This window comes from Haloarcula sp. H-hyl2 (genome assembly GCF_056934385.1).
Genome location: NZ_JBRIIJ010000002.1, coordinates 998,262 through 1,110,598 on the forward strand (window position 1 = coordinate 998,262; position 112,337 = coordinate 1,110,598).

Here is a 112,337-nt window from a genome sequence, read left to right on the forward strand (position 1 = left end):
GCACAACGGTACTTCGAAGCCGCGCTGTGGTCCGTCTTCGTTGTCCGGTTGCAATCCATACGATAACATCGCCTTCCCAGTAGTGTTTGATAGCGCTTTTTCGACAACCCTGACCGAGACGGCGTTCCTATCCGCGTTCATTTTCACTCCTTGTTGACGAATTGGATGAGGTTCGAACGCGACGACAGTTGCAGCGTCAGAATTAGCTTTTTGAACGAAGCAGGAGTAGAGGCCTGCGTCCGCTCCTATGTCGTAGAACGTATCGGTTTCATCGACTCTCTCGAGGAGATCATCAAGGATGTTCCGTTCATCGACAATGAACTCGTCATCAAAAAGTGAACTAGTACTAAACTTACAACTTATTCCGTTAACTTCTATCTCTTTCACGTCCGAAAGCCGTTCCACGAGACGCTTGTAAGTAACCGGAGCAGTTCGATTCATTCCAGTATACTTTAAGGCTGAATGTACTACTGAATTGTAGTAAATCTTGGCACCAACACTCATAGTCAACACCTGTACCCCGGTGCGTATATGACTTATTCTCGTTTCATGAACGTTCGAGGGTGTCATAGAACGAGTGGCACACCAAAGAGCAGGGTGAACGCTGAGGTGGATGAGTTCAGCGACCCTGCAAGATGATCCTTCGGTAGAGTCGTTCTTCAATGTCGCGGAGACCGAGACGCTAGCGTTGTTTGATCACCTTTCCTTCGAGTTTCTCGAAGAGTTCGATGTGTTCGCCCCGGCGCAGACGGGGCGAACACGGGACCACGAGCCACCAGAGCTGATGCGTGGTTTCCTCCACTGCTACTACAAGGACATCTACGGGATTCGTCCCGTTGAACGAGAGCTTCGGAACACGATTGTCTGGCTGAGCTGTGGGTTCGATCGACCGCCGTCGAGAGACGCGGTCGATCGCTTTCTCACCGACCTCGAACACGTCGTTGACAAGGTCTTCGACCGGCTCGTCGAGCAGGCCGCCCGGCGCGGCCTGCTCGACTTGACCTACTGTATCGATTCAACCGACGTGAGGGCGATGCCCGCCGATCAAGACGCGTCGAAGTGCTACGATCCAACCGACGACGAGTACTACTACGGCTATGGTTGTACGATCGTCTCGACCGGGCAAAAGATCCCGATTGCGGCGGAGTTCACAGAGAGTAAGCAAGCGCCAGAGGAGACGGCGATGCGCGTCACACGTGACGCGCTCGCCGTCGCCACGCCGATCTGGATGGTCGGTGACAGCGCCTACGACACGCTCGACTGGCACGACCACCTGCTGGCCGCAGGGGTCGTGCCAGTCGCTCCGTACAACGCGCGAAACACTGACGACCCGAAAGACATTGAGTACAGGGTCGAAGACCGCATCGAACAACACAGCGAGGACGTTCAGCTGAAGCAGTCCACGTTGGATGAGACATACAACCGCCGTACTGGAGTCGAACGAACCAACGAATCAGTGAAGGACTGCGGCCTCGGGCGAACGCACGCCCGAGGCCGCGTCCACGCACGAGCGCAGGTGTTTCTTGCCCTGTGCCTTCGCCTTGTCGTCGCAATCACCAACTACGAACGCGGACACAATCCGGGAAGTACGATCATCACGGTGTGAGAAGAGTTCTATGACACCCTCTGAACGTTCTGCAGTTTTCCCGAGACTTATCGACACAGTCATACAGCAAGCCACAAGAAGAATCGGGTAGCTTGGACTCAGACACCCTTGCGCTAGCCACTCTCCGTTTTCGATTATTATGTCTATAAAAAAGAAGGTGCTCTCAGACGCTCTCACGACATTATTGGTAGGAGCCGGTCTTCAAATGCGAGGGCTACTATTGATTCCGCTGTTAGCGTACCCTCTCGGTGGTGAGGCGTACGGCGCGTACGTTCAGATTTTCGTACTAGGGACGATACTCTCGAACGTTTTCGGCTTCGGATTACACTCTTCTCTTGTCAATAAGATCCAGTCTTATGACGAGCGAACGAGACGAAGAGGGTTGTACTGGCTGATTTTTACCATGACGCTTGTTTCGGGATTTATAGGTTCAGCTCTTCTGTATACCTTCGCTGGATTTCTTTCACGACTTACACTTAACTCCGCAGTATACACCGAGGCTTTCGAGAGAGGGTCCATATTGGTTCTGCTGCTTTCGCTCATGAAACTCTCAACTAACTTCTTTAGATCTCGTATGGAAGTCAAGAAATTCAGCATCGTGAATGGGCTCCAGCAATATCTGACTTTGTGTTTCGTTGGCGCAGCTATTTTTGGATTCGATGGTGACTTGGAGCTCGTAATCACATCACTTGTCCTCTCAAAAGTCGTGAGCGTCGTACTTCTACAAGCAGTAATTATTAGAACAATTGGTATTTCGAAGCCGTTCGGAGACGTGGTAGACCTCTTTAGATATGGCATTTCGTTTATGTCGACGGTCCTAATGTCTCAGTTTTTAAATGATATTGATAAGTTGATTATCGGGGGTTTCCTCGGTCCCGGAGCAGTTGGGTTGTACTCGGCGAGTTACAGGGTCGCGTCTGCAATTCGGATGTTTATGAAGGCTATCACATCCACTTTTTTCGCCGAGTTCAGCCGACTTTGGAACGAAAAGGAGTATGAGCAAGTAGAAGAATTGCTTAACGACGGAGTACGATATCTCCTATTATTCGGTATACCCTCTATCACTGGGATCTATCTAGTGGGACCGTATATAATTTCGATTATCTTTAATCATCGCGCTGACTCAAGTCTAGAGTTCCTTCTCCCCGCGGTGTCTGCCGGTGTATTGCTTTACTCTCTCGCCGCTATTCTTTCACAGGTCTTCTACGCGTCGGACAAAACCAGCGTACTGGTGAAGATCACCGCAGTCAGCGTCGTCGCGAACGTCGTCGCGAACATCTTGCTCATCCCAGTGATGGGAATCCTTGGGGCGGCAGTAGCGACTATTCTTTCTTACGCGATTATGCTGGTCGCTACTTCGTTCCGAATTCCTGCAAGAATTACACTGAAGATGCCAAGTGGCTTCATTCTGAAGTCAATTGTATCGTCGCTGACGTTCACTATTCTTTTTGAACTCGCTGACACTCCGAATTTAATAATATTAGTGATAGTTTCGGCGGTAATGTACTTCGCTTCGCTCCTCGCCTTAGGCGGTGTCAAGCAGAGGGAAATTAAATCGTTGTTCGAGATAATATCAGATTGACTGGGTAGGTCATGTGTTCCGGAGAAATAGTAGACTGATTGGCGATGCTTCAAGTTTCAAATGTAGCTGAACACGACGACTGCTTACCGGTCGTGTATGCATGAGTTCGACCGCTGTAGACGTGGTCGAGGTAGGAAACATCCCGGTAGTCGGACCAGATTGAGTCGGGAGCGATACCGGGATGCTTGGCTTTGGTGTGGACACCGAGATCCGTACTGACGCGCTCACTGATGAGAATAACGTGTACGTCACCGAAGCGGGATTCGAGAGAGTCAAGCGCCTGTCTCGTAGAGGAACTGTTGACGCCGTAATATAGGCCGTTTACCTCGGTCGAGTAGTTGTTTGGGTCCTCTCGCCAGTGTGGACCGACGAGACAAGGGTGTGAATAAACCAGTGGTGGAACGATATGGTATGAACCCGCGACTCTGGAGTCAGTGGGAACGTGCTCCCGTACGGTCGATAGCGACTGCTCTTCGCCATGGGTGAGCCAGGGGCTTCCAGTCGTGGTTCTGTCGCTAGTCATATAGGCAACCGGCGAGACAACCAGCAGCGCGATCATCAAAACGATAGTTGCCTTTTTCAATGAATCGTTGGAGACTTCTTTTTGTAACACCGAAAGGAGACATGGGAAGATTATCAATCCGAATAGAGTGATATATTGCTGCCCTCTGCCAAGCATCCCCGGCACTCCTTTGAAGAAATAGAAGGTAACTGACGCCAGTGTGATACTGAACAGCGTGAGCACGGTGATACTCAGAGTACTGTACTCCTGTCTGTTGGTAACCTGCATTGATGCTGGAAAGACCCGACGAAGGTAGGGTGTAGAACTGAGCCAGATGAGAACGGCAATAGAGATGAGTGCGACCAAAAGGATCCTATCAACGACACTCAGCAGTTTGGCTACCGTGAGTTCGTAACCTTGCGTGCCACCGATACTGAGTGTTTGAACCTCTACACCAAATGCTCCCCCGAGGATGACCCTCCCAAGCTCGACAACCCCCCATGTCAACACGTTTTCGAGGTATCTGAAGATGAAGATGTCGACCAATAGGAACGCAACCACAGACAGGACGGCTATAGATAGGATACGGCGGTTGTATTCAAGCTGAAGAATGAGTGACCCGACTACCACGAACAGTAGGACGAATATTAGAATCAATCCTGCAGTATGCCTTGACGCGAATACGAGCACGCCGAATAGCGGCATGAATAAGAACCACGCAGTGTTGCTTTTCCGAATTCCGACGACCAGGCCGGCAATCGCCCACAAGAAGAACGCTGCGCCGAACCCCCAGTCGTAAAGTGCGTGCGCAGACCGTGCAATAGCAATTTGACCGGCAAACAAAGGGAATACGAAGGCGACGAACCGAGTTCGGGCAGGCTTGCCGCGCCCAACTAATAATAAACTTCCGAGTGCGATGAGTAACGGTTGAATGTTGAATAGGTGGAGAAACCTGAGTTGGGCCTGTTGATTCTGTATTCCGAGAATTTCGAGTACTATAGGAAAGAAGACCAGTCTGAACCACTGATCAAGCAGTGAAATCTTAAAATTCGCAATGCCGGGATACGTCTGACTGGCTGGGATGTGATTCAGTTCAAGCGTTAGTTGGACAGCGCTGAAATGGCCAACAAAGAAGTGACTCCAGAGAACGGAAACACCCAACCAGGGGTACTTCCGGAAAGAATATGATACTATTATGGCCAAAATTGAGAAGAGAATTAATATAAAGTGTCCAGGCCGGCTTAGCTTGTTCATCTTGCTCATTGAATGCGTACGGGATTAATCAGATAAAGTCTACTGTTCTGTAAATGTTCGGAATGGTTGGTAGATAGAGTTCAATATGCATTAATATATTCTTGTATTATCAAAATTAGGGTTGGAATCTACCAACAGCGTGTATAAGTGATGCTTTTTCTCGACATTGAACCTACTAGTGACGGCGCGTTCTAACTCGATGGGGCGGAGTGATCCCTTGAGGCTGACAGACACGATGCTCGGGGCCTTCCAGTCGTTCGTGCGGTCCCAATCCTTGGGCGTCAACCCTCTTTGGGTTTCTCGAAGCTCTGTGCGAGGGAGGCTTTCCAGCGGTCACGCTCGTCGGCGCCGAGCCCGCTGTAGGTCGGGAGGCTCCCGTATTCGAGCGCTGCCTCGCGGATGAGTCCGGGCTCTTCCCAGGGTGTGGTAGTCTCGTGGTGCGGTCGTCTTGTGCCGGTGGAGAACGAGAGTTTGGGGGTCTCACTCGTCAAGTTCGTGCTCGTGCTCGCGCCACTTGTACAGCATCTGGAGAGCTTTCCGGTAATTGTCCTTGTGCGCGCTGCTCTTCTCCTGCCTGGCGAAGTGTCTGAGTTGCGCGTCTGCGTGCTCGTGCGTGACGTTCGTGGTGTACCCGTTCCCCTCGCTCCACACCCACCGGTAGTACTGGTCCATCCGATGACTCGGGCATTTGACCTGATGTGCGCGTACCCGACGACCGCCTTCGGGTCCTTCCCGAACACAAGCAGCCACTCGAGGCACTGCTCGCGCTGGTTGCGGTAGTCGACCCACTGGCGTTCGTTGAGGACTTCGGTTGACGGTCGGGAACCCTTGTAACGCCGTCGAGGGAGTTCGTTGCCGTATCGGCGTCCTTCATTGCCGGCCTCCGCGACGGGAACCCTGGACTTTGCTGTGTGAGAACGAGCAGATGATCGAATTCAGAAGGATTTATATAACGGCTCAATTCGCATTTCTTTTGCGGAAATTACCCGAGTTCATATTCCGTCTCAAGCCCGAATATCGCCCTACATAGCCGAAAGCGAGTTTTCAGGCGTCAAATCAGACCCCAAAGGACACTCAAACCACGAGGTTAGAGTCGCTCTCTCAAGGTAACCAGCTGGGCCCTGCGAGGAAACCTTACGATCAGCACCGGAAAACTACGATCCGACCAATTCAATCAGCGTATATATGACATGAAACTTCCGGAGGAGTCCCTCGTTTCAACGTGTGTTCACAGCTACAAGATTCGGACCGGGGTGTTCATCTTTAGTAACCCCAATCTGTTACAGTATTATTGATGTTCCATATATCCTGCGAGTCTGCTTCCATACAACGACAGAGTAGCTTGCCTTCCCGTGAATACCGAGTGTTTCGACGATTGTCTGAACCGAAGAGAGAACAGGGCAGAAGCGAATGAAGTACTCTCCGGTAACGGCTGTCTGGCCCAATTATCAATTTGTCTGTCGAAAAAAGCAACGAGGCGAGTGCCCGCATAAGAGCAGGGTCGACCACCTACCGGCAAATATCCTAACGGTGCGGTGGGGTTCGAGAAGCCTTAGCGTGAACCACCCGGGTGGGATCACTCTAGCTGAGATTATCGTTTGACGGCACTTCCTCTGTCAACCCACTTTTGGACCCATTCCGAAGCGCCGATTCCATTAGCTCGGTCTCCGGCGGCGTTATCGACGCCGTGATGTCCTCGATCACTGCTGCCGGCGTCACATCACTCAGATCGGCGTCAGTCGTCAAAACGAGCCGGTGGTGTAACACAGGATGAATCAGTTGCTTCACGTCGTCGGAAATGACGTAGCTCCGTCCATCGATCGCGGCGTGTGCCTTTGCAGTTTCGAGCAAGGCCAGTGACCCCCGGGGGGATGCCCCATGGGCGGTATCAGGGTGTTCCCGCGTTGCCTCGACGAGTTCGAGAATATAATCGTGCACCAGGTCCTCGACGTGTACATTACTGACTTCCTGCCGTGCCGACCGAATTTCCGGGGTCGAGACGACCTGAGAGACATCACTGGCACTCATCGTTGGCTGGCCATGAAAGCGCTTCAAGAGTTTCCGTTCGGATTCCGTTTCAGGTAATTCGACAGTGATTTTCTGCTGGAAGCGGTCCCTCTGTGCTTCAGGGAGCGTGAACGTCCCTTCCATCTCGATCGGGTTCTGTGTCGCAACAACGATGAAGGGGGCAGGCAGCTCGAGTGTTTCGTTTTCGATCGAGACGTGCCCTTCGGCCATCGCTTCGAGCAGTGCCGACTGGGTTTTCGGCGTCGCCCGGTTGATCTCGTCGGCGACAACGACGTTCGCGAAGATCGGGCCCTTCTGGAGTTCGAACTCGCCGGTCTGCTCGCGATAGACAGTCGTCCCCGTAATGTCTGCGGGTAGGATGTCCGGCGTCATCTGGATGCGATTGTATTCGAGGCCGCTGGCGCGGGCAAACGCGTTCGCGAGCGTCGTCTTGGCGACGCCAGGCACGCCCTCGAGCAGGACGTGGCCACGCGTGAGCAGCGAAATCGTGAGCTGTTCGACTGCATCGTCCATCCCGACAAGAACAGTCCCGACTTCCGCTGTAATCTCCTCAGCAAGTGATGCGGGATCGGTCATTACGAATCCCTTCTGGTTGTGTCCGTATCAATGTATTCGTCCAGTTCCGACATACTCACCTCACAGAATCGGGCAGGTGAGCACGCTCACCAAACCACAATCTGAGACCAGAAACACCGAAAGACATGTGTGTACGTTCTCTGGTAGCTAACATATGACTCGTTCACGCGGCGCGCCCTGGCTGGTCTTGGTGGTGGCGGGCCTCGCGATCTCCCTCCCAACCGCGGTGGCTGTGCCGGGCTACTCGCTTTCGGCCGAGCCGTCTATGGACATCCCCGATCAAACTGTCTCGTATCAGGGGAGTCAGTATACAATCCGATCGACGACACAAATTACGGCCGACGGATCGGTCACGGTCCAGGCAGCCGTGCCCAGCGGCGCCGACTACGATATCAACCTCCGTGGCCCGGAGAATCAACTGATCAGTAGCGCACAGCACACTGGCGACAGTACCGAGACGATCGACTACTTCGGCAGTGGCGAGGCGGGCACGTACGCGATCACGATCCGGGACAACAATAACCCACGGGCAGTCCACCCGGTCGTCATCGCGAGCCACGACGTCACAGTCGACGGCCCGGCCACGGTCGCGGTCGGCGACACACTGACGATGTCGGCGACGCTCTCGGATCGGGACGTGCCCCAGCACTCCCAGGTGCAGGACGTCGAGTTGGTCATCACCAGCGGAGAGACGGTGATCGAGCAACAGCGAATGGCCCGGCAAGGGAGCACCACCTATGCGATCGATCTCTCGACAGCCTCGCTGTCGCCGGGCGCATACGATGCGTACGTCGTCGTGCGTGGCGACAAGACTGTCCGGACGCGAGCGGAGATTCTCGCGTTAAGCGAGCGGACGGACTTCGAGGTGCGGTCGGCGCCGTCGGAGCCCACGCCGACGCCGACACCGACACCTACCGAGCCGAACGGACAGACAGACCCATCGACGCCGACCCCCACGCCAACGCCGACACCGACGGCGGCAGCAACAGCGACGCCCACGGCGTCGCCGACGCCCGTCTCGCCGACGCCAACCCCGACGGCCGGGACGACCCAAACCCCGACCCCGACGCCCCAGCAATCTCAGGCGACGACCGCCCCGGCGACGACAGCGACTGACAACGATGCCAACGTGATCGATCCGTCGACGCCGACAGTGGTCACGACGGAGGGGTCTGGGCCCGGTTTCACACCACTCGTTGCGGTTCTTGGTGTCTTGGTCGCGATTGCCCTGAGCCGACTCCAGCGGTAGCACTCGGATTCGGTCTCGCGTGGTACTGACCACGATGCAAGCTATTCACCGGGAAATCGACCCGCTCGTGGAAAACATTCATTATGCCCTGCCCTGATTTCAGAATAGAGACAGATGACAAAGCTACGCCGATGCCTAGTGGCATTAGTAGTTGTACAAGTCGTATTCAGTGTCTTCGTGCCGGGGGTGGCGGTTGCAGCCTCGGTCGACAACCCATCAAACGTGCCTGACTCGCAGGTATTCAACGTGTCCAGTGATGGGCAAATCGAAGGGTGGGAGCGCGCTGCCTACACTCTTCGTGTTGATGATACGAACGCTGATACACAGATCACCCAGCCCAGCGTCGTCCAGGGTGAACGCCTTGGCGCCGGGGCGACGTTCACCAGCGGGAACGATGGAACTGATTCGAAATCACTGGTCCGTGAGTTCGGTAACGACAGGAACCCCATGGGCGTCCACCAGAGTGGTGACCAGGTCACCCTCTCGTTCGACGCCAATCAGGCGACTGCGGGAACCTTCTCCGCGCTGAACAACCAGGACCGTGTCGAACTGGTCGCAGCCCGGCTTGACGAGTCCAGCGGCAGCGGGCTGCCCTCGAGTGGGCTTTCGTCGCTGAATCTGCTTAGCGATGTCGAGGAAGCGAACGGCGATGCGACGTTCCAGCTCCTCGAGAACAGTGTCTCGCTGAGCAACACCGGAACCCTGGAGCATACGAGCTCGTTCAGTTCCGGCCAGTACGTCGTCTTCGCGACCGTCCACGAACCCGGTGCAGATGGGATCGAGACGGGCGCAACGTCCAGCGATCCGACGCTGGACCAGGGCAACATCTCCATCGACGGTGACGTCGTCGTCATCGGCATGGATACGCTGAGTGTGCACAAAGACGAGGCCGATGTGGACGAACCCTCTGGCAGTTCGCCGGGCGACGAGCTGGAGTTCGACATCGACACGACCGCCGCGTTCAGCAGCAGTGACGATGGCGACATCACGCATGCGGTGGCAGTCTACAAGAAGTCGACCTTCGAGGAATCGCGGTTCGACCTCGTTGTCGACGAATCATCGCTCGACAGCCAGTTCGATGTCGAGTCAGACACGCAACTCGAGCACTCCATCGAAACAGTCAATGGCGTCGTGCAGTGGGACGCAGTACCCAACGGTGAGGTCCGCCGCCCGGTGAGTGCCTCGAACGCGATCGTGTTCCTGGCCGATGAACTCGACAGTCCGAGTCCGGATACCGACCCAATCACGGCCGGCGGGGACAGCAACAGTGACTACGAAGCGCTCGATGCCTCGGTGACGGTTGTCGACGGCGCGGATCGTGAAGCGACGGTCACTGTCGATACCTTCGACAACTTCACTTCAGGCCAGTACCAGTACGTCGTCATCTCGAGTGTCGATGGTGATAACGCCGAGATGAGTACCACGACCGGCAAAGTCCGTCTCAGACCCACCAGCGCTGGCGGCGGTGGTGGCGGCGGCGGTGGCGGCGGTGGCGGCGGTGGTGGACCGCCGGCCGTCGTCAAACCGCCGGTGAACCGCGGCTCCGGTGGCGCATCGGCAACTATCGGCTCGCTGTCGCCAGGACAGAGCGTGCAGCTGGCGATTGGGAGTCCGTCGACCAATGGCGTGGCCCTGAACCAGATCGGCTTTACTGCGTCCGGGTCCGCGTCGAGTGCGCTCGTCACCTCAAAAACCTCGTCACAGCCGCCCAGTGGCGTCCCAGCACCGTCGCAGATGGGTTCGGTGTTCCAGTACGTCCAGGTTTCCACGACGAATCTCCCGGCTAGTGCCGTGTCGAATGGTACATTCAACTTCCAGGTCTCCCAGCAGCAACTCTCGGCGTCTGGACTGAATCCATCCGACGTCACGATGCAACGGTACAACAACGGTACTTGGGAAGAACTCCAGATAACCTACCTCGGTAATGGGACCTACGAGGCCGTCTCGCCGAACGGGTTCTCCACGTTCGCCATCGGTGTCAAGGCGCCCTCGATTACTATCACGGACACGAGCGTGAGTGCGACTGAAACTGCCGTCGGCGAGTCCGTCGACGTGACCACGACAGTCGAGAACACTGGCGAGAGTGATGGCGAAATCACGCTCGAGGTCACGCAGAACGGCGATGTCGTGGAGACGACGACTGTGAGCGTCGATGCAGGCGAATCGGCGACTGAGACGATTTCACTCACGCTCGACGACGCCGGTGAGTACGAGATCGCTGTCAACGGTGAGGCTGCAGGCACGGTGACTGCTGCAGCGGATGACACGCCAACTGCTTCGCCGACCGTGTCTACGACTACTGCGACCGAGGACCAACCCGACGAGACTGCGACCACGGAGGGCGATGGGCCCGGCTTTACGGCCGCCATCGCGCTTGTCGCGCTCGTGGCTGCGGCACTGATCGCGATTCGGAGAAAAGAGCAGTAACTGACACCCTCTGACGGTTTTCTTCTCTTTGCTGTTTCCGATTTCCACGAAACCGAGGAGAAAGCCCACGACTTTCGCCGTGCGAGAAGCCACTGCCTTTCAGCGATGAGTCCGCAGACCTGTTCACAGTGGTCTGGGTCTTGAACGGGAACGAGCCTACTGCAGATGGAAAACGGAGCCCTGCGGGCAATTGATGACGGCAATCTCAGGTGAGAGTAGGGTCAAGCAGGGCTCCACCGGAAACGATTAGCGTGAGAATAAAAAATCATTTGGCTGAAATCATTCTTGCCCTGGCTATAGAGGGTCGATAGCCGCGATTCCGCCCCAGTCAAACGGTTCGCGAGGGGGTTCACGGCGGGCTGTTTCCCGCTCAATCTGCATCGGCCAGAAGAAATCCGCTCCGACACGATGAATCGCTGTCCGCCCTCGCTCTCCGACAGCCACACGCTGTTGGTCTTCGTCGACGACATCGAGGAAGGCCGCAGGCGCCATTGGATAGTACGCCACGTGATCCGTCGCCCAGTGATCGATACACGCACCGGTGAAGGATGTCGCATACATCGGGACGACATCGGCGTTCGGATAGAGCCGACGGAGTTCGGCCCGCGCTTCTTCGGGAACGTGCCCGCCGCTCATCAGTAGCGTCTCGACGTCTCCGGGGTCTGTCGGCCCCTTGGATTCGAGGATCGGATGAAGCTGCTGGGGAATACCCATCCCGGATGCCAAATGCTGGAATGACTGGGCGGTGATGATATCCTCGGCTGCACTGATCGTCGCGTCTAGCCGAGCCATTCCCTTGAGGCCAGCTGTCAGGTCTGGGAGCGACCGCAGAAAGCCATCGATGCCGTCTGTCATTTCCTGGAGGACTCGGCCTTGCTTTTTGAGGTACTTCGGTTCGATACCGACGAAGTGACAGGCCTGCCCGCACGCGTTCGCAGCACGGACGAGGTGTTGTTCGTACAGCCCGTATGGACCGACCGCGAACCAATCGCCGTCAGTCGGGCTCCGCTGGTCGACGTGGTATGCGTACCACTCGCCCATGTCTTCTGATACAGGTCGCCCGTACGGCATCGACTTCTTTCGCCCTGTCGTTCCCGATGAATTCGAAATATCGATCGACGTGATATCGTAGTACTGTGGTGTGATATACCGAAGTTGTGCGTTCCGGAGCGCTTCTTCGTCGGCAGGCGGAAATTTACACAGGTCAGCAACCGACTGTATCTCGGCTCTCGGGTCGAAGCCGAGCTCGTCCACTCTGTCGAGCCAGTAGGGCGTGCCGAATTCCGGGTGGAAGTGGAGGTCAACTACCGCCTGGAGATAGGTATCGATGTCGAGACTCGACGAGAGATGTGGGAGAGCAGATCCTCCTGCAGACGGTTCACCGAGTAGTCTGGCCAGAGATATTTCGTCTACCCGTTCTCGAAGGGTCTCGATAGTGTACTGTGACTCACTCATAAAGGGTATGCCCACCAATTCATGCAAAATAGTTGTGTTTGTGAACATATTGTCTCAGAGCCAAGATTTTAATTGGGTGCAACAGGAGGGCATCGAGTATGGTCACAACAATCATCATTGGGATAACTGGAATTTATCTGCTAGCCATGGTGGGCGTTGGCTATTATTTCTACCAGCGTGGTGGGAGCGGGGTGTCGGAGTATTTCCTCGCGGGAAAACGAGCCCCCTGGTATCTGGTTGCCATGTCGTTTTTTGCAACCGGAATGGGTGCTGGTGCGACAATCGGCCTCGCTGAATCTGTGTTTCAGCAGCAGACAGTCGCGGCAGCGTGGCGCTATGGCGGGACCTACGCCGTCATCGGTATCGCATTCATCGTACTCTTGCTTGCCGGCAAACTACCACAGACCACCGGTGTCACGATACCGAGTATCATCGGTGACAGGTACGATCGAAAGACCAGAAGCCTGACCGGGGTTTTCTACGTACTGATGTTCCTCGGCACCCTGGGTGCCCAGTGGCTCGCGGTTGGGACCATCATCAGCTTCCTGATTCCGACGCTGACAGTTCTTCAGGCCGCCGTGATCGGTGCCGTCTTCGTCACAGCCTATACGCTACTGGGTGGAATGTCTGCGGTAATGTGGACCGATCTCGTCCAAGGGATTATTCTTTTTCTGGGGCTCTGGTTGTTGGCACTGCTCGCAATCCCGGAGTTCGGTGGTTGGGGGTCGATCACACAGCAAGCCACCTCGGTCTCGCCCACCGCCATGGACCCACTGGCGATCAGCCCGATCGCACTGGTCGGGTTGATTATCCAGTTTCTTCCGTATACGTTCGTTGCACAGGATTTTCTCCAGCGAATCATGGCTGCTCGGAGTAGCCGTGACGGGATTATCGGAACCGCCCTCACGGGGTTGTTCACGACTGCACTGGTCGTCGTCCCAGTGTTCGCTGGTGTACTGGGCCTGATTCGCTATCCGAACATTAGCAACCCCAAATATATCATTCCACAACTGGCGACCGATGTGCTGCCTGCTTGGGGCGCTGGCATACTGTTTGCTGCCCTGACCGCCGCAATAATGAGTACCGGCGACAGTCTGCTACTGTCGGTCTCGTCGAACGTCATCGACGATTTCTATCTGGAATATGTCGATCCGGAGGCGGATCCGAGCACACAACAGCGCATGTCTCGGGTGGTGGTCGTCGCGATTGCGCTGCTCTCACTGGGGATGGCCTTCCTGTTGCCCCGGATTCTGGATCTTCTCATCCTGGCGACGATCGGGATTACTGCTGGGGCAGTCGTCCCCTGGCTGGCAGTCTTCTATTGGCCCAGGGCCACTGCCAACGGTGCGTTCTGGAGCATGCTCATCGCGGGGCTCGCAGCGATGATCTGGGGCCTCGTCGGGTTCCTCAACGGGACGACGACGTTCATGGGACTGCCACCGATGTTTGTCGGCTTCCCGATTTCGATCCTGTTGTTCGTTGGTATCTCGTATTACGAGACTCCAGAATACGAGCAAGCGCTTCAGGCTGCTCGGGACCATAATCTATCGATTGCTCCCGATATTCGCGACCGCGTCACCGACGACTAAGGTCGGATTCGCCCCTCTCCCGCTTCGATGGCGATCGACGTTCCGAACTCGGCGGACTGGTCAGCGAGCCGTTGTAGAATCTGTTCGCCGTGCTCCGTGGCTGCACTCATGGGTGTGCCGCGGCTGCCGCGAGACCGTTCGTAGCCGAGGTCGAGTGGTTTGAGCGTGATCTGTTCTATCCCCTCCTCGCCGAACCGACACACGGGGAGGACGCCCTCCCAGTACTGCTGATCTTCGTGAATGTCGAGCCGATCGTAGACGTCGGCTGCCGAATCGTCCCTCGGATCGAGGCCAAGCGCTGTGTACATCGAGGTAGGGAGGCGTTCGACCGTTTCGATCTGTGCGGCAAAGTTCCCCAGTCCATAGAAGATCGGGGCTCGCTCGTAGATCTCGATCCCGCGGAGTGTATGTGCACCATGGCCGAGCACGGCATCCGCTCCCGCATCGATGCTCTCCCGAGCAACGTCTGTGATGAAGTCCGGAACGGAGGGGTCGTTGATTCGAGCGCCACGTCCCTCGTGTGAGTGAAGGCTCACGAGCACCCAGTCTGCCTGCCTGGTTGCTTGTCGGATCTGTGCGATTAGGGCATCGACGTCCGCCTGGTTCGGACGGCGCTCGATAGCGAATTCGTCGCCGACCTCGAACTCGAGATGAAACTCCGAGGCGTTGGTGACCGCAAGCGCATCGGCGTTCAACAGCGTAAAGCCTTCATCGCCGGTCGGGATGCCGGCCTCACGACGCCACTGCTTGATCGCTTCGAGCCCCAGCCCCTCACTCAGTTCATGGAGCTGGTCGTACCACTCCTCTGGCACGACGTACTGTGATTCGACGCGGAGTGGTGCAACCCCTGGCCGCCCAGGCACCTCGGCGGTCGCTGCACCGGCATGGGTGCCGGGAGAAATCGTCGAACACGCGGCGACGAGACCAACCCGTCCTGCAGGTGTGTCGACGTACGTTGGCCGCCTCGCTTCGTCTAGGGACCGTCCCAGTCCTGCATGCGGGATGTCCCGTTCGTCGAGGGCATCGAGTGTCGCTTCCATACTCCGATGCCAGCCGTCGCCCGCGTGGTTGTTCGCGACCGAGAAGAGGTCGAACCCGGCCCACGTGAGTTCATCCACGGCCCAGGGAGGTGCCGAGAGATAGCCGCTCGTCTGGGCTGCCGGATACCCCTCGTGATCGTCTAGTGGGGTTTCGAGGTTGACGAACCCGACGTCCGCTGTCTGGACGGTGTCTACTACATCTGCAAATCCATCCACGCTCGATAATCGAGAGAGTCGTCGATTGACAATTGCATCACCACCGGCAACGAGCGTGAAGTCGGATCTTGTCTCCGACATATGATAGCCAACGAGAAGGAACGGTAAAATAGTATCTCACGTCCCCCTACTCCGCAGGCGCTGAGACAGCGATGTCGCGACCATACTCATCGAAATCTGACGGTACAGACGGCATTGTCACAATGCGGGGCACATCGGTATGAGAGTAACCAAGAGCGGTGGGGAAACCGGCCATGTGGTCGTACATTGACAGTCCGAAGTCGTCCGGCGCTGATTAGGGGGCCACTGACGACTGAGCGTACGGATTCCACGCTTTTCACGGGCCCCACACTCCGTTTGTACTCAGGCGTCTGTCCACGTCCGAAGCGTCGCCTCACGCTTGCTGTGGGGAGCCGAGAACGTCCAGGGTGGGTCGCTGTCGACGAGAAACAGATCGGGTTGACGGCGAAAAGAAGTGGCTCTACGCTGCTATCGACAGAGAATCGAGGTTGCTGCTCGAAGTTGACGTGTTCAGCCGCCATGGAACCGACCCCGCGGCGGCGTTCCTACATCGACTCACCGAGAAACATAATGTCGCCGAGTCAGTGTTTCTCGTTGATGCTGGCGACTATCTGACTGCCCTCTTTCGTCACTATCTGAGCGGTCGGCTCGACTATCGAATCCGGGACCACATCGGAAAGTGGTTCTAGACTGTGACTGTTGGAATCAATCCACAGTTCTAATGTGAAAACCGCCCTTATTAAGACCATTATGTCGGTATTTGAGTTTAAATAAGGTATTATAAATTCATAAGGGCTCAATATGTGCGCACTATTTCGACTGCGCCCAAACTTTATAGTTATATGTGGGGATTAAAGATAGAAAATTCTCTATTACACTATCAAATCTAGATATATAACTATATATGGGGAAAATAGGGGATAAAAATCATAGAGTGGCCTCAAACAGATAGATGTGGGAGATTGTGGTAGATTAGTTTGGTAATCCGATTTGGCCTGAATACTAAGACCGATTCGTTATTTGAAACCTGTGGGATTAGTATTTCTCCTCTGTACAGCTGCAGTGAAACAGGATTGATCAATCGGTCATAGATTACGACCCTATACCCCGTCGGCCATCAGCGAAGGCAAGACGGCAGCGACCCCCAACCAAACGCTGGATGGGTCACGCAGACCCCAGTAAATCAGATCACACGCCGAAAATAGAAAATAATGGATACAGGCTCGCTCTGTACCGAATACACTAGCCCACAATCGTCCAAACGCTGGATGGGCCCTGCCGGATTTGAACCAGCGCTCAATCGGTGTCCCACGCCGACGGGAGGTCCGTCGCCGATATGAGCCGATCGCTTTAACCAGACTAAGCTAAGGGCCCTTCGTACGAGAGTTCTTGAGTCCGGACCTTTAGCCTGTCGGGACGTGGTCGGGAGTAGCACGAACGCTTTTCGCCGGGCGGTGTCAACACGGTGGGTATGGACGGTGGCGCCTGTCCCGGAGAATCACGGACGGGAGTGAGTGGTCGATGGTAGCGGTCGGCTTCTGGGTACTGGTCGTTCTGGCGACGCTGACGGGACTCGGGACGGCCTGGGCGCTGGGGGCCAACAGCAACTCGCCGCCCTTCGCGCCGGCGATCGGGGCCAACGCCATCTCGACGATGCGGGCGGCGTTCCTCATCGGGATCCTCGCGGCGCTGGGGGCGCTCACACAGGGGGGCAGCATCTCGGAGACGGTCGGATCAGGGCTCATCGACGGGGTCGCCATCACCTCGCTGGCCGCGACGGCGGGGTTGCTCACGGCGACGGCGTTCATGGCCTTCGGCGTGTACTCGGGGTATCCGGTCCCGGCGGCGTTCGCGACGACGGGTGCGATGGTCGGCGTGGGACTCTCGCTCGGGGGTGCGCCGGTGTTCGACACCTACCGCGAGATCTTGCTGTTCTGGGCGCTCGTGCCGCCGGTATCCGGCGGGCTGGCGTATCTCACCGCGACGCTGTTGCGTCGCGACGACATCCCGGAGACGGTCAGCGTGCCTATCCTGGCGGCGATCGTCGGCGGTATCGTCGCGAACGTCCAGTTGAGCGTCATCCCGTCGCCGCCCGATGCGACGCAGGCGTCGATCGCGGGGTTTCTCGGTGGGTTCGTCGGAACACCGGCCGTCGCCGGCTTCGAACTCGACGTGCTGGCGGTCACGCTGCTCGCGGCGGCGGTGAGTTTCGTGTTCATCCGACGGCGGACCCAGGTCTCTGTCGACCGGGGCGTCAAGACGTTCCTGGTGGTACTGGGGAGCGTCGTCGCGTTCTCCAGTGGCGGCAGTCAGGTCGGACTGGCGACCGGGCCGCTGGAGAACCTCTATCGGGTCGAACTGGGACTGCCGGGGGTCGCCCTGCTGGGTATCGGCGCGACCGGCATCCTTGCGGGGGCATGGATGGGCGCACCGCGACTGCTCCAGGCAACCTCGCGGGAGTACGCCCAACTGGGGATCCGCCGGTCGATTGCGGCGCTCGTCCCCGGGTTCATCATCGCGCAGGCAGCCATCGCGCTGGGGATCCCCATCTCGTTCAACAATATCATCATCTCGGGTGTCATCGGCGGCGGCCTCGCGGGCGGGTCGGCCGGCGTCTCACGGCGGAAGATCGGTGTGACGCTGACGTTCTGGGTGTTGACGCTCGTCACGTCGATCGGTGTCGGGTTCGGGCTCTATCGACTGCTATCGACGGTGCTGGGCGTCGCGGGGGGTTGAATCAGCGTCGCTGTCGCCGCTATCTGACGACGGTGACCGTCACTGGGGCGTTGCTGACGACCGCCGTCGCGACCGTTCCGAGTAATCTGTCGACGAGATCGGGTTCCGTGCTCCCGTGGCCGCCCATGACGACGTGGTCGACGTCGCTCGCGTCGACGAACGCGAGGATGGTGTCCGCGGGATCGCCGGTCTCGACGGCCGTCTCGACGTCGCGGTCGGCCTCGCTGGCGCGCTGTTTCGCCCGGTCGATGAGATTCCGGGCCCGGTCGTGGGCCTGTTCGCGGCGCTCTTCCCCGGCTCCGACGATGCCGCCCTCGCTCATCCCCTCGTCGAGTGGGGTTACGACGTTCAGGACGGTCAGCTGACAGTCGAACGTCTCGAGTGCGTGGGTCAGCGCCGCGTCGGCCAGTGGCGAGCCGTCGAGGGGCACCAGCACGTGGGAAGGAGCCATGGCACAGCTTGTGTGGCTGTGTACAAGATTCCCCCGACCGACTCGATAGCCATTCCTGTTCGAACTATTTACTCGGTCTGAAAATAACATATTTCGTAGGTTATTTACTGTCTCGGCGTTTCGACTCGTTTGGCAGGCGAACGGGGCTGTGATCCGTATCCCACCGTCGGTTACCTGTCCCCCAGACACCACCGACACGCCCCTCGCCGGGGCTCGATACTCCCCATGGTCAAACCGTCCCTGCCGTCGTCAGTCAGCCATGAGACGGGCTCCGTGCCAGAGTGCCGTCTGCATGGACCACCAATACCACCAATTGCCTTGTCCGTCGGTGGACGCCGGTTCCGGCGTCCACCACTCCCCATTCCGACTCCGGCCAGCGACGTGTTCGTCGCCGTGTCCGGTCGTCACGCCTCGTAGGCGTCCTCGACGTCGGCCTTCGCCTCGGGGATGACGCGCTGCTCGGCCCGTCGCATCGAGCGCAGTGCTTCGTCGGTGAACTCGACCTCCAGCGACGGGAGCGCTCTGGCCAGCCCACCGAGAACGTCGCCGGGATCGATCTCCAATTCGAAGACGAACGCGTCCCGGTGCTCACGGAGCGGCGTGCTGTACTCGAAATGGGTCTCGACCACGTCGATAGCCTCCTCGCGGTCGTAGGCCTGGGTCACGGCCGTCCAGAAGTCGTCGCTCTCGGCGGCGATGATCGGTGCGAGGTCGTCGCCGAAGCTCCGCTGGCGGGAAAGCAACGCCTCCCGGATCGTCTCGCGTCGCTCGCCCCGGACGCTGTCGGCCAGTGAGTCCCAGTAGATGTCTCGGGTCAGCACGTCGTCTGCGTAGGCCTCGAAAGTGGCGTCCGTCTCGGCGGCGTAGTCAAGCACCGGCTCGAACTGGGCCATGATCTCGCGCTGGTACTCCCTGAGTTTCGGGCGGACGACGTGGCGCTCCAGCGGGCGACTGTTCTTCAGCAGCTTGCTCACTGCACGACTCCCACCACCGCGCGAGCCACGGAGGACTGCAGCCACGTCGAACGCCGCGTAGGTCTCGTCGACGAGATCCGAGAGGTAACGCTCGAACCCGTCTTCGACGGCACGTCGTGTCACACTACCGTCTGAGGACTGCACCATCCTATCCCTTACGCCGGTTCGTGCGATTTATCACCCACTCCGATAATCCTGGGATATGACTCAGAGAGTATCCCGTCCCGATCCAGTCACGACCGCCGGCGAGCGCACGCTCGTCGTCGGCGAGGACCGCCCGATCCGGATCTCGACGGGCCACCGGCTCATGCACCACGACGGGAAGTGTTCGCGGCCCCACGGGCACAACTACGAACTGACGGTCGAACTCACCGGCGAACTGACCGACGAGGGCTGGGTCGTCGACAAGGGTGCGGTCACCGACGCCATCGACGAGTGGGACCATCGGTTCCTGCTGGAAGCCGGCGACCCCCTGATCGAGGCCTTCGACGAGAGCGGGGACGGCGACGCGGTCGTCGTCTTAGAGCACCCGCCGACGGCCGAGGTGATGGCGACCGTTCTGGAGCACAGGCTCGCCGACCGGCTTCCCGACACCGTCTCGGACGTGCGCGTGACGGTCCGGGAGACCGGGGAACTCTGTACGCGCTGATGCCGGTCGCCAGCGACACCGACGGCCTCGACGGCGTCGACCCCGCCGGCGAGGACACGACCGACGCGCTCCCGATCAACGAGCTGTTCTGCTCGCTGCAGGGCGAGGGACGACTCGCCGGCGTCCCCTCCGTGTTCGTCCGCACGAGCGGCTGTAATCTCCGATGCTGGTTCTGCGATTCCTACCACACCTCCTGGGAGCCGACCGGCGACTGGTACGCCGTCGAGGACGTCCTCGCGGCCGTCGAGAGCCACGACGCCGACCACGTCGTCCTCACTGGGGGCGAACCACTGATTCACGACACCAGTGTGGACCTCCTAGAACGGTTGGCCGACCGGGGCTACCACACGACCGTCGAGACCAACGGGACTCTCGTCCCCGACGCACCCATCGACCTGGCCAGCGTGAGCCCGAAACTCGCCTCCAGCACGCCGACGCCCGACCGCGATCCGAAGGGCGACGGCGAGTGGACACAGCGCCACGAGGATCGCCGGCTCGATATCGACGCGCTGGCAGCGCTGGTCGAGCGCTACGACACGCAACTGAAGTTCGTCGTCACCGGGCGCGACGACATAGTCGAGATTGAGGCCCTGCTGGACCGGGTCCGGTCGGCGGCCGATGTCGCCGTCCCCGACGACCGCGTCCTGCTGATGCCCGAAGGACAGACACGCGACCGACTCGAGGAGACTCGCTCGCTCGTCGCGGAGCTGGCACTGGAACACGGCTACCGGTACACGCCGCGGCTCCACGTCACGCTCTGGAACGACGCGCCGGGCACCTGAGTATCCACGATACCAATGACACCTGACTCCCAGACCCACGACGACCGCGCTGTCGTCCTCGCCTCCGGCGGGATGGACAGCGCCACGGCAGCATACGAGGCACAGGCCCGCGGCTACGAGGATCTGTACTTGCTGCACACGAGCTACGGACAGAACACCGAACAGCGCGAACGCGAGTGCGCTCGCGCCCTGGCCGACCACGTCGACGCAGACGACTTCCTCCACGTCGAGACGGGCCACCTCAGCCGGATCGGCGGCTCGTCGCTCACCGACGACGGGATGGCCGTCGAGGACGCCGACACCGACGGCGACGACATCCCGACCTCCTACGTTCCGTTCCGGAACGCGAATCTCCTCTCGATGGCCGTCTCCTACGCCGAGGCCAGCGGGGCGAGTGCGGTGTTCATCGGCGCCCACAGCGAGGACTTCTCGGGGTACCCTGACTGTCGGCCCGCCTTCTTCGACGCCTTCCAGACCGTCGTCGACGTCGGGACCAGACCCGACACGGAGATCACACTCGAAGCACCCTTCGTCGAGTGGTCCAAGACCGACATCGCCGAGCGCGGCCTCGAACTGGGGGTCCCCTACGCCGACACCTGGAGCTGCTACCGCAGCGACGAACCTGCCTGTGGGACCTGTGACGCCTGTGCCTTCCGTCTGGAAGCGTTCCAGCGACTGGGCGAGCGTGACCCGATCCCCTACGAGACCCGGCCCGACTACGCCGACTGAAGGTGACCGAGCGGCTTCGACGGGGAGCGCTCAGTCGTCCGCGCGGTCGGCGGCCAGTCCGTCCAGAACGTACTCGGCGGAGGTCCGCGTCGTCGCCAGGGGTACGTCGTGGACGTCACAGATGCGCAACAGCGCCGTGATGTCCGGTTCGTGGGGCTGTGCGGTGTGTGGGTCCCGCAGAAAGACGATGGCATCCATCCGGTCTTCGGCGACTTCGCCGCCGATCTGCATGTCCCCGCCCTGGGGACCGCTCTGTTTCCGCTCGACGGTCAGGTCGGTCTCGTCCATGATCCGCTGCCCGGTCGTCCCCGTGCCGACGAGTTCGAACTCCGAGAGCAGTGATTCGTACGCCTGGACGAGGTCGATCATCTCGGGCTTCTCGTCGTCGTGGGCGATGAGCGCGATGCGTGTCATACCGGAACTGTCGACGGCCGGCGTGAAAGAGAATGTGGTCGACGCGGTGGCTGGCCGCCCGCCGTCACTGACCATGTGTGTCACACGCCCGGCGCCGCTCTCTCAGTCCTCGTCGACCTCGACCAGTCCGTCCGGCGTGACGGTAACAGTGTGGTCCTCGACGGAGAACGTCGCTGGCTCCCCGCCGTCGCTGACGACCGCACGCAGTGTCTCCTCGTCGACGTACTCCTCGATGTCGTCGAGTTCGTCGGCCGCCAGGTCCGTCTGTGCCAGGACCGCGTTGCCGATTACTTCGTCTGCAGGCACCGGCGTCTCCCAGCCATCCTCGTCGCCGTCCTGCAGCAGGTACACTGTCCCGTTGTCGGTGCTCATACATACGGATAGCACCGGATATCGCTTAACAGGTGCTCAGTGATTTCAGAGCGTGAAAGAACTCCCTGTCGACGTGTGACAGGTTCACGCCGTCCACTCCCGAAACCGGAGCGCAGTGGCTCGACAGTCGACGTCGCAAAACGGTGTCGGAGGGCTACCGGACGATGGTTGTCAGAGGCACGGTCCGGAACACTCTCTCCCCAACACCATCCCCACATACTCGGCGGTACTACTTAATGATTTGTACTTTTCACCTGGAAATATGCGTCTACTGTCAGAACCACATCTCCGGTAATCTGATCTGTTCGGTGTGCTAGCCCGTGATTACCATTGACATGTCTTCGACTGGATGGACGGTATCGATGGGCAGCGTGGCGTTTTTATTCGGACCGCGTCGACTGTGCGGTATGAACGGGGTCGTGCTGGCGGCCGGCGAGGGGACCCGACTACGGCCGCTGACCGCCGACAGACCGAAAGGGCTCGTCCGGGTCGCCGGTCGACCGCTGCTGTCGCACGCACTGGACGCGCTGGTCGGTGTCGGCGTCGACAGACTCGTCATCGTCGTGGGCTATCGCGGGGACGATATCGTCGAGCACTACGGCGACAGCTACTGCGACGTCCCCGTCACGTACGCCTGGCAGGACGACCGGCTCGGCACCGCACACGCCCTCCAGCAGACGCTACCGCTGGACGGGACGACGGTCGTGATGAACGGCGACAACGTCTGTCGCGCGAACCTCGATGCGGTCGTCGAGCATCACCGGCGTACCGGTGCCGCCGGGACCCTCCTCGTAGAGTCAGTCTCGCGTGCGCAGGCCCGCGAGACCGGCGTCGTCGAGACCGAGGACGGCCGTGTAACCGGCCTCGTCGAGAAGCCCGACGACCCACCCTCGACGCTCGTCGTCCGCGGGTTCCAGATCTACGACCCGATCGTCGAACCCGCTTGCCGCCTGCTGACCCCCTCTGGCCGGGGCGAATACGAACTCACCGACGCCGTGGACCTGCTGGTCCAGGCGGGCCATCGGGTCGAGACGGTCCGACTGGACGGCTGGTGTCACAACGTCAACGACACCGACGACATCGACGCGGTCGCCGAGCGCCTCGGCTGACTGTAGTTGTGTGGACTTGTTGATGCCCTCACACGGTGATCGGTTTCAGTAGCCGTGCTGCATAGACAGCGCGAGTCGGTCACGGGTGGTCTCTCTCGAGATAATCGGTCGTCAAAGCTTTGTGACCGAGTGACAGCAAGCATCACGGCCGTCGAGACTCGACAGCGACCGTCGATGGTTCATCTGTCGCTTACGTCCCAGCGTCCGATATCGCGGACGGCGAACGTCAACCGCGGTCGCTCCCCGCCGTCCGCGCGACGCGGGACCTCGAACACGAGCGCGCTCGTGTACTCCTCGCCGGGTTCCACGGCTCTGTACAGGCCGTAATCGTCGTACGCCGTGCCGCCGGCAGTGAAGTTCTCGTACGGCGTCCGACTCGGACAGGCGGGGTAGAGCGCGTCGCCACAGGCCGGCGAGAACAGGTCGACCTCCGTGTCGAACCAGGTCGTCGACCACAGCCGCCGCGACTCTTCGCCCCGGTTCTCGAAGGTGAACTCGATGACCAGAAGCTCCGCGCCCGCGCTGGCGGTGATGTTGCGGTCGCGGACGCCGCCGATCGACTGGGTCCGCTGGACGTCGGTGATGCTGACGGCGAAGTCGTTCCCGGTGGCTGTCTCGTCGGCGGACGATATCGGGAGTCCGACCACCGGAGTCAGCGCGACGCTCGCCACGACGAGCACCGTCACCCCGGCCAGAACCGCTCGCCTGCCAGACAGCGTCGGGAGCGTCGCCGGCCACCAGTCGTATCTCGACCAGTCGACGGCGGAGACGACCCAGTACCACAGCGGGGCGGCGGTCAGGAGGAGGACACCGAGCAGCCCGACTGCTTGCGCCCAGAACCGAGAGGTGCCGTTCACGAACAACGGGAGGGCACCCCCGAGCGCGGCGAGGAGCATCCCGCGGCTGAACCGGGGCGAAAAGGAGGTCACCCGCTTCGGGTCCGAGACCAACCAGCCGAATACGAGCGGTCGACCGACCAAGTACCAGACCGCCGCGCAGAGTCCTGTGAGGGCGACGCCCGCTGCCGTCAGCATGTACCACAGCTCGAACAGGACGTGGTATGCGATGTGCGGAACCCATACTTTGAACAGGAGGACTCCGTACAACGCTGTGGCACCGACCGCGCCGACTGCTCCAGGGAGAAGCTGCATCTCGGTTGGCAGATATTCACGGAGGGGGTCGTGGAGGGAACCCATTGTTGACACTTCTGCGTCCTCAGCGATATGTCTTGTTCAACCAAAGCACGCCTGTCTGAACACGCTCCTGTAGACATCCTCTACATTCAGCAAACAGTTCGTATCAACTTCTGAGAGTTTCAACAGGGCCGGTTGTGTTCACTGACGCGGAGTCCTGCTCGAACAGCCAGAACTCTCTGCTGCTAAAGCAAGCATTGCCCTGATCGACCGACAAACCGAGAGAAGTGGCGGCGTCAGCCTTCGACGCCGCTGAACGACAGCCCACCCTCGATGTACCGCTGTGCGAACAGATACACGAGCATGATGGGCGTCGCGAAGGTGAGCGCGAACGCGGAGAACCGCGCCCACGGGATGGAGTACTCGTCGACGAGCGAGTAGAGCCCGACCGGCAGGGTGTAGTTCTCCGTGCCCAGCAGCGTCTGGGCGACGACGAACTCGGTCCAGCCCGTCAGGAACGTGAAGATGAACACCGTCGCGAGTCCGGCCGCGGACATCGGGAGGATGACCTCCCAGACCACGCGCCACGGCGGTGCGCCGTCGACGACGGCGGCCTCCTCGTAGGAGACCGGGATGCCGTCCATGTAGGTCTTCAGCAGCCACGTGTTGAACGGCACGGCCGTCGCGGCGTAGTAGACCGCCAGCGCGAGCTTGTTGTCGTTGATGCCGAACTGGACGTAGATGGCGTACATCCCGATGAGCAGGGCGACGCCGAGTCCGCCGCCGACCTGGGTCATCAGCACGTACAGGAACAGGATCTTGCGCCGGAAGAGGAACTCGCGGCGCGAGAGCGCGTACGATGCCGGGATGATCAGCGCCATCGCGATCAGCACCGTCGGGATGGCGACGGTGACGCTGTTCCAGAGGAACTTCTTGAACTCCGAGGGCCGCTCGACGCCGTAGGCCGAGGCGTCGAGAACGGTCAGACCGGGCGTCTCGAAGACGAACGCCAGATCCGTCAGTGGGATGGCGACGGTGATCGCCAGCGCGGGGATCCCGACGTCGCCAAGCACCCAGATGAACGGCTTTATCGTCGGGTTCGGCGGGATCAGCGTGATGCTCTCGGAGGTGTACAGGGACGCTCCAGAGCCAGAGATGGCCGCGGTGAAGATCCAGTAGATCGGGAACAGCAGGGCCAGGACCATCGCCGTCGCGGCGATGGTCGAGGCGATGACCTTCAGGACCTCCGAGGCCGGCACTTCACCGCGCTGGACGGCCTCGACCGTGTACTTCCACTGCTGGACGGCCTCGACGGGCGTCCGGGCGATGTTGAGGGCGTCCTCGGTCAGCTTGCGCGTGATGTTCGAGAGCAGCCCCATCAGTCGTTCACCCCGTCAGCCAGGCGACCCTTCTTGACGTTGAGCCACATGAACGCGCCGATGAACACGAGCGCGACGATGCTGATCGCGGCCCCGCGACCGTACTCCTGGAACTGCAGCGCCTCACGGTAGCCGTAGACGACGATGAGCTCGTTCGCCCGTGCGGGGCCCCCTTCGTTGAACACGTAGGGGATGAGGAACTGCTGGAACGACGCCGCCGAGGTGAGGATCGTCGCGAACAGCACGGGTTTCTTGATCGACGGCAGCGTCACGTGGATGAACCGGGAGACGAAGCCGGCGCCGTCGACGACGGCGGCCTCGTGGAGCTCTTCGGAGACGTCCTGGAGCGCGCTCACGGTGATGATGACCATGAACGGGTACGCCAGCCACGCCTCGGTGACGTTGTAGGCCATGAAAGCCGTCCACCGCCCCGAGAGCCAGGAGATCGACTCCATCCCGAAACTGGTCAGGAGCTGGTTCATCAGCCCGAACTGGGCCGAACTGAAGATGCCGCGCCACACCGTGATGATGAAGATCGGCGGCAGGCCCATCGGGAAGATGATAAACGAGCGCAGCAGCCGCTTGCCACGGACGAGGTCGCTGGTCACCACGAGCGCGATCGAGAGGCTCGTGACGACCTTGAGGACGACACTCGTCGCGACGAACAGCCAGGTCACCCCGAAGGAGTTCCAGAACTCGGGATCGGTCAGCACGTTGGCGTAGTTCTTGAGTCCGACGAACGTCGCGTCGCCGAACGTCAGTACAGCGACCGCCCCTTCGCCGGCGAAGAGGTTCGCCGGCTCGGCGTTCGTAAAGGAGATCCCGATCAGATAGACGACCGGGAACAGCATGAACGCCGAGAAGATGAACAGACCCGGTAACACGAGCAACAGCGACGTGTCTCCCCGGTCCAGGAACGGGATGTTCTCGACGACGTGTTCGACGCGTGATACCGTACTCATGAGTGTCCTCTAGCCTTCCCAGTTGCTGCGGATTTCCGATGCAGCGGTGTCCAGCGCCTGCTGTGCGCTGGCGTCGCCGTTGAAGGCCTTGGTCAGGGCGTTGCCGACCGGCCCCCAGACGTCGTCCATCTTGGGTGCGCTGGGCATCGGGGTCCCCTGGCCGGCCGACTGCGAGTAGGCCTGGACCTGTGCGGGGAGGTCCTCGCTGCCGACGAGGCTCTTCAGGACGGGGATCGCGCCCTGCTCGTTGGCGAGTTTGTTGAGGTGGTCCTCGTTGGTGACGTACCACTCGACGAAGTCACGTGCGGCCGTCGCGTCCGCGCCGCCCTCGCCCATCGGCTTGGCGAAGTACCACACCGAGATACCCGTGTAGGGGCTCGGCGTGCCGCCTTCCATCTCGGGGAAGCTGAACACTTCGTAGTCGATGTCGTTGTCGCTGAACGTCGCCAGCGACCACGGCCCGTTGATCGCGAAGGCGGCGTTACCCTCGTTGAACGCCGCGGCCTGTGGCTCGTAGCCGGGGTCGTTGGGCATGTACGGCCGGAGGTTCTCCAGCGCGTACTCCAGGCCCTCGACGACCGAGTCGGAGTTGACGCCCAGTGGCTCGTCGGCCTCGGGGTCGAAGTAGTGACCGCCGAAGGCCTGCAGGAACCCGCTCGCGAAGTACGGGTCGAACGGGTACGAGAGCCCGTACTGCCCGTTGTCGGGGTCGTGGTGGTCCTCCATGATCGAGACCATCTCCTCCATGGTCTCGGGCACGGAGTCGACGATGTCCATGTTCGCGATGGGGGTGACCGTCTCGGCACCGAACGGCAGGCCGATGAGGTTGCCCTTGTACTGGACGGCGTTCTGTGCCGTCGTGGTGAACTGATCGAGGCTGATCGACACCTGGTCGCTCTGGTCGACGGTGAAGCCCTGTTCGTAGGTGTTGCCCGCCCAGTCGTGTGCCCAGTCGAAGATGTGTGGGCCCTGGCCGGCCGGGATGGCGCTCGACGTCTTCTTCTGGAGGTCCGAGATGTCGGACCCCTCGATGGTGTGCCGAGTGTCGTCGTTGAACGTGGAGACGACGCTCTCGCGGATCGCCTTCTCGCTGTCACTCAGCGACCACCAGGCGGTCGCGGTGCCGGCTGGTCCCTGACTCTCGGTCTGGGTCTCGCCGCCACTGGAACCGTCGCCGGAGCCGCCGTCGCCGGATCCACCGGAGCCGCCGTCACCGGATCCACCGGAGCCGCCGTCGCCGCCCTGTTCTTGCACGCTACACCCTGCGAAGGCCGCTGCCACGCTGACGCCACCGATCTGCTTGAGGATCGTTCTGCGGTCCATTGTCATGGATGGATAATGGATGAAATAGTCTTTCACAACTTAAATCATTCGATGGATCATGTACGTTTATGATAGATTATTCGACACCAGCGGCTCGGCAGGAACTCGTCGACTCGCGCTGGCCGAACGCCAGCACGATACATCCATCTCACTACGTGCATAAAAGTTCTACGAAATCATACCTCTCACTTTCCAGCCGACGGGCCGTACGGCGAAAGACCCAATTACCCCACTGTGTACGGTGGGCATATGCACCATCCCGGCCCACCTCGGTTCTGTCACGTCGCCGAGTCCGTCGAACTCGCGCCGCGCGCGCCCGACTCCGACGCGGCCTACGACTGGACGCTTCGCGAGACGCCCGCAGACAGCACCGCGACGCTGGGGGACGGCCCCGTCGTCCACCTCGAACCGGACGTCCCCGGCACCTACCGTGCGGAACTGACTGCGCCCGACGGGACACACACGCAGACGGTGCGGGCGTTCCCCGCCGGCGTCACCGAACGCGTCCGCTTCAGTGTCACCGAGGACGACGTCGTCGAGGGCGAGACGGACCTCTCGGACGTCGAGGAAGCCGTCGTCATCGGGAAGTTCAACGACTTCACGATGGGCGAGTACCGGGCCGAGCGAGACGGCGACGAGTGGGCCGTCGAGGTCGACCTCCCGCCGGGCACCCACGGCGCTATCTTCGCGTTCGACGGCGAGTTCGACCCCTACGCCACCGACGAGGTGACCGTCGAGGGGCCGGGTCGGCCGCGCGTGGAACTCGATAGCGCTGTCGCGGGCGACGAACTGGTCGTCACCGCGGACGCGACGGCTGCTCCCAAGGGCGGTGACCCCGACGTGGAGTTCCATCTGGACGACCGCGACGCCCTCGCAGAGACAGCCGTGACCGTCGACGGCGACGAACTCCGCGTCCCGCTGGCGGCCGTCTCTGCCGACGGCGCACGCGTCCACGCGGTCGCCGTCGCCGAACACCACAGCATCGCCGACACGCTCGAGATCGAGCCCGACGGCACCGTCCACCGCCCGGCCGACGCGCCCCACTGGGCCGCCGACGCCACGATCTACCAGATCTTCGTCCGGGAGTTCGTCGGCGACATCGCCCAGACCTCCTTCGCCGAGATCGAGCGCCGGGTCCCCTACATCGAGTCGCTGGGCGTCGACGCCGTCTGGTTCACACCCGTCGTCCAGAGTCCGACCCAGCACGGCTACCACATCACGGATCTGTTCGACACTGCCGACGATCTGGGGACCCGCGCGGAGTTCGAGTCGCTGGTCGAACGGCTCAACGAGGCCGGTATCTCCGTGCTGTTCGATCTGGTCATCAACCACACCTCGCGGGACCACCCGGCCTTCCAGTTCCACCGCGCCGGCGTCCCCGGCTACGAGGACCACTACGAGCGCGTTCCGCCCGAGCAGGACGTCACCGACGTCGACTGGGCCGGCGACGACGCGCCGGGCCTGTACTTCAACTGGACGAAGATCCCCAACGTCAACTACGACTCGCTGGCGGTCCGGGAGTGGATGCTCGACGTCGTCGACGAGTGGGCCGGCGTCGTCGACGGCTTCCGCTGTGACGTCGCCTGGGGAGTCCCCCACGGCTTCTGGAAGGAGGTCCGCGAGCGCGTGAAAGCCGAGGACGCTGACTTCCTCCTGCTGGACGAGACGGTTCCCCGCGAGGCAGACTTCCGCGAGAACGAGTTCGACGTCCACTACGACACGGACTTCTACGACACGCTGCTGGATATCGGGAACGGCGAGGCCCCCGCCGCGGCCGTCTTCGACGCACTGGAGTCCTCGCAGTTTCGGGGCTATCCGGACCGGGCGGTCCACATGCGCTACGTCGAGAACCACGACGAGGACCGCTACCGCACCGAGTGTGGCGTCGCGCCGCTCCGGGCGGCCGTGGCCGCGACGTTTACCGTCCCCGGCGTCCCGATGATCTATTCGGGCCAGGAACGGGGCGTCGAGGAGCAACGCGGTACCATGCGCTGGCACGACGGCGACGACGCCCTCACCGACTTCCACCGCCGCCTCGTCGCGCTCCGGGACGGCCACCCGGCGCTGCGCGCACCCGGCGTCGACCCCGTCGAGGTGACCGTCCACGCGGGTGACGCCGACGACGTGGTCGCCTACCGTCGCTCGGACGGCGACGAGACACTCGTGGTCGTCCTGAACTTCGGGGCCGACCCGGCGACGGTCTCGCTCGGCGCCGACGTCTCCGGCCGGGATCTGCTCGCGGAGACCGACGTGACGACCGACGACTGCCTCCGGGTCGCGGACGTCGTGGTCACGCCGACCGAGTAGCGCCGGTGGCCGTCGTCGTCACCCCCGCGGAGTAGTCCCTGCGGAGACGGTCCGAGATACTGTGTCGAACGTAGCCACACTGTTCCATCATAGAAACCGTCAACCACACCACGAGAGGTGTCTGGAGCATGACCGCGCCGCGGCACACTGTCCTGCGCTTTCTCGCCGGCGTGACCCTCGGCGCCGTCGCGCTGGCCGGCTACCTCGCGCTCGTCGGCACCGACGCCGTCCTCGCCCGCGCGGGTGCCATCGCCCCCTGGGCCGTCGCTGCCGTCGCCGTGCTCGTCGTCGCCGAGGGCCTGGCCGACGCCATCGGCGTCTGGGCCTCTATCCGTCCGCTCGGTGACGGCCTCTCGGGCGGCCAGAGCGTCCAGTTCGCGCTGGCCGGGGACTTCTTCGACACGCTCAGCCCCGCCGGCCCGGTCAGTTCCGAGCCGATCATGGCGCGGTTCATCGGCGTCACGACCGCGACCTCCTACAGCGAAGCACTGGGGGTCCGCGGCGTCGCCAAGTACGTCAAATCGGGCACCCAGCTGTTCGTCTCGACCGTCCTCGCCCTGCTGTTGCTGGTCGGGACGCCCGACGCCCGCGTCGTCGTCAGCGTTCTGGGCGTCGCACTGATCGGTCTGCTGGCGGTCGGGGCGGCGCTGCTGTGGGCCCGCGATGCTGTCTCGCGTGTCTCCGTCGCCCTCCTCGCGCCCGTCGTCGCTTTCGTCTCCGCGCGCTACCGCGAGGACCCCCACGACCGCTCGACGGTCGCAGCCGCCGTCGACCGGTTCTGGGCCCGTATCGTCCGCTTCCGTGACCGGCCGGAACTGCTCGGCCTGATCGCGGCCGGCGGCGTCCTCGAACAGGTGCTGACGGCGACGGCGCTCTGGCTGGCGCTCGCCGGAACCGGGACGGCCGTCCCGCTGTTGCCCATCGTCGCGCTCGTCCCGCTCCCGCAGGCCGCCAGCGCCGTCCCGGTGCCGGCCAGTCTGGGCGCCTACGACGTGCTGATGAGCGGCGCGCTGGCCATCGTCGTCGGCGTCCCCGCCGCCGCGACAGCCGCGCCCGTCCTGGTCGTCCGGGCGCTCTCGATCCCCTTTGCGCTCTCTGTGGGTGGAATTGCGGTGGGATTCCTGCGTGGTTGGCGACTCTGACGCTGTAGATTCTCTTTGCTGGACCGCCCCGCTGCTCGACGCTGACAGCCAGAAAGCCCCGACGCGCTCGGCGGCTACGACTCGCTGCGGTCCTCGTTCGCGTCGCTCACTGCGGTCCTTACGTCGTCTCGCTCGCCGAGCGCGTCGCCCCTTTCAGTCCCACCCTGGCGGTTGTCGAACCGGCGACTATCGGTCGGCTGTGGTGGTGGCAGCAACGGGGCGGCTGTCGAGTCGGGAGAAACAGGTCGGCTGTGGCGCCGGCAGGAACGGTCCGGCTGTCCCGTCGCTGTCCCTATTCCCCCCGGTAGGTCACCGTCCGGCGTTCCAGCGCCACCGCGGCGTCGACGATCTCCTCGGCGTCGTCGACGGCGACGAAGGTGACGGTGTTGCGGATGCCCGAGAGCGGGATCTCGACGGTCAGGCGCTCGCTGTCGGGTTCGATACGGCGGGTGTCGTCGCCGTTCCGGACGATCAGTTCCGCGGCGTCGGTGGTCACCTCGACGGGCAGCGGCGAGTCCTCGGTCGTCGTCGGGAACTCGCCGACCGTCAGCGAGGGGCGCTCACGCTCGCTCCCGAACCGCTGTGCGACGATCGCGGGCGTCTCGACGGGTTCACCGGCGTCGATGGCGTGGGCCAGGCGGACGTACTGGGCCATCGACCACGACAGCGGCGTCGCCGAGCCGGTTCCTTCGCCGAACTCCCAGCCGTACTCGGTCGGTTCGTCGCGGTCCCAGACCTGCTCTGGGATCATCCGCCCCTCGTTGGCGAACGCTGCCATCGTCGACAGCAGGTTCCGTGGTGCCAGTTTCCCCGAGTCGGTGCCGCGGCGGAGTTCGTACTCGCCGCGCTCGCCCGTGAAGATGGGCCAGAGTCGGCCCTGCCCGGCGCTGTCCCAGGGCGAGCCGTCGGCGGGTTCGCCGTAGCCGTCGCCGTTGTACCGGTACCACGCCGGGCCGTTGGGCGTGTCCCGGCGGATGGTCTCGTCGACGACCGACACCGAGTTCCGGACGGTCGGGTCGTCGGCTGGCTTGATACCGAGCCGGACGAGTTCGAGGAAGCCGGCGTCGACGACGTCCCGCTCGTCGAGTGTCGGCCCGCCGTTGGCGATGTCCAGGTCCGCGCCGTCGTCCGGGTCGGTGTCGTCGTTGATGCGCATGTAGTACGGCGGTTCGTGGTCGTCGACGCCCGTCGTCGTCGCACACCACTCCTCGACCGAGCGGGCCCAGTCGTCGGCGGTCGCCAGCCACACCAGCGCGTCGACGTGCTCGCCCGCGTCGGCCGCCAGCGCGGCCGCACAGGTCAGCCCCGCGATCTCGGCCGCGATAGTCGAGGGCGAGTAGCCGCCCTCCTCCTCCCAGCGCTCCTGACCGGTCGCCGGGCCACTGCCGGCGACGTAATCAGCGGAGGCTTTGAGCTGGTCGTAGCTGTAGGCCACCGAATCGAGCCCGAGGTCGTGCCGGTCGGCCAGCTGGTAGGCCATCACGAGCGGGAAGGCGATCTCGTCTAACTGTTCGCCATCCCAGCGCAGGCGGCCGTCGAGGAACGTGTTCTGGGGGACGAAGCCGTCGTCCCGTTGCTGGTACTCGAAGATGTACTCGACGGCCCGCCTGGCGCCCTCGACGTCGTCCATCGCTCGCATGGCGGTAAAGGACTGGTAGAGGTCCCGCGCCCAGACGAAGTTGTAGCCGTAGTCGCTCGGGGTGGACGCGCCGACGGCCGACCCCCACGGGACCGAGGGGCTGGCGATGCCGGCCCCGAGGTAGGTCTTGTCCTCGACGGCCGCCAGCACCATCGCGGCCACGCGGTACTGGGTCGCCAGGGCGTCGTCGCCGGTGACGCTGTCGGGGACCGACAGTTCGCCCAGGTACTCGTTCCAGGCAGCCACGTAGGACTCGCGTGCCCGTTCGTAGCCGCCATCGACGGCCGCTCGCGCGGTCTCGCGGGCGGTCTCCTGGTCGCGCTCGGTCGCGAACCCGAGGGCGAACTGGGCCTCGCCGCTGCCGGCCAGCAGGCGCCCAGCGAGCGTGACAGCGCCTTCGACGGAGCTGTTGTTGGTCCATTCGCCGGCCTCGACGAGCGCCTGCCCGTCGTCGGGTGCGAGCGCGCTGGCGCGGGTGAACCCGCTCTCGGCGACCAGCCCCATCGCCACCTCGTAGGAGTCCCCGTCGTCGAGGACGACGTGCTGGCTGTCGTTCGCGTCGGTATCCCAGGCCGCGAGCTGGTAGCCGTCGGCGGTCGGGACCCGCCGGCCGAAGTCCGCGCCGGCGCTCTGGGAACAGGCGGTCCGCGCGACGGCGTACACCTCGTGGCTGGCCGCGCCGTCGAAGGCGACGTTGCCTAGGAGCGCGTCCCGCTCGGGGTCGGTCACCCACTCGGCAGTCAGGTCCCAGGCGTCGCTCTCGACGGGTGCGAACGTCTGTTCGTACACCAGCGCGCGGTCGGTCGCGAGCGTCGTCGAGCGCTCGACGCGGTCCGTCGCCGTCCGGTCGGGCTGGTGGGTCCGCCAGGTCGTCCCCGAGTCGGTGTCGACGACGACGAACTCCAGCGTCCGGAGGTTCAGCAGGTCCACCCGGGGGTACCGGATCTCCGTGACGGCTCCCTTCGTGAACGTCGCCCACACCCGCGAGGGCGCCTCGCTCCCGTGATCCGGGACCGTCGCGACGCCGAACTTCCGGCCCGTCGTCCAGGTCGGCGGTGGCGCTTCGATCGGTTCCGGTGTCGCCGTCGACCCGCTCGCAGTCTCCGTGTTCGCGCCCGATCCACCGTCACCCAACTGACCCGGACAGCCGGCGAGCCCGGCCAGCCCGACACCCGTCGCCAGCCGCATGAAATCCCGTCGTCGCCTCATCTGCTCGCCCCGTTCGGTCCCCGTCCGTGAATCATTGTCGGCCAGTCGTGACGACCTGGTAAAGTTACTACGAAATTTCCCCTCACAAATTCGGAATCTTGGGGAACATTTATCATGCAGGAAAGATACAACGGGAGTAATGGCGAGTCTCGAACTAGCAACGCTCAGGAAGGAGTTCGACGGTGGGTCCATCGTCGCGGTCGACGATCTGGACCTCTCGATCGACGACGGGGAGTTTGTCACCGTCGTCGGGCCGTCGGGCTGTGGGAAGTCGACAACGCTGCGGATGATCGCCGGCCTCGAACGACCGTCGCAGGGACGCATCCGTCTCGGCGGGAACGACATCACCGACGTCCACGCGCGCCACCGCGACGTGGCGATGGTGTTCCAGAACTACGCGCTGTACCCGCACAAGACCATCGAGCAGAACATGGCCTTCGGGCTGCGGATGAGCACGGATATGTCCGCAGAGCAGCGCGAGAAGCGCGTCTACGAGGCCGCCGAGATGATGGGTATCGAGGACCTGCTGGACGACACGCCCGACGAACTCTCGGGCGGGCAGAAACAGCGTGTCGCGCTCGGCCGGGCCATCGTCCGCGAACCCGAGGTATTCCTCTTCGACGAACCGCTCTCGAATCTGGACGCGAAGCTCCGGACGACGATGCGGACCGAGATCCAGCGCCTCCAGGAGGAACTGGGCATCACCGCCGTCTACGTCACCCACGACCAGGAGGAGGCGATGACGATGGGCGACCGTATCGTCATCCTCAACGACGGGAAACTCCAGCAGGCCGGCAAGCCGACCCACGTCTACAACAACCCGGCCAACCAGTTCGTCGGCGGCTTCGTCGGGTCGCCGTCGATGAACTTCGTCGACGTGGCCGCCGAACCGCTCGACAGCGGCATCCGACTGACGGGCGCCGACGGCGCGTTCACCTACGACCTCACGAGCGGCCGTGCCGACTCCTTCGGCGACATCGGTGGCGGGACCTACACGCTTGGCATCCGTCCCGAACACGTCTCCGTCGGTAACGAGGGCGCCCAGTCGGCTGTCCCGGCGATCGTCGACGTCGTCGAGCCCGTCGGCAGCGACAACTACCTCTATCTCGATCTGGGCACCGAGTCACGCGAGTTCGACACCGAGGACGCGCCGGACTTCATCGCGCGGGTCGCTGCCGACATCGAACCAGACGTCGGCGACACCATCCACGTCTCCTTCGACGAGTCGTCGGTCCACCTCTTCGACGACGAGACCGGCGAAGCGATCACGGCCGTCGGCGAAGAGCCAGTTCCGGCGAAGTAACTCGCGGTTCTTCTCTCGTGTTCACGCGGCGATAGCGACAGTACCGTCGAAAAGCAGTGCCGCTCGCTCTACTCGGCTGGCTCGGCCCGTTCCGGATGGAGTTCGTCGGTCTCGGAGAGGTGCGCGATCGTGGCCAGCCGGAGCGCGTGGGGCCAGCCCAGCGGCGTGGCACAGTCTGGCGTCCCGTCGTCGTAGAGCTGTTCGGAGAGGTAGCCGTTGGGCTGGACGAGCGAGCCGCCGGGGAGGATCTCGCCCAGGAGGTCACGCGACCGGGCGTAGGCCGTCGCCGCCCGGACGTCGTCGCCGCGTGATTCGAGCAGGGTGCCCAGCTCTGCGGCCGCGTTGGCGCCCCAGGCGGTGGCGACGGTCCAGACCTTCTCGTCGGCTTGTGTGTTCTGGCGCCACTCGTCGCCCTCGAACCGGACGAGCCCGCGGATGGCGTCGGTCTCGCGTTCGAGGCCGTCGAGCGTCGCCCGGACGTGCGTGTCGAGACGGTCGAGTGTCGTCTCCGGGAGGTCGACCACGTCGGCGTACTCCCTGATTGCACCGGCCAGCGCGAGGGTCCCGGAGTCCAGTCGGGCGTCGAGCTCTCCCTCACGGGCTCGGAGCGCGTAGTGGTCGCCGGTCCAGAGCGTGTCCAGGCCGTCGTGGACCGCACGGGCCTGCTCGCGGGCATGGTCGCGCAACGCCTGGTCGACGGGCGCGCGAGCGACCGCGGCGTAGGCGTGCAGGAACGTCGCGGCGGTGTGGGTGAACCGACCCTGCATGTTCTCCCAGGCGTTCTGGCAGGCGATGGGGAGGCCGTCGGCGACCAGCGTGTCGTCGAGGCTCTCGACGCCGGCCTCGATGGCGTCCTCGATGCGTGCCGGCTCCTCGGGATCGCCCGACCGCAGGTACGTCGAGAGGAACCCAACGACGCTGCCGGTCTGGTCGGCCTGGTAGTCCGTGTCGGTGCCGCTCTCGATGCGGGCGTTGGCCCACCCCGGCGCCAGCGTCTCGTCGCCGGGCCAGACGCGATGGGGCCAGCTCCCGTCGGCAAGCTGTGTCCGGCAGTAGAAGGCGGCCGACCGCTCGTGCCAGTCCGCAAGCCCGAGCCCGAGCGTCTGGTCGCTGGCGAGCAGGAACCGGGCGATCTCGGAGTCGTCGCGGAACCACGTGTAGCCATAGCCGCCGGAGGTGACGAAGAAGGGGTCGAAGTCCGGACCAGCCATGCGGGCGCCGTTGGCGGCCGACAGCAGCGAGACGACCCGCAGGTCGTCGACGACCGTCTCACGCTTGGGGGCCGAGGCCGGCACCGACCACGGACGCTGCGGCTCGGTCGCGTCCAGTAGGGAGTCGCCGCTCGCATATTCGGTCGAGAGGGTCGACAGCCGCGAGAGGGCCGCCTCGCGGTCTGTCTCGCTCGTGTCCGTCAGCAGTGTCACGAGCGTGACGCCGCCGTCCTCGAAGGGCGCGCTCACGACCGCGCCTCCAGTCAGGACCTCGTCCTCGTAGCGCTCCTGGGTGGTCTCGCGGGGGAAATCGACCGGTCGATCCGCGATCAGTTCCTCGAACCGTTCCGGAATCTGGCCGTGGACGGTCGCCAGCTCGGTCGAGACGCCGACGTAGTCGTGTTCGTCGCGGTGGTACGCTTCGACGGCGCTGTCGTGGACGAGCAGGCTGGTCCGTCCCTCGCGGCCGTCGGGCGCGAAGCCGACGAACGCCTGGAGGGTGGCGTCGGCCGGCGCGTCACCACGGAGTTCGAAGCGGGTCACGTGCGCCCGGCCGACGGTGCAGTCGAACTGGACGACCGACCAGCCGGCCTGCTCGTGGACGGTCTCGACGACGCCGGTCTCGCCACGGTAGCGTTGTTCGGTGTCGTCGTCGAACCAGACGACGTCGTCGGTCTCGACACCGAAGCACGACTGGTCGATCCCCGAGAGGCCACAGAGGGGGTAGGAGTAATCTCGAAGCGATCCGTCGGCGTCGACGTGGACGAGTCGGTCGTCGAAACCCGAGAAGATACCGTCGGTAGAGCGCAACTCCCCCGGGAAGTGCCGGTCGTGATCCCGGTTTCGTTTGAAGTCGTTCAACGAGGTCCGGAGCGTCATTGTCACCATGCATCACGCCCGGCAACATAAATTATGGTGTAATACTTTTTCGCAGCTGAAAGTCGGGTGGGCGAGAACCCCTGTTCAGACCGTCGTCTGCCGGGTGGTCGTCCCGATGTCCGGGAGCTCACCGGTCGCGGCGACGACGGTGACCCGGCTCTCGGCGGGCGCGTCGACGGTCAGGTCGACCGTCCCGCCGCTCGCGTGGACCGTCTCGCGCTCGGTCGTGACGACGAGGTCCTCGCCGTCGGTCTCGCCGGTGACCGCGACGCCGTCGCGAGTCCGCTCGATCTCGACGTCGAGGTCGGGGCCGGCCGGGCGGTCGTCGTCGAGGTAGCGCTCCGCGACGACCGCGGGCGTCTCGACGGGGCCGCCGGCGTCGATACTCCAGGCCAGGCGCACGAACTGCGCGTTCGTCCAGGACAGCGGCGTCGCGCTGGAGGTTCCCTCGCCGAACGTCCAACCGAAGTCGTTGCCCCCGTCGTGGTCCCAGATCTGCTCGGGGAGCATCCGCCCGTCGTTGGCGAAGCCGGCCAGCGTCGCCAGCAGGTCCGTGGGGGCGAATTTCGGATCGTCCAGGCGGAGTTCGTACTCGCCGCGCTCGCCGGTGAAGAACGACCACAGCCGTCCCCTTCCGGTCATGTCCGGCTGCCAGGGCGCACCGGCCTGGACGGTCTTCTCGCCGTAGCCGTCGCCGGTGTAGCGGTACCACGCCGGGCCGTGAGGGGTCTCGACCATGATGTCGTCGTCGTACTCGGCGACGCTGTTGCGGATCGCTTCGTCGTCTGCGGGCAGGATTCCCAGTCGCACGAGTTCGAGGAAGCCGCCGTCGATGATGTCGCGCTCGTCGAGGGTCCCGCCACCGTTGGCGTGGGTCCGGAGGTCGCCGTCGTCGGGGTTGCCCTCGTCGGTCACGCGGACGTAGTAGGGCGTGTTCTCGTGTCTATCGGTCCCGGTCTCGGTCGCGTGCCAGTCCTCCAGGTGCGCGACCCAGTGGTCGGCCACGCCCAGGAAGGCGATAGCGTCGGCGCGCTCGCCGGCCGCTTGCGCGAGGTCAGCGGCACAGACCAGGCCCGCGATCTCGGCGGCCGTGGTCGATGGGGAGAATCCTTCCTCTTCCTCCCAGCGCTCCTGCTGGCTGTCCGGGCCGTTGTGGACGAGGTACGCAGAGGAGCGCCGGACGTGCTCGTAGTCGTAGTCAGCTTCTTCGAAGCCGTAGTCGTGCCGGGCACGGAGTTGCTGGGCCATCACCTGGGGGAACGCGATCTCGTCCAGCTGTTCGCCACCCCAGCGGGTCCGACCGTCGAGGAACGTGTTCTGGGGGATGAACCCGTCCGCGCGTTGCTGGTGGGCGTAGACGAACTCGGTCGCGTCGATGGCACTCTCGACGTCGCCGACCGCCTCGAAACCCGTGAAGGTGTGATAGAGGTCGCGCGGCCAGACGTAGTTGTAGCCGTAGTCGTCGGGTTCGTTGGCCTCGACGGCGTCGCCCCACGGGACCGAGGGACTGGCGATGCCCGCACCGGGGAACTGCTTGGAGTCTGCGGCCTTCATCACCATCACCGCCGTCCGGTACTGTGCCAGCAGTTCGTCGTCGTCCGCGACGCTGTCGGGGACACGCACCTCGTCGAGGTACGATTGCCAGGAGTCGACGTAGGCCGCCCGGACGTCCTCGACGGGGTCTTCGAGGGCGCGCTCTGCGGTCGCCAGTGCCGCCTCGTCGTCGGCGTCCTCGGCAAAGCCCAGCGCGACCGTCGTCTCGTCGCTCGCCAGCCGACCCGCGAGAACGACGTTGCCCGCCGCCCGTTCGCGGCGCTCGTCGGTCACGCCACGCTCCAGCAGCGCCGTCTCGACGGGACCCTCGCAGTGGTCGACGGTCGTCCACTCGAAACCGTCGGCGCTCGCGACGCCGAGACCGACGTCGATTGGCCGGCCGTCCTCGTCCTGGAACACCCGTTCCGGTTCGCCCTCCTCGTGGTGTGCGACCAGCGAGTACTGGCGGCCGTCCTGTGCGGTCGACCGTTCCAGCACCGTCGTCTCGATGTCCGCCTCGGCGTTCATCGCGGGTCCCTCCCGGACGATATCCAGGCCGACGTTGACGCCGTCCCCGTCGTCGTTGCGGAACGTCGACGCCACCTCCGGCTTGTCGTGGTACGCTGTCAGCCCCGTCACGGACGCCTGCGCGACGTCGTGGTCGGCGTGACAGGAGAGGGCGGGGTCGACGACGACGTAGAGGTCGTAGCCGTCGCCGTCGAACTCGACGTCGAGGATCAGTGCGTCCTCGTCGGGGTGGGCGACGTGTTCGACGGTCAGGTCCCAGTCGTGCTCGTCGGTCGGCCGGGCCGTCTGGCGAAAGAGCAGCGCCTCGTCCGTCGTCGCTTCGGCCGTCCGCTCGACGACGGTCGGTCTGTCGCGCCGTTCGCGGAACGTCCGCGCGGTGTAGCCGTCCCCGTCCGTGACGAGGAAGTCGACCTCGCGGACGTTCATCACGTCCAGCCGCGGGAACCGGACCTCGGTGACGGCGCCCTCGGTCAGCGTGTACCAGACGCGTGCGGGATCGGCAGCGTCGTGGTCACAGACCGTCCCGAACCCGTACTTCTCGCCGACGGTCCAGTGTGTCGTCGTCTCGGCCGCAGAATCAGGATTTGGCATACACACAGCTACACGACCAGTACCTTAATGGTTTCTCGAATTGTATTGAACTATTACAACTAAAATGTCGATTCGGTCGACAGCGGCTCGGACGCGACCGAAACACAGTTAGTTCCGACTACAAGTTGGTGACAACAGATGGACGACTCAACGCTTGCAGCGCGACTCGAACAACTCGGCCTCTCGGAGAAAGAGGTGGACACCTACCTCTCGATCCTCCGGACCGGTGAGGCCAAGGCGAGTGAGATTGCCGACGACACCGGCGTCTCGAAGCGCTACGTCTACAGTATCAGTGAATCGCTCGAAGAACGCGGGTTCGTCGACGTCGACGACCACGTGGTCCCGACGACGATCCGCGCCCGGCCGCCCCAGGAAGTGATCGACTCGCTGACGGACCAGTTGACCGAGATGGAGTCGGCACTCGACGACCGGTTCGCCGACACAGAGCGCGAACCTCAGCAGTTCGACGTCATCAAGTCCCGCGTGACGGTGGTCAAACGACTCAGCGAGTACATCGCCAACGCCGAGAGCGAGATCATGCTCTCGGTCCCCCAGCAGCACCTCTCGGAGATCGCGAGCGAACTCAGCGCCGCGGTCGACCGCGGCGTGCTGGTCATGCTGGTCGTCAACAGCGCCGACCGAATCGACGCGGCCGACGTCGCCGGGAAGGCCTCTGTCGCCCGCGCCTGGAAACAGGAGATGCCGATCATGCTCACCGTCGACGGCCAGTACGGTCTGGTCGCGCCGGCGGATATGGTCATCCGGACCAACTCCGACCAGCGAGCGATCGCCTTCGTCCAGCAGCAGATCGTCCCTATCCTCTCGGGGTCGTTCCTGGGGAACTACTGGCCGATGGCGACCGAGATCCACGTCGCCGAACCGCGGGATCTGCCAGCGACCTACCGCAGTTTCCGGCATCTCGTGTTACAGGCCACGCTCCAGTTGCGTGCCGACGAGGACGTGACGATCACCGCCGACGTCCAGCCCGTCCAGGCCACCGACGACCCCGGCACCATCGAGGGTCGGATCGTCGACACGCGCCAGGGGATGGCCGAACCACAGACCAACGCCTACCCGATCGAACACACGCTTGTCGTCGAACTCGGCGACGAGACTGCCACTATTGGCGGGCCCGGGTCGTTCCTCGAAGACTACGAGGCCGGTGAAGCCCGCCTCAGCTAGCGCGTGCTCGGGTCCGGCCAGCGGTAGATGACGTAGGTCTTCGTCTCCTCGCTCGTGTCCGGTACCCAGATGATTCGCAGGGTGGCCTCGCTCAGGTCCAGGTGTTCGCTCGAACCGATCCCGCTGAAGTGGTTCGCGTTGATCGATATCTCCGTGCCTGCTCGAACCTCGGTCGGTGCCTGTGCCTGTATCGGATTGCTGTTCAGCGAGACGTCGTTCCCGCTGGAGTCTTTCGCTCCGGTCATGGTGACCGAGAGTTCGTCCCGCTGGAGTGTGTCCCCACTGCCGACGCTCAGATTGAGATACTCCCCGCTGGGTCCGGTCTGCTTGTTGTAGTCGGCCACGATAGCGACCTGTGGTGCGTTCCGTGGCTGCTGGTCGCCGATATCGAGCAGGAACGTCCCGACTGCGGCAGCCAGGATGACGACGATACCGACCAGCAAGACGACTCCGATGACTGTGCTTACCCCCCGCTCCGTCCCCGCGTCACGCCTCATTGGCACACAGTCTAGTAGTACCACATAAAAACGCTGTCGTCCGCTCAGAGTACGATATGTCCTCGATGGGGACCGAACGGAGGGCTACGCTGCCGTCAGCAGATCCGCCGGTGGTTCGCCGGGGAGGTCGTCCCGGTCGTGTGGGGCCGAGAAGTCCGGGTTCGGCCCTTTCGGGACGATCCGCTTCGGGCTCACGTCCGGGTGGGTCGTGTAGTAGTGTTCCTTGATGTGGCTCATGTTCACGGTCTTCGCAACTCCCGACTCACGGCTCGCTCCGCTCCCCGTTCGTTCATCCGGCGTCCCTTCACTTCGTTCAGCGACGCCCCCAGTCTGGTAGAGATCACGCAGATACGGCCAGAGGTTGTCGTACTCCCGGATGAACTGGTGGTTGCACATGAAGTGAGTGTGATAGACCTCGTCGAACCGGACAAGCGTGGTGAACATACAGATATCCGCTTCGGTCAGGCGGTCACCGGCGAGGTAGCGCTGGTCCGCGAGCACGTCGTCCCAGTGGTCGAGTGCGTCGAACAGTTCCTCGACCGCCTCGTCGTAAGCCGACTGGGAGTTGGCGAACCCGGCCCGGTAGACGCCGTTGTTGATCGGCTCGTAGATGTCCTCGATGATGCGATCGACCTCCTCCTGGTAGCCCTCGGGATAGAGGTCGACATCGTGCTCGGCGACCGAAGCGAACTCGGTGTCGAGCATCCGCAGGATCTCTTCGGACTCGTTGTTGACGATGGTCTCCTCCTGTGTGTCCCACAGCACGGGGACCGTCACCCGGCAGGTCGCGTCGGGATCCGCGGCGACGTAGATCTCCCGGAGGTAGTCGGCGCCGTTGACGGTGTCTTCGGTACAGCCGTCCTTCTCGGGCGTGAACTGCCAGCCGTCCTCGTCACGGTAGGGGTCGACGACGTCGACGCTGATAGCGTCCTCCAGCCCCTTGAGTTTCCGGACGAGCAGCGTCCGGTGGGCCCACGGGCACGCCAGCGAGACGTAGAGGTGGTATCGCCCAGCCTCGGGCTGGAACCGCGCGTCGGGGTCGTCCCTGATCTCGTCCCGGAACGTCGTGTCTTGCCGGTCGAACTCCCCGTCCTCGTTCGTACTCTCGTAGGCGTCTGTCCGCCACTCGCCGTCGACGAGCATGTTCATCGTACCGTTTTGGAGGGCACGAACGAGCATAAACACCCCAGCGAGGTAACACCAGTGTCACCGCCTGTGCCGGACGAAACCAACCCCGTGAGCCGTTCACACGCCCTCGCCCGGGCTTCGAAGCGCTTATCCCGTCGCTGGGCTACGTATCCGCCAAGAGTACGTATGTCGGAAAAACCCGCCTCAATGTACCGGGACATCGACAAGCCCTCGTACACACGCCGCGAGTACATCACGGGCATCCCCGGGTCGAAGATCGCACAGCACGAGATGGGCCAGAAGCAGGCCGACCGCGACGACTATCCCGTCCAGATCAGCCTCATCGTCGAGGAGTCCGTCCAGCTTCGCCACGGCTCCCTGGAGGCCTCGCGCCTCTCGGCCAACCGCCACCTCATCAAGGAACTCGGCGAGGACGGCGACTACAAGATGACCCTGCGGAAGTTCCCCCACCAGGTCCTGCGCGAGAACAAGCAGGCGACCGGTGCCGGGGCCGACCGTGTCTCCGACGGGATGCGCCAGGCGTTCGGGAAGATCGTCGGCACCGCCGCCCGCGTCCAGTCCGGCGAGCGGCTCTTTACCGCCTACTGCCAGGTCGAGGACGCTCCCCACGTCAAGGAAGCGTTCCGCCGTGCCTACAACAAGATCACGCCCTCCTGCCGCATCAAGGTCGAGCGCGGCGAAGAGCTGCTGATCGCCTAAATTTTTACGTCGGGGGGTCGCCGATGGCGACCCCCACTCGCAAAAATTTAGTACAAAAACTACCCGGAAGCGCGCCGCCGACGCGCTTCCGGTGAAACGGCTCGCTCCGCTCGCCGTATACTTGTTCGTGAGCCTGCCCTTCCGACAGCCACTTTTTCCTCCTCGGGTGGGCTCGCGTCGCTCGCCCACCACTTGTCGCAAAATCGTGGGGAAAAAGGCCGGAATCTCGGCCGTTGGCCTCGATTCCGGTGAACCGCCTCGCTCCGCTCGGCGGATGCTCGCTCGTGAGCCTGCCCTTCCCCGGGTCGTGCGACGGAGCGCACTCCCGGCCACCGCCTCGGCTTCATTCAGGCTCCATGCTTGGGCTGGGTCGGCACGCCGCTGAGTCAGGTCTTTGTAGCCGCTAGCCCTCTATCGAGTAGATGCTTCGACTCGCCGTCGCCACCGACGCGGAGACCTACGAGCGGATGGGCGAGCAACTCGCCGAGCGCGGCATCGAGGTCGGCCACGTCGAGACCGCCGAACGGGCGATACCGCTCGATTCGTCGCCGTTCGACGACTACGACGTGGGGTTCGTCTACCCCTCGCGAATCATGGAGGGTGCGGTCGCCGACGCGATGCTCGGCGTCCCGTGGGTCAACGACCGTGAGGCCATCCTGCGCTCGCGGAACAAGGCCGACGTGCTGGCACGCTTGGGACAGGCTGGCGTCCCGGTCCCGGAGACGGTGCTGGTGTCGAACCCGGCCGACGAGGCCGACCTGGTGGCGGCGTTCGAACGACTCGATCCGCCCGTCGTCGTCAAGCCCAACTCGACGACCCGCGGGGTCGGCGTCACGGTCGCGCACGACCTCGATTCCTTCCTGGGCATCGCGGACTACCTCGATCTGGTCCACGACTACCGCGCGACCGGCGACCAGTCGTTCCTGGTCCAGGAGTACCTCCCCGACGCCAGGGACTACCGCGCGATGGTCCTCGACGGCGAGTACGTCGGGGCCGTCGAGCGACGGCTCCCCGACGACGCACGCGAGCGCGGCCGCTGGAAACACAACGTCCACCGTGGCGCCGAAGCGACAGGCGTCGACCTCGCGTCCGAGCACCGTCGTCTGGCCGAGCGCGCCGCCGCGGTGCTGGACATCGGCTATCTGGGGGTGGACCTGCTCGTCACCGACGACCGCGCGGTCGTCAACGAGACGAACGCCCGCCCGACCATCGACAGCGCGACGAAGTACGAGGCGGGGTTCTGGGACGATTTAGCAGCGTTGATCGAGCGGACCGCTGAGCGGTGAGCGGCGTGCAGCCACACGGTAAGCATCCGCCGAGCGGAGCGAGGCGGTTCACTCGGCCGAACGGAGTGAGGCCGAGCAGTTTTTCCCCACGTTTTTGCTCGGGGGTTGAGGCGAGCGCGTCGCGCTCGCCGAACCCCCCGTCGAAAAAGTGGTCTCTCTAGAGTTCGATATCCGCCGAGTCCTCCTCGCGGTCGAAGGTGACTTCGAGGATGCCGTTGTTGTAGGTGGCCGAGGCCGAGTGTTCGTCGACACGGCTGGGCAGGGTGAGTCGTTCGTGGTACTCGCGGTCGTGACTGCCGGCGTCGATGGTCAGGACGGTGCCATCGCATTTCAGGTCGATGGCCTCCTTCTCGACGCCGGGGACGTCGGCGACGACGCGGATCTCGTCGTCGGTCTCGTGGACGTCGACGTGGATGTTGCCGCCGTCGGTGCTGGTGTCGCGGTCGATGTGGACCTCCCCCTCGGCGCCCATCATCTCGTCCATCATCCGCTCAATCTCGCGGAAGAACTCGTCGAACGGATCGTCGTCGTCGCGTCTCATTACCACAGGGTTGGGTCGTCCGTCTCAAAAGCCTTCTGACGGGCTCACTGTCGTGATGGTGTGAGCGGATGTCCGTCTGTGCTCGCTGCGGTTTCTGTGTCAAACGCTCCCAGGGATTCGGGTGTGTTCCCGCCTGTTCGATACATAACGCTCACAAACAAACAGTAATCCGCGACAACTCCGAAAACTCTTTACTCTAATCCGGAGGTATTCTAGGCGGTATGAGCGACCCAGTTCGCGTTGGCCTCAACGGCTTCGGCCGGATCGGCCGGAACGTATTCCGTGCTTCGCTGGAGAACGACGACGTCGAGATCGTCGGGATCAACGACGTGATGGACGACGACGAGATCGACTACTTCGCACAGTACGACACCGTCATGGGCAAACTCGAGGAAGCGAGTGTCGACGACGGTGTCCTCACCGTCGAGGGGACCGACTTCGAGGCGGGAATCTTCCACGAGACGGACCCGACCCAGCTCCCCTGGGACGACCTCGACGTCGACGTCGCCTTCGAGGCAACCGGCATCTTCCGCACCAAGGACGACGCCGGCCAGCACCTCGAAGCGGGCGCCGACAAGGTCCTGATCTCGGCGCCGCCGAAAGGTGACGACCCGGTCAAGCAGATCGTCTACGGCGTCAACGAGGACGAGTACGACGGCGAGGACGTCGTCTCGAACGCCTCCTGTACGACCAACTCCATCACGCCCGTCGCGAAGGTGCTCGACGACGAGTTCGGTATCGAGGCCGGTCAGCTGACGACCGTCCACGCCTACACGGGCTCCCAGAACCTGATCGACGGCCCCAACAGCAAGCCCCGGCGCCGCCGCGCGGCCGCCGAGAACATCATCCCGACCTCGACGGGCGCCGCCCAGGCGACCACCGAGGTCCTGCCGGAACTGGAGGGCAAACTCGACGGGATGGCCATCCGCGTCCCGGTCCCGAACGGCTCGATCACGGAGTTCGTCGTCGACCTCCAGGAGGACGTGACCGAGGCCGACGTCAACACCGCCTTCGAGGAGGCCGCCGCAGGCGAACTGGAGGGTGTGCTGGGCGTCACTGACGAGGACGTCGTCTCTTCGGACATCCTCGGTGACCCGTACTCGACGCAGGTCGACCTGGCGTCGACGAACGTCGTCAACGGCATGACGAAGATTCTGACGTGGTACGACAACGAGTACGGCTTCTCGAACCGGATGCTCGACGTCGCGCAGTACATCACCGAGCAGTAGGCTCTCGACGACCACGGCCGTTCACAGCGCACTGTTTCGCGTCACAGGCGCTGCACGACCGGATCTTTCGTTCTCTGAGCGCTGACGCACGCCGAGCAAACAGTTAGTCGTGTGTCGCTCGTAGTCGAGTCGACGATGGACGAAATCGACCGCTACGATTCGATGGACGGGCAGGTCGCCCTGGTCACGGGCGCGACACGGGGAATCGGCGAACAGATCGCACGCCAGCTAGCCGACGAGGGAGCGACCGTGTACGCCGGCGCCCGCGACACCGACGACGTCACGGCCGTTGACCGGCGCGCCGTCGAACTCGACGTGACAGACGACGATACCATGCGGGCGGCGATCGACCGCATCGAGGACGAGGCCGGGCGGCTGGACGTGCTCGTCAACAACGCTGGTATCGCCGGCCCGGTCGAGCCGCTCCACGAGACCCCAATCGACGGCATCGACGCGACACTGGCCGTGAACCTCCGTGGCCCGGTCGTCCTGACGAAGCTCGCCCTGCCGCTCTTGCTCGACCGTCCGGGCGGCCGCGTCGTCAACGTCTCCTCGGGGATGGGTGCACTCGGCGAACCGATGGGCGGATCGTACCCGTCGTATCGGGTGTCGAAAGCCGGGCTGAACGGACTGACCGCGTACCTCCACGGGGAGTACGGGGACGAGGGGCTCGTCGCGAACGCGGCGTGTCCGGGCTGGGTCAGGACGGATCTGGGATCGCCGGAGGCACCCAAGAGCCCCGCCGAGGGTGCCGATACGCCGGTCTGGCTTGCGACGTTCGAACCGGGCAGCCCTGCCGGGCGGTTCTGGCGGAACCGAGAACAGATAGCGTTCTGAGCGCTCGACCGGAAACGGTACTCGGTCAGCAACAGCAGCCCGAACAGCCCGTATCACGGTCGGTTCGGGACGCTGCCACCCAGTTCCGGGCCCCGTCGAAGGCCCGCTGGGCGGCCGCGGCGACCCCGTCGAGTCGCGCCTGGAGTTCGTCACCGCGGGCGAAGTAGAGCCCGACGGGCACCGTCGGCGCCGCGAGGATGCCACTCACCAGCAGCCCGACACCGGCCGGGTGACCGGCCGGGAGAACCGCCAGGCCGGTCGTGATCGCGGCCCAGAGGGCCAACCCCTGTTGCCAGACCGGCTCCCAGTCGGCGTTCGAGCCCGTCGACTCGCGTGGCCGGAACTGGTTCGCGTCGGCTGGGGCCGCTCGGTTCCTGGGCGGTGGCTGCGCTGGGGCTGTGTCGCTCTCTCGGAACTCCGTGGACTGTGAGGCCGAGGCCATACCCGTCGTACTACCGGGAGTCACCTCAACCCCAGTTTGGCATGTGCCGAACGTTCGGTGCCACCGGCACGGTACACCGCCTGCTGTCGCTGTAGACCGTTCCGTCGGGTGACGAAACACTGGAGACGAGTGATAACGGTCGCAACGGCTGTCGCGTCAGGTCGCCACGTCGAACCCTTCGTCGGCCAGTGCCGCACGGAGCCGATCCCCGTGTTCGCCCTGGAGTTCGATGCGGCCGTCGGCGACGGTGCCGCCGACCGCGAGTGTGCGTTTCAGCGTCGAGGCGAGGTCGTCGAGGTCGACGGCGTCGGGGTCGAGCCCCTCGACGACGGTCACCGGTTTCCCGTACCGGCGGGACTCGACACTGATCGTAGCACGCTGCTGTGAACTGGCGAGGTCGTCCCCGATACCGAGTTCGTCGGGGAGCCCCGCGATGTCGTTGAAATCCTGACTCAATGCGTCTAGATAGAGGTGCTCCATCGAGATAAGGTAACGGTCGGCGTATACCGAACGCGCTCGATCCGGTGTCGGACGACGGACTCGGAAACGACTATACACGCGGCGAGTGTTGGAACGCGTGATGACCTTCCAGACGCTCGACGACCTTGAGGACGGACAGCGCGTCCTCGTCCGCCTCGACCTGAACTCGCCGGTCGAGGACGGCGAGGTACAGGACAACCGCCGGTTCGACCGCCACGCCGAGACCATCCGCGAACTGGTCGACCGAGACTTCGAGGTCGCCGTCATGGCCCATCAGGGTCGTCCCGGCCGAGACGATTTCGTCTCGCTCGAACAGCACGCCGACATCCTCGCGGACCACATCGATCAGGAGGTCGCCTTCGTCGACGAGACCTACGGCCCACAGGCCATCCACGACATCGCCGATCTGGAGGCCGGCGACGTCCTCGTCCTGGAGAACACCCGGATGTGCGACGATGAACTCCCCGAGGAGGACCCCGAGGTCAAGGCCCAGACGGAGTTCGTCCAGACGCTGAAAGACGAGTTCGACGCCTACATCAACGACGCCTACTCGGCGGCCCACCGCTCGCACGCCTCGCTCGTGGGCTTCCCACTCGTGATGGACGCCTACGCCGGCCGGGTTATGGAGACCGAGTACGAGGCCAACACCGCCATCGCCGAGAAGGAGTTCGAGGGCAACGTCACGATGGTCGTCGGCGGGACGAAAGCGACCGACGTCATCGACGTGATGACCCATCTGGACGAGAAGGTCGACGACTTCCTGCTTGGCGGCATCGCCGGCGAACTGTTCCTGCGTGCGGCCGGTTACCCCGTCGGCTACGACATCGACGACGCCAATCTCTACGACGAGCAGTGGGAGGCAAACAGCGAGAAGATCGAGTCGATGCTCGACGACCACCGCGACCAGATCACGCTGGCCGTCGACCTGGCCTACGAGGACGACGAGGGCGACCGCGCCGAGCAGGCCGTCGACGACATCGAGGAGAAGACGGTCTCGTATCTCGACGTCGGGTCGGAGACGGTCATGGAGTACTCGCCGATCATCCGCGATTCGGAGGCCGTCTTCGTGAAGGGCGCACTCGGGATGTTCGAGGACGAGCGCTTCTCGGTCGGGACGGCGGGCGTCCTCGAAGCCATCGCCGACACCGACTGTTTCTCGGTGGTCGGCGGCGGTGACACCTCTCGCGCCATCGAGATGTACGGGATGGAAGAGGAGGAGTTCGGTCACGTCTCCATCGCCGGCGGCGCGTACATCCGCGCGCTCACCGGCGCGAAACTCGTCGGCGTCGAGGTCCTCCAGCGGTAGAACGCGCGGTTTTTCAGGCGGTACGTTTCGTCGCGGCGTGCCGGAGTTCCCAGGCGTCCTCCTCGTCGTCAGCGTCGGCTACGGACGGACGGCGCTCGCGGGGGCGCGTCCGTGCGTGGCGGGCGTTCCAGTCACTGTCGTCGTCGCGCTCGTCGGCCGTGCCCTGCGTCGGCATATCTCGCTGTACCACTGTCGGGGTTATATTCTTTGTGTTTAATCGTGAATAAAAATAACTCGGATGCGAGTACACCTTCACGCGACCGCTGGAGGGCTGCGGACTCGGGCGGTGCTTCCCCGGCACCGTCCTGCTCCGATACGGCCACGGACAGGGAAGCGAAGGGCTTTCCGCGGGCTCGGCCCTAGGCGGCGTATGTTCACCGGCATCGTCGAGGCCACCGGCGAGGTAGCGACAGTCGTAGACGACGAGGGGGGCCGCCGGCTCCGCATCGACGCCCCGTTCTCCGAGCTGTCCCACGGCCAGTCGATCAGTGTCAGCGGCGCCTGTCTCACCGTCGAGGACGCCGGCGACGGCTGGTTCGAGGTGTTCCTCGCCCGGGAGACGCTGGCACGGACGTTCTTCGACGAGATCAGCGAGGGCGACCGACTCAACCTCGAACGGGCGATGCCCGCCGACGGGCGGTTCGACGGCCACATCGTCCAGGGTCACGTCGACGCCACCGCGGAGGTCGTCGGCATCGAACAGGAGGGAGAGGGTCCCGCGAGCGACGCGAGTGGGACCTCGTCGTCCGAGCGAAGCGAGTACGACGGTGACTGGACCTTCTCGTTTTCCCTGCCCGAGGCCCAGCGCGACTACCTCGTCGAGAAGGGGTCGATCACCGTCGACGGCATCAGCCTCACCGTCGCCGCCCGCGACGACGACAGCTTCGACGTCGCCATCATCCCGACGACCTACGCCGAGACGACGCTCTCGGAGAAGTCCGTCGGCGACCCGGTCCACCTGGAGGTCGACGTCGTCGCGAAGTACGTCGAACAGCTCGTCTAACGGGCCATTTCAGCACGACGGTCCCTTCAGGAGTCGAACTCGGTCTGTTCGGGCCGGTGCTGTGGGCCGTCGTCGGTCGCGTGGGCTGCCGTGTACGCGCGCCGGTAGGTCCGCAGTTTCCGGAGCAGGATGGCGGCGAACACCGTGTCGTAGACGACGACGAACCCGAAGAACGCGACCAGGAAGTCGACGTTGTAGATCTCCGAGAGGATGTACGTCACCGGGCCGGCCAGCGTGTTGTACGAGGCGTGGATGAGTGCGGCGATGATGAGACCTTTGACGACGATCGGGCCGGCGTTCCGGGGGTTGAACTTCGCCAGGCCCAGATAGTAGCCGGCGAACGCCGAGTAGATGACGTGTCCGGGACCGGCCAGGGCCCGGATCGCCGTGATCCCGCTGCTCTCGCCGATGGCCTGGAACGTCCCGGTGACCAGTTCCGTGTTCTGGGTGATGTAGATCGCGTTCTCGATGGTCGCAAAGCCCAGCCCGGCCGCCGCACCGTACACCGCGCCGTCGATGACGGCGTCGAAGCGGTCGTCCCGGAACGCGTACAGCCGGACAGCCAGCAGTTTCACGCTCTCCTCGACGGGGCCGACGACGAGGAAGAAGAAGAAGAACTGCCCGGCCGGCGGGAACAGCCCGAAGGCCGACCCGATTGCCTGGACCGGGGTGCCGACGAAGACGTTGAGCAGGCCGGCGAAGCCGGCAAACAGGACTCCGAGCAGGAAGGTCCCGACCAGCAGCGTCAGCGGCTCCTGCGTGGTCACGTCGGCGTACCAGATGTAGACCGCGAGCCCGAGCGCCGGCACCGCCGAGAGGATCGCCATGCCCGCGACGACTGGCTGGTCGCCGATAGCGCCCAGACTGCCGAAGGCGATCTGCAACACGAGGATGGCGATGGCGAGCAGGACCGTCAGCCACCTGAGAAAGCGCAGTGTGACGTGATAGAACCAGTGCGAGAACCGGTCGAGCACCGACCGCGGTTCCCAGTCCGCGATCTCGTAGAGGTCCTCGGATGGGTCGGCGTTCGCTTCGACCGGGTCCCGCCGTCTGCGTGCCATACGACGGTTCTGGGACGCCCGCTACCTAACGGTTTGGCCCTGTCGGCGAGACGAGAGGGTTTTGACGCTCGCCGACCTACGGCGGGATATGACACTTCGGGCGGGTGTACTCGCCGTACAGGGCGATGTCTCGGAGCACGCGGCGGCCATCGAGCGGGCCGCAGCGGCCCACGACGAGTCCGCGACGGTCGTCGAGATACGCGAGGCCGGGCTCGTCCCGGACTGTGACGTGCTCCTCATGCCGGGCGGCGAGTCCACCACCATCTCGCGGCACATCCACCGCATCGGTATCGCAGAGGAGATACAGGCCCACGTCGCGGCCGACAAGCCGGTGCTCGCGACCTGTGCCGGCCTCATCGTCGCCGCCGGCGACGCCCACGACGACCGCGTCGACACGCTGAACCTCGTGGACGTCACCGTCGAGCGCAACGCCTTCGGCCGTCAGAAGGACAGTTTCGAGGCCGCGCTGGACGTCGCGGGGCTAGACGAGCCGTTTCCGGCCGTGTTCATCCGCGCACCGCTGATCGACTACGTCGGTGACGACGTCGAGGTGCTCGCCACCTGGGACGACCGCGCCGTGGCGGTCCGTGACGGGCCCGTCGTCGGCACCTCCTTCCACCCCGAACTCACCGACGACTCCCGGCTCCACGATCTGGCCTTCTTCGACTCGTAGCGACGCCTTCAAACGCTCGCCCGCCGACGCTGGGATATGAGCGACAGCGACGCCGATATCGTCGCGGAACTGTTCGACGTCATCGAGGAGCGCAAGGAGACGCTGCCCGAGGATTCCTACACCGCCTCGCTGTTCACCCACGAGAAAGGCGAGAACGCCGTCTTAGAGAAACTCGGCGAGGAGACGACCGAACTGATCCTGGCCGCGAAAGACGACGATCACGAGGAGATTGCCCACGAGGCCGCCGACATCGTCTATCACCTGCTCGTGGTCCTCTCGATGAAGGATATGGACGTCGAGGACCTGCTGGACGAACTGGCCCAGCGGCGGTAAATCTCGGAGTGTGGTAGCTGGTCGGCGTGGACTCACTCCACGGCCGGCGTCACGACCGACTGCTCGTCGCCCTCCAGTGGCGGCAGCGTCACGGTCACCGTCGAGCCGTCGGTCGTGCTGTCGACGTCGACACGGCCGCCAAGAGCCTGTGCGCCCCAGTGGACGAGCCAGAGACCGAGACTGCTCGTGTGCTTCAGGGGCGTCTCCTCGCCCGACCGAAGGGGGTCGAGTTCGTGGGGTGGAATGCCCGGCCCGTCGTCCCGGACGACGAGTTCGACCGCGGACTCCTGTTCGCTGGCCTCGACGGTGAGGTGTGGCGTTCCGGTGTTGTGCTGGAGGGCGTTCTCGACGAGTTCGGTCAGCATCGTCGTCACGAGCGCCCGGTTCGTCCGGAGTTGGTCGGCGGTCACCGTGACCTCGACGACGGCGTCTGGGTACTGCTCGGCGACGGTCGCGGTGACCTCCTCGACCAGCGGCCCCAGCGCGATCACTTCGATCTCCGCGGCGGCGTCGAGCATCTGCTCGACGTCGCGGGCCTTCTTGCTGATGGTCACGAGGTCTTCGGCCTTGTCGACGATGCGCCGACCGATCGCCTGGGCCTGGCGGTCCTCGCTCCCCTGGAGTTCGTCGGCCCAGGCGAGCACGACCGTCAGGTCGTTGCCGACGTTGTGTCGGAGGATCCGGTTGAGGACCTGGAGCCGCTGCTGGCGGTGGACCAGTTGGGTGACGTCCCTGATGACCAGCGACTGACCGACGACTCCGTTCCCGAAACCGGTGACGGGTGAGCACTTCACCTGATAGGTCCGTCCCTGTCGCTGGAACCGGGCGGGGAGGGTCTCGAAGTCGACCTCGGGAAGCACGTCGCCGATCGACCGACCGATGAGAAGGTCGTCCCCGAAGATGGTCCGCGCTTCCGGGTTCGCTCTGACGACAACGTCCCCCGTATCGACGACCAGCAGCCCGTCGTCGAGGCCCTCGATGATGGCGTGTTCGCCGTGGCGCGCGACCGCGGGGACGTGGCCGAGGAACGCCTGTCTGAAGACGGCGTACCCCCACAGCAGCGACTGGGCGCCCATCGAGACCTGCGTCAGCGGGTAGCCCGGTGCCGGGACCAGCCCGAAGATGCGCGCGGCGCTGGCGACGACCGGGACGAGCGACCCGATCACCAGGGCGATCTCCTGGCCGAGGAACAGGCTGTTGCTCTCGAAGAGCTGTCGGACGACGACGACGACACCGCCCAGGAACAGGGCATAGAGGTACACGCCCAGTGCGGCACCTACTGGCCCGATCTCCGCGGCGACGAGCGTGCCCGTCGGCCCGCTCGATTGTGTGACCGCGCCGACGAGGGGCGGCCACGCCGGCGCGACCGCGTAGACGACTGCTCCGGCGAGCAGTGGCACCCCGATGGGTCCGAGCCGGATCGGACGCAACCACTGGCGGTTCCCGGTGTAGGCGAGGATGAACCCCAGCCACAGGACCGCGACGACCAGGCTCAGCGCGACGGCCAGCCCCCACAGCGAGACCCGGAGCCCACCCGCCGGGAGGTTGAGTCCGACGAGTGTCGTCCCGATCCAGGCGGCCACGACCAGCTGGAGCACGACGAACCAGCGCGCGCCGGGGTTCGACCGATTGCGCCACCCGACGCCGGTGAGGACGAGCACCATCGCGAGGTTGACGAGCAGCGCCAGATCGGTCAGACTCATCTGTCTCTCGAAAATGTAATTGGGGAGAACGGTACTTAGCTGTTTCCTGGGTGATATCACCCGTGATACGAGATGGGCAGATCTGTCGTCGCGGGCGCTACGCGTCGACGCGCTCGAAGCGGTGCCGGACGACCTCGCTGTCGTCGTCCCACGCGAACTCATCGTGGACTCGTTCGAGGCGCTCGCGGTACGCGTCGAGGTCGTCGGATCCCTCGCGGCGCGCGTCCTCGTCGGTCAGGTCGCCCAGCGTGCGGTGGGTGACGTCGGTCACCTCGAAGCGCTGGCCATCCACGTCGAAGGTGTCCCCTTCCTCGGCGTAGGCGTGCCCGCGGTGCAACTGTGTGACCCGCCCCTCGGCAGCCATCTGCTGGACGTGCTCGTTGGGCAGGAGGTCGCTGGCGTCGATGTGTGCCATACCGGACCGCAGGACGCCACGGACAAAAACGGTCGCCCACGCACCGGCGCGAGCGGCGCTGGCCTGTCCGTCGCCGATTGGACGGCCTTTTACACCGTCACCGTCTACACGGTGTCAATGAGCCATCCCTTCGAGAATCTACCCACCACGCCGACGTCCGAGGAGGTACTGGACAAGGCGTTCTCGCGTGCGACCCGTGCCGGCGGCGCCAAGGAGGGCGTCGAAGCCCAGCAGTCGATGCTGATGACCGCCTCGAACATCGTCTCGGACAACCTCCAGAACGTGGCACAGTCCTGGCCGACCATCGACGACCTCGATCCCTTCTACGTGGAACTGGCCGACGCCGTCGTCGGCGACGCCTACCCCGACGACGACGAACCGGGTGTCGACTCCCTGAAACAGCACCTCTCGCGGGTCTCCTGGGCCGGCCGGAAGGCAAAGGAGATCCGCCAGGAGTACGAGGGCCGTCTCGTCCGCGGGGACAAGGAGACCGCCCGCAAACTCCGCAAGCAGGCCTTCGCCCGCATGGCCGACATCGTCGAACAGATCGAGGACGACCTCGCGGCGGTCTCGACGGCCCGTGACGCCCTGAAGGTCCTGCCCGATATCCGGCCGGACGAGCCGACCATCGTCGTCGCCGGCTACCCCAACGTCGGGAAGTCCTCGTTCGTCAACCGTGTCACCCGTGCGGACAACGAGATCGCCGCCTACCCCTTTACGACGACCCAGATCCGGGTCGGCCACTTCGAGGACCAGCGGGTCCGCTACCAGCTCGTCGACACGCCGGGACTGCTCGACCGCCCCCCGGAGGAGCGCAACGAGATCGAGTCACAGGCCGTCAGCGCGCTGGAACACGCCGCCGACGCCGTCCTGGTCCTGCTGGACCCGACCGGGAACTGTGGCTACCCGCTGGCCCAGCAACTCGAACTCCGTGACGCCATCGCGGAGCGCTTCGACGTCCCCGTCCTCACCATCGCCAACAAGAGCGACCTCTCGACGGACGTCGAGGCCGACCACTACATGAGCGTCACCGAGGGCGACAACGTCGAGGGCGTCCTCGACGCAGCCGTCGAGGCCGTCGACTACGAGATCGAACTCCCCTTCGACGAGGAGTAGCGCGTCTCACCCGAGCAGGCCGAGTGCCCACCGGACCATCTCGGAGGCCGCGAACAGCGTCCCTTCCAGCCGAGACAACACACGCCCGGTCCAGAGGGCCGTGACCATCGCGACCGAGACCAGACCCAGCCACAGCAGTGTCGTCGTCGCCGCGCCGCCGACCGCGAGCGGCCGGACGAGCGCCGCGACGCCGACGATCCCCGTGCCGTTGAAGATGTTGCTCCCGATGACGTTCCCGACGGAGACACCGAGACTGCCGCGCCTGATCGCCACCAGCGAGACCGCAAACTCCGGGGTGGAGGTCCCGGCCGCGACGATAGTGCCACCGATGACCCACTCGGAGATGCCCGCACCGCGGGCCAGTGCCGAAGCTGCCAGCACCATGTAGTCCCCGCTCACGAGGACCAGCGCCAGGCCGGCGACCAACAGTAGAGCGTCCCGGCCGCGGAACGCGACGCGCTCGGTGACCGCTCGTGTCACCGCGTCTCCGGGGGCTTGCTGCTCCGATTTTTGGTGCCCGCTCGTCCGGAGCAGGTACGCGGTGTACGCGACGAACGAGCCGAACAGGACGGCGCCCTCGACCCGCGTTACAGCGCCGTCGATCAGGACAGCCCCGGCGAGGAGGACGCTCGCCAGCAGGGCCACGCCGTCTCGCCGCACCATCGTCTCGGTGATCGGCAGCACCCGGATCACCGAGACGACGCCGAGGATGAACGCGAGGTTGTAGATGTTCGACCCGAGGACGTTCGCGACGGCGATGTCGCCCAGCCCCTTCAGCGCCGCATCGACCGAGACCGCGAGTTCCGGGGTCGACGTGCCGGCGGCGACGATCGTCAGCCCGATGGTGAGATCCGACAGCCCGAACCGACGGGCGAGTCGGACGACCGCGTCCACGAGGAGGCGCGCGCCCACCCAGAGACCGAACACGGACGCGACGACGACGCCGAGTTGCACGACCGGGTCGCCTGTCACCATTGTCTGGTCGGTATCAGCGGTGGCGGGGCAATGAAACCCCTCCCTCACCGACAGAGCAGGAGTCGTCGCCTCAGTCCAGCTCGTAGGTGACCTGGACGCTCGCGTCGACGGTGATCGTCGACGGTTCGATGGTGGTCCGGCCGCCGGCGTCGGCGGTCGCGGCCTCCGCGTAGACGACGTAGTGGCCGCTCTCGCTGGTCTGGATCGTCGCGACGTCACCGACCGACCGGCCCGCGGCGCTGGCGACGGTGTTCGCGTCCGCACGTGCACGGTCCATCGCGGTCGTCAGCGCTTCCTCGCGGGCGTCCTGTCTGGTCTGCTCGCTCAGTTCGTAGCGGATGCCCTCGACGCGGTCGGCGCCGGCGTCGACGGCCGCATCGACGAGCGTCCCGGTCGCGTTCACGTCGTCGGTCTCGGCTTCGATGGTGTGGACGGCGATATAGCCGACCTGTTCACGCCCGTCTTCGGTGCGTTCGTACTCCGGTTCGATGCGGAACCGCGAGGAGGTCACGTCCGCGCCCTCGTCTCTCAGCGCCTGGCGGACGGCCTCCGCGTCGCCGCTGAGGGCGTCGCGCGCCTCCTCGGCGGTGTCACCGCGCCCGACCGCGGCGACGGTGACGACCGCCCGGTCCGGTGTCCGCTCGACCTCCGCGTCCGCGCTGACGCTGACGGTCGCGTTGTCCGCCGATGCTGTCTGTCCGGTATCGCCGACTGTCAGTCCGACCGCGCCGGCCACGAGGAGTGCCAGCGCGCCGCCGACTGCGAGTAGTTTCGTATCCATACGCGGGGGGACGTGCCCGGCGCTATTTATGTAATCGTACGTTCAAAACCGGTTTTGACCGTCAGGTCGCCTGCTCGACGGTGACGTAGTGGACCTCTGTCCGGACGTTCCGGCCTGCCGCCTCGTCGGCGATGTCGTCGAACTCGTCGGCCAGTCCCGGTGTCTCGCCGTCGGCGCCGGGTGGGAGCCCGACCGTGACGACGACCCGCTGGGGTTGCTGGAAGATAGCCGTGTTCGTGTACTCGACCTCGACGTCCAGCACCTGTCTGGGACCGTCGACGTAGTCCTCGATGCCCGCTCGGATGTCCTCCTCGGTCGTTGCCCGGTTGAACGAGTCCAGGGTCACGCCGCCCAGGAACGCCGACAGGACGAGGATCGAGACCACCAGGATACCGATCCGCTGGAGCGTCGCCGAGCGGGCGTCGCCCTCCCGGAACCAGTGTTCCGGCCGGTACCCCTGGTACCACAGGCCGACCAGGACCGCGAGGTTGATCGAGAGGACGTTCACGAGGACGAGCACGCCCGACCCCAGGCTCACTAGTGGCTGGCCCCAGGCGATGCCGATGCCGACCGTCGCCGCCGGGGGGATGAGCGCGACGGCGATCATCACCCCCACGAGCGCGGTCGAGACGCCGCTCGTGAGGCTGAGGACGCCGGCCGCGCCCGCGCCCAGCGCGACCACGAGCGAGAGGAAATCCGGCGCGACCCGCTCGCGGACCTGCCCGACCGACGTGACGTCGCCCAGCGGCGGGATGACGTGGGCGTACCGCACGAGCGCCGCGAACGCGGTCGCGCTGGCGATCGCCACTACCAGCCCGATCGCCTGGAGTTTGACGCCGCGGACGAACAGCTCGTGGTCGTCGACGACGGTCCCGACGTTGGCGGTCATCGCCGGGCCGATCAGCGGCGCGATGACCATCGAGCCGACGACCACGGCCGGCGAGTCCAGCAACAGACCCGCGGTGGCGATGACCGCGCTGATGACGGTCATGATCACGTAGATCGGCAGCGACGGCGCCAGGTCCCGCGCCTTCGCGGTCAGTTCCTCGCGGGCGATGCGGTCCTCGTCTTCCTCCTCGGCGTAGCGGTCTTCCAGTTCCTCGAACCGCTCGGAGATGACCGTGTTCGCGTCGAGCACGACCGTATAGGCGTCCTCGTCGATGCCGACCGCCCGGAGCTTCTCCAGGACCGGCTCGACGGCGTTGGTCGGCAGCGGGAACGAGACGACGGCGGTGAACTCCCGCCCGCTGGTCTCGTCGTTCAGGACGTAGTCGATGCCCTCGTCTTCGAGGACACCCAGCACCGCGTCCCGCTTGCCCGTCGGAATCGTGATCTGGACCAGCCGCACGGCTACCGGTCTGGGCCCCGGAGACAAAAAGCCGCCTGTCGGCACCGGGGCGTCGAACTGACGCGCTTTTCCCGCTCGGCGATGTAGGCGGGGTATGTTCGAGTCACGTCCCGACCGCAGCAGCGAGGTGGTGCTGGTCGGCCGCTCCAACGTCGGCAAGTCGACGCTGATGCGCGAGCTGACCGGTCACACCTTCGACACCGGGCAGAATCCCGGTGTCACCCGCAGTCCGAACCACTACGACTGGACCGGCCCCGACTTCGTGCTGACGGACCTGCCCGGCTTCGGGTTCATGAAGGGCGTCCCCGACGACGTCCGCGAGCAGATCAAGACCGACGTGATCCGCTACGTCGAATCCCACGCCGACGAGATCATCGTGGGCATCCTCGTCGTCGACGGGAAGGCGGTCGTCGACATCATCGACCGCCACTCCGGTCCCGACGAGATCCCCCACGACGTCGAGATGTTCCACTTCCTGCGGGAGGTCGGCGTCGAACCGGTCGTCGCGGTCAACAAGATGGACAAGGTCGACGACGAGGACGAGCGGCTGAACGATCTCTGTGATCGGCTTGGGCTGCACCCACCCTGGCAGCAGTGGCAGGACACCGTCGCGCCGATCAGCGCCAAACGCGGCGATATCGACGCGCTGACCGAGGCCGTCCGGACCCACCTCCACGACGCCCAGCGGGACGACCTGTTCCAGTTCTTCTGAGGCCGGTTGGATCTGTGTCGCCGGGGCCGAACTTTTCTGTGTGCCCGTGGTAGCGCGGCTATGGTCAGCCTGCCCTCCCGCCGGAGCGCCGGCGCTATCTCGACCGCCGCTGGTGTCGTCTACGCAGTCGGGGTCCTCACGTGGATCTTCTCCTCGGGCGTCTACTTCGCAGATAGTTCGCTCCCCGCCGTCGTCGTCGGCCTCGCCTACGTGGGTGTCGGGATGTTCCTCACCGGTGCCGCGCCACTCTACCTGTTCCTCAGGCTGTCGCTGGCCACGCCGGCACTGATGACGGTGTGGACACTGGCCACTACCGTCGAGCAGTGGCTCTACGGGACGCATCTCCACCCGCTCTCCTCGTATCTCACCGTCTGGCCGCTGTTGCTCGGTGTCGCCGTCGGTGTCGGGATGGCAGAGGCGCTCGTCCGGACCGGGATCGACCACTGGTTCGACCACCTCGGACTCCGGACACTGCGGTGAGCGGGGCCGGGCTCGGGGTGGCCGGCGACCGACTCGGCCACCCGGTCTCGGCCCGGGCCAGAACCGTCCACGTGACGAGCTTGGTAGTTGCCACGCTGGTGGGACTTACGATTCTGGGCCCACACCTGCCACTCTAGGACCGTCGGTACTCACCGTCGAACGACCGCAGAAGGGAGGTCGGGTGATCAGGCGACGTTGAAGCCCTTGTCGCGGAGGAAGTCCTCGACGCGACCAGTGTGGTTGCCCTGGAGTTCGATCTGCCCGTCTTCGACGGTCCCACCACAGGCGAACTTCGATTTCAGGTCCGAGGACAGCGAGTCCATGTCGACGTCCTTCGGATCGAACCCCTCGATGATCGTTACCTCCTTCCCGTAACGGCGCTCGTCGATGCGGATGTTGATCTCCTGGGACTCCTTGGCCACGTCTTCGCAGACGCAGAGCTCCTCAGGCAACCCGCACGTCGAGCAGACTTCCGACATTACACCGGGCAGTACGAAACCTTGCTATTAAACACTGTCGGGGGAAACCGGAGCTTACCGCTCGGAGACCACTTCGTCGGCGAGTTCGACGGCCGTGTCGGCGGTCGCCTCGTCGACCTGGCCGCCGTAGCGGGCCTGTTCACGGAGGCGGGCCAGCCGGCGGATCCGTGGGTCGGCGTCGACGGCCGCCAGGTAGGCCCGTACCGTCTCGCCGTCACGGCGCTGTCGTTCCTGGCGTCCGAGGACGTACATCACGCGCTGGAAGGCGCGTTCGACGTCGGTTTCGGGGTCCTCGCGCCGCTGATACCTGACCCATACTGCCCGGTAGAGCCGCTCGGAGAGACCGCTCCGGCGGGCGCCGGCGGCGACACCCAGCAGGGCGACCAGTCCCAGCGTCGCCTCCTCGCGCGAGGGGAGGTCGATGGAGTCGCCGACGCTCTGGGTCCCGGTGTCGGTACCGCCGAGGCCGGCCGGCGTCCCGCGGCCGCTCTGGAGCCCCGCCGGTGTCGATCCGTTGGTGTCCGTGGTGTTGTTCGCGTCCGTCTCCGTCAGCGGCGGTGGCGTCGGCGTCGGCGTGGGGCTGAACTCCTCGCCGCCGGTCTCGCTGGTGTCGATGTTGGGGACCGACGCACCCCTGGCCTCGTCGATACTGCTCTGTTCGGCGGTCTCTCGCGGGCCACTCGGCGTCGGGTCGAACTTGACCCACCCCTGGTCGGGGAAGTACACCTCGACCCAGGCGTGGGAGTTCAGCCCCCGGACCACCCAGCGGTTCTCGTCGACCCGTTCGCCGGGCGTGTAGCCGACGGTCAGGCGTGCCGGGATGCCCTGCGTCCGCAACATCACGACCATCGTCGTCGCGAAGTAGACGCAGTACCCCCGGTCCATCTCGAAGAGGAACCGGTCGGCGACGTTGCGGTCGGGCTTGTCGACCTCCAGCGAGTACGCCCGGTTGTTCTCTAGCCACTGCTCGACGACCAGTGCGGTCTCGTAGGGGTTCTCGGCGTTGGCGGTCAGCGTCGCCGTCCGGTCGGCGACCCGCTGGGGCGTACTCTCGGGCAACTGGCGGTACTGCTCGCTGACCTGCTCGGGGTAGTCGGTACCGGCCTCGCGCAACTGCTGTGGCGTGGCGATGAGGACTTCGCTTCGCACCTCGTAGCTGTCGCCGGCCGACAGCGGTGCCGTGGGCTGGAACCCACCGTGTGCCGTCACCTGGAAGTCGGGGTCACCACGGTAGCGGACCGGTTTCCAGGCGCCGGGGACGGTCGCGACCGCGGACTCGGCCTCGAACGACTGCCGGAGCGTCCGACTATCGCCCTCGGGGCTCGCCAGCCGGTTCCCGCCGTAGCTTCGTGCGGTTCCGGTCCGGACCCACCCGTCACCCGTGTAGCGGTCGTAGGCGGCGACCCGCCAGTACCGGGCCTCGTCGCTCTCGACGGTGAAGCGGACCGTCGGCGTCAGCGAGATGTCGCCCTGGACCGACAGCGTCTCGTCGGCGTCGATCAGGCTCGTCTCGATCGTCGGGCCGTCGCTCCCCTCGGTGAACGAGAGCGAGGTTCCGGCGACCGACGGGATGGTCGAGACGACCGACGGGACGATGATCACCGCCGCGAGCTGTTCGAGCACCGCACGTCTACTCGCGTCGATCCCGTCCGTCTCGACCGTCTCGTCGTCGGGTCTGTCGGCCTCGTGGTCCAGCGTGTCCAGGTTCCCGAACCCCAGCGTCGCGACGGCGCCGACGACACCCAGCAGCGTCGTCACCAGCCCCGCGTCGGTCGTAAGGACGAAGAACATCAGCGTCGTCCCCGCACTCGCCGTCGCGGTGACGTACCACCGGCGGAGCCCGAAATACCACGTCAGGAACACCGGTGCCGGCGCGAACGAGAGGACCCACAGCCGGACGTTGGCGATCTGGAGCAGCGAGCGCCCGGTCACCAGCGCCACGGTGTCGCGCAACAGCGCCGCGATTTCGGGGTCCGTCGAGAGGTTCAGCACGTACCAGGCCACGCCAGCACCGAACAGCACGACGCCGAGAGCGATGGCAAAGCCCGGCCGGAGGACGCGTGCGAGTGCTGTCGCGCCAACCGCGGACAGCGCGACGAGGCCGAGGAACAGGACCGGCGAGCCGACGACATCGATGAGGTGGTACATCGTCCGCAACGGCGCCCCGAGCGCCAGCGCGACGGCCAGCAACGCGAACAGGCGTGTCTCCTCGGGGAGGCGGGCCCGGAGAGACGACACGACGCCGCTCACGCTTCCCCTCCAGCCAGCGGCGCGTCCCGGTCGGTCGCGACGTCGACGAAGCGGCGCCGATGCCCCTCGATGGCGACGGTCACGTCTGAGCCGGTCGCATTGATCAGGATGTCGGCCTCGTCGGCGCGCCCGGTCTCGCCCGCGGGCGTCCTGGCGAGCGTCTCCAGCAGCCGGGTCCGGTGGGTGTCGCCGTAGCCCTTCGTGACGGTCCCGCCGGGGACGGCGAGTTCGACGGTCAGGCCGGACTCCAGTGCGGCCATCGCGACCGTCGCCGTGGCGGCCGCCATCTCGTCGTCACAGCCCTCCTCGGCCTCGCCGACGATCAGCAGTCCCTGGTCGCTGTGGTGGTCGGCGAACTCCTTGACGAGCATGTCGTCCCGTTTGGCGCTGGATTTCCAGTGGACGTCACGCAGCGAGTCGCCGGCGACGTACTCCCGCAGGCGGTCGAACGCCTGCCGGTCCTGTGCGTCGGGTGCGAGCGTCCGCGAGAAGGTCTCGGGGCCGCCGACGTGGTACACCGGCGGGTAGACCAGCGTGGTCGTGGTCGCGTCGACGGTGTAGCGTCGCCGGACCAGCCCCAGCGCGTCGGTGACGACGGCCTCGACGGGGCCGAACTGCTGTTCGCCCCGGTCGGTGTAGGTCACGTCGTAGGTAACTGTCGACGGGAGCGAACGCGCGGTCGTCCCGTCGCCCGCGACGCCCGCCGGCATCTGGTCAGTCAAGCGTGCGATACCACTCCCGGTAGCGGTGTACTCGATGGTCCGCTCGTCGCCGGGGTACCCGCGGCGTGGCTGCTCGCGGTCGATGGTCGGCGCGCCCGCCCAGAGCACCTGCCCGGTCGCCGCAAGGACCAGTACCACCGCCGGCCCGGCGACGGCGTTGAGCCCCGCCTGGCCGAACTGGGTCCCCATCGCCACCGCGCCGGCGGCGACGGCCAGGACGGCGAGTCCACGACGTGTCGGTCTCATTCGACGGCGACGGTGTCCAGTGCCTCCTGGACGAGCGCGTCGGCGGTCTGGTCGCTGCTGTCGGTCCGGATGCGGTGGGGCAACACGACCGGGGCTTCCCGCTGGACATCGTCGGGGACGACGTACTCCCGCCCCTCCAGGACCGCACGGGCCTGGGCCGCCCGGAGCAGCGAGATACTCCCGCGCGGGCTCACGCCCAGTTCCGCGTGCTCGCGGGTGAACCGCGCCAACCGTGTCGCGTAGGTCCGGATCGGCTCCTCGACGGTCACCTCGGCGACGGTGTTCTGGGCGGCGGTCAACTGCTCCAGGGTCGCGACCGAACTCAACTCCTCGATGGGATGGTGGCCGACGACCTCGCCCAGCATCGCCGACTCCTCGTCGGCCTCGGGATACCCCAGGTGGAGCTTCGTCATGAAGCGGTCGAGTTCGGCCATCGGCAGATCGTAGGCGCGGTTGCGCTCGACGGTGTTCTGCGTGGCGATGACGGTGAAGGGGCTGGGGACGGCATGTGTCGTCCCGTCGACCGAGACCTGTCCCTCCTCCATCGCCTCCAGCAGTGCCGACTGGGTCTTTGGCGGGGCGCGGTTGATCTCGTCGCCCAGGACGACGTTGGCGAAGATGGGACCGGGTCGGAACTCGAACTCGCGGGTCTTCTGGTTGAAGACGTTGACGCCAGTGACGTCGGTCGGCAGCAGGTCCGGCGTGAACTGTACGCGCTTGAACTCCCCGTCGAAGGAGGCCGCGACCGAGCGGGCGAGCATCGTCTTGCCGACGCCGGGGACGTCCTCCAGCAGGACGTGGCCACGGCCCAGGAGGGCGGTGACGATGTGTTCGATCTCCTCGTGATGGCCGACGATCACTTCCTCGACGTTCTCGATGACGCGTGACGCCACGCGCGAGGCGTCACGCAACTGGCTATCCGACTGCTGTCCGCGTGATGTATCCGTGTCAGTCATGTGTTGTGGCCCGCGCGACGAACACCGGCGACGGGAGGTCAGGGCGGTCGACAATCGGGACGTCGGTGGTGTTCGCCCACTCCATGCGCGGTTCCAGTGTGACCGCTCCTTAGGTGTGAGTACACGTAACTCTGATGGATGCGCACCCGGCACACACACTCGCGCTACCAGTCTTTGCACGCCGAACAGACGAGCACGCCGGCCTGCTGCCAGCGACGCTCGACGACCTCGTCACAGGACTCACAGACCGCCCCCTCCCCCGTCCACGCGTAGGTCGTCGTCGCTGGCTCGATGGTGCCTGCCTGCGCGGCCGCGGTGGTTTCCTCGTCGTCGGAAGCGGTTTCGTCGTCCTCTTCGGCGACTGCAGACTCCTCGTCGTCCGCACTCAGGAAGTCGTCCAGCGATGCGTCTTCGGCCATGCCTGAGAGCTATCGGGCCAGCGGGAAATAGCTGTCTCGCCACGAACGGAAACACAAAGTGGGGGCATCGCTAACGGCCGGGTATGCAAAGTCTCCTCACGGAACTCGTCAACAGCATCATCGACATGCCGGGGAAGTTCGTCGACATCGCGCTGGCCGACCCCATCTCGGCCATCCTGATCCTCATCGGTGCGACGCTGGTCGGTGCCTCCTCGGCGGTCTTTGGCTACCTCTCGCTGGGCGCGTTCCTCTCGCTGTTCAGCGGCGCTGGCGGTCGACGACCGCCCCAAGCAGATCGATAGCCGTCTCGATATCCGGCCCAAGCGGCGACGCGAACACGACGCTGTCGGCGTGGGCGAGCAGTTCTTCGGTCCGCTCGGCGACGTCGTCGGGCGTCCCCGCGATACAGAACGCGTCCAGCATGGCGTCGGTCACCAGCCCGAATGCCGTCTCGAACTCGCCGGCCGAGATGGCCTCGCCGATATCGCTGGCGACGCCGTGGTCGATGTCGTGGCGGTCGAGCACCGGCGGGGGTGAGCCGCCGGCGACGAACGCGACCGGGGGGCGGGCGGCCTCGCGGGCGGCCGCGGCGTCCTCGGCGACGGAGACGCTGGCGTAGGCCGCCAGGTCGAACTCGGTGTCGGGAACGCGGTCCGCCGCCATGTCGTCGACCTGGTTGCGAGCCCACGCCAGATCCTTCGGGTGCGAGCCGTTGTAGAGCGCGCCATCGGCGTGTTTCGCGGCCATCCGGGTCATGTGCGGGCCCTGTGCCCCGACGTAGACCGGGATCTCGCCGGCGTCGTAGTTGAGGCCCGCGTCGACGGCCTCGAAGGTGCCGTCGTGGTCGACGCGCTCGCCGTCCCAGAGCCGCTGGGCGACCTTGAACGTCTCCAGCACCCGCCGGAGCGCGTCGTCGTGGTCGAAGCCGAGGTTCCTGATTGTCGATTTGTCGCCGGGCCCGACGCCGAAGACCGCCCGCTCGTCGCTCAGTTCCGAGAGCGTCGCGACCCGCGAGGCCAGCGTCACGGGGTGTGTCTCGTAGGGGTTGGCGATGCCCGGCCCCAGCAGGACGTCGTCAGTGTTGGCGGCCATCTGCGAGAGCGCCATGAACTGGTCGCGGTTGTTGTAGTGGTGGCTGGCGAAGACGGCGTCGAAGCCCTCCTGTTCGGCCTGTGTGGCGAATTCTGCGAGCTGTGCGACTGGGTGTTCCGGGGTGAGTTCGATAGCGTACATTAGAGTGACCACTCCCTGAGCGCCTCGCGGACGATATCGCTGTCTTCCTCGCGGTAGAGGGCATCGCTGCCGTCGTGGTCGCCGAAGTCGAAGTCCCGCACGACGGCGACGGGCGTTCCGCCGGCTCCCTCGCCCGTGACGAGGTTGCCCGCGGCGGCGAGTTCGTCGACGACGGCCTGGACGGTCGCGCTCAACTCCCGTCCCTCGCGGTCGTGTTCGCCGCGCCAGTCCCGTGCGGCCGGGATACCCGCCCAGCCCAGTGCGACGCCGCGCTGGCCAAGCCGGAACGGCCGGCCCGAAGTATCGGTAACGATCACCGCCACGTCGGCGCCGGTCCGCTCGCGGAGGTCGGCCCGCAGCGCTTCGGCGTGGGCTGTCGGGTCCTCGGGTAACAAGAGCAGGTCCGCGTCGGGGACGTTCGACCGGTCGATGCCCGCGTTGACTGTGATGTGACCGAACTTCGTGACAGCGAGGACGAACGGCGCCTCCGTCAACACCTCCTCGCTCTCCTCGATCACGGCCTGTGCGAACCGGGGGTCCTTGCGCTCGCCGGCGATGTCGCCGATGGCGTCGGCGATCCACCGGGCCTGGTCGCTCGGCGTGTAGTCGTCTAGATTCGCCTGTCGGCCGGCCGCTTTCGAGACGATGGTACTGGCCACACAGACCACGTCACCGTCCTGTATCTCGGTCCGGTCGGTGACGAGCGCGGCGACGTCGTCGCCGGGACGGACCTCGGGCAGTCCCTCGACCGCGAAGACCTCCATACCACCCGCTGGGGACGCTGTCGGAAAAAGGACGCCGGTAGGTGCAAGGGGAACAGACAGCGGCAACTTCTGCTGCCTCCGCGAGTCGTGTCCCCGCCGGTCCCTCAGCGCCGGCATGGACACCAGGCTCGCGGCGTTCGTCCTGTTGCACGCGATGGGCTCGACGGCCGGCCTGCTGTTCGTGTTCCACGCGGTCCGGACGGTCACTGGCGGAGTGGCCACCGCGAGTGTCCGCCGGGACTACGGCGTCGGTGGCCTGCTGGTCGTCGTCGGTCTCGGGCTCCGGTTCCTGCTGGCGCCGACAGCGGTCACGCCCGACGCTATCGCGCGGTTGCCGGGCGGCCTGCTCCGGCCCGTCGGTGTCGTCCTCGCGGCCATCGGCGGGCTGTTCTGTTTCTGGGCACTCGCACGCCTCGCGAGAAACCGAAAGGGACGAGATGCTGACGTGTGACCTCCCGCACGTGCCGCCAGAACTCGCCGCCGTCGCGCGCACCGCCGCCGAGGACGCCGGCGCGTACCTCCGCGAGCGGTTCGCCGACGGGACGACCGACGCCGACTACCACACGACAGACGTGAAAGCCCACGCCGACCGCGAGGCCGAACAGCGCGTCGTCGAGACGCTCCGCGACCACTATCCCGACCACGCCATCACCGCCGAGGAATCGGGCCACCACGAGGGCGACGGCGACTACCGCTGGGTCGTCGACGCGCTCGACGGGACGAACAATTTCGCCGCCGGTGTCCCCACGTTCGGAGTCTCCGTGGCGGCCGTCGACGCCGACACCGACGACCCGGCCGTCGCAGCCGTCGTCCTCCCGGCGCTGTTGGACACCTACGTCGCCGTCCGCGGCGAGGGCGTGACCTACAACGGGGCGCCCGTCTCGGTCACCGACGGGGAGACGCCGCCGCTGGAAGCCGGCACTGTCGCGTTCGTCATCGGAGAACCCGTCGTCTACGATGGCCCCGGTCGGAAGAACGCCGACGAGATCCGCTGGGAACTGGGCCAGACCGCAAAACGTTGCATCCAGACGTGGGCGCCCATCGTCCACTGGGCGCTGCTGTCCCGCGGGGCACTGGACGGCTACGTCTGTCTCCATCCCGACGAGCGCGAACAGCTCCCCGGCGAGCTGCTGGCGACAGAGGCCGGCTGTGTCCGCCGTCAGGAGGGGCCGCTCTCAGCGTTCGCGCCGACCGGCGACGCCGCCGACGCCCTCCTGGAGACTGCCGTCAGTGTTCGTGAAGTGCCAGACTGAGGTCGCCGTCGCTCACTTCTGCGGTCAACATCGTCGCTCGGTCGGCCGGCGCCGCCCCGGTCGCACTGCCCGGATTCAGTAGCCGAACCCCGTCGTGGACCGTATCCAGCACCTCGTGGGTGTGGCCGGCGACACCGACGGCGTCTTCGCCACCTTCCAGTCGGACGATCCCGGCGACGCGGTCCTCGTAGCCCCGCTTCGATCCGGTCCCGTGGGTGACGACGAACGTCACGCCGCCCAACTCCACTGTCGCCGTCTCCGGGAGGCCGACCCGCGGGTCCATGTTCCCCGCGACGGCGGTCAGCCGCGCCGCCATCGCCCGGACGTTCGAGAGCGCCCCCTCGCTGTCGAAATCGCCCGCGTGGATGACGTGGTCGGCCGTCTCGATGCGTTCCCGGAACGGAGCAGGAATCTCGTGGGCCCGTGACGGGATGTGCGTGTCGCTGACGATGGCGACGTCCATACCGGCCGTTTGGCGGCCAGCCCAGAAAGGACTACTGTCGACTCACTCGGCGGTCTCGACGTTCGGGGCGATGTCGCGCAGTTCGCGGAGTTGTGCCACCAGTCCGTCGATCCCCTCGTTGATCGCGGCGACGCGGTCGTCGATGTCGTCGGCCGGAATCGCACCCTGTGGCGTCGGCTCTACCAGTTCGTCGTCCTCGAGCATCCGCAGCGAGTAGCGTACCTTGTGCTCGGGGATGTCGGTCTCCTCGGCGAGTCGCACGATGCCGATGGGCCCCTGTTCGATGACGACTTCGAGGATGGCCAGGTCACGGCTCTCCTTCTCGACCTGATCGGCCAGTCGGTCCAGTCCCATTGAGAATCTTGTCACCACGTATTGGACGATGGTACATAAACGCCACAGTTCCGCCCCAGAATATCTGTTTCTGTGACACGAAGGGGCGCCGACCGCCGGCGCCGCCGCCCTCACTCGTCGTTGACCGGCGTCCGTCGGAGTTCGTCGAGTTGGTCCCGGAGCTTCGACAGTTCCGTCTCCAGTTCCTCGCGCCGGTCGATGAGCGCGCTCAGTTCCTCGGTGTTGACCGAGTAGTCGTTCTCCAGGGCCACGTCCAGCGCGTCGGTCGTCGCAGCCGCTAGATCCGTCGAGACCAGCAGCAGTTCGCTCGGCGTCCCACTGGACTCGTACAGTTCGACGTCGCCCGAGTGTGGCCGGTAGGTCACCATCGGCGACTCGACGCCGTGGTGGTAGGTCACCGTGTAGCTCGTGTCCGTGACGGGGTTGAGACGGTCCTCCGCCAGCTCGGTTCGCACGATGTTGAACGGCTCGGCCAGCGACGGGAACGTCTCGGCGATGTCCCGCAGTCGGTCGGCGGCAGTGACGTCCAGTTGCGCCTCCACGTCACCGAAGAACTGCTGGGAGTTCGTGAGGCTGAACGCGACGGTGTAGAACACCGACTCGTTGTTCTCCGCGAGGTCCCTGACCCGGTCGCGGACCTCCTCGTGGCGCCCCTCGACGGCGAGTCGTTCGAGCTCCCGCAACAACGCCCTGACACCTTCCTCACGTTCGAGGAACGGCTCGACGATCGCCCCTGGCATCTCCTCGCCGTCCACGTCGTCCATGCGTACTCGTTCTGGTCGGCACCCTAAACAGTCTATCGGCGTGACGGGAGAAGCATACACTGGGCTGGTGTCTCGTGAGATACGCCCGGCTCTTGGGGTGGACATATGGCAGTGAACGGGGGACCGACCCCGGTACGTGTCGGCCGTTTCTCCGGTCCTCGTCGTTCACACCGATGCTACAGAGGTACCGGATAGCGTCTCCGGTACAACCACGCGGACTTCCGTCGTCCCGCCGGACGGGGTGTTCAGTCGAAACGTCGCCGTCTCTCCCTCCTCGAAGCCCCACGCGTTGCCGTTGTTCTGCTGTCCGGCGCGGGCGTCGTCGACATCGACGACGATGGTTGCCCGGTCTTCGGGGTCGTTGAGAACGTAGCTGTCGCTGATGGAGTCGTCGTCGTCCTGCACCTTCTCCACGGCAAAATGGGTGTTGTTCGGTGCGTCGGTGAGGCCGCCCATCTCGCCGTGGACGAAGTCGTACGACCCGGAGGTATGTACCATCTGGATAGTCGTTTCTTCGAGGTCGATGTTCCCTGCACCCGGGGCTTTCCGGACCGTGATCTCGATCTCGGAGACCGACGGCTTGACGTTGTAGCTGATCTTGGTCCCGACGGTGTTGACGACTTGCAGCCGGTTGGTCACCTGGTCGCTGCTCTGCTGTCCGGTCTCCTCGGCGCTACTCTGTAGAAACCCGGCGGTGTTGATGAGCACACCCGCAGCGATTGCGGCCACGAGCACCATCGCGATGAACACGATCAGGGTGCCGATACCTACCTGTCCCCGGCCCCTGTCCTCGCGTGCCGATTGGTGGCTACTGTTCATCGGATCGGTCGTATCACACACTCAGTAGAAGACGCACAAAACGGCACCCCTCCGATTTTCAACATTTGTAACGGTCCCGCGCTCCAGTCTCGTGATTTCAACGTCTTCTCGAACTCGCCGTTGCTCGAAGACGAGACTTCTCGCTGGGGAATCGAGTTCGAGAGAAGTACGCCCGGAGCGGGATTTGAACCCGCGTCACAACCGTGACAGGGTTGTATGATGGGCCACTACACCATCCGGGCACGCTGCCTTGCTGCACTCATTCGTATCCCGGTGGTAGTATTAAGACTTTCCAAAGAGCGGCGCCCTGGGATGGTGACCCGTGACGGGACCCAAACTTCTATATCCGCGCTGGCCGAACTGGATGGTACGAAAGCGATTCTCACGGCCCGTGTGTGGGCCGGGTCCGATAGCTGCTGCCGGCCGAGTTGGCAAGCGTTATATGCGTCCCGACGATACGTGTCTGTAGTATCTCGTGACAGCCACCTTCTCCAGCCACAGGCCCCACGCACACCCACACACATGGTAGATGTAAGTCAACACGACCTCGTTCCCGACCATAGCGTCGTCGACGAGGACGACCTCGAAGCAGTGCTCGACGAGTACGATATCAAGAAGACCGACCTCCCGAAGATCAAGCGCGCCGACCCGGGACTCCCGGACGACGCCGAGGTCGGTGACGTCATCCGTATCGTCCGCGACTCGCGAACCACCGACGAAGCAGTCGTATACCGACTGGTGGTGGAATAATGGACACACAGGACCGCCGCAAGATCTCACGCGAATATTTCGGTAAGGAACGGCTCGCAGAACACCACTTCCGCTCGTTCAACGCCTTTCTCGATCGGGGGATGCAGCAGGTCGTCGACGAGAAAGAGACCATCGAGACCGACATCGGCGACAAGGAAGGACAGGAACCGGTGTGGGTCGAACTCGGGGACGTCCGGGTCGTCACGCCCCGCGTCCGCGAGGCCGACGGCAGCGAGGAACTACTCTACCCCCAGGAGGCCCGGCTTCGCAACATCACCTACTCCGCGCCGGTGTTCATGGAGATGGCCATCGTCCGCGGCGGCGAGGAGGAACCGGAGGAGGTCGTCGACCGGACCGAGACCAAGATCGGCCGGATGCCGATCATGGTCGGCTCGAACAAGTGTAACATCGTCGGCTTCACCGACGAGGAACTGATCGACATCGGCGAGGACCCCGCCGACCCCGGTGGCTACTTCTGTGTCAACGGCTCCGAACGGGTGCTGATGACCAGCGAGGACCTCGCCCCGAACAAGATCCTGGCCGAATACGACACCAAATACGGTGACGAGGTTCAGGTCGCGAAGACCTTCTCCCAGCGCCGTGGATACCGTGCGCTGGTGCTGTGTGAGCGGACCCGGGACGGGCTGCTGGAGGTCTCGTTCCCGTCTGTCTCGGGCAGCATCGACTTCGTGACGCTCGTGCGCGCCCTCGGGCTGGAATCCGACGAGGAGATCGTCCACCGGGTGAGCGAGGACCCCGAGATCGTGAAGTTCATGCTCGAGAACTTGGAGGAGGCCGAGGTCCAGACGACCGAGGAGGCCATCGAGACGCTGGGCCAGCGAGTCGCCTCCGGTCAGGGCAAGAACTACCAGCTCAAACGGGCCAACTACGTCATCGACCGGTACCTCCTGCCCCACCTCCACGAGGAGGGGGTCGACGAGGAGGAGGTCCGGATCAACAAGGCCTACTACCTCTGTCGGATGGCCGAGGCGTGTTTCGAACTCGCGCTGGATCGACGGGAGTCCGACGACAAGGACCACTACGCCAACAAGCGGCTGAAGGTCAGCGGCGACCTGATGACCGACCTGTTCCGGACGGCGCTGAACAAGCTCGCCCGGGACGTGAAGTATCAGCTCGAACGCGCGAACATGCGTAACCGGCAGCTCTCTGTCTCGACGGTCGTCCGCTCGGACGTGCTGACCGAGCGGCTCGAACACCCCATCGCGACGGGGAACTGGGTCGGCGGCCGCTCGGGCGTGAGCCAGCTCGTCGACCGGACGGACTTCATGGGTGTGCTCTCACACCTGCGCCGCCTGCGTTCGCCGCTGTCGCGCAGTCAGCCCCACTTCGAGGCGCGTGACCTGCACGCGACCCAGTGGGGTCGCATCTGTCCCTCGGAGACGCCCGAGGGGCCCAACTGTGGCCTGGTGAAGAACTTCGCACAGGCGATGGAGCTCTCCCAGGACGTCGAGGAGCCACAGGAACTGAAGCAGGAACTCGCCGAGATGGGGGTCCAGGGCATCCCCGGTATCGAGTCGATCGAACAGACGCCCGCGGACGACTAATCATGAGTCAGGGACGCGAAGCCAAAGTATACGTCAACGGTAGCCTGGTCGGGACACATCCCGACCCCGAACAGCTCGCACAACAGGTCCGACAGGCCCGCCGACGGGGGGACGTCTCCCAGATGGTCAACGTGTCTGTCAAGGACCGCACGGACGAGGTCATCATCAACGCCGACGCCGGTCGCGCCCGGCGCCCACTGCTGATCGTCGAGAACGGCGAGCCGCTCATCTCCGAGGAGGAGGTCGAGCAGGTCAAGGCGGGCGAACTCGGCTTCGACGACCTCGTCGACCGCGGCCTCGTCGAGTTCATCGACGCCGAGGAGGAAGAGGACATCCTAGTCGGTGTCGACGAGGACGAACTCACCGACGACCACACCCACCTCGAAGTCGACCCGCAGCTGATGTTCGGGATCGGTGCAGGGATGATCCCCTACCCCGAGCACAACGCCAGCCCGCGGATCACGATGGGGTCGGGGATGATCAAACAGTCCCTGGGGCTGCCCAGCGCGAACTACCGGATCCGGCCGGATACGCGCCAGCACCTACTGCACTACCCGCAGCTCTCGATGGTCAAGACCCAGACCACCGAGCAGATCGGCTACGACGACCGCCCGGCCGCACAGAACTTCGTCGTCGCGGTCATGTCCTACGAGGGGTTCAACATCGAGGACGCACTCGTCATGAACCAGGGGTCGGTCGACCGCGGACTGTCCCGGTCGCACTTCTTCCGGACCTACGAGGGCGAGGAGCGGCGGTATCCCGGTGGCCAGGAGGACCGCTTCGAGATCCCCGACGACGAGGTCCGGGGCGCTCGCGGCGAGGAAGCCTACACCCACCTGGACGACGACGGGCTCGTCAACCCCGAGACCAAGGTCGGCGAGAACGCCGTCCTGCTGGGCAAGACGTCGCCCCCGCGGTTTCTGGAGGAACCGGACGACATGGGTGGGCTCTCGCCCCAGAAGCGCCGTGAGACGAGCGTCACGATGCGCTCCGGCGAATCCGGTGTCGTCGACACTGTGACCCTGATGGAGGGTGAGGACGGTTCGAAGCTCTCGAAGGTCTCGGTACGTGACGAGCGCATCCCGGAACTGGGCGACAAGTTCGCCTCCCGGCACGGCCAGAAGGGTGTCGTCGGCCACATCGCACCCCAGGAGGACATGCCCTTCACCGAGGAGGGCGTCGTCCCGGACCTCATCATCAACCCGCACGCGCTCCCCTCCCGGATGACCGTCGGGCACATCCTCGAGATGATCGGCGGCAAGGTCGGTGCGCTCGAAGGCCGCCGCGTCGACGGGACCGCCTTCACTGGGGAAGACGAGGAGGAACTCCGTGGCTCCCTGGAAGAGCACGGCTTCGACTCCAGCGGCAAGGAGACGATGTATTCGGGCGTCACCGGCGAGAAGATCGAGGCCGAGATCTTCGTCGGCGACATCTTCTACCAGAAGCTCTACCACATGGTCTCGAACAAGCTGCACGCCCGCTCGCGCGGGCCGGTGCAGGTCCTGACCCGCCAGCCCACCGAGGGGCGCGCCCGCGAGGGTGGCCTGCGTGTCGGGGAGATGGAACGGGACGTGCTCATCGGGCACGGCGCGGCGATGGCGCTCAAAGAGCGCCTGCTCGACGAGTCCGACCGTGAGTGGATCAACGTCTGTGGCCAGTGTGGCATGACCGCCGTCGAGAACGTCGAACAGCGGCGTGTCTACTGTCCCAACTGCGAGGAGGAGACCGACATCCACGAGGTCGAGATGTCCTACGCGTTCAAGCTCCTGCTCGACGAGATGAAGGCGCTCGGTATCGCTCCGCGAATCGAACTGGAGGACGCAGTCTAAGATGAGTTCACAGCAGACACCCAAGGAGATCGGGCAGATCAGCTTCGGGCTGATGGACCCCGAGGAGTACCGAGACATGTCGGCCACGAAGGTAATCACGGCCGACACCTACGACGACGACGGCTTCCCCATCGACATGGGGCTGATGGACCCACGGCTGGGCGTCATCGACCCCGGTCTGGAGTGCAAGACCTGCGGGAAACACAGCGGGTCGTGTAACGGCCACTTCGGCCACATCGAACTGGCCGCGCCGGTCATCCACGTCGGGTTCGCGAAGCTCATCCGCCGGCTCCTGCGTGGGACCTGTCGGGAGTGTTCGCGGCTCTGTCTCGACGAGGCAGAACGCGACGAGTTCGCCGACCAGCTCCAGCGCGCCCGTGACCTCGGACGCGACCTCAACGACGTCACCAAGGCGGCTATCCGCCAGGCTCGCAAGAAGGACCGCTGTCCGTTCTGTGGCGAGAAGCAGTACGACATCAAACACGAGAAGCCGACGACCTACTACGAGGTCCAGCAGGTCCTCGCGTCGGACTACCCCGAACGGCTCGCGGCCGCGATGGAGGAGGCCGATGACCCCATCGCGCCGACCGACCTCGCAGCGGAGACGGGTATCGACGGCGGTCGCGTCCAGCAGATCCTCAGCGGCGAGTTCCGTCCCCGGCAGGAGGACCGACGGGCGATGGAGAAGGCCCTGAACGTCGATCTGACCGAGGAGGACATGAACAAGCTGATGCCCAGCGACATCCGGGACTGGTTCGAGGACATCCCGGACGAGGACATCGAAGTGCTGGGGATGAACCCTGCCCGCTCCCGGCCGGAGTGGATGATCCTCACCGTCCTGCCGGTGCCGCCGGTGACGGCCCGGCCCTCGATCACGCTGGACAACGGCCAGCGCAGCGAGGACGACCTGACCCACAAACTGGTGGACATCATCCGCATCAATCAGCGGTTCATGGAGAACCGCGAGGCCGGTGCGCCGCAACTGATCATCGAGGACCTCTGGGAACTGCTGCAGTACCACGTCACCACCTTCATGGACAACGAGATCAGCGGGACGCCGCCGGCCCGGCACCGCTCCGGGCGACCGCTGAAGACCCTCTCCCAGCGCCTGAAGGGCAAGGAGGGGCGCTTCCGTGGCTCGCTGTCCGGGAAGCGTGTCAACTTCTCGGCCCGGACCGTCATCTCGCCGGACCCGACACTCTCGCTGAACGAGGTCGGCGTCCCCGAGCGCGTTGCTCGTGAGATGACCCAGACGATGAACGTCAACGAGCGGAACCTCGAAGACGCCCGTCGGTACGTCTCCAACGGGCCCGAGGGCCACCCCGGCGCGAACTACGTCCGCCGACAGGACGGTCGCCGGCTGAAGGTCACCGAGAAGAACTGCGAGGAACTCGCGGAGAAGGTCGAACCCGGCTGGGAAGTCTCCCGGCACCTGACCGACGGCGACATCATCATCTTCAACCGGCAGCCCTCGCTGCACCGGATGTCGATCATGGCCCACGAGGTCGTCGTGATGCCGTACAAGACGTTCCGGCTGAACACGACGGTCTGCCCGCCGTACAACGCCGACTTCGACGGCGACGAGATGAACATGCACGCTCTCCAGAACGAGGAGGCTCGCGCGGAGGCGCGCGTCCTCATGCGCGTGCAGGAACAGATGCTCTCGCCGCGCTTCGGCGAGAACATCATCGGCGCCATCCAGGACCACATCAGCGGGACCTACCTGCTGACCCACACCAACCCGCAGTTCAACGAGACGCAGGCGCTCGACCTGCTGCGGGCGACCCGGATCGACGAACTGCCGGACCCGGACGGCGTCGACGACGCCGGCGAGGCGTACTGGACCGGTCGGTCGCTGTTCTCGGAACTGCTGCCCGACGACCTCGAACTGGAGTTCACCTCCTCGGCGGGCGACACCGTCACGATCGAGGAGGGGCAGATGACCTCCGGGACGATCGACGAGGACGCCGTCGGCGCCTTCGGCGGCGAGGTCGTCGACACCATCGCCAAGGATTACTCCAAGACCCGCGCCCGTATCCTCGTCAACGAGGTCTCGGCGCTGGCGATGCGTTCGATCATGCACTTCGGGTTCTCGATCGGGATCGACGACGAGTCCATCCCGGCCGCGGCCGAGGAGCAGATCAACGACGCCATCGACAACGCCTACGACCGCGTCGAGGAACTCATCGAGACCTACGAGCGGGGCGACCTCGAATCGCTGCCGGGGCGGACCGTCGACGAGACCCTGGAGATGAAGATCATGCAGACGCTGGGCAAGGCCCGTGACTCCGCCGGTGACATCGCCGAGGACCACTTCGGCGACGACAACCCGGCGGTCGTGATGGCCGAGTCCGGCGCCCGTGGGTCGATGCTGAACCTGACCCAGATGGCCGGCTGTGTCGGCCAGCAGGCAGTCCGTGGCGAGCGGATCAACCGCGGCTACGAGAACCGCACCCTCTCGCACTTCCAGGAGGGCGACCTCTCGGCGGACGCCCACGGCTTCGTCGAGGCGTCCTACCGGTCGGGGCTCTCGCCCAAGGAGTTCTTCTTCCACGCGATGGGTGGCCGCGAGGGGCTGGTCGACACGGCAGTCCGGACCTCCAAGTCCGGCTACCTCCAGCGCCGGCTCATCAACGCCCTCTCCGAACTGGAGACCCAGTACGACGGGACCGTCCGGGACACCTCGGACACCATCGTCCAGTTCGAGTTCGGCGAGGACGGCACCTCGCCGGTCAACGTCTCGTCCAGCCAGGACGAGGCCGCCGTCGACGTCGAAGAGATCGCCGACAGCGTCCTCAACGAGGAGTTCGACACCGAAGAGGAGAAAGAGAGCTTCCTGGGACAGCGCACCGAACGCACCAACCTCTCGGAACACGCCGACGACTGGTGGATGGCCGAGGGGGACGACTGAACAATGGTATCCGAAGACATCGAGGCCGTCGTCGAGGACACCGACCTCCCACGACGGCTCAAAGACGAGGTGTACAGCACGGTCGAGGAGCGCGGCGTCGGCGTCGAGGACGCCGACCGGATCGCGAAGGCGGTCGAATCGAAGTACCAGAACACGCGTGTCGACCCACTGGACCCCGTCGGCACCGTCTCGGCCCAGTCCATCGGGGAACCCGGAACCCAGATGACTATGAACACTTTTCATTACGCCGGTGTCGCCGAGATCGACGTGACCCAGGGGCTCCCGCGGCTCATCGAACTGGTCGACGCACGGAAGACCCCGGACACCCCGATGATGACGGTCCACCTCGACGACGAGTACGCGACCGACCGCGAGCGGGCCCACGAGGTCGTCTGGAAGATCGAGGCCACCAAGATCCTCGCACTGGGTGACATCTCGACGAACGTCGCCGACATGCTCGTCGAGATCGACCTCAACGACGAGACGCTATTAGAGCGGTGGCCGACCGTCGACGACGTCGACGCCATCGCCGAGGAGATCGCCGGCACTATCGAGTCCAACCTCGGCGTCCAGGCTCGTCAGGTCGGGACCGTCATCGAGTTCGGGCCCGAGGAGCCCAGTTATCGGGATCTCCTGCAGCTGGTCGAGGAACTGCGTGACATCGTCTTCAAGGGCATCGAGGAGATCTCCCGTGTCGTCATCCGCAAGGAAGAGACCGACAACGGCGAGGAGTTCGTCCTCTACACCGAGGGATCGGACTTCGGCGAAGTGCTCGGTATCGAGGGGGTCGACGCCTCGCGGACGACCTGTAACAACATCCACGAGATCTACCGCGAACTCGGCGTCGAGGCCGCTCGCGAGACGCTGATCAACGAGACGATGAACACGCTCGAAGAGCAGGGGCTCGACGACGTAAACGTCCGACACCTGATGCTGGTCGCGGACATCATGACCAACGAGGGGACCATCGAATCCATCGGCCGACACGGTATCTCCGGCTCGAAGGATTCCGTGCTGGCCCGCGCAGCCTTCGAGGTGACGGTCAATCACCTGCTCGACGCCGCGATCCACGGCGAGATCGACGAACTCGACGGCGTCACCGAGAACGTCATCGTCGGCAAGCCGATCAAGCTGGGGACCGGTGACGTCGACCTCCGGATGGGTGCGAGTCAGGACTGATGCGCGTCGAGCTCTCGGACGACGCGCGACAGCTGGTCGCCCTCTTCGAGGACGAGGCAGCCGTCACCGTCCGGGATTGCGTGATCGACGAGGACCACGACCAGGTCGTCTATCTGGTCAAGCGGGGCGATATGGCCGACGCCATCGGCCCCGGTGGCCAGACGGTCGCGACCGTCGAGGAACGGCTCGGCCGGCCGGTGAAACTGGTCGAGGACGCCGACACGGCGGCGGACTTCGTCGCGAACGCCCTGGCGCCGGCAGCGGTGTACAACGTCACCATCTCGGAGAACAGTGACACCATCGCGTACGTCGAGGTCGCCCAGGAAGACCGGGGCGCCGCCATCGGGCGCGACGGCCGCAACATCGACGCCGCCCGGCAGCTCGCGAAACGTCACTACGATATCGACGGTATCGAACTGACCTGAGCGGCCGACTTTTTCACGTCGACGACCCCCCAGCGACAGCGTCAGTCGTCGTCGGCTGCCGCGTTCTCGGCTTCGGGATCGTAGACGTCGGTGCCGCTTTCGTGTTGCTGGCCGGTCTCGACGTCGAACTGCCCCAGCAGCGACCGGAGATTGGTGGCCTGGCCCGACAGCGACTCGATGCTGTTGCTGACCTCGTTGATGGTCGCGGTCTGTTCCTGGGCGGAGGCGGCGACGTTCTCGGCCTGGCTCGCGGTCTCCTCGCTGATCGAGCCGACCTCGTCGACCATCGAGACGGTCTGTTCGGTCGCGGTGGCCTGTTCGTCGGTCGCGTCGTTGATCGACTGCATGCCGTTGTTGACCTCCTCGACGCGGTCGACGATGGCCTCCAGAGACTCGATAGCGTCGTCGACGGTGTCGATCCCCTCGGAGACGCTGTCGCCCATCTCGCGGATGTCGGTCACCGCGTCGCCGGTCGAGGCCTGGACCTCGGTGATGACCTCCGAGATCTCCTCGGTAGCGTCGCCGGTCTCCTCGGCCAGTTGTTTGATCTCGTCGGCGACGACGGCGAACCCGCTGCCGGCCTCACCCGCACGTGCAGCCTCGATGGAGGCGTTCAGCGCCAGCATGTTCGTCTGGTCGGCGATGTCGTCGATGAGGTCGACGATCTCGCCGATGCGTGCCATCTCCTGGTCGAGGGCCTCGACGCGGTCGATTGTCGATTCCGCCCGGCGTTCGATGTCGTTCATGACCTCGACGGCGTCGGTTGCCCGGGTGCGGCCGGTCTCGCCGATATCGGCGGCTTCGCGGGAGGTGGCCGCGACCTCGTCGGCCTGGGAGGCGACCTCCTCGATGGTCGCAGAGAGGTTCGACATCTCGTCGGAGGCGCGCTGGATGTGCTCGTGTTGCTGGTCGGCGCCCGAGGCGATCTCCTGGACGGATTCGGCGACACCCTCGCTTGCGTCCCGGACCTCCGTCGCGCTGGCACTGATCTGTTCGGCCGACCCCTCGACGTCGGCGGCGAACTCCCGGATGTGGACGACCGTCTGGCCCAGCTGGGTGATCATCTCGTTGAACGCCGTCGCGATCTCGCGCATCGCATCGTTGTCGGTGTCGGCGTCCAGCCGCTGGGAGAGGTCGCCGTCGGCGGCTGCACGCATCACCGTCGAGAACTCCTCGGCCTGGCGCTCCAGCGAGTCGGCCAGCTCTTCGGCCTCGCGCTGGGCCTGTTCGGCGTCGGTCTTTGCCTGCTCGATGTCCTCGATGAACCCTTCGAGATCGACACGCATCGCGTCCAGTGACTCGCCGAGGCGGCCCGGCACCTCCCGATCCAGTGCGGGGTCGTCGAACTCCTGTTGGGCGAGGGCGTCGGCCTGGTCGGCGACGGTCTGGAGGTACGAGGCGATGTCGCCGAAGGCGTCCTCGACCTGCCCGATCTCGTCCATGCGGTCGCTGTCGGCGGTGTCGTCGTCGATCCGGCCCGCGGCGAGTGCGTCCGCCCGGTCCGTGACGGCGGCCAGCGAGCGGCGGATGTCACGGCCGACGAAGGCGCCGAAGGCCACGAACCCGATCAGGGCCAGGCCAAGCAGCGCGAAGATGTCGCGCTCGACCCGGTTCCGGACCGCGAATGCGTTCTCGGTGGGGACACGCTTGACGATGAGCCAGTCGGTCTCGTCGCTCGACGTGTAGGCGAACAGTTCGCCGTTACCCTGGACCGTGCCGTTGGTCCGGTTCCGACTCTCCTGGAACACCTCGCCCTCGGTGCCGTTGTTGTACCGCTTGAGGACCCGTGACTCGTTCTCTGCGATCTGGATCTCGCCGTTCTCGTCGAGGACGTGGGTCCGGCCCCCTTCGATAGAGGAGCGGAACTGTGAGCCGCGGGTGCTGATGTCGTAGGTGAACATCACCACCCGCGCGCGATCCGGTACCTTGCTGGCGAACGCGATGTGGTAGTCACCGTTCCACTTGTACACCTTCGAGCGAGCGACGTCGTTACGGCTGTCGAAGACGAGTGTCCCCCGTTCCCAGGCGATGGCCATCTCCGGGAGCGTCGTCCCGATCATCGACTCGTTGGTGCTCCGGTCGACCTCCTTGGTGATGAGGTTCACGAGGTGGATCTCGTCGACGGTGCGGTTGCGGCGTTCCTGCTCGTTCTTGATCGTCGCCTCGATGCGCGTGTCGGTCGCACCGCTGATGTAGAAGTGGTTCGAGAGGAGCCGGGTCGCTTCTCGCTGCTCGCTCACCCACTGGTCCAGCGACGTGGCCTCCTGCTCGGTCGTCGTCAACAGTTCGTCGTTACGCTGGGTCGTGAGTTCTTCCGCGATGGCTCCCTGAGCCACCAGCCCCGCGCTCAGGACGACGATCGCGATGACGCCGACGGCGAGTGCGAACTTCCGCAGATAGCTTTTCCGGACTGTTGCCGGGAGTAATGACGTTGCTTTCATTCCTGTACCGAGTTTCTTCCGGAGAGTTGCGTGACACCGATAGTAAATCCACCTCCCCGGTTATCAGGTGTGAATACGGAACCACAGTCCTGTCCAATTCGTGCGCTAGACCTCCACACACGTGCTGCTGAGACGGATACGAAAGAGGAGTCTTAAGTACCTCCGTTGGATACGGATTCGTACTATGACGAACGGCAAATACGCCGCCCGCAAACTCAAAAAGGACCGCCAGAAGCACCGGTGGTCCGACTCGGATTACGCGCGACGAGAGCGCGGGCTCGGCAAGAAGTCCGACCCGCTCGAGGGTGCCCCTCAGGGTCGTGGCATCGTCCTCGAGAAGGTCGGTATCGAAGCGAAACAGCCCAACTCCGCCATCCGGAAATGTGTGCGGGTCCAGCTGATCAAGAACGGCAAGCAGGTCACCGCGTTCTGTCCCGGTGACGGCGCTATCTCCTTCATCGACGAGCACGACGAGGTCACCATCGCCGGTATCGGTGGCGCGAAGGGTCGTGCCATGGGCGACCTCTCCGGTGTCAACTACAAGGTCGAGAAGGTCAACGGCGTCTCGCTCATCGAACTCGTCCGCGGCAACGCAGAGAAACCGGTCCGCTAATCATGAGTGCAGAAGATGCCCCCGAGCCGGACGCACCCGGCGCCGACGACGAGACAGCCCGCGCGAAACTATTCGACGAGTGGGAGGTCACCAACATCGAGTACTCCGACCCGTCGACCGAGCGCTACATCACCGTCACGCCGATCGCACACACGATGGGTCGCCACGCCGACAAGCAGTTCAAGAAGAGCGAGATCAGCATCGTCGAGCGGCTCGTCAACCGCCTGATGCAGACCGACGAGAACACGGGCAAGAAACAGCTCGCGACCTCTATCGTCCAGGACGCCTTCGAGATCGTCCACGAGCGCACCGAGGAGAACCCCGTCCAGGTGCTCGTCACCGCTGTCGAGAACAGCGCACCCCGTGAGGAGACCGTCCGCCTGAAGTACGGTGGCATCTCCGTCCCGAAGGCCGTCGACGTCGCGCCCCAGCGCCGCGTCGATCAGGCCCTGAAGTTCCTCGCCGAAGGTGTCTACGGGAGTTCGTTCAAGACGACGACCAGCGCCGAGGAGGCCCTGGCACAGCAGCTCATCGGTGCGGCCAACAACGACGTCCAGGCCTACGCCGTCAACCAGAAAGAAGAGAAAGAGCGCGTCGCCGCCGCCGCTCGGTAAACTCTCTCTACTCGTTCTGCCCGCGCCGCGGGCCCGTTTTCCGCTCGATACTGCCTGGTGAACCGTCGGCTATATCTTGGTTGACGAGCGAGCATTCACCATGTCACAGGAACACAGTTCGGTCGACCTCGTCGGCGACGAGACGGTCGGCTACTTCACGAAGGCGGTGCTCATCGCTGCGCTGACGGCGGCACTGTCGCAGATCTCGATTCCACTTCCGGGGACACTCCCACCGTTCTCACTCCAGCCGTTCGGGATGTTCTTCGCGGGGCTGTTGCTCGGGCCGCTGTGGGGTGGGCTCGCGTTCGTCCTGTACATCCTCGTCGGTATCGCCGGCGCGCCGGTGTTCTCGAACGGTAACGCCGGGCTGGGCTACGTCCTCGTCGGCCAGGGGACCGGCGGCTTCCTCGTGGGCTTTCTCGTCGGTGCGATCGTCTCCGGTGCCATCGTCCACCGCGGCGTCCGGCCCCGCGACCTCGGTGCGGTCGGCGTCCCGATCCAGGTCGCCGGCCTCTTCGCGGCCGTGGTCGTCGTCTACGCCATCGGCGTGCCGTGGCTATCGGCGGTCGCCGGTCTCCCGCTAGCGCGGGCCGGTGCGGTCATGCTGCCGTACGTCCCGCTCGACCTGGCGAAACTCGGGGTCGCGGTCGCCATCGTCGAGGGCGGATATCTCGCGACTCGATGATCGCCGTCGAGGACCTCGTCTTCCGGTACGGTGACGTCACCGTCCTCGACGGGCTCTCGCTGTCGATCCCTGCTGGGGAGTTCTGCCTGCTCGTCGGCCCCAACGGCTGCGGGAAGACGACTCTCGTGCGACAGTTCAACGGGCTGTTGACGCCTGACTCCGGCCGCGTCACCGTCGACGGGACCGACGTGGCCGACGACCCGGTCGCCGCTCGCACGAGCGTCGGGATGGTGTTCCAGCAGCCCGGCGACCAGTTCGTCGCCGCCACCGTCGGCGCCGACGTCGCCTTCGGACCGGAGAACCTCGGACTCGACCGTGCAGAGATCGACCGACGCGTCGTGTCGGCCCTCGACACCGTCGGCCTCGGGGATCGTCGAGAGGCCCGCATCGACGCGCTCTCGGGCGGGGAACAGGCCCGGGTCGCGGTCGCGGGCGCGCTGGCGATGGCCCCCGAGTACCTCGTTCTCGACGAACCGCTCTCGGGATTGGACTGGCCGGCCCGGCGCTCGCTGCTCGCTCATCTGGACGACCTCCACGACGCGGGCACCGCCGTCGTCGTCGTCTCCCACGACCTCCGTGACCTCCACGGACGCGCGGATCGCGTAGTCGGCCTCCGGGACGGCCGGGTCGCGCTCGACGACACGCCGGCGGCCGCACTGGACGACCTCGACGCGCTGGGCGTCCGTGACCCGCGATGCTGAGCTATCGTCCCGGATCGACGCTCGCCCACCGGCTCGACCCCCGGTCGAAACTGCTCGTCCAGTTCGGACTGGCGCTGGCTGCGACAGCCTACCCCTCTGTTCCAGGGGTGCTCGCGACGACGGCCGTCGGCCTGCTCGCGCTGGCGGTCGCCCGCTGTTCGCCGTTTGCGGTCCTGCGATCCTATCGGGTCGTCCTGGCGACGCTGGCACTGGCACCGGTCGTGGCGGGGCTGGCACTGGGCCCACCCTGGTTTCGGGTCGACCCGGCGCTTCGCTCTGTCCGATTCGTCGCCCGGGTGGTCCCGGTGTTGTTCGTGAGCGCGGCGTACCTGACGACGACGCCAGTCCGGGAGACGCGGGCGGCTGTCCAGCGCCTCGTCCCCGGGAAGGCGGGCCAGTTACTCGGCGTCGGGATGGCGCTGGTCCTTCGACTGTTCCCGCTCGTCCTGGCCGACGTCCGGGAGGTCCGGGACGCCATCCACGCCCGCGGCGGCCAGCGGCGGTCGGTACCAGCACGGGCGCGGCTGCTCGTGGTTCGCTCGCTCGACCGGACGTTCGCCCGGTCGGACCGGCTGGCGGTCGCGTTACGGGCCCGCTGTTTCGCCTGGAACCCGACGCTCCCCTCACTGTCGTTCGAGCGGCGGGACTATCCCGTCGCGGCCGTCGGATTGGCGCTGGCGCTGTCGCCGCTCGCGCTCCTGTTGTGACGCTCCCGGGACGGGGCGCCGTCGGCTCCGTTCAGTCCGCGGCCTGCCCGCTCTCGCCGCTGGCGTAGGCACGGGTCACGTCGACCAGTGCCTTCCGGAACTCGGAGGTGTCGGGGTCCCGCGACAGCGAGGCGAAGTGGCGTTTGAACTCCGCGAGGCTGACTCCCTCGGCGTCCTCGGCGGCCGCGTGCGCGAGGTCGTACAACCGATGGTCGTCGTCGACGAGGTCGTGACGCTCACAGAGTGCCAGCGCGAACGCCGCGTTGACCGCCGTGATGTCAGGGTCCGAGGCGGGCGTCAACCGCTCCCAGGCCGGTGGATCGGCGGGCCGGTCCGCGACGGCAGCGGCGAGACTCGCCTCCAGGAAGGGGACGAGTTTGTCGCCGGGCGCCATCGCCATCCAGACGTCGTCGGCGTAGACGTCCCGCATGTGGTTGGCGATCTGATAGCAGTGGGTGAGCTTCCGTCGTTCGACCGAACGGCCCGCCAGCGCGAGGTAGATGGCTTCCTCGGTCGATTGCGTGTGTGAGGGGTGGCCCCGTTCGTGGTGGTGCATGTGTGCGAACTCGTGGAGGGCGAGTTCGCGGGCCATCGCGCTCGTCGCGGCCTGTCTGGAGATGGTCAACAGGTGGCCGTCCTCGCTGTGGCTCACCCGCGTCCGTTCGTCGGGGTCCTCGCGGACCCGAACTGTCACTGGCCGTTCGAGGTCGTACTCCGTCGAGAAGAGGTCGTGTGCACCGAGAAACGGTTCGGCCGGCCCGCCCTGTACGTGTATGTCCATGTGTGTTGTTCACAGGGGACGAGATACTATTAATCCACGGCCGTTCCACACTCGAACGACGGGAAGAAACCGGTGTTCCAGTCCGTTCACCGTGACTCGGGGGATCTCACCGCATCGTGTCGAACCCACGTTCGAAGTCCGCGCGGATATCCTCGAAGGCCTCGATACCGACCGAGACACGGACGAGTGTGTCGGTGATTCCGATCTCTGCACGTGCGGCCGGCGAGAGCGGTTCGTGGGTCATCGCCGCGGGGAGTTCGACGAGGCTCTCGACGCCGCCGAGACTCACGGCGAGTGTCACCGTCTCCAGTGCCTCCAGGAACGCCTTCGCGTCGGCCATCTCGCCGGCGAGTTCGAACGAGAGGACGCCGCCAAAGCCCTGCATCTGCTCGCGGGCCAGGTCGTGCTGGGGGTGGCTCGCCAGTCCGGGATAGTGGACGGCCGTCACCTGCTCGTGGTCCTGAAGGTACTCCGCGAGCGCCAGCGCGTTGTCCTCGTGGCGCTGCATCCGGACCCCCAGCGTCTTCATCCCGCGGGAGACGAGGTAGCTGTCGAACGGTGCCAGCATGTTCCCGAGTGCGACCTGCTGGCGGAACTCGACGGCCTCGGCCACCACTGGATCGTCGGTCACCAGCGCGCCGCCGATGGAGTCGCTGTGGCCGTTGATGTACTTGGTCGTGCTGTGGACGACCATGTCCGCCCCCAGCGCCAGCGGTTGCTGGAAGTACGGGCTGGCGAACGTGTTGTCGACTCCGAAGGTCGCGCCGTTGCGGGCTGCGATCTCGGCGATGGCTCCGATGTCACAGAGTTTGAGCAACGGGTTCGTCGGGCTCTCCATCCAGACCAGGGCGGTCTCGGCGCCGACGGCGTCGGCGACCGCGTCGGTGTCGGTGGCGTCGACGAACTCGATGTCGACGCCGAGTTGCCGGGCGAACAGTTCCTCGAACATCCGCCGTGTGCCCGCGTAGAGGTCGTCGAACGCGACGACGTGGTCGCCGGGTTCGACCAGCGACAGCACCGCCGTCGCGATGGCGGCGGTCCCCGAAGCGAACGCGAAGGCCCGCTCGCCGTCCTCCAGGGCGGCCAGTTCCTGTTCGAGGCCGTGTCGTGTGGGATTGGACAGCCTGGAGTAGAGGAACTCTCCCTCGCTGGGATCGACGTCCTCCAGGCGCATCTCTGTGTCCAGTCCGGCCAGTTCGAACGTCGAGGAGAGGTGGATCGGGTGCGTGACGTCCCCGGCCGCCGAGTCCCCGTCGTGGGCGACCGCGATCGTGTCGAGGTGCTGTCGCCGTCTCATAGGCGATAGAGGGTCGAGAACGGCTAATGCCTTTGGAACCGTTACTAATTGGGGCGGAATAAATTATAACCTGTGGGCATACAGCCACCATCGGATGGTGGCTGGGAATGAGTACCGTTGGCACGCGTACCGGCCGTATTCCGACGCGTCCGGTCGTGGCGAAACACTATCCTTTTGACCCTCCTGTTGATACCCTTCTGTATAATGGGCCGACGCAAGAAAATCGTTCAGGAATGTGAGACACTGATGGACGATCCGGAGCACATCCGGAACATCGCCATCGCAGCTCACGTCGACCACGGGAAGACGACGCTTACCGACAACCTGCTGGCCGGTGCCGGCATGATCTCCGACGAGACCGCGGGCCAGCAGCTCGCGATGGACACCGAGGAGGACGAGCAGGAACGCGGTATCACGATCGACGCGGCCAACGTCTCGATGACTCACGAGTACGAGGACCAGAACCACCTCATCAACCTCATCGACACCCCCGGCCACGTCGACTTCGGTGGCGACGTGACCCGTGCGATGCGTGCCGTCGACGGCGCGCTCGTGGTCGTCGACGCCGTCGAGGGCGCCATGCCCCAGACCGAGACGGTGCTGCGCCAGGCACTGCGCGAGGGCGTCAAGCCGACCCTGTTCATCAACAAGGTCGACCGCCTCATCTCCGAGCTCCAGGAGGGGCCCGAGGAGATGCAGGAGCGTCTCCTGGCTGTCATCCGCGACGTCAACGACCTCATCCGCGGGATGACCGAGGAGATGGACGACATCGAGGACTGGACCGTCTCCGTCGAGGAGGGCACCGTCGGCTTCGGGTCCGCGCTCTACAAGTGGGGCGTCTCGATGCCGTCGATGCAGCGCACCGGCATGGACTTCGGCGAGATCATGGAGCTCGAACGCAACGACAAGCGCCAGGAGCTCCACGAGCGCACGCCGCTGTCGGACGTCGTGCTCGACATGGTCTGTGAGCACTTCCCGAACCCCATCGACGCCCAGCCCCGTCGTATCCCGCGTATCTGGCGTGGCGACGCCGAATCGGAACTCGCAGAGGGCATGCGGCTGGTCGACGAGGACGGCGAAGTCGTCCTGATGGTCACCGACATCGGTGTCGACCCCCACGCCGGCGAGATCGCCGCCGGGCGTGTCTTCTCCGGTACGCTGGAGAAGGGCCAGGAGCTGTACGTCTCCGGGACCGCCGGCAAGAACCGAATCCAGAGCGTCGGTATCTACATGGGTGGCGAGCGCGAGGAGGTCGAACACGTTCCCGCCGGGAACATCGCCGCCGTCACCGGTCTCAAGGACGCTATCGCCGGCTCTACCGTTTCGAGCGTCGAGATGACTCCCTTCGAGTCCATCGAGCACATCTCGGAGCCGGTCATCACGAAGTCCGTCGAGGCACAGAACATGGACGACCTGCCCAAACTCATCGAGACGCTCCAGCAGGTCGCCAAAGAGGACCCGACTATCCAGGTCGAGATCAACGAGGACACCGGCGAACACCTCATCTCCGGCCAGGGTGAGCTCCACCTGGAGGTCATCGGCCAGCGGATCGAGCGCAACCAGGGCATCCCGATCAACACCGGGGAGCCGATCGTCGTCTACCGCGAGGCGCCCCAGTCCGCGAGCCGCGAGGTCGAGGGTCGCTCGCCGAACAACCACAACCGGTTCTACATCACCATCGAACCGCTCGGCGAGGACATCGTCGAGACCATCAAGCTCGGCGAAGCGTCGATGGACATGCCCGAACTGGAGCGCCGTGAAGCGCTGCAGGAGGCCGGCATGGACAAGGACACGTCCCAGAACGTCGAGCACATCCACGGGACGAACGTCCTCATCGACGACACGAAGGGTATCCAGCACCTCAACGAGACGATGGAACTGGTCATCGAGGGGCTCGAAGAGGCCCTCGACGACGGTCCCCTCGCCGCGGAACCGGTCCAGGGGTCGCTCATCCGTCTCCACGACGCCCGCCTCCACGAGGACGCCATCCACCGCGGTCCGGCACAGGTCATCCCGGCAGTCCGCGAGGCGGTCCACAACGCGCTGATCGACGCCGACATCAAGCTCCTGGAGCCGATCCAGCAGGTCCGCATCGACGTGCCCAACGACCACATGGGCGCCGCCAGCGGTGAGATCCAGGGTCGCCGTGGCCGCGTCGACGACATGTACCAGGAGGGTGACCTCATGGTCGTCGAAGGTGTCGCGCCGGTCGACGAGATGATCGGCTTCTCCAGTGACATCCGCTCGGCCACCGAGGGTCGTGCCTCCTGGAACACCGAGAACGCCGGCTTCCAGGTCATGGCCGACAACCTCCAGCCCGAGAAGATCACCGAGATCCGCGAGCGCAAGGGCATGAAGACCGAGCTGCCCGAAGCGATCGACTACTTCTAGGCCCCCACTTTTTCCGTCGAGGGGGTCGCACGAGTGATCACTGTAACCTCTGAATATTGTTGGGAAGAAACGTCTCGATCCAGTCAACAGCGAAGCTAAGCTTGTGACTCAGCCGAAGGAACGTCTCGGTGACGAACTCTCTGAAGTGGTCTTTCCCCTCGAAGATGGTTGGTGAAATCTCGCGCTTGAGGTCTTTCCACAGCGGTTCGATCGCGTTCAGCGTCGGTGAGTACGGCGGGATGAAGACGAACTCGATGCCGAGTTCGTCGGCCCGTTTCTGCGTGAGCTTCGCGTGGTGCGAGCCGTAGTTATCGGCCACGAGCAGAATCCGACCCCGCGGATTCTGCTCGCGGATCTCTTCAAGCGCCTCAACGATCGTTTCCTTGATTAACCGCTCTTTGTACGTGATCACGCTCCGGCCAGTCAACGCATAGAAGCCAATCGACCGCCACGGCACCGTTACTAACGGTTTCTCTATCTGGACGGTGCGGTCGTACGACCACATCCGCTGAGAGTTCTCGAACGGCTGTGGCCACGCCTCATCGAAAAAATCCCAGCACGACAGGGTCTTCGTCCTCCTTTTCGTCTTTGTCTGTGTCCTCGCCGAGCGCCTCGGACAGGCGCTCGGCGAGAATCGCCTCTGCATCGTCGGGACTGCGGGGGTCCATCGGCCGTGGTTTGGCGTAGTGCATGCCCGAGGCCCGCAGTTTTCGGGCGAGATGGGTCGGGTGGTAGGTAACGCCGTAGCGGTGTTCGATGAGTGCGTGAATCTCGCGTGGCGTCCACGGTTGGCCCTGTTCAAGGACTGCGCAGAACTCGTCCCACTGTGCCGGGGTGAGCTTCGGCGGCCGACCGCCGCCGAAGCGTGGGCGTAGCCCCTCGATCCCGTTATGATTCCACGCGCGTGCCCAGCGACTACTCGTCGGCTGAGAGACGCCGACAGCTGCTCCAGCCTGCTGTTGGGTCTTGCCTTCATAGAGGTTCTTCACGAAGCAGAGTCGCCGGACGAGATGCGTCTCGTCCGCCTTCTGGGCGTCATCGATCGCTTGGTCCAGCTCCGCGTTCGACAAGTGCTCAACGACTTCAAACCGACGTGATCCGTCCATCACAGAGAATACGCTATCTGAGTATTCATCCGTTGCGCTGATCACTCCGGCGACCCCCTCGCGCAAAAACTTGGGGAAAAAGGCCGGAATCGGCGCGTCGCGCCGATTCCGGGGAAACCGCGCCTTCGGCGCGGTATGCTCGCCGTTCCGCAGTCTGACACGTCCGGTATGCTAACCTACTCACCTCTCTCCCGTTTCCCATACGTTTAGGCCCCTCTCGGGCCAAGGCCTCGGTATGAGCCGACTCTATCAGATCGTGGACCTGCTGATCGCGGCGCTGATCGCCGGCACCTCGACGTTCATCTGGCAGTCCGTCCTCGGACCGGCGGTCGCGCTGTGGCTCTCGACGCTGTTCGCGGCGATCTACTACTTCTCGCGGAACCCCTGGGGCTCGCCGCGTGGCGAGCAGTTCAACGAGTGGATCGACGAGATCTACGACGAGTTCCTGCCCTATCGTAACAATTGAAACGATTTACACACCGATCGCACTATCGTCGTGCGATCGGGTGTGCACTGATTTTCAATGGCTACTATAGTCGTCGACGACGGCGAGGTACTGTTCGTGTGGCCCGGTCTCCGATTCGACCGGGCCGTCGTACCGCACTTCGCCGCGGTCGAAGACGGTCAGGCGGTCGACGAGTCCCTCGAAGGCCGCGACGTGGTGGGTCACCACGAGGGCGGTCCGGTCGTCGGTGCAGTACTCCGCGAGGAAGCCACGCAGACGGCGCTTCGAGACGTCGTCGAGGTCGTTCAGCGGTTCGTCCAGCACCGCGTAGGTCGGCCGTTTGAGGAATCCAAGCGCCAGGTCGAGTTTCTGCTGCCACCCCCCAGAGAGGGTCCCGGCGAGCTGGTGGGACACCCGGTCCAGGCCCAGCAGGTCGACCAGCTGCTCGCGCCAGGCCGGACTCGGACAGCCAGACAGGCGGCCGAAGACGTCGAGGTTCTCCGCGACGGTCAGACCGGGGTAGAACGTCGGCGTCTGGAAGCTACAGCCGACCGTGGCTGCCGGCACATCGACGGTGCCGCTGGTCGGTCGAGTCAACCCCAGCAGGAGGTCCAGCAGCGTCGTCTTCCCGCTGCCGTTCGGGCCGACGAGACAGTGACACTCGCCCGGCCGGACCGTCAGGTCGACCGACTCCAGGGCGACGACGTCGCCGTAGCGCTTCGTGACGTCGGTAAACCGGATCGGCTCAGGCATGGTACCCCCCGCGGTCGTAGTAGACGACGGTGCCGGCCAGGAACGCGAGCGCCAGGACCGTGACGCCACACAGCGCCAGCAGGTAGTCGCCGTACAGCCCGACGGACTGCCCCTTCAGTGAGACGCCACGCTGGACCACCATCGAGTAGTGCAGCGGACTCGCCTTCGCGAGTTCGCGTCGTAGCGGCGAGAAGAAGCCCGCCGGATACACCAGGTTCGAGAACGCCAGCCCAGCGAACAACAGCGCGACGTTGGTCATCCGGCCGACGGTCCGGAACCGCGTGAGGAACATCACGCCCAGGCTCAGTGCCGTACAGTAGACGAACGTCAGCAGGGTCACGACTACCGCACCCGGCGCGAGCAGCGACACCGAGAAGTCGAGATAGGCCGCGACACCCTGGAAGGCGAGCAGCGGGACCAGCAACAGCGGTGTCAACACCAGGAACTTCCCGGCGAGCAGTTCCCAGAGTGACGATTCCACCCGGATCCTGCGGAACACCTGCTGCTCGTCGGCGACCACGTACGGGACGTACGCGAAGGCGAAGAGCAGCGTCACGAGCATCGCGCCGACGCTGACCAGATACTCCGAGAGGGTCCGATCCTCGCCCGTGGCGATGCGCTCGACGCCGACGTCGGCCGGGAAGACGCTACTGGCCCGTCCTCGGAAGATGCTCGCGATGGCCAGCGAGGGCTGTTCGTAGGGGACCATCTCCTCTTCGACGTACATCTCGACGGTCACCTCCTGGTCCCGCTCTAAGATTCCCTGTGGCACGACGAAGACGGCGTACACCTCCTCACGGGTCAGTGCCCGCATCGCGTCGTCGCGCTCGTCGGCCGCGTAGCTGTGTGGCCGGGCGAACACGGTGGTCACGCCGCGCATCGCCGTCATCTCGTCGTCGGTGACGTCGTCGTCGGCGGGGACGAGCGCGACTGGCGTGTCCCGTGGAATCACCTGCTGGAAGGCGACGGTCCCGACGGCGACGAGCGAGGGGAGCACGACGAGTACGAGGACGACCGTCGCGACGTTGCGACGAAGCCACCGTGCTTCCTTGTACAGCAGCGAGCGAAGCGCCATCCGGCGCCTAGGCTTCGTAGAGGTAGCGCAGCACTGCCTGGAGCGTGTCGACCGAGTCCTCGTAGGTGACCGTCACGGTCGTGCCGTCCTGGCCAACCTCGATGTTCCGGAGTGCCTCCTTGACGGTCTCGTTCTGGGTGTACCCCGTCGCGAGGGAGATGGCGCCGTCGGTGACGTCTTTGACGTCCGTGGCACCACTGTCACTGGCCGAGAGCAACTGCATCTCCATGCCGGCGGAATTCGAGGACGTGTAGTAGACCCCCGTCATGATCTCGACCTCGCGGTAGGCGCCGGTCTCGACCGGCCCGTTGCTGTTCTCGGGGATCCGGTCCTGCGGGATGGTCGTCGCGAAGGTGACCAGTCCGTCTCGGGTCCCATCGTAGGCCGAGCGGAGTTCGCCGCCGAACGTGTCGGCGTCGCCGGTCGTGACGTCGATGGTATCCTTGACGGCGGCCTCGCTCCCGAAGACGAACTGGCCGTCACCGAGGACCGCGAACCAGTCGCCGCTGCCGAACTCGGGCTCTTCGGCCGGCCTGTAGACCGTCTTCCCGTTGTAGGTCGTCTCCTCGTACTCGGTCGTGGAGTCGTTCTGGAAGGAACTGACGGCAGCGTCGGTCTCCCAGTCGGCATGGAGAACGAGTGCGGCGTACTCGGTCGTCTGGAAGGTCGCGGACTCGTTGCGCTTCTGGAAGAAGACCAGCTCCTCGGCCTTCTGTGGGTCCAGCCCCGTCTCCGCCTGGAAGTCGGACTTGGCTTCGCTGACGTTCTCCGGCTGGCTCGGGGCCGTCGCCGGGGCGCTCTCGGCGCCTGCCTCGGCGAGAGCCTGGGTCGTCGCGTCGTCGGCGATGGCCATGTCGACGTGTGTGACGCTGTCGACGCCGGCCGGGACCTGGTCGATGGCCGGAGGCGTCCCGCTGCCGCCACCGAGGCCGAGACCGAACCCACCGCCACTACAGCCGGCCAGGGTGAGCATCCCGGCCAGCGACACGATCACGAGTAGTTTCCGAACCTGCATTCCGTGAACCATAGCTAACTACCTGTTAGTTTACAGGGGGTGACAAAGGTGTGTTGGTTCCTCCAAGTACACGCTCGGAAAATTCCCACCGATGTCGGTGGTTCGACCCGATCGGCTCGTCCGAAACGGCGGGATTCTTATAGTCACCCCCTCTGAGTCACCCACAATGAGCGGAGAAACTCCACAGGAGGTGAGCGGGCGATGAGCGACTCGACCGACGAGGTTCGGTCCTACACAGTTCGGCTCGAACTGGTCGACGAGCCGGGCGAACTGTTGCGGGCGCTCGAACCCATCGCCGACAACGGCGGTAACCTCCTCTCTATCTTCCACGAGCGGGGCAACGTCACGCCCCGTGGGCACATCCCCGTGGAGGTCGACATGGAGGCGACCCCCGAACGGTTCGACGGGATCGTCGACGCCTTGCGCGAGGCGGGCATCAACGTGATCCAGGCCGGCGCCGAGCGCTACAGCGAGACGCTGACGGTCGTCCTCACGGGCCATCTCATCAACACGGATCTCTCGGATACACTCTCTCGCATCCAGGATAGCACGGACGCGACGGTGACAGACCTCTCGCTGTCGGCACCGGAGGGCACCGAGGACGCCTCCAGTGCCCGTATCCGGCTGGCGACCGAGCAGAACGCTGCCGAGTCGGTGATGGGGACGATCCGCGCTATCGCCGAGGAGAAGGATCTGCGTGTCATCGAGCCGCTGGCTGCGGGTGGTGAACTATGAGGCTGGCCGTCATGGGCGCCGGTGCGGTCGGTGGGTCTGTCGTCGAACTCGCGGCCGACTACGGACACACCGTCACCGCCTTCGCGGACTCCCGGAGCGCCGCGGTCGACGGAGATGGACTGGACACCGAGGCGGTGCTCGACCGGAAAGAGACAGAGGGCATCGTCGGCGAGGCGGATCCCGAGGCCGCTCTCGAAGCACCCTACGACGTCCTCGTCGAGGCGACGCCGACGACGCTCGATGACGCCGAGCCTGGCTTCAGCCACCTTCGGGCCGCGCTCGAACGGGACCGCCACGTCGTCCTCGCGAACAAGGGGCCGGTCGCCGAGCGGTACGCCGACGTTCGCGACCTCGAACGAGCGAGCGAGGGCTCGGTCCTGTTCGAAGCCACCGTCGGCGGTGCGATGCCGGTCCTCTCGACCATCGACGACTTCGACCCCGAACACATCACGGCCGTGCGCGGCGTCCTCAACGGCACCGCGAACTTCATCCTCTCGCGGATGGCCGCCGAGGGGCTGGGCTACGAACACGTCCTGGCGGAGGCACAGGACCTGGGTGTGGCCGAGGCCGATCCCACATTCGACGTCGACGGGACCGACGCAGCCCTGAAAGGCGTCATCGTCGCCAACGTGCTGGCCGACGACGGCAAGGAGTACACCCTCGACGACGCCGAGGTCGAGGGGATCCAGGATATCGCGGGCAGCGCGCTCGAACTCGCACAGGAGGAGGGCCGGACCATCCGCCTCATCGCCGAGGTCGCCGAGGGTGAGGTCCGGGTCGGTCCGCGACTCGTCCCGGAGAACGCGCCGTTGGCGCCCTCGGGAACGCGAAACATCGTCCAACTGGAGACCGAACACGCCGGCCGATTGAACATCTCGGGCCGCGGTGCCGGTGGCCCCGAGACAGCAAGCGCCGTCCTCGCGGACGTCGGCCGGCTCGGTCAGTAGCCGTCCACGATACCGTCTACTTTTACTGGTTTCCGAGGGTGTCATAGAACGAGTAGCACACCAAAGAGCAGGGTGAACGCTGAGGTGGATGAGTTCAGCGACCCTGCAAGATGATCCTTCGGTAGAGTCGTTCTTCAATGTCGCGGAAACCGAGACGCTAGCGTTGTTTGAGCATCTCTCCTTTGAGTTTCTCGAAGAGTTCGACGTGTTCGCCCCGGCGCAGACGGGGCGAACACGAGATCACGAACCACCAGAGCTGATGCGTGGCTTCCTCCATTGCTACTACCACGACATCTACGGCATTCGTCCCGTTGAGCGAGAGCTTCGGAACACGGTCGTTTGGCTGAGCTGTGGGTTCGATCGACCGCCGTCGAGAGACGCGGTCGATCGCTTTCTCACCGACCTCGAACACGTCGTCGACGAGGTCTTCGACCGACTCGTCGAGCAGGCCGCCCGGCGCGGCCTGCTCGATGTGACCTACTGTATCGATTCAACTGACGTGAGAGCGATGCCCGCCGATCAAGACGCGTCGAAGTGCTACGATCCAACCGACGACGAGTACTACTACGGCTACGGTTGCACGATCGTCTCGACCGGGCAAAAGATCCCGATTGCAGCCGAGTTCACAGAGAGTAAGCAAGCACCAGAGGAGACGGCGATGCGCGTCACACGTGACGCGCTCGCCGTCGCCAAGCCGATCTGGATGGTCGGTGACAGCGCCTACGACACGCTCGACTGGCACGACCACCTGCTGGCCGCAGGGGTCGTGCCAGTCGCCCCGTACAACGCACGAAACACTGACGACCCGAAAGACATCGAGTACAGGGTCGAAGACCGCATCGAACAACACAGCGAGGACGTTCAGCTGAAGCAGTCCACGTTGGATGAGACGTACAACCGCCGTACTGGAGTCGAACGAACCAACGAATCAGTGAAGGACTGCGGCCTCGGGCGAACGCACGCCCGAGGCCGCGTCCATGCACGAGCACAGGTCTTCCTCGCTCTGTGCCTTCGCCTCGTTGTCGCAATCACCAACTACGAACGCGGAGACAATCCGGGAAGCACGATCATCACGGTGTGACAAGAGTTCTATGACACCCTCGGTTTCCTGTTAGCGCGCCGGCACTGTTAGTCGATTCCACGGTTGACCTTACACCTGTTGAGAGTCGCTGAAACGTCTTTTAACGCTACATTTCTGAAAGGAAATCATTATATGCAATGCCGGATATCCCGGATATATGGCGACGCAATCAGATACGGTGGTGACTGGTGCGGGGGCCGACGACGCAGTGTTCGGGCTCTCGGCGAACATCGCGGCGGCGATCGGTTACATCCTCCCGATCGTCGCACTCATCTTCCTCTTCGTCGAGGAGAACGGCAACGAGTTCCTGCGATTCAACGCGGCTCAGGCCGTCGCCTTCGGCTTCGGACTGTTCATCCTCCGGTTCGCGGTGAGCATCACGCTCGGCCTCATGCCCGCTGTGATCGCGGCGATGGCCGGTCTCCTGATGATGCTGTTCAACCTGGCCATGTTCGGTGCCTGGCTCTTCCTGGCCTTCAAGGCCTACTCGGAGGAGACCGTCGAACTACCGGTCTTCGCCGACATCGCCCGCTCCATCGAAGAGGCGATCTAGAGCGGTTCCACAGACAACCGACACCGTTGGTGGTGGTGCCCTCCAGGGAGACCTGGGATGGGATTCTTTCGAACAGATCGAACGGCTAGCAGCAGCACTGCCCGTTGCCCGCTCTGGGTACTGGTCGTACCGTTTCTCGGCAGCGTCCGGGCCGTATCTATGGCGACGTTCCGTCCGGCGTATCGGTGTACGGTTCCTCCGTATCGACGACGCCGTCGGGCCCGTAGACCCGGATCGTGATGTTGTGTTGAACACGTGTTCGTTTGTCGGCCGAGCCCGGCGGGCCCGTGTAGGTGACCGAGCCCGCCGGGGCCGACGTACTTGTCAGGGTCTCGCTGGTCCCTCCCTGCGGCGTCACTGTCACTTCGACGCGGTCGAAGCGGTTGTCCGGGTCGGTTATCTGGTACGAGACCGTGTATCTGGCTGTCCTGTCCGACGCTTTTCCGGCCGTATCGCTGTTGTCGGTCACCGAGGAACTCTGTAACGACGGTTCCGTCGGCGTCGGTGCCGGAGTACCGGTCGGTGTTGGTGTCGCGGTCGGCGTCGAGCCAGGTGTCGGTGTCGCAGTCCAGGTGGGGGTAGCCGTCGGTGTCGGGCTGGGTGCGGGTGTCGCGGTCGGTGTCGGTGTGCCGACGGTCTCGACTGTCTTCGTCGCTTCGCCGATGACCGTGTTACTCGCGTCGTGGACCACGATGACGGTGATCGTCCCCGTATACGGATTCGCGAGCGTGAAGCGATCCCCCGGTTCGAACTGCCCGCTGATGGGGGCCTGTTGGCGGGATTCGCCCGTCTCGTTCCGAACGACGACCGCCACCTCACTGGCGTTCAGCGTGTCTCCGCCGTTGTGTTCGACGGTGATCTGTGCATTCGTGACCGTGATCTGGGTATCGACGGTGACCGTCTCGGCGTCGATATTTGCGTTGCTCAGTACCGTATACCCCACGACGCCGAAAGCGGCTACGACGATTGCAGCCAGCAGCAACACGGCGAGACTTTCCGATTGTCCCCGCCGCTCCTCTCTCCCACCCATGTATGAATGCGTACCACATACTGAGCAGCCAAGTCTCATAAACTCATCTGCCGACCGAATAGTTTGATTCATGCGCGTGCCCGCGGCAATCAACAGTTCCTCCACCGTGGCACTGTCAGCGGCCACGGCGACGGTACCAGCAACTGATGCCGTCTGTTGTTCGATATGGTCACCATGTCACGTCATGGCGAACCGCACGATGGCGGCGGGATGACGCCCGCTCGCTTTCGAAATCATTTTATGAACCACCGGCTAAAGACTCCGATATAGCGCCCCTGCGCGTGAGATTCAACAATGAGCGACGAACAACACCAGAACCTGGCCATCATCGGCCACGTTGACCACGGGAAGAGTACGCTCGTCGGCCGTCTCCTGTACGAGACAGGATCGGTACCGGAGCACGTCATCGAACAGCACAAGGAAGAGGCAGAGGAGAAGGGCAAGGGCGGCTTCGAGTTCGCCTACGTCATGGACAACCTCGCCGAAGAGCGTGAGCGTGGTGTCACCATCGACATCGCCCACCAGGAGTTCAGCACGGACGCCTACGACTTCACCATCGTCGACTGTCCGGGCCACCGTGACTTCGTCAAGAACATGATCACCGGCGCGAGCCAGGCCGACAACGCTGTCCTGGTCGTCGCCGCCGACGACGGCGTCCAGCCCCAGACCCAGGAACACGTCTTCCTGGCCCGTACGCTGGGCATCGGCGAACTCATCGTCGCCGTCAACAAGATGGACCTCGTCGATTACGGCGAGTCCGAGTACAAGCAGGTCGTCGAGGAAGTCAAGGACCTCCTGAACCAGGTCCGCTTCGACACGGAGAACGCGAAGTTCATCCCGGTCTCGGCGTTCGAGGGCGACAACATCGCCGACGAGTCCGAGCACACTGGCTGGTACGACGGCGAGATCCTCATCGAAGCACTCAACGAACTGCCGGCACCGGAGCCGCCGACGGACGCGCCGCTCCGCCTGCCGATCCAGGACGTCTACACCATCTCCGGTATCGGGACGGTCCCCGTGGGCCGTGTCGAGACCGGTATCCTGAACACGGGCGACAACGTCTCGTTCCAGCCCTCGGACGTCGGCGGCGAGGTCAAGACCGTCGAGATGCACCACGAGGAGGTCCCGAAGGCAGAGCCCGGTGACAACGTCGGGTTCAACGTCCGTGGCATCGGCAAGGACGACATCCGCCGCGGTGACGTCTGTGGCCCCGCCGACGATCCGCCGTCGGTCGCCGAGACCTTCCAGGCCCAGATCGTCGTCATGCAGCACCCGTCCGTGATCACGGAGGGCTACACGCCGGTCTTCCACGCACACACGGCACAGGTCGCCTGTACCATCGAGTCCCTGGACCAGAAGATCGACCCGTCGTCCGGCGAGGTCGCCGAGGAGAACCCCGACTTCATCCAGAACGGCGACGCCGCGGTCGTCACGATTCGCCCGCAGAAGCCGCTCAGCATCGAGCCGTCCGGCGAGATTCCGGAACTGGGCTCCTTCGCCATCCGCGACATGGGTCAGACCATCGCCGCTGGCAAGGTCCTGTCCGTCAACGAGCGATAATACATGTCCCAGCAGGCACGCGTTCGGCTCGCGGGTACGAGCCCCGACGACCTCGACGACATCTGCGACGACGTGCGGGAGATCGCCGAGAAGACCGGCGTCGAGCTGTCGGGTCCCGTCCCGCTCCCTACGAAGACCCTGGAGGTTCCCACGCGCAAGTCCCCTGACGGTGAGGGGACCGCCACGTGGGAACACTGGGAGATGCGGGTTCACAAGCGGCTCATCGACATCGACGCCGACGAACGGGCGCTGCGCCAGCTGATGCGCATTCAGGTGCCCAACGACGTGTCCATCGAGATCGTCCTCGAGGACTGAGCGAAGCGTCAGCTTCGCGAGGGTCGAGGCGCGCCCGCAGGGCGTGACTCGGACCGAGTCGGCTTCGAACCCGTCGTCCACGACGGGCCGTGCCCGCACCGAATCGCAGGCCGGGACACACCACACACTGTGTGAATCGCTATCGAAGGTCGCCCTCACGCGCAGGGTTTTTACGACCCCGCGTTCGAGAGGCAAACGCGCGGGCTCGTAGATCAGTGGCAGATCGCTTCCTTCGCAAGGAAGAGGCCCCGGGTTCAAATCCCGGCGAGTCCATCCAACTTTCTCGTCCTGTCGAACTATCCGGTTAGTCGCCGGTTCGTCGCTCCTACCGAGTAGTTGCGCCGAATCGCATACCGGAATTATCGGCGTCTCAAATCGAGTGACTGACGAACCGGAATCCAGCCCGTTACTGTCCGGTGGTTTCACCGAAGGATTTCGGCCGATTTCGCCCGGTTGGGGTATCTGTTCCAGTCGAAACGGAGGTGCGTCTCTGTGAGTTCAGAGTGGCCGGTCCCTGTCACAGACCGACAGGGAACTCACGTCGCACTGTGTTCAGGCGGCCGGGAGAGTACGGTGGCCGCACACGTCGCGATTCGGTGGGGCCCGTGCGATATCCTGTGCTATCTCGATACAGGCACTGGAACCGAGCCCAACCGACGGTTCGTCGAGCGCGTGGCCGACACGTTCGGTGTTCCGCTGTTCACCATCCGGACGCCCGAGGACTACGCCGAGATCGTCCAGGAGGACGACTTCCCCGGCCCGGCGATGCATCCGAAGATGTACCGGTGCCTGAAAGAGCGGTCACTGGGCCGGCTGGCCACCCTGACCGACGGCCGAGGCAACGGTGCAGACCTGTACCTCTGGACTGGTGTGCGGCTCCAGGAGAGCGACAGTCGGATGCAGCACGTCGAGCGTGTCCAGGAGGCCGACCGCTGGACCTGGGTCGCCCCCATCTACGACTGGAGCACCCAGGAAGTGCGCCGGTATCACCGTCGGATGCAGCTGCCGACGAACTACCTCTGGCGGACGTTGGGCCGCTCTGGTGACTGTTTCTGCGGGGCGTTTGGTTCCCCGGAGGAGTTGATCGACGCTGAAGCCGCCGGCTGTGACCGGCTCGTGGAGTACATCCGCGACCTGGAGACCAGCGTCGACGCTGACGACGAGAAAGGTCGCTGGGGCTGGGGCGGTCTCTCAGAGACCGAGCAGCGGGCGGTTCGTGCTCAACAGGACGACCAGCAGATGTTCCTGTGCTCGACGTGCGGGTTGGATCTGCCCACAGCCACCGATGGAGGTGAGCAGGAGTGACCGGGTTCGTCCGAGCCTCTCGGCTCTACGACGCCGAGGCGAGCGAACCCGTCACCTTCGACTGGGCGAAGATGCAACCCGTCGCCGAAAGCCAGCAACAGGTGGAGCGCCGGGTAGCCGTGATCGAGGACGGGAGGTAGGGATGTCGCGGCACCTCAAGTGCGCCCCTCACGAGGGCGACGTGCGCTTTACGATCGGCGTGCATCCCGACCCTGGCGTGCCAGACTACGGGCTGAAACCCTACTACGCGATGGATTCGCTCATCAAGGAGTGGGGTGACCGCTGGCAGACCGACGGCAAGCCCACCAGAGACATCGAGTTCAACGGCGAGACGTGGGCCACCTGCTTCGACTACTCCGAGAGCGGGCTGGACCCCTGGGACAACCCGTCGTTCCAGATCGAGAACGTCCGGGAGTTCCAGTTCTACTTCGTCGCGAAGGGCTCCCCAACCTACGAGGGCAAGCGCGCCGATCGAGACAAGCGCGTGAAGGGCGGCACCATCACCGTCCGCCCACGTTGGCCGAACCTCACCAGCGACGGCACGCCTGTGTCCGTTCCGGATTACGGCGAGCCCTACATCGACGTGCAGGTGCAGGCGTCGAACCTCCCCCACGAGGAGTACCTGACGCTGGTGAAGCGGGTGATGGACGCCTACGGTATCGCCGCGCGGTACTTCGACAATCCCCATCCAGACAGCCACATCAGTGACCTCGCGTACTACGTGCGGTTGCACCGCTCGGAGAGTGGCCCACTACACGGTGCTGACGGCCCGATTGCACGATGCCACACGCTGATTCAGGGTGACCGTTCGGGGTACCGCAAGCACGTCGAGGACAACACCAAACTCCCCGGCTACTACGTCACCGCGACGGTCGAAGACGAGAAGGCTGGCGAGCTGGTCCGGGGCCACGAACTCGGGAAGGAGCTGAAACACTACTATCCGAACGAGCCACAGCAGTACGAGCCCGACGAGGCACCCTACCATCCGAAGTTCGAAGTCTCCTACCAGACCAGCCGCACCGAGGAAACCGTTCGGTGGGACGACCTGGAGGACGCTCGTCGCGAGCTGGAAGAGACGGTCCTGAACTGTCTGGAGTGGTGTGGGCTGACGACGAACGCGAAGAGTGGAATCTTCGTCGACTTCGACCCGTTCTGGACCCTCCGGAACACCACCGAGGCTCGGAAGTTCGTGCCGTGTCCGCTACCGGAGATCGAGGACGAGCAGGAACACCGCGTGATGCAGCTGTGGGGCGACATGACCGAGGCCGATCGGGACGTGACTGAGATGCTCCTGACCGACGGCGGGACGGTCTCGCCCCAGGAAGCGGCCGAACAGACCGGCCACACGTACCGGACGATTCGGACAGTCATCGACCGCTTAGAGGGGCTGATTGAGCATACCTACGGCGAGATGGAACTGGCGTCGAAGAAGATCCAGCAGGAACTGCTGAAACGGGTTCGTGCCGCGGGTGACCGCTTCGAGCAGGAGATCGGGAGCGCGGCGATGGAACTGGCTGACGCTGCCGAGGAGCGCGCCCGGTCAGCATGGGCCCGAGTTCGTCGCGAGTACGCTGTCTCGGAGGTGAACGCCGACGACTGTCGGAAGCTCCTGAAGGTGGGATACACGGCCGACGACTACCAGGAAGCTCAGGAGATCGTTCGAGAGCTGAGAGCGACGTATACCCAGTGTGTCGAGGCCAACACCTACGGGGTTCACGTCGTCGTGGAGACGGTCGAGACGGGGCGTGAGCGGTTCCGGGACCTCTCGAACGTGTTCCGGACAGGCTACCGCCAGAACGACTACACGAGCCGAGAGGAGCAGGAGCGCCGGAACGCAGGCTTCGACTTCGAGGCGTGGATGGAAGCAGGCTGCCCGCCAGCCGACGAGTGGCGCGGGGGGTAGCCGCGCCCCCTGGATAGAGGCATCACTGTCCAATACCCTAATTTTGCGGCAATTCCCCCCGGTTGTCCCCGAAAATCGCGTGTCGCGCGGCTGGGTTCGCTCCCGATCGTCGCGTCACCCAGCCGCGCGACCAGGAGGGAACCGGAAAGCGAGTTTCCGGTTCCCTCTTAGTCGTGTGGCTAAGGCCACTCTACCAAAATACACCGCACAGCAATATTCAGTCCCCCCAGCAACTATCCTTTCATATCCAAGTAGTTTTGTGATTGTGACATTTATGGGGCAGTAACTGTGCCAGAATCTTCTCCCGATACATCAAACGAGGATGCTATCACTTTCGGGGAATTTCTTACAGAATATTATCAACAATTTGCTATAATGGGAATTTTCGCGTCAGTATCTGTATTTTTTGCCAACGCTGTCCCAGAGTCAGGTTCTGACCCACAAGGAACAATAGTTGGCTTCATCGCCAGTGTGCTAGTCTTAGCGTGCGTTGTATTTTGGATTACATCCCAAGTATTCTCTGAATTATCTAATTTTGGTGATTTGGATATTTGGACTGAATTTGCTTTGATAATCTTCCTGCTTAGTGGGCTAACACTTCTGTATTCCGTAGCTGTTAGGCTTATTCAATTCGAAACAACGCATATATTCATAAATCTATTGTCAATTGCTGGTATGATATCTGTTTTCATTCGCATCTTTCCAATGGAAGAATACGCTGGATTCACATCTGACGATGCTTTGCTCGCTATTTCCGCAATAGCCTCTTTTGGATACCTGATCTTCTCCGGGATTATTGATGAAATAAATAGTATAGTAGTTACCCACACAGTTCCAGAAGAAATCAACTTAAGTTTCATTTTATTCTTCTTCCCAATAATGTATATAGTATTACTTCCAGTCACTGAGTCGGCCATTGGACTGGAATCAATATTTAATCAACAATTTGAATCCCGATGGGACAGCGTGATCAGACTCCACCCGATTTCGGAATCCATTCTTCTCCCTACTAGTGGAGTGATAGCTTTCACTATCATCTTACACGACATCAATGGACAGCTCACGGAGACTATCCGAGTTTTTGGCTATCACTGGAAATTCATTATTTTGTGTCATTGGGCTATTTTATCTGCTGTCGTTGGCTGGTACCGATTTTATTCAGAGTTGAAGTATTTACGGCAAAAGTATCTCAGAGTCCAGTTCTTGTCAATTGTGGGTACGATAGCAATTATAGCTGAGATCCTATTAGCAGTCGTGTATTACTATATTTGATAAATCAAACATCATCAATTTTCACTTTTGTCTGACAGGCATCCCGATGATTCCCCCCACCGTGCCAGTCCAACTGAGGCAGCCGTGACGAGTGACGCATCTCCCACTCCAGCACTTCTACACCCCGCCCCCGAACCCGGTACACACCGAACACGTACCAGCCGTTCTCAGACCGTAGCCGCTCGTGGTACTGGTCGTAGAGCTTGAACGTGCCGGGCTGCCCATCGCTGTGACGGTGCATCGCGGCCTTGATCTCGACTGGTGTCCCGTCGGGTCGACGAGCATCACGCCAGCTGGCCCGATCGAGCGTAAGGTCGTACCGCTCGGCAGCCTTGCGCTCGACGAGCGTCCCGTAGTGGTTCGCCCGGTGACTCCGCGAGTTCGTCACCTGTGCCTCCCGCGTACGTCATATATAGATACTCCTCCGGCCACTGAACAGCGCCCGCCCATGGTTCGCGTGCGCTCCCCTCGGGACGCACGCGTGCGATGGGCCACGGGTGGGGACCACTGAACGTGAACGAGTGAATAACCCTGTGCTGTCATGCGATTAGTTCCAGATATCTGTTCAGTGCGTCGGCGTGTTCGCCGTCGTCGCTGTACTCGCTCCAGCGCGTCGACACCCAGCCAGTGCTCATACCGACCAGTTCTGCCGTTTCGCGGGTTGAACACCCCTCCTTTCGCTTGTGGATGGTGAGGCCGATCAACAGCTCACGCTCGATCTCCTCCTCGTCAACGGCCTCCTCGTCTTCGCCGGCTTCCCAGGACCACGTTGTCGGCTCCTTGTCGTCGTAGCGCCAGTCTGTCTCGGGAATCCCCGACACCGAGAACATCGGGTTGACGCCGCGGCGGTTCTTCACGTCCTCGTAGAAGGTCGCCTGTTTCAGCCCTTCCTTGTGGATACAGACGGCCAGCTCGCGGACCAGCGGATGTACGTCGCGGCCGTCGTGTCCGATGACGATGAGCGAGCCACCGTACTTCCGGATCTTGTACGTGAGCGGGCCGAGCTTGGTCTTCGTGTCGTAGCCGTCTTTCCCACCACCACCGGCGTTGCTCGAAGCCTCGTCGAAGATGAACAGTTTCGGCCGCTGGTCGTTGTGGCGCGGATCGCCGTCCTGTTTCAGCCACTCGTTGAGTTCGCCGTAGTTGGCAACCCAGCCGTCGCGACGGTCACCTTCCGAGTCGAGCCAGTCGTCGGTTTCCTCCAGCGTCCGAATGTTTGAGGCGACGATCGCGTTCGGTCCCTGCTGTTCCTTCCAGAGTTGCCCGAGCAGGCACGCGAAGTTCGACTTCCCAGTGCCGGGTTCGGCCCACTCGTAGAACATCGGCGCGGGACCAGTCATCTGTGCCCGGAGCTGGTCGATCGCCTTGATGCCCGAGATGTCCGCCCGCTGGCCCGCGTCACCGGTGAAGTGCTTGAGCGACTGCATATCACCGTTCTCCATCGCTCTCCGGGCGGTTTCAGTCCCCTCGATACGGACGATGTCCCGGACGTGCTGGAGGTCCTTGGCCTGGCCGGGCATCTTCTCGGGCTTGTCGCACCGGGCCGGGTCGTAGTGTGTTTCCAGGATCGAGAGGTAGCGAGACAGTTTCTCGTCCCGGACGATTCCGGCGTGCGGATGGAGGTCGTCCGGATCTCGCTGGCCGTGGCCGTCCTGGTACTCGCGAAACTGTGCTGGCGTGTAGAGGTCGGCGTCGTCAGTCATCGTTCAACATCGCCTCCTGTTCGGTCGGCTCCGGCCCATCGCCCACAGCGGCGTCTGCCGATGGGTCCGGCGCATCGCTGATGTCGTGGATGGTCGGCGCTTCCTCGAAGTCCTCGCCGTCCTCGATGAGGTCGCCGAAGGTGTCTTTCGCGGCGGTCTTCTGGAGGATCTGCCCGCGTTCGTTCGCCTCTGCGTCGGCGGTGACGAGCTTCTGCTGGAGTTCGACAGCGCCACGGGACCAGCGCCCGCGGATAGCAGCCAGCTCCTCGGCGCGGTCGATGAGCCAGCCGTGGATGTCCTCCATCTGCTTCTTGCTGGTCATCAACTCCGTGTCTTGGCAGCCTTCGAGCCAGACGCCACGCACGCGGAGTTCGTCGATGTCTTCCAGATACTCGTACTCCCGGACGGCCCACGCACTGCCGCCGTTGACTGGGTACGGGTCGGGGCCTTCGATCGTCTTCTCCTGCCAGAGTTCGGGCGGGACGTAGTACTTCTCGGTGCAGTCCTCGACGGCGTTGATGTGGTGGACTTCCACCCAGTTGCGTCGACGGAGCCAGCGCGCGATTTTCGCGCCCACGAGGTAACAGGGAACCCCGAGCAGGAGCCAGCCGACCGCGATAGCTGGAATCCACTTCGGGAGGGTCGGGAGCTGTGGCTGGTAGTAAATCACCAGGACGACCGCGCCGAGGACGAGCCCGCTCACCAGCAGTTTGTACTGGCCGAGGAGGTAGGTCAGTCGGTCGCGGTTGTTCTGGAACGTTGGGGCGGGCATCAGGCCACCTCCGGACGGCCGTTCTCTGCTCGCATGACGTTCCAGCCGGCAATGACCATCCAGCAGAACGCGACGCCCGCGCCGGCAAGCCACGCCTGGAGCGAGGAGAGCGCCCGCAGGATGTCGAGGCCGCCGCTCGGTTGTTGGACGATTTCGGCGTACAGGGGCGTCTGGTCGGTCGAGATAGCCACGCCGACGTAGCCGTCTTGCTCGGTCACGGGGAGTTCGATCGTCGTCGTTTCGCCGGCTTCGAGGGCGACGGTGCGGACGGGAATCTCCCCGCCCTCCTGGAAGCGCCCGGCGTCGGAGATCGAGACGACCTGATGGGCGCTGGAGCGGAGGGTGATACGGGCCACCTCTTCGTTCTCGACGTACTCGGATGCGATCAGGACGGTGTTGGTGTCGATGCGAGTGGTCTCTTGTGGGCCAGCCGTGGGCTGTGGGCTGGGTGTTTCGGTGGACTGTGCGACGGCTGGCACGCTCCCGGCGAGCGCGAGGCTGACGACCAGGAACGCGGCGAAAACGGTGGTGCGCATGGGTTAGTTGTTGAGGAAGATGGCGACGAACAGCGTCGCGATGATGGCGATGGCGACGAGCGGACCGGCGTTGCCGTCACCACCGAGGAAGCCGCTGCCGCCACCGCCGTCGTCTTGCATGGCCTCTTCGCGAGCCTCCTGTTCGGCGCGGAGTTCGATCAGGCGGTCGATCTGTTCTTTCAGCTCGGAGACGTTGTTGGAGTGGTAGCTGGTGGTCTGGATAGTGACATTCTGGCGTGTCTCGTTGTCGGTGGTGCGGATTTCGTGGATGGTGAAGTTCGATTCCAGAGCGACGTAGCGATCGCTGAGGATGACGTACTGGGTCCCGTTGATGTTCGCCGGGTCGTAGGTCTCGTTGACTTCGAACTGGCCGCTCGGTGGGTTCTCCGGACTGGTGAGGATACCCGTGTACTGGTCGCCGTTCTCGGTGGTGATGTTGAAGTGGCCGAGCTGGTCGAATTCCTCCGGGGTGCCCTGGCCGGTCAGGACGAGCTGGCCGGCCGCCCAGGTCTGGAAGTCTTGGCCGGGGTCTCGGCGAGCGATGACGTAGGGGTCGACGAGATCGGAGTTGTTGATCTCGCCGGCCTGGTACTCCTGGTAGGTGTTGTTGACCAGGGTATCCATCTCGCTCTGGACCTGCTGGTTCTGCTGTTTGATTTCATTCCACGCGGTAGAATAGTTCTTGAGCGACAGATATCGAGTCTGCTCGAAGTTGGAGTTAGGCGGCTGGATGGTGGCACCGACAAGACGGACGTGCTGGTTGGTACTCATGTAGAATGTCCCGGAATTGATGGTTCCAGTCTTGTCGAAATCCATGTTAAAGGATGTCTCCGGGTTGTTGATGTTTATGACAGCTTTGTACTGAACAGCGGTGTCAGTTTGGCCGTTCACCAGAGGCAGAGAGGTAGTTCCGTGCGTATAGTGCATACGCAGGGGGCTGATATTCATACTGTGATCGGTGTGATCGAGGGCCGGAGTGGAAGCGAATGAGGAGGAGATGTTGGACTCATTCGACGCGACCGCGGACATGGCCGCCCCGGTCCGGAGCTGGATGTTCCACTGGGTGATGAGCTGGCGCTGTTTGGTGGCGTAGTAGTCGGCGACGGCCTGTTTCGCTTTGGCGCGTGCGGCGGGTTCGGAGGTGCCGTTGTTGAGCGCGCGGATGTAGGCGTTCTTGCCGACGATACGGGCGGCGTTACGAGTGTCTTCGAGGTAGTTGTCGTAGGTGGTGTGAAGATTATCGGTCGAAGACTTGACCGAGAGGCCTTCCTGATAGATGTCGAGCTTGACCTGTTGAGCGTCGGTTTCGGTCGTGTCGAAGTCGCTGATGCCGGGGCTTTCCATGCAGTCGAGAATCCTCACACCGACAGCTGACACAGCCTTATCGAGCGGGTCACAGGTCAGGTCTGCGTCGGCCCCGCTGGTCCCGAGAACTTCTTTGCCGTCCTCGAAGGGACCATTCCCATCGGTTTCGAAGTCGGGATCGGGGACGCCGGTGACCGAGACGGACAGCTCCTCGTAGGCACCGGCGTTGATGATGCTGACACGGCCGTTTTTGGTCTGTGCGCCAGACAGAGACGCCGCGTAGAGAGTCTTACCGTCGGCTTCCCAGCGGATGTCGTAGGTGCCGGTGTAGTTGCCGATGTCGACGACGGGCGCGTACGGTTCGTTCGTCCAGGTGTAGCTCTCTCCAGAAGTCGAGTCCGACCCGTCGGAGGTGGAGCCGTCGCCGGCTTGATAGCTCTCGTTAAGCAGGCCACTCCCGCTGATTGCGTAGTCGTCGACCGGCCGGTAATTGTCTGTCTCAGCAGTCCCGACAGACACCTGTGAGATATTGACCGCGGTCACGGTCACGTCGACGGGTTCGGTACCTGCGAGGTCGACGGTCCAGGTGTTACTGTTGTCGTCGACGGTCCAGTTACCGAGTTCCATGGTGTCGTTCTCGACGACAATCCGGGCCTCGGTGATCTCGCCGTTCTCGGTCGGGCCGGCGAGGTTAATCTCGATGTCCTGGTGGTCGCCGGACGGAGACACGTCTGTCCAGGTGTTGGTGCCCGCGCTCGACGGCGGAGCAGCTGCCACCGGGAGAGGCAGCGCGGAGACCAGGACGAGCGCGGCGAGCGCGATAGAGGCAATGCGGTTCACGGGCTCACCCCCATCGTGACGGCCAGCCCCGCGAGGGCGAGCGCGGCCAGAAGGCCGGCGGCGGTGCCCATCAGGAACATCCCGAGGGCGGCTTTGCTGGTTGCCATGCCGATCACCCCAGGTAGCTGATGACGTAGTAGCCAGCCGCCTCGATACCGACGACGGTGAGGCCCAGCGCAGCGGAGCCAGTGACGATCGAGCCCACGCCCAGGATGTTCAGGCCAGTCAGCAGGATGATGACCAGCGTGCCGAGGGTGAGGTAGGTCTCGATCGAGGCCTCTCCCTTGGCGATGTCGGCGAGGTCGGTGTTGATCTCGTAGTTCTTTCCGCGGCTCTCGTTGACTCGGTTCGTCGCGTAGGCGGCAGCGAGCGCCCCCAGCGAGAGGACGAACGCGAGGGTGATGTCAGTTCCCTGGACGCTCCAGACCGAATCGGCGAGGGCGTATCCGAGGAAGCTGATGGAAGCGATACCGTTCGTGACGAACGCGCTGGCGGTGAAGATCGTCCCCGCCAGTGCGTCTTCGACGTCGATCTTTCCGAACATACGCATCCGCAGAAACTAGCTCGCTAGCATTCTATCCGGGTATTTTTGCGATTCTGTTCATAATCCGGATAATCCCAATCTGTATACCTAGCGAGGCCCATGTTCAGCCCACGATGGAGTTCCGGAAGCTCAGTGCGAACGGAGATTCAACGTCGGTGACGCTACCGAAAGAAGAACTGGAGGCGCTCGGTGTCGTCGATGGCGACGGCGAGCTGACTGACGACGTGTGGGCGCGGGTCACTCACGAGGGGGAGGGCGAGTTCTCTGTGAGTGTCGTGGGCGGGGCGGAGTAACTCAGAGGACACACGAGTACTGAGTTACTGTCTGATTTTTTCAATAAGGAGCCGAAATGGTCCGGAGAGACCATTTCATGGATTCCTACAAGAAGCTCTATCAGGAACTTCGACGTTCAGAATTCGGATGTGTTTCTCCTGGGTTTCACGAGACGACGGACGTCTACGAACTCGTAAACCAGGAGCATCCGGAACTCTGTGACGACAGTATCGCTTGCAGTGACGTTTGTGGGGCCGACAACAACCAACCCGAATGGAAGCATCGAGTGAGAACAGTACAGCAGGATCTCCTCCGCGAGCCCGACTCTCGGGTGAAGAAGCTCAGCACGGGCTGGTTCTACGAGCCGAAGGATGTCTCCGTCGGGGAGATACCGGCCGACCTTTCTCATCTGGCAGTGGGCCAGAAATACAACCGTTGGGAGATGCACGACGAGTTCGGTGGACAGCGATATTGTGGGATAGCGACACCGGCTGAATATCCGGTTGTCAT

109 protein-coding genes, 3 tRNA genes and 1 pseudogene (2 of these 113 cut by a window edge) are annotated in these 112,337 nt (G+C 64.2%); 55 read left to right on the top strand and 58 right to left on the bottom strand.

Translation table 11 applies throughout. The features are described from left to right. Positions 1–504 carry the 5' portion of an FkbM family methyltransferase gene (locus tag Hhyl2_RS14885; protein WP_483551554.1) on the bottom strand. It extends 276 nt beyond the left edge of the window, so 504 of the gene's 780 nt are visible here — the first part of the coding sequence; its start codon is at positions 502–504; its stop codon lies beyond the left edge, outside the window. 109 nt (positions 505–613) lie between these two features. On the opposite strand from Hhyl2_RS14885, the gene Hhyl2_RS14890 reads away from it, so the two are divergent. Together Hhyl2_RS14890 and Hhyl2_RS14895 are read left to right on the top strand one after the other, a co-directional pair. After that, positions 614–1,606, top strand: coding sequence for a transposase (locus Hhyl2_RS14890; RefSeq protein ID WP_483551555.1), 993 nt, complete (start codon positions 614–616; stop codon positions 1,604–1,606). Between the two features lie 157 nt (positions 1,607–1,763). Next, positions 1,764–3,188: a lipopolysaccharide biosynthesis protein gene (locus Hhyl2_RS14895; RefSeq protein WP_483551556.1), complete on the top strand. Its 1,425-nt coding sequence runs from the start codon at positions 1,764–1,766 to the stop codon at positions 3,186–3,188. Between the two features lie 49 nt (positions 3,189–3,237). Here the strand turns inward: Hhyl2_RS14895 and Hhyl2_RS14900 are convergent, their stop codons facing one another. The 4 genes from Hhyl2_RS14900 to Hhyl2_RS14915 form a co-directional block, all read right to left on the bottom strand. After that, entirely contained in the window at positions 3,238–4,953 is a 1,716-nt protein-coding gene (locus tag Hhyl2_RS14900; protein WP_483551557.1) for a hypothetical protein, read from the bottom strand. A gap of 272 nt (positions 4,954–5,225) precedes the next feature. After that, positions 5,226–5,435 (bottom strand): hypothetical protein, encoded by a 210-nt coding sequence (locus tag Hhyl2_RS14905; RefSeq protein WP_483551558.1) that lies wholly within the window; start codon positions 5,433–5,435, stop codon positions 5,226–5,228. Beyond that, complete coding sequence (locus tag Hhyl2_RS14910) at positions 5,425–5,616, bottom strand: hypothetical protein (protein ID WP_483551559.1); 192 nt, start codon at positions 5,614–5,616, stop codon at positions 5,425–5,427. Before Hhyl2_RS14910 ends, Hhyl2_RS14905 begins: the two co-directional genes overlap by 11 nt. Before the next feature lie 909 nt (positions 5,617–6,525). Continuing rightward, a complete protein-coding gene (locus Hhyl2_RS14915; RefSeq protein ID WP_483551560.1) occupies positions 6,526–7,548 on the bottom strand; it encodes an AAA family ATPase in 1,023 nt (340 codons plus the stop codon). Between the two features lie 154 nt (positions 7,549–7,702). Between Hhyl2_RS14915 and Hhyl2_RS14920 the strand changes: the two genes are divergently transcribed. Both Hhyl2_RS14920 and Hhyl2_RS14925 read left to right on the top strand, forming a co-directional pair. Then, a complete protein-coding gene (locus tag Hhyl2_RS14920; RefSeq protein WP_483551561.1) occupies positions 7,703–8,797 on the top strand; it encodes a hypothetical protein in 1,095 nt (364 codons plus the stop codon). Positions 8,798–9,043: 246 nt separating this feature from the next. Further along, positions 9,044–11,224, top strand: coding sequence for a PGF-pre-PGF domain-containing protein (locus tag Hhyl2_RS14925; protein WP_483551562.1), 2,181 nt, complete (start codon positions 9,044–9,046; stop codon positions 11,222–11,224). A gap of 294 nt (positions 11,225–11,518) precedes the next feature. Here the strand turns inward: Hhyl2_RS14925 and Hhyl2_RS14930 are convergent, their stop codons facing one another. Continuing rightward, a complete protein-coding gene (locus tag Hhyl2_RS14930) occupies positions 11,519–12,727 on the bottom strand; it encodes a hypothetical protein (protein ID WP_483551563.1) in 1,209 nt (402 codons plus the stop codon). Positions 12,728–12,777: 50 nt separating this feature from the next. Between Hhyl2_RS14930 and Hhyl2_RS14935 the strand changes: the two genes are divergently transcribed. Then, complete coding sequence (locus Hhyl2_RS14935) at positions 12,778–14,268, top strand: sodium:solute symporter family protein (RefSeq protein ID WP_483551564.1); 1,491 nt, start codon at positions 12,778–12,780, stop codon at positions 14,266–14,268. Here Hhyl2_RS14935 and Hhyl2_RS14940 read toward each other — a convergent pair. After that, positions 14,265–15,605, bottom strand: coding sequence for a CapA family protein (locus tag Hhyl2_RS14940; protein ID WP_483551565.1), 1,341 nt, complete (start codon positions 15,603–15,605; stop codon positions 14,265–14,267). The two genes, Hhyl2_RS14935 and Hhyl2_RS14940, sit on opposite strands and share 4 nt — an antisense overlap. A 339-nt stretch (positions 15,606–15,944) precedes the next feature. On the opposite strand from Hhyl2_RS14940, the pseudogene Hhyl2_RS14945 reads away from it, so the two are divergent. Further along, a pseudogene (locus Hhyl2_RS14945) lies at positions 15,945–16,231 on the top strand (DDE-type integrase/transposase/recombinase); the annotation flags it as partial. 583 nt (positions 16,232–16,814) lie between these two features. Here Hhyl2_RS14945 and Hhyl2_RS14950 read toward each other — a convergent pair. Beyond that, a tRNA-Ile gene (locus Hhyl2_RS14950) sits at positions 16,815–16,919 on the bottom strand. Positions 16,920–17,066: 147 nt separating this feature from the next. On the opposite strand from Hhyl2_RS14950, the gene Hhyl2_RS14955 reads away from it, so the two are divergent. Further along, a complete protein-coding gene (locus Hhyl2_RS14955; protein WP_483551566.1) occupies positions 17,067–18,281 on the top strand; it encodes an anion permease in 1,215 nt (404 codons plus the stop codon). A 19-nt stretch (positions 18,282–18,300) separates the two neighbouring features. Here Hhyl2_RS14955 and Hhyl2_RS14960 read toward each other — a convergent pair whose 3' ends face one another. After that, positions 18,301–18,732 carry a universal stress protein gene (locus Hhyl2_RS14960; protein ID WP_483551567.1) on the bottom strand — a complete coding sequence of 144 codons (432 nt, stop codon included), beginning with the start codon at positions 18,730–18,732 and terminating at the stop codon, positions 18,301–18,303. Positions 18,733–19,136: 404 nt separating this feature from the next. Next, entirely contained in the window at positions 19,137–19,829 is a 693-nt protein-coding gene (locus Hhyl2_RS14965; RefSeq protein WP_483551568.1) for a hypothetical protein, read from the bottom strand. A 79-nt stretch (positions 19,830–19,908) separates the two neighbouring features. On the opposite strand from Hhyl2_RS14965, the gene Hhyl2_RS14970 reads away from it, so the two are divergent. From Hhyl2_RS14970 to queC, 3 genes are read left to right on the top strand one after another with little or no spacing between them, the layout of a single operon-like run. Next, on the top strand, positions 19,909–20,355 hold the full coding sequence (locus Hhyl2_RS14970) for a 6-pyruvoyl trahydropterin synthase family protein (protein ID WP_483551569.1): 447 nt from the start codon (positions 19,909–19,911) through the stop codon (positions 20,353–20,355). After that, positions 20,355–21,137 (top strand): 7-carboxy-7-deazaguanine synthase QueE, encoded by a 783-nt coding sequence (locus Hhyl2_RS14975; protein WP_483551570.1) that lies wholly within the window; start codon positions 20,355–20,357, stop codon positions 21,135–21,137. Before Hhyl2_RS14970 ends, Hhyl2_RS14975 begins: the two co-directional genes overlap by 1 nt. Before the next feature lie 15 nt (positions 21,138–21,152). Further along, positions 21,153–21,866, top strand: a complete 714-nt coding sequence (gene queC, locus Hhyl2_RS14980; protein ID WP_483551571.1) for a 7-cyano-7-deazaguanine synthase QueC — start codon at positions 21,153–21,155, stop codon at positions 21,864–21,866. A 30-nt stretch (positions 21,867–21,896) separates the two neighbouring features. Here queC and Hhyl2_RS14985 read toward each other — a convergent pair whose 3' ends face one another. Together Hhyl2_RS14985 and Hhyl2_RS14990 are read right to left on the bottom strand one after the other, a co-directional pair. After that, positions 21,897–22,280: a methylglyoxal synthase gene (locus Hhyl2_RS14985; protein ID WP_483551572.1), complete on the bottom strand. Its 384-nt coding sequence runs from the start codon at positions 22,278–22,280 to the stop codon at positions 21,897–21,899. 102 nt (positions 22,281–22,382) lie between these two features. After that, positions 22,383–22,652 (bottom strand): HalOD1 output domain-containing protein, encoded by a 270-nt coding sequence (locus Hhyl2_RS14990; RefSeq protein ID WP_483551573.1) that lies wholly within the window; start codon positions 22,650–22,652, stop codon positions 22,383–22,385. A gap of 407 nt (positions 22,653–23,059) precedes the next feature. Between Hhyl2_RS14990 and Hhyl2_RS14995 the strand changes: the two genes are divergently transcribed. Then, positions 23,060–23,761: a sugar phosphate nucleotidyltransferase gene (locus tag Hhyl2_RS14995; protein ID WP_483551574.1), complete on the top strand. Its 702-nt coding sequence runs from the start codon at positions 23,060–23,062 to the stop codon at positions 23,759–23,761. Positions 23,762–23,940: 179 nt separating this feature from the next. Here the strand turns inward: Hhyl2_RS14995 and Hhyl2_RS15000 are convergent, their stop codons facing one another. The 4 genes from Hhyl2_RS15000 to Hhyl2_RS15015 all read right to left on the bottom strand — a co-directional run bounded on the left by Hhyl2_RS15000 (position 23,941) and on the right by Hhyl2_RS15015 (position 28,564). Further along, positions 23,941–24,957 carry a hypothetical protein gene (locus Hhyl2_RS15000; RefSeq protein ID WP_483551575.1) on the bottom strand — a complete coding sequence of 339 codons (1,017 nt, stop codon included), beginning with the start codon at positions 24,955–24,957 and terminating at the stop codon, positions 23,941–23,943. A 233-nt stretch (positions 24,958–25,190) separates the two neighbouring features. Further along, positions 25,191–26,273, bottom strand: a complete 1,083-nt coding sequence (locus Hhyl2_RS15005; protein WP_483551576.1) for a sugar ABC transporter permease — start codon at positions 26,271–26,273, stop codon at positions 25,191–25,193. Next, a complete protein-coding gene (locus Hhyl2_RS15010; RefSeq protein WP_483551577.1) occupies positions 26,273–27,235 on the bottom strand; it encodes a carbohydrate ABC transporter permease in 963 nt (320 codons plus the stop codon). The genes Hhyl2_RS15005 and Hhyl2_RS15010 overlap by 1 nt, the downstream gene beginning before the upstream one ends. A gap of 9 nt (positions 27,236–27,244) precedes the next feature. Continuing rightward, positions 27,245–28,564 (bottom strand): extracellular solute-binding protein, encoded by a 1,320-nt coding sequence (locus tag Hhyl2_RS15015; RefSeq protein ID WP_483551578.1) that lies wholly within the window; start codon positions 28,562–28,564, stop codon positions 27,245–27,247. Positions 28,565–28,807: 243 nt separating this feature from the next. On the opposite strand from Hhyl2_RS15015, the gene Hhyl2_RS15020 reads away from it, so the two are divergent. Then, complete coding sequence (locus Hhyl2_RS15020) at positions 28,808–30,865, top strand: alpha-amylase family glycosyl hydrolase (RefSeq protein ID WP_483551579.1); 2,058 nt, start codon at positions 28,808–28,810, stop codon at positions 30,863–30,865. A gap of 128 nt (positions 30,866–30,993) precedes the next feature. Next, entirely contained in the window at positions 30,994–32,007 is a 1,014-nt protein-coding gene (locus Hhyl2_RS15025) for a lysylphosphatidylglycerol synthase domain-containing protein (RefSeq protein ID WP_483551580.1), read from the top strand. A gap of 292 nt (positions 32,008–32,299) precedes the next feature. Here the strand turns inward: Hhyl2_RS15025 and Hhyl2_RS15030 are convergent, their stop codons facing one another. After that, positions 32,300–34,834, bottom strand: a complete 2,535-nt coding sequence (locus Hhyl2_RS15030; RefSeq protein WP_483551581.1) for a glycoside hydrolase family 15 protein — start codon at positions 34,832–34,834, stop codon at positions 32,300–32,302. Positions 34,835–34,994: 160 nt separating this feature from the next. Here Hhyl2_RS15030 and Hhyl2_RS15035 point away from each other — a divergent pair, with 160 nt between their 5' ends. After that, a complete protein-coding gene (locus Hhyl2_RS15035) occupies positions 34,995–36,158 on the top strand; it encodes an ABC transporter ATP-binding protein (protein ID WP_483551582.1) in 1,164 nt (387 codons plus the stop codon). 68 nt (positions 36,159–36,226) lie between these two features. On the opposite strand, the gene Hhyl2_RS15040 is transcribed toward Hhyl2_RS15035, so the two are convergent. Both Hhyl2_RS15040 and Hhyl2_RS15045 read right to left on the bottom strand, forming a co-directional pair. Next, on the bottom strand, positions 36,227–38,248 hold the full coding sequence (locus tag Hhyl2_RS15040) for a DUF7997 domain-containing protein (protein ID WP_483551583.1): 2,022 nt from the start codon (positions 38,246–38,248) through the stop codon (positions 36,227–36,229). An 84-nt stretch (positions 38,249–38,332) separates the two neighbouring features. Next, positions 38,333–40,900 carry a glycoside hydrolase family 15 protein gene (locus Hhyl2_RS15045; RefSeq protein ID WP_483551584.1) on the bottom strand — a complete coding sequence of 856 codons (2,568 nt, stop codon included), beginning with the start codon at positions 40,898–40,900 and terminating at the stop codon, positions 38,333–38,335. Positions 40,901–41,038: 138 nt separating this feature from the next. Here Hhyl2_RS15045 and Hhyl2_RS15050 point away from each other — a divergent pair, with 138 nt between their 5' ends. Continuing rightward, positions 41,039–42,082 (top strand): TrmB family transcriptional regulator, encoded by a 1,044-nt coding sequence (locus Hhyl2_RS15050; RefSeq protein WP_483551585.1) that lies wholly within the window; start codon positions 41,039–41,041, stop codon positions 42,080–42,082. Here Hhyl2_RS15050 and Hhyl2_RS15055 read toward each other — a convergent pair. Beyond that, positions 42,079–42,579, bottom strand: coding sequence for a type IV pilin domain-containing protein (locus Hhyl2_RS15055; protein WP_483551586.1), 501 nt, complete (start codon positions 42,577–42,579; stop codon positions 42,079–42,081). The two genes, Hhyl2_RS15050 and Hhyl2_RS15055, sit on opposite strands and share 4 nt — an antisense overlap. 84 nt (positions 42,580–42,663) lie before the next feature. Next, a complete protein-coding gene (locus Hhyl2_RS15060; protein WP_483551587.1) occupies positions 42,664–43,728 on the bottom strand; it encodes a glutathione S-transferase family protein in 1,065 nt (354 codons plus the stop codon). 165 nt (positions 43,729–43,893) lie between these two features. Here Hhyl2_RS15060 and Hhyl2_RS15065 point away from each other — a divergent pair, with 165 nt between their 5' ends. Then, positions 43,894–44,427, top strand: coding sequence for a 50S ribosomal protein L16 (locus Hhyl2_RS15065; protein WP_483551588.1), 534 nt, complete (start codon positions 43,894–43,896; stop codon positions 44,425–44,427). A gap of 422 nt (positions 44,428–44,849) precedes the next feature. Then, positions 44,850–45,713 (top strand): ATP-grasp domain-containing protein, encoded by an 864-nt coding sequence (locus Hhyl2_RS15070; RefSeq protein ID WP_483551589.1) that lies wholly within the window; start codon positions 44,850–44,852, stop codon positions 45,711–45,713. A gap of 157 nt (positions 45,714–45,870) precedes the next feature. On the opposite strand, the gene Hhyl2_RS15075 is transcribed toward Hhyl2_RS15070, so the two are convergent. Then, on the bottom strand, positions 45,871–46,254 hold the full coding sequence (locus tag Hhyl2_RS15075) for an Hsp20/alpha crystallin family protein (RefSeq protein WP_483551590.1): 384 nt from the start codon (positions 46,252–46,254) through the stop codon (positions 45,871–45,873). Between the two features lie 221 nt (positions 46,255–46,475). On the opposite strand from Hhyl2_RS15075, the gene gap reads away from it, so the two are divergent. Both gap and Hhyl2_RS15085 read left to right on the top strand, forming a co-directional pair. Beyond that, complete coding sequence (gene gap / locus Hhyl2_RS15080; RefSeq protein ID WP_483551591.1) at positions 46,476–47,483, top strand: type I glyceraldehyde-3-phosphate dehydrogenase; 1,008 nt, start codon at positions 46,476–46,478, stop codon at positions 47,481–47,483. A gap of 135 nt (positions 47,484–47,618) precedes the next feature. Then, entirely contained in the window at positions 47,619–48,320 is a 702-nt protein-coding gene (locus tag Hhyl2_RS15085) for an SDR family NAD(P)-dependent oxidoreductase (protein ID WP_483551592.1), read from the top strand. 25 nt (positions 48,321–48,345) lie between these two features. Here the strand turns inward: Hhyl2_RS15085 and Hhyl2_RS15090 are convergent, their stop codons facing one another. Both Hhyl2_RS15090 and yciH (Hhyl2_RS15095) read right to left on the bottom strand, forming a co-directional pair. Continuing rightward, positions 48,346–48,762, bottom strand: a complete 417-nt coding sequence (locus tag Hhyl2_RS15090; RefSeq protein ID WP_483551593.1) for a hypothetical protein — start codon at positions 48,760–48,762, stop codon at positions 48,346–48,348. A gap of 156 nt (positions 48,763–48,918) precedes the next feature. Then, positions 48,919–49,242: a stress response translation initiation inhibitor YciH gene (gene yciH, locus Hhyl2_RS15095; protein ID WP_483551594.1), complete on the bottom strand. Its 324-nt coding sequence runs from the start codon at positions 49,240–49,242 to the stop codon at positions 48,919–48,921. Between the two features lie 100 nt (positions 49,243–49,342). Between yciH (Hhyl2_RS15095) and Hhyl2_RS15100 the strand changes: the two genes are divergently transcribed. Then, positions 49,343–50,548 carry a phosphoglycerate kinase gene (locus Hhyl2_RS15100; protein ID WP_483551595.1) on the top strand — a complete coding sequence of 402 codons (1,206 nt, stop codon included), beginning with the start codon at positions 49,343–49,345 and terminating at the stop codon, positions 50,546–50,548. Between the two features lie 13 nt (positions 50,549–50,561). Here Hhyl2_RS15100 and Hhyl2_RS15105 read toward each other — a convergent pair whose 3' ends face one another. Further along, positions 50,562–50,723 (bottom strand): hypothetical protein, encoded by a 162-nt coding sequence (locus tag Hhyl2_RS15105; RefSeq protein ID WP_483551596.1) that lies wholly within the window; start codon positions 50,721–50,723, stop codon positions 50,562–50,564. 195 nt (positions 50,724–50,918) lie between these two features. Here Hhyl2_RS15105 and Hhyl2_RS15110 point away from each other — a divergent pair, with 195 nt between their 5' ends. After that, positions 50,919–51,551: a riboflavin synthase gene (locus Hhyl2_RS15110; RefSeq protein WP_483551597.1), complete on the top strand. Its 633-nt coding sequence runs from the start codon at positions 50,919–50,921 to the stop codon at positions 51,549–51,551. 26 nt (positions 51,552–51,577) lie between these two features. Here Hhyl2_RS15110 and Hhyl2_RS15115 read toward each other — a convergent pair whose 3' ends face one another. Then, positions 51,578–52,612, bottom strand: a complete 1,035-nt coding sequence (locus Hhyl2_RS15115) for a PrsW family intramembrane metalloprotease (protein ID WP_483551598.1) — start codon at positions 52,610–52,612, stop codon at positions 51,578–51,580. Between the two features lie 88 nt (positions 52,613–52,700). Between Hhyl2_RS15115 and pdxT the strand changes: the two genes are divergently transcribed. Further along, complete coding sequence (gene pdxT / locus Hhyl2_RS15120) at positions 52,701–53,285, top strand: pyridoxal 5'-phosphate synthase glutaminase subunit PdxT (protein ID WP_483551599.1); 585 nt, start codon at positions 52,701–52,703, stop codon at positions 53,283–53,285. 36 nt (positions 53,286–53,321) lie between these two features. Next, positions 53,322–53,618, top strand: a complete 297-nt coding sequence (gene hisE, locus Hhyl2_RS15125) for a phosphoribosyl-ATP diphosphatase (protein WP_483551600.1) — start codon at positions 53,322–53,324, stop codon at positions 53,616–53,618. 32 nt (positions 53,619–53,650) lie between these two features. Here hisE and Hhyl2_RS15130 read toward each other — a convergent pair whose 3' ends face one another. Beyond that, a complete protein-coding gene (locus tag Hhyl2_RS15130; protein WP_483551601.1) occupies positions 53,651–55,321 on the bottom strand; it encodes a histidine kinase N-terminal 7TM domain-containing protein in 1,671 nt (556 codons plus the stop codon). A gap of 97 nt (positions 55,322–55,418) precedes the next feature. Then, positions 55,419–55,736 carry an ASCH domain-containing protein gene (locus Hhyl2_RS15135; RefSeq protein WP_483551602.1) on the bottom strand — a complete coding sequence of 106 codons (318 nt, stop codon included), beginning with the start codon at positions 55,734–55,736 and terminating at the stop codon, positions 55,419–55,421. Between the two features lie 117 nt (positions 55,737–55,853). Between Hhyl2_RS15135 and Hhyl2_RS15140 the strand changes: the two genes are divergently transcribed. Further along, positions 55,854–56,852, top strand: coding sequence for an NOG1 family protein (locus tag Hhyl2_RS15140; protein ID WP_483551603.1), 999 nt, complete (start codon positions 55,854–55,856; stop codon positions 56,850–56,852). A 6-nt stretch (positions 56,853–56,858) separates the two neighbouring features. Here the strand turns inward: Hhyl2_RS15140 and Hhyl2_RS15145 are convergent, their stop codons facing one another. The 3 genes from Hhyl2_RS15145 to Hhyl2_RS15155 form a co-directional block, all read right to left on the bottom strand. After that, complete coding sequence (locus Hhyl2_RS15145) at positions 56,859–57,827, bottom strand: calcium/sodium antiporter (protein WP_483551604.1); 969 nt, start codon at positions 57,825–57,827, stop codon at positions 56,859–56,861. Positions 57,828–57,897: 70 nt separating this feature from the next. Then, complete coding sequence (locus Hhyl2_RS15150; RefSeq protein WP_483551605.1) at positions 57,898–58,608, bottom strand: SIMPL domain-containing protein; 711 nt, start codon at positions 58,606–58,608, stop codon at positions 57,898–57,900. Positions 58,609–58,669: 61 nt separating this feature from the next. Further along, entirely contained in the window at positions 58,670–59,956 is a 1,287-nt protein-coding gene (locus tag Hhyl2_RS15155) for a TIGR00341 family protein (protein WP_483551606.1), read from the bottom strand. 94 nt (positions 59,957–60,050) lie between these two features. Here Hhyl2_RS15155 and engB point away from each other — a divergent pair, with 94 nt between their 5' ends. Both engB and Hhyl2_RS15165 read left to right on the top strand, forming a co-directional pair. Then, positions 60,051–60,668, top strand: coding sequence for a GTP-binding protein EngB (gene engB, locus Hhyl2_RS15160; RefSeq protein WP_483551607.1), 618 nt, complete (start codon positions 60,051–60,053; stop codon positions 60,666–60,668). 60 nt (positions 60,669–60,728) lie between these two features. Continuing rightward, the gene (locus tag Hhyl2_RS15165; protein ID WP_483551608.1) at positions 60,729–61,148 is read left to right on the top strand and encodes a hypothetical protein; all 420 of its coding nucleotides are present in this window, start codon (positions 60,729–60,731) and stop codon (positions 61,146–61,148) included. A 185-nt stretch (positions 61,149–61,333) separates the two neighbouring features. Here the strand turns inward: Hhyl2_RS15165 and yciH (Hhyl2_RS15170) are convergent, their stop codons facing one another. From yciH (Hhyl2_RS15170) to Hhyl2_RS15190, 5 genes are all read right to left on the bottom strand, one after another. Next, positions 61,334–61,627: a stress response translation initiation inhibitor YciH gene (gene yciH, locus Hhyl2_RS15170; RefSeq protein ID WP_004516073.1), complete on the bottom strand. Its 294-nt coding sequence runs from the start codon at positions 61,625–61,627 to the stop codon at positions 61,334–61,336. A gap of 54 nt (positions 61,628–61,681) precedes the next feature. Further along, positions 61,682–63,877, bottom strand: coding sequence for a transglutaminase TgpA family protein (locus tag Hhyl2_RS15175; protein ID WP_483551609.1), 2,196 nt, complete (start codon positions 63,875–63,877; stop codon positions 61,682–61,684). Then, positions 63,874–64,845: a DUF58 domain-containing protein gene (locus Hhyl2_RS15180; RefSeq protein WP_483551610.1), complete on the bottom strand. Its 972-nt coding sequence runs from the start codon at positions 64,843–64,845 to the stop codon at positions 63,874–63,876. The genes Hhyl2_RS15175 and Hhyl2_RS15180 overlap by 4 nt, the downstream gene beginning before the upstream one ends. Continuing rightward, on the bottom strand, positions 64,842–65,801 hold the full coding sequence (locus tag Hhyl2_RS15185) for an AAA family ATPase (RefSeq protein ID WP_483551611.1): 960 nt from the start codon (positions 65,799–65,801) through the stop codon (positions 64,842–64,844). The genes Hhyl2_RS15180 and Hhyl2_RS15185 overlap by 4 nt, the downstream gene beginning before the upstream one ends. Positions 65,802–65,965: 164 nt before the next feature. After that, complete coding sequence (locus tag Hhyl2_RS15190; RefSeq protein ID WP_483551612.1) at positions 65,966–66,220, bottom strand: DUF7573 domain-containing protein; 255 nt, start codon at positions 66,218–66,220, stop codon at positions 65,966–65,968. Between the two features lie 83 nt (positions 66,221–66,303). Here Hhyl2_RS15190 and Hhyl2_RS15195 point away from each other — a divergent pair, with 83 nt between their 5' ends. Next, positions 66,304–66,522: a DUF8024 family protein gene (locus tag Hhyl2_RS15195; protein ID WP_483551613.1), complete on the top strand. Its 219-nt coding sequence runs from the start codon at positions 66,304–66,306 to the stop codon at positions 66,520–66,522. Here Hhyl2_RS15195 and Hhyl2_RS15200 read toward each other — a convergent pair. After that, entirely contained in the window at positions 66,479–67,453 is a 975-nt protein-coding gene (locus Hhyl2_RS15200) for a 5,10-methylenetetrahydromethanopterin reductase (protein ID WP_483551614.1), read from the bottom strand. The two genes, Hhyl2_RS15195 and Hhyl2_RS15200, sit on opposite strands and share 44 nt — an antisense overlap. Then, entirely contained in the window at positions 67,453–68,217 is a 765-nt protein-coding gene (locus tag Hhyl2_RS15205) for a coenzyme F420-0:L-glutamate ligase (RefSeq protein WP_483551615.1), read from the bottom strand. Before Hhyl2_RS15205 ends, Hhyl2_RS15200 begins: the two co-directional genes overlap by 1 nt. A 115-nt stretch (positions 68,218–68,332) precedes the next feature. On the opposite strand from Hhyl2_RS15205, the gene Hhyl2_RS15210 reads away from it, so the two are divergent. Both Hhyl2_RS15210 and Hhyl2_RS15215 read left to right on the top strand, forming a co-directional pair. Then, positions 68,333–68,668 (top strand): hypothetical protein, encoded by a 336-nt coding sequence (locus Hhyl2_RS15210; RefSeq protein WP_483551616.1) that lies wholly within the window; start codon positions 68,333–68,335, stop codon positions 68,666–68,668. Next, positions 68,655–69,470, top strand: a complete 816-nt coding sequence (locus tag Hhyl2_RS15215) for an inositol monophosphatase family protein (RefSeq protein ID WP_483551617.1) — start codon at positions 68,655–68,657, stop codon at positions 69,468–69,470. The genes Hhyl2_RS15210 and Hhyl2_RS15215 overlap by 14 nt, the downstream gene beginning before the upstream one ends. Here the strand turns inward: Hhyl2_RS15215 and Hhyl2_RS15220 are convergent. The 5 genes from Hhyl2_RS15220 to Hhyl2_RS15240 all read right to left on the bottom strand — a co-directional run bounded on the left by Hhyl2_RS15220 (position 69,445) and on the right by Hhyl2_RS15240 (position 72,112). Further along, positions 69,445–69,933, bottom strand: coding sequence for a metallophosphoesterase family protein (locus Hhyl2_RS15220; protein WP_483551618.1), 489 nt, complete (start codon positions 69,931–69,933; stop codon positions 69,445–69,447). The two genes, Hhyl2_RS15215 and Hhyl2_RS15220, sit on opposite strands and share 26 nt — an antisense overlap. Before the next feature lie 42 nt (positions 69,934–69,975). After that, positions 69,976–70,287: a winged helix-turn-helix transcriptional regulator gene (locus Hhyl2_RS15225; RefSeq protein WP_483551619.1), complete on the bottom strand. Its 312-nt coding sequence runs from the start codon at positions 70,285–70,287 to the stop codon at positions 69,976–69,978. A gap of 110 nt (positions 70,288–70,397) precedes the next feature. Continuing rightward, the gene (locus tag Hhyl2_RS15230) at positions 70,398–71,051 is read right to left on the bottom strand and encodes a hypothetical protein (RefSeq protein WP_483551620.1); all 654 of its coding nucleotides are present in this window, start codon (positions 71,049–71,051) and stop codon (positions 70,398–70,400) included. Between the two features lie 165 nt (positions 71,052–71,216). Then, positions 71,217–71,870, bottom strand: coding sequence for an archaellin/type IV pilin N-terminal domain-containing protein (locus tag Hhyl2_RS15235; protein ID WP_483551621.1), 654 nt, complete (start codon positions 71,868–71,870; stop codon positions 71,217–71,219). Between the two features lie 169 nt (positions 71,871–72,039). After that, positions 72,040–72,112 (bottom strand) — tRNA-Asp (locus tag Hhyl2_RS15240). Positions 72,113–72,392: 280 nt separating this feature from the next. On the opposite strand from Hhyl2_RS15240, the gene Hhyl2_RS15245 reads away from it, so the two are divergent. Genes Hhyl2_RS15245 through Hhyl2_RS15270 form a run of 6 tightly spaced genes read left to right on the top strand, consistent with a single transcriptional unit; the run spans position 72,393 to position 80,529 of the window. Beyond that, positions 72,393–72,620, top strand: a complete 228-nt coding sequence (locus Hhyl2_RS15245; protein WP_276223166.1) for a DNA-directed RNA polymerase subunit H — start codon at positions 72,393–72,395, stop codon at positions 72,618–72,620. Then, on the top strand, positions 72,620–74,185 hold the full coding sequence (locus tag Hhyl2_RS15250; RefSeq protein WP_483551622.1) for a DNA-directed RNA polymerase subunit B'': 1,566 nt from the start codon (positions 72,620–72,622) through the stop codon (positions 74,183–74,185). Before Hhyl2_RS15245 ends, Hhyl2_RS15250 begins: the two co-directional genes overlap by 1 nt. Positions 74,186–74,187: 2 nt before the next feature. Further along, the gene (rpoB, locus tag Hhyl2_RS15255; protein WP_483551623.1) at positions 74,188–76,014 is read left to right on the top strand and encodes a DNA-directed RNA polymerase subunit B; all 1,827 of its coding nucleotides are present in this window, start codon (positions 74,188–74,190) and stop codon (positions 76,012–76,014) included. A 1-nt stretch (position 76,015) separates the two neighbouring features. Then, complete coding sequence (locus tag Hhyl2_RS15260; protein WP_483551624.1) at positions 76,016–78,925, top strand: DNA-directed RNA polymerase subunit A'; 2,910 nt, start codon at positions 76,016–76,018, stop codon at positions 78,923–78,925. Positions 78,926–78,928: 3 nt separating this feature from the next. Continuing rightward, on the top strand, positions 78,929–80,104 hold the full coding sequence (gene rpoA2 / locus Hhyl2_RS15265; protein WP_483551625.1) for a DNA-directed RNA polymerase subunit A'': 1,176 nt from the start codon (positions 78,929–78,931) through the stop codon (positions 80,102–80,104). Beyond that, on the top strand, positions 80,104–80,529 hold the full coding sequence (locus Hhyl2_RS15270; protein ID WP_483551626.1) for a NusA-like transcription termination signal-binding factor: 426 nt from the start codon (positions 80,104–80,106) through the stop codon (positions 80,527–80,529). Before rpoA2 ends, Hhyl2_RS15270 begins: the two co-directional genes overlap by 1 nt. Before the next feature lie 41 nt (positions 80,530–80,570). Here Hhyl2_RS15270 and Hhyl2_RS15275 read toward each other — a convergent pair whose 3' ends face one another. Further along, positions 80,571–82,970 carry a methyl-accepting chemotaxis protein gene (locus Hhyl2_RS15275; RefSeq protein WP_483551627.1) on the bottom strand — a complete coding sequence of 800 codons (2,400 nt, stop codon included), beginning with the start codon at positions 82,968–82,970 and terminating at the stop codon, positions 80,571–80,573. A 184-nt stretch (positions 82,971–83,154) separates the two neighbouring features. On the opposite strand from Hhyl2_RS15275, the gene Hhyl2_RS15280 reads away from it, so the two are divergent. From Hhyl2_RS15280 to Hhyl2_RS15300, 5 genes are all read left to right on the top strand, one after another. Then, positions 83,155–83,583, top strand: a complete 429-nt coding sequence (locus tag Hhyl2_RS15280; RefSeq protein ID WP_276223153.1) for a 30S ribosomal protein S12 — start codon at positions 83,155–83,157, stop codon at positions 83,581–83,583. Between the two features lie 2 nt (positions 83,584–83,585). Then, positions 83,586–84,197: a 30S ribosomal protein S7 gene (locus tag Hhyl2_RS15285; protein ID WP_483551628.1), complete on the top strand. Its 612-nt coding sequence runs from the start codon at positions 83,586–83,588 to the stop codon at positions 84,195–84,197. A 100-nt stretch (positions 84,198–84,297) separates the two neighbouring features. Further along, the gene (locus Hhyl2_RS15290; RefSeq protein ID WP_483551629.1) at positions 84,298–84,882 is read left to right on the top strand and encodes a biotin transporter BioY; all 585 of its coding nucleotides are present in this window, start codon (positions 84,298–84,300) and stop codon (positions 84,880–84,882) included. Continuing rightward, positions 84,879–85,583, top strand: a complete 705-nt coding sequence (locus Hhyl2_RS15295) for an energy-coupling factor ABC transporter ATP-binding protein (protein WP_483551630.1) — start codon at positions 84,879–84,881, stop codon at positions 85,581–85,583. The genes Hhyl2_RS15290 and Hhyl2_RS15295 overlap by 4 nt, the downstream gene beginning before the upstream one ends. Further along, the gene (locus Hhyl2_RS15300; RefSeq protein ID WP_483551631.1) at positions 85,577–86,290 is read left to right on the top strand and encodes an energy-coupling factor transporter transmembrane component T family protein; all 714 of its coding nucleotides are present in this window, start codon (positions 85,577–85,579) and stop codon (positions 86,288–86,290) included. Before Hhyl2_RS15295 ends, Hhyl2_RS15300 begins: the two co-directional genes overlap by 7 nt. A gap of 31 nt (positions 86,291–86,321) precedes the next feature. On the opposite strand, the gene Hhyl2_RS15305 is transcribed toward Hhyl2_RS15300, so the two are convergent. Then, entirely contained in the window at positions 86,322–87,071 is a 750-nt protein-coding gene (locus tag Hhyl2_RS15305) for a DUF5781 family protein (RefSeq protein ID WP_483551632.1), read from the bottom strand. A 106-nt stretch (positions 87,072–87,177) separates the two neighbouring features. Further along, a complete protein-coding gene (locus tag Hhyl2_RS15310) occupies positions 87,178–88,368 on the bottom strand; it encodes a trans-sulfuration enzyme family protein (protein WP_483551633.1) in 1,191 nt (396 codons plus the stop codon). 204 nt (positions 88,369–88,572) lie between these two features. Between Hhyl2_RS15310 and Hhyl2_RS15315 the strand changes: the two genes are divergently transcribed. Continuing rightward, the gene (locus Hhyl2_RS15315; RefSeq protein WP_483551634.1) at positions 88,573–90,759 is read left to right on the top strand and encodes an elongation factor EF-2; all 2,187 of its coding nucleotides are present in this window, start codon (positions 88,573–88,575) and stop codon (positions 90,757–90,759) included. 37 nt (positions 90,760–90,796) lie between these two features. On the opposite strand, the gene Hhyl2_RS15320 is transcribed toward Hhyl2_RS15315, so the two are convergent. Both Hhyl2_RS15320 and Hhyl2_RS15325 read right to left on the bottom strand, forming a co-directional pair. After that, the gene (locus Hhyl2_RS15320; protein ID WP_483551635.1) at positions 90,797–91,264 is read right to left on the bottom strand and encodes an IS630 family transposase; all 468 of its coding nucleotides are present in this window, start codon (positions 91,262–91,264) and stop codon (positions 90,797–90,799) included. 34 nt (positions 91,265–91,298) lie between these two features. Then, positions 91,299–91,865 carry an IS630 family transposase gene (locus tag Hhyl2_RS15325; RefSeq protein ID WP_483551636.1) on the bottom strand — a complete coding sequence of 189 codons (567 nt, stop codon included), beginning with the start codon at positions 91,863–91,865 and terminating at the stop codon, positions 91,299–91,301. Between the two features lie 235 nt (positions 91,866–92,100). Between Hhyl2_RS15325 and Hhyl2_RS15330 the strand changes: the two genes are divergently transcribed. After that, complete coding sequence (locus tag Hhyl2_RS15330) at positions 92,101–92,331, top strand: hypothetical protein (RefSeq protein ID WP_483551637.1); 231 nt, start codon at positions 92,101–92,103, stop codon at positions 92,329–92,331. Between the two features lie 54 nt (positions 92,332–92,385). Here Hhyl2_RS15330 and Hhyl2_RS15335 read toward each other — a convergent pair whose 3' ends face one another. Genes Hhyl2_RS15335 through Hhyl2_RS15345 form a run of 3 tightly spaced genes read right to left on the bottom strand, consistent with a single transcriptional unit; the run spans position 92,386 to position 95,165 of the window. Continuing rightward, positions 92,386–93,063 carry an ABC transporter ATP-binding protein gene (locus Hhyl2_RS15335; protein WP_483551638.1) on the bottom strand — a complete coding sequence of 226 codons (678 nt, stop codon included), beginning with the start codon at positions 93,061–93,063 and terminating at the stop codon, positions 92,386–92,388. Further along, complete coding sequence (locus Hhyl2_RS15340) at positions 93,056–94,138, bottom strand: ABC transporter permease (protein WP_483551639.1); 1,083 nt, start codon at positions 94,136–94,138, stop codon at positions 93,056–93,058. The genes Hhyl2_RS15335 and Hhyl2_RS15340 overlap by 8 nt, the downstream gene beginning before the upstream one ends. A gap of 7 nt (positions 94,139–94,145) precedes the next feature. After that, complete coding sequence (locus tag Hhyl2_RS15345; RefSeq protein WP_483551640.1) at positions 94,146–95,165, bottom strand: hypothetical protein; 1,020 nt, start codon at positions 95,163–95,165, stop codon at positions 94,146–94,148. Between the two features lie 189 nt (positions 95,166–95,354). On the opposite strand from Hhyl2_RS15345, the gene Hhyl2_RS15350 reads away from it, so the two are divergent. From Hhyl2_RS15350 to Hhyl2_RS15365, 4 genes are all read left to right on the top strand, one after another. Next, a complete protein-coding gene (locus Hhyl2_RS15350) occupies positions 95,355–95,888 on the top strand; it encodes an amino acid-binding protein (protein ID WP_483551641.1) in 534 nt (177 codons plus the stop codon). Further along, on the top strand, positions 95,885–96,835 hold the full coding sequence (locus Hhyl2_RS15355; protein WP_483551642.1) for a homoserine dehydrogenase: 951 nt from the start codon (positions 95,885–95,887) through the stop codon (positions 96,833–96,835). Before Hhyl2_RS15350 ends, Hhyl2_RS15355 begins: the two co-directional genes overlap by 4 nt. An 88-nt stretch (positions 96,836–96,923) precedes the next feature. Next, on the top strand, positions 96,924–97,916 hold the full coding sequence (locus Hhyl2_RS15360; RefSeq protein ID WP_483548670.1) for a transposase: 993 nt from the start codon (positions 96,924–96,926) through the stop codon (positions 97,914–97,916). A 157-nt stretch (positions 97,917–98,073) separates the two neighbouring features. Next, complete coding sequence (locus Hhyl2_RS15365) at positions 98,074–98,469, top strand: DUF4870 domain-containing protein (RefSeq protein WP_483551644.1); 396 nt, start codon at positions 98,074–98,076, stop codon at positions 98,467–98,469. 157 nt (positions 98,470–98,626) lie between these two features. Here Hhyl2_RS15365 and Hhyl2_RS15370 read toward each other — a convergent pair whose 3' ends face one another. Then, positions 98,627–99,499 carry a type IV pilin N-terminal domain-containing protein gene (locus Hhyl2_RS15370; protein WP_483551645.1) on the bottom strand — a complete coding sequence of 291 codons (873 nt, stop codon included), beginning with the start codon at positions 99,497–99,499 and terminating at the stop codon, positions 98,627–98,629. Between the two features lie 294 nt (positions 99,500–99,793). Here Hhyl2_RS15370 and tuf point away from each other — a divergent pair, with 294 nt between their 5' ends. From tuf to Hhyl2_RS15405, 7 genes are all read left to right on the top strand, one after another. After that, positions 99,794–101,059, top strand: coding sequence for a translation elongation factor EF-1 subunit alpha (gene tuf, locus Hhyl2_RS15375; RefSeq protein ID WP_483551646.1), 1,266 nt, complete (start codon positions 99,794–99,796; stop codon positions 101,057–101,059). Positions 101,060–101,062: 3 nt separating this feature from the next. After that, entirely contained in the window at positions 101,063–101,374 is a 312-nt protein-coding gene (gene rpsJ, locus Hhyl2_RS15380; RefSeq protein WP_284007256.1) for a 30S ribosomal protein S10, read from the top strand. Positions 101,375–101,575: 201 nt separating this feature from the next. Beyond that, a tRNA-Ala gene (locus tag Hhyl2_RS15385) sits at positions 101,576–101,647 on the top strand. A gap of 219 nt (positions 101,648–101,866) precedes the next feature. Continuing rightward, on the top strand, positions 101,867–102,679 hold the full coding sequence (locus Hhyl2_RS15390; protein ID WP_483551647.1) for a phosphoadenosine phosphosulfate reductase domain-containing protein: 813 nt from the start codon (positions 101,867–101,869) through the stop codon (positions 102,677–102,679). Continuing rightward, on the top strand, positions 102,676–102,819 hold the full coding sequence (locus Hhyl2_RS15395) for a hypothetical protein (RefSeq protein WP_483551648.1): 144 nt from the start codon (positions 102,676–102,678) through the stop codon (positions 102,817–102,819). Before Hhyl2_RS15390 ends, Hhyl2_RS15395 begins: the two co-directional genes overlap by 4 nt. A 2-nt stretch (positions 102,820–102,821) precedes the next feature. Then, positions 102,822–104,582, top strand: coding sequence for a DUF7845 domain-containing protein (locus Hhyl2_RS15400; RefSeq protein WP_483551649.1), 1,761 nt, complete (start codon positions 102,822–102,824; stop codon positions 104,580–104,582). 288 nt (positions 104,583–104,870) lie between these two features. After that, complete coding sequence (locus Hhyl2_RS15405) at positions 104,871–105,854, top strand: hypothetical protein (protein WP_483551650.1); 984 nt, start codon at positions 104,871–104,873, stop codon at positions 105,852–105,854. Between the two features lie 4 nt (positions 105,855–105,858). Here Hhyl2_RS15405 and Hhyl2_RS15410 read toward each other — a convergent pair whose 3' ends face one another. The 6 genes from Hhyl2_RS15410 to Hhyl2_RS15435 all read right to left on the bottom strand — a co-directional run bounded on the left by Hhyl2_RS15410 (position 105,859) and on the right by Hhyl2_RS15435 (position 111,554). Further along, positions 105,859–106,242 (bottom strand): PD-(D/E)XK family putative nuclease, encoded by a 384-nt coding sequence (locus Hhyl2_RS15410; protein WP_483551651.1) that lies wholly within the window; start codon positions 106,240–106,242, stop codon positions 105,859–105,861. 151 nt (positions 106,243–106,393) lie between these two features. Continuing rightward, positions 106,394–107,557 (bottom strand): hypothetical protein, encoded by a 1,164-nt coding sequence (locus Hhyl2_RS15415; RefSeq protein WP_483551652.1) that lies wholly within the window; start codon positions 107,555–107,557, stop codon positions 106,394–106,396. Next, the gene (locus tag Hhyl2_RS15420; RefSeq protein ID WP_483551653.1) at positions 107,550–108,329 is read right to left on the bottom strand and encodes a hypothetical protein; all 780 of its coding nucleotides are present in this window, start codon (positions 108,327–108,329) and stop codon (positions 107,550–107,552) included. Before Hhyl2_RS15420 ends, Hhyl2_RS15415 begins: the two co-directional genes overlap by 8 nt. After that, positions 108,329–108,865, bottom strand: a complete 537-nt coding sequence (locus Hhyl2_RS15425) for a DUF8063 family protein (RefSeq protein WP_483551654.1) — start codon at positions 108,863–108,865, stop codon at positions 108,329–108,331. The genes Hhyl2_RS15420 and Hhyl2_RS15425 overlap by 1 nt, the downstream gene beginning before the upstream one ends. Before the next feature lie 3 nt (positions 108,866–108,868). Beyond that, entirely contained in the window at positions 108,869–111,010 is a 2,142-nt protein-coding gene (locus Hhyl2_RS15430; protein WP_483551655.1) for an Env/VP5 family phage fusion protein, read from the bottom strand. Between the two features lie 112 nt (positions 111,011–111,122). Continuing rightward, entirely contained in the window at positions 111,123–111,554 is a 432-nt protein-coding gene (locus tag Hhyl2_RS15435) for a DUF8023 family protein (protein WP_483552037.1), read from the bottom strand. A gap of 113 nt (positions 111,555–111,667) precedes the next feature. Between Hhyl2_RS15435 and Hhyl2_RS15440 the strand changes: the two genes are divergently transcribed. Next, positions 111,668–111,847 (top strand): DUF8053 family protein, encoded by a 180-nt coding sequence (locus Hhyl2_RS15440; protein ID WP_483551656.1) that lies wholly within the window; start codon positions 111,668–111,670, stop codon positions 111,845–111,847. Positions 111,848–111,924: 77 nt separating this feature from the next. Beyond that, positions 111,925–112,337, top strand: the 5' end (the start) of a protein-coding gene (locus Hhyl2_RS15445) for an HNH endonuclease (protein ID WP_483551657.1). The gene runs 712 nt beyond the window's last position; 413 of the gene's 1,125 nt are visible here — the first part of the coding sequence; the start codon lies at positions 111,925–111,927; the stop codon falls past the right edge of the window.

Coding starts and splice junctions, on each gene's coding strand:
- Hhyl2_RS15035 (WP_483551582.1), top strand. CDS start 34,995: ATGGCGAGTCTCGAACTAGCAACGCTCAGGAAGGAGTTCGACGGTGGG.
- Hhyl2_RS15020 (WP_483551579.1), top strand. CDS start 28,808: ATGCACCATCCCGGCCCACCTCGGTTCTGTCACGTCGCCGAGTCCGTC.
- Hhyl2_RS15270 (WP_483551626.1), top strand. CDS start 80,104: ATGCGCGTCGAGCTCTCGGACGACGCGCGACAGCTGGTCGCCCTCTTC.
- Hhyl2_RS15400 (WP_483551649.1), top strand. CDS start 102,822: ATGTCGCGGCACCTCAAGTGCGCCCCTCACGAGGGCGACGTGCGCTTT.
- Hhyl2_RS15145 (WP_483551604.1), bottom strand. CDS start 57,827: ATGGTGACAGGCGACCCGGTCGTGCAACTCGGCGTCGTCGTCGCGTCC.
- Hhyl2_RS15040 (WP_483551583.1), bottom strand. CDS start 38,248: ATGACGCTCCGGACCTCGTTGAACGACTTCAAACGAAACCGGGATCAC.
- Hhyl2_RS15235 (WP_483551621.1), bottom strand. CDS start 71,870: ATGAACAGTAGCCACCAATCGGCACGCGAGGACAGGGGCCGGGGACAG.
- Hhyl2_RS15065 (WP_483551588.1), top strand. CDS start 43,894: ATGTCGGAAAAACCCGCCTCAATGTACCGGGACATCGACAAGCCCTCG.
- Hhyl2_RS15230 (WP_483551620.1), bottom strand. CDS start 71,051: ATGGACGACGTGGACGGCGAGGAGATGCCAGGGGCGATCGTCGAGCCG.
- yciH (WP_483551594.1), bottom strand. CDS start 49,242: ATGGAGCACCTCTATCTAGACGCATTGAGTCAGGATTTCAACGACATC.
- Hhyl2_RS14935 (WP_483551564.1), top strand. CDS start 12,778: ATGGTCACAACAATCATCATTGGGATAACTGGAATTTATCTGCTAGCC.
- pdxT (WP_483551599.1), top strand. CDS start 52,701: ATGACACTTCGGGCGGGTGTACTCGCCGTACAGGGCGATGTCTCGGAG.
- Hhyl2_RS14990 (WP_483551573.1), bottom strand. CDS start 22,652: ATGAGCACCGACAACGGGACAGTGTACCTGCTGCAGGACGGCGACGAG.
- Hhyl2_RS14975 (WP_483551570.1), top strand. CDS start 20,355: ATGCCGGTCGCCAGCGACACCGACGGCCTCGACGGCGTCGACCCCGCC.
- Hhyl2_RS15180 (WP_483551610.1), bottom strand. CDS start 64,845: ATGAGACCGACACGTCGTGGACTCGCCGTCCTGGCCGTCGCCGCCGGC.
- Hhyl2_RS15100 (WP_483551595.1), top strand. CDS start 49,343: ATGACCTTCCAGACGCTCGACGACCTTGAGGACGGACAGCGCGTCCTC.
- Hhyl2_RS15275 (WP_483551627.1), bottom strand. CDS start 82,970: ATGAAAGCAACGTCATTACTCCCGGCAACAGTCCGGAAAAGCTATCTG.
- yciH (WP_004516073.1), bottom strand. CDS start 61,627: ATGTCGGAAGTCTGCTCGACGTGCGGGTTGCCTGAGGAGCTCTGCGTC.
- Hhyl2_RS15295 (WP_483551630.1), top strand. CDS start 84,879: ATGATCGCCGTCGAGGACCTCGTCTTCCGGTACGGTGACGTCACCGTC.
- Hhyl2_RS15205 (WP_483551615.1), bottom strand. CDS start 68,217: ATGGAGGTCTTCGCGGTCGAGGGACTGCCCGAGGTCCGTCCCGGCGAC.
- Hhyl2_RS15015 (WP_483551578.1), bottom strand. CDS start 28,564: ATGACAATGGACCGCAGAACGATCCTCAAGCAGATCGGTGGCGTCAGC.
- tuf (WP_483551646.1), top strand. CDS start 99,794: ATGAGCGACGAACAACACCAGAACCTGGCCATCATCGGCCACGTTGAC.
- Hhyl2_RS15075 (WP_483551590.1), bottom strand. CDS start 46,254: ATGAGACGCGACGACGACGATCCGTTCGACGAGTTCTTCCGCGAGATT.
- Hhyl2_RS15045 (WP_483551584.1), bottom strand. CDS start 40,900: ATGCCAAATCCTGATTCTGCGGCCGAGACGACGACACACTGGACCGTC.
- Hhyl2_RS15090 (WP_483551593.1), bottom strand. CDS start 48,762: ATGGCCTCGGCCTCACAGTCCACGGAGTTCCGAGAGAGCGACACAGCC.
- Hhyl2_RS15195 (WP_483551613.1), top strand. CDS start 66,304: ATGCAAAGTCTCCTCACGGAACTCGTCAACAGCATCATCGACATGCCG.
- Hhyl2_RS14940 (WP_483551565.1), bottom strand. CDS start 15,605: ATGTCGGAGACAAGATCCGACTTCACGCTCGTTGCCGGTGGTGATGCA.
- Hhyl2_RS14985 (WP_483551572.1), bottom strand. CDS start 22,280: ATGACACGCATCGCGCTCATCGCCCACGACGACGAGAAGCCCGAGATG.
- rpoB (WP_483551623.1), top strand. CDS start 74,188: ATGAGTCAGGGACGCGAAGCCAAAGTATACGTCAACGGTAGCCTGGTC.
- Hhyl2_RS15420 (WP_483551653.1), bottom strand. CDS start 108,329: ATGCCCGCCCCAACGTTCCAGAACAACCGCGACCGACTGACCTACCTC.
- Hhyl2_RS15135 (WP_483551602.1), bottom strand. CDS start 55,736: ATGGCACACATCGACGCCAGCGACCTCCTGCCCAACGAGCACGTCCAG.
- Hhyl2_RS15200 (WP_483551614.1), bottom strand. CDS start 67,453: ATGTACGCTATCGAACTCACCCCGGAACACCCAGTCGCACAGCTCGCA.
- Hhyl2_RS15290 (WP_483551629.1), top strand. CDS start 84,298: ATGTCACAGGAACACAGTTCGGTCGACCTCGTCGGCGACGAGACGGTC.
- Hhyl2_RS15225 (WP_483551619.1), bottom strand. CDS start 70,287: ATGGGACTGGACCGACTGGCCGATCAGGTCGAGAAGGAGAGCCGTGAC.
- Hhyl2_RS15085 (WP_483551592.1), top strand. CDS start 47,619: ATGGACGAAATCGACCGCTACGATTCGATGGACGGGCAGGTCGCCCTG.
- Hhyl2_RS14920 (WP_483551561.1), top strand. CDS start 7,703: ATGACTCGTTCACGCGGCGCGCCCTGGCTGGTCTTGGTGGTGGCGGGC.
- Hhyl2_RS15210 (WP_483551616.1), top strand. CDS start 68,333: ATGGACACCAGGCTCGCGGCGTTCGTCCTGTTGCACGCGATGGGCTCG.
- Hhyl2_RS15215 (WP_483551617.1), top strand. CDS start 68,655: ATGCTGACGTGTGACCTCCCGCACGTGCCGCCAGAACTCGCCGCCGTC.
- Hhyl2_RS15190 (WP_483551612.1), bottom strand. CDS start 66,220: ATGGCCGAAGACGCATCGCTGGACGACTTCCTGAGTGCGGACGACGAG.
- Hhyl2_RS15055 (WP_483551586.1), bottom strand. CDS start 42,579: ATGAGGCGTGACGCGGGGACGGAGCGGGGGGTAAGCACAGTCATCGGA.
- Hhyl2_RS15325 (WP_483551636.1), bottom strand. CDS start 91,865: ATGGACGGATCACGTCGGTTTGAAGTCGTTGAGCACTTGTCGAACGCG.
- Hhyl2_RS15150 (WP_483551605.1), bottom strand. CDS start 58,608: ATGGATACGAAACTACTCGCAGTCGGCGGCGCGCTGGCACTCCTCGTG.
- Hhyl2_RS14890 (WP_483551555.1), top strand. CDS start 614: ATGAGTTCAGCGACCCTGCAAGATGATCCTTCGGTAGAGTCGTTCTTC.
- Hhyl2_RS15440 (WP_483551656.1), top strand. CDS start 111,668: ATGGAGTTCCGGAAGCTCAGTGCGAACGGAGATTCAACGTCGGTGACG.
- rpsJ (WP_284007256.1), top strand. CDS start 101,063: ATGTCCCAGCAGGCACGCGTTCGGCTCGCGGGTACGAGCCCCGACGAC.
- Hhyl2_RS15185 (WP_483551611.1), bottom strand. CDS start 65,801: ATGACTGACACGGATACATCACGCGGACAGCAGTCGGATAGCCAGTTG.
- Hhyl2_RS15315 (WP_483551634.1), top strand. CDS start 88,573: ATGGGCCGACGCAAGAAAATCGTTCAGGAATGTGAGACACTGATGGAC.
- queC (WP_483551571.1), top strand. CDS start 21,153: ATGACACCTGACTCCCAGACCCACGACGACCGCGCTGTCGTCCTCGCC.
- Hhyl2_RS15220 (WP_483551618.1), bottom strand. CDS start 69,933: ATGGACGTCGCCATCGTCAGCGACACGCACATCCCGTCACGGGCCCAC.
- Hhyl2_RS15060 (WP_483551587.1), bottom strand. CDS start 43,728: ATGAACATGCTCGTCGACGGCGAGTGGCGGACAGACGCCTACGAGAGT.
- Hhyl2_RS15335 (WP_483551638.1), bottom strand. CDS start 93,063: ATGCCTGAGCCGATCCGGTTTACCGACGTCACGAAGCGCTACGGCGAC.
- Hhyl2_RS15305 (WP_483551632.1), bottom strand. CDS start 87,071: ATGGACATACACGTACAGGGCGGGCCGGCCGAACCGTTTCTCGGTGCA.
- Hhyl2_RS15310 (WP_483551633.1), bottom strand. CDS start 88,368: ATGAGACGGCGACAGCACCTCGACACGATCGCGGTCGCCCACGACGGG.
- Hhyl2_RS14970 (WP_483551569.1), top strand. CDS start 19,909: ATGACTCAGAGAGTATCCCGTCCCGATCCAGTCACGACCGCCGGCGAG.
- Hhyl2_RS15005 (WP_483551576.1), bottom strand. CDS start 26,273: ATGGGGCTGCTCTCGAACATCACGCGCAAGCTGACCGAGGACGCCCTC.
- Hhyl2_RS15350 (WP_483551641.1), top strand. CDS start 95,355: ATGAGCGACTCGACCGACGAGGTTCGGTCCTACACAGTTCGGCTCGAA.
- Hhyl2_RS14955 (WP_483551566.1), top strand. CDS start 17,067: ATGGTAGCGGTCGGCTTCTGGGTACTGGTCGTTCTGGCGACGCTGACG.
- Hhyl2_RS15365 (WP_483551644.1), top strand. CDS start 98,074: ATGGCGACGCAATCAGATACGGTGGTGACTGGTGCGGGGGCCGACGAC.
- Hhyl2_RS15165 (WP_483551608.1), top strand. CDS start 60,729: ATGGTCAGCCTGCCCTCCCGCCGGAGCGCCGGCGCTATCTCGACCGCC.
- Hhyl2_RS15025 (WP_483551580.1), top strand. CDS start 30,994: ATGACCGCGCCGCGGCACACTGTCCTGCGCTTTCTCGCCGGCGTGACC.
- Hhyl2_RS15245 (WP_276223166.1), top strand. CDS start 72,393: ATGGTAGATGTAAGTCAACACGACCTCGTTCCCGACCATAGCGTCGTC.
- Hhyl2_RS15345 (WP_483551640.1), bottom strand. CDS start 95,165: ATGGTTCACGGAATGCAGGTTCGGAAACTACTCGTGATCGTGTCGCTG.
- Hhyl2_RS15425 (WP_483551654.1), bottom strand. CDS start 108,865: ATGCGCACCACCGTTTTCGCCGCGTTCCTGGTCGTCAGCCTCGCGCTC.
- Hhyl2_RS14930 (WP_483551563.1), bottom strand. CDS start 12,727: ATGTTCACAAACACAACTATTTTGCATGAATTGGTGGGCATACCCTTT.
- Hhyl2_RS15260 (WP_483551624.1), top strand. CDS start 76,016: ATGAGTTCACAGCAGACACCCAAGGAGATCGGGCAGATCAGCTTCGGG.
- Hhyl2_RS15370 (WP_483551645.1), bottom strand. CDS start 99,499: ATGGGTGGGAGAGAGGAGCGGCGGGGACAATCGGAAAGTCTCGCCGTG.
- Hhyl2_RS14910 (WP_483551559.1), bottom strand. CDS start 5,616: ATGGACCAGTACTACCGGTGGGTGTGGAGCGAGGGGAACGGGTACACC.
- Hhyl2_RS14995 (WP_483551574.1), top strand. CDS start 23,060: ATGAACGGGGTCGTGCTGGCGGCCGGCGAGGGGACCCGACTACGGCCG.
- Hhyl2_RS15115 (WP_483551598.1), bottom strand. CDS start 52,612: ATGGCACGCAGACGGCGGGACCCGGTCGAAGCGAACGCCGACCCATCC.
- Hhyl2_RS15280 (WP_276223153.1), top strand. CDS start 83,155: ATGACGAACGGCAAATACGCCGCCCGCAAACTCAAAAAGGACCGCCAG.
- Hhyl2_RS15320 (WP_483551635.1), bottom strand. CDS start 91,264: ATGTGGTCGTACGACCGCACCGTCCAGATAGAGAAACCGTTAGTAACG.
- Hhyl2_RS15360 (WP_483548670.1), top strand. CDS start 96,924: ATGAGTTCAGCGACCCTGCAAGATGATCCTTCGGTAGAGTCGTTCTTC.
- Hhyl2_RS14900 (WP_483551557.1), bottom strand. CDS start 4,953: ATGAGCAAGATGAACAAGCTAAGCCGGCCTGGACACTTTATATTAATT.
- gap (WP_483551591.1), top strand. CDS start 46,476: ATGAGCGACCCAGTTCGCGTTGGCCTCAACGGCTTCGGCCGGATCGGC.
- Hhyl2_RS14960 (WP_483551567.1), bottom strand. CDS start 18,732: ATGGCTCCTTCCCACGTGCTGGTGCCCCTCGACGGCTCGCCACTGGCC.
- Hhyl2_RS15340 (WP_483551639.1), bottom strand. CDS start 94,138: ATGGCGCTTCGCTCGCTGCTGTACAAGGAAGCACGGTGGCTTCGTCGC.
- rpoA2 (WP_483551625.1), top strand. CDS start 78,929: ATGGTATCCGAAGACATCGAGGCCGTCGTCGAGGACACCGACCTCCCA.
- Hhyl2_RS15415 (WP_483551652.1), bottom strand. CDS start 107,557: ATGACTGACGACGCCGACCTCTACACGCCAGCACAGTTTCGCGAGTAC.
- Hhyl2_RS15000 (WP_483551575.1), bottom strand. CDS start 24,957: ATGGGTTCCCTCCACGACCCCCTCCGTGAATATCTGCCAACCGAGATG.
- Hhyl2_RS15140 (WP_483551603.1), top strand. CDS start 55,854: ATGAGCCATCCCTTCGAGAATCTACCCACCACGCCGACGTCCGAGGAG.
- Hhyl2_RS15030 (WP_483551581.1), bottom strand. CDS start 34,834: ATGCGGCTGGCGACGGGTGTCGGGCTGGCCGGGCTCGCCGGCTGTCCG.
- Hhyl2_RS15130 (WP_483551601.1), bottom strand. CDS start 55,321: ATGAGTCTGACCGATCTGGCGCTGCTCGTCAACCTCGCGATGGTGCTC.
- Hhyl2_RS15070 (WP_483551589.1), top strand. CDS start 44,850: ATGCTTCGACTCGCCGTCGCCACCGACGCGGAGACCTACGAGCGGATG.
- engB (WP_483551607.1), top strand. CDS start 60,051: ATGTTCGAGTCACGTCCCGACCGCAGCAGCGAGGTGGTGCTGGTCGGC.
- Hhyl2_RS14915 (WP_483551560.1), bottom strand. CDS start 7,548: ATGACCGATCCCGCATCACTTGCTGAGGAGATTACAGCGGAAGTCGGG.
- Hhyl2_RS15300 (WP_483551631.1), top strand. CDS start 85,577: ATGCTGAGCTATCGTCCCGGATCGACGCTCGCCCACCGGCTCGACCCC.
- Hhyl2_RS15105 (WP_483551596.1), bottom strand. CDS start 50,723: ATGCCGACGCAGGGCACGGCCGACGAGCGCGACGACGACAGTGACTGG.
- Hhyl2_RS15330 (WP_483551637.1), top strand. CDS start 92,101: ATGAGCCGACTCTATCAGATCGTGGACCTGCTGATCGCGGCGCTGATC.
- hisE (WP_483551600.1), top strand. CDS start 53,322: ATGAGCGACAGCGACGCCGATATCGTCGCGGAACTGTTCGACGTCATC.
- Hhyl2_RS15110 (WP_483551597.1), top strand. CDS start 50,919: ATGTTCACCGGCATCGTCGAGGCCACCGGCGAGGTAGCGACAGTCGTA.
- Hhyl2_RS15355 (WP_483551642.1), top strand. CDS start 95,885: ATGAGGCTGGCCGTCATGGGCGCCGGTGCGGTCGGTGGGTCTGTCGTC.
- Hhyl2_RS15010 (WP_483551577.1), bottom strand. CDS start 27,235: ATGAGTACGGTATCACGCGTCGAACACGTCGTCGAGAACATCCCGTTC.
- Hhyl2_RS15285 (WP_483551628.1), top strand. CDS start 83,586: ATGAGTGCAGAAGATGCCCCCGAGCCGGACGCACCCGGCGCCGACGAC.
- Hhyl2_RS15435 (WP_483552037.1), bottom strand. CDS start 111,554: ATGTTCGGAAAGATCGACGTCGAAGACGCACTGGCGGGGACGATCTTC.
- Hhyl2_RS15050 (WP_483551585.1), top strand. CDS start 41,039: ATGGACGACTCAACGCTTGCAGCGCGACTCGAACAACTCGGCCTCTCG.
- Hhyl2_RS15250 (WP_483551622.1), top strand. CDS start 72,620: ATGGACACACAGGACCGCCGCAAGATCTCACGCGAATATTTCGGTAAG.